Below are 115343 nucleotides of genomic sequence, written 5' to 3' on the forward strand. Positions count from 1 at the left end.
GCGGCGCCGGTCCTGGCTTCCAGCAATGAGAGTTCGACCTGGGATCAGACCTCGTTGATCGGAAAAATCTTTATCGCCTTTGGCGCATTGCTGACGATGGCCTCGGCGGCGCGCATGTTCATGGCGTGAGGTATCGGGCACCGGACGCGGCGAAATGCGTCCGGGCCGCCTCTTCAGCCCACTTGAAGCCCCTCCCGTCAGCGGGCACATTGCCCGCCAAATCAGGCACCCGGGGTGAACCATGGCTACGTTCGAACACATCATCGTCGAAAGCAAAGGCGCGGTTGGCATTATCACGCTGAACCGCCCGAAAATGCTCAACGCGCTGTCGTTCGGCGTGTTTCGCGAGATCGCCGCCGCCGTCGATGACCTCGAATCCGACGACGCGATCGGATGCATTCTGGTCACCGGCAGCGAAAAGGCCTTTGCGGCCGGCGCCGACATCAAGGAAATGCAACCAAAGACCTTCATCGACATGTTCTCCAGCGATTTCGCCGCCATCGGCGGCGACCGCATCGCCACCTGCCGCAAGCCGACGATCGCGGCCGTCAGCGGCTATGCGCTCGGCGGCGGCTGCGAACTTGCGATGATGTGCGACATCATCATTGCCTCCGACACCGCCAAATTCGGCCAGCCGGAAATCACGCTCGGCACCATCCCCGGCATCGGCGGGACCCAGCGGCTGACGCGCGCGATCGGCAAGTCCAAGGCGATGGATCTCTGTCTCACGGGACGAATGATGGACGCAGCGGAAGCCGAGCGTTCGGGCCTGGTCAGCCGCGTCGTGCCGGCTTCCAGCCTGATGGACGAAGCGCTGGCGGCGGCGGAAAAGATCGCCTCGATGTCGCGCCCCGCGGCCGCGATGGCCAAGGAAGCCATCAACCGGGCGTTCGAGACGCCGCTGTCGGAAGGCATGAATGTCGAGCGCAATCTGTTCCACTCGACCTTTGCGCTGGAAGACCGCTCCGAGGGCATGGCGGCATTCATCGAAAAGCGCAAGCCGGTGAACAAGAACCGGTGAGAGCCACCTCTCCCCCGGTGTCGTCCCTGCGCACGCAGGGACCCATACGCCGCAGCCGTCGTGTTGAGACTCCGACGGCAGACATCTTTGTGCAAGCAATCACGCCCTGTGGTTATGGGTCCCTGCGTTCGCAGGGACGACGCTAAACTACCTGCTCCTTGCCAGCGCCGCATTCACCAGCGCGCGATAGGCCCGCTCGACAAAACTTGTTGGCTTATCGAGGCCTAGCCGAGCCAGGCATTCGAGACGCGCGGCGTTCGGCGGCTGCGTCATTCCCTGCCACAACAGCCCCGGCAACCGCAGCGGCGTGCGCTGGGCATCCCGCAGCAGCTGCAAAGCCGGGATCAGCCGCTGTTCGGTTTCGGTGAAATCGCTGCCGAACGGGAACGACGGCAGCAGGCCCGCCTCGCGCGCGGGCTTTAACGCGGCTGCGATCGCTTCCGGAAAATTCCGGCGATGCGCGCGCGGAATTTCAAAATCCTTCGGCAGCTTGCCGGCATCCTTGGCCACCTTTGCGAGTTCGCCCTGGAAGCGGGAGTCGGTTATTGAAAGCATCGCCGCGATGGTTTCGGCGTCGGATTTTCCCCTGACGTCAGCGACGCCATATTCGGTGACGAAAACATCGCGCAGGTGCCGCGGAATGGTCTGATGGCCGTAGTTCCAGAGGATGTTGGATTGCGACTTCGCGCCGATCTGCCGGGTCGATTCCAAAGCCAGAACGGATCGCGCGCCCTGCAATGCGAACGCCTGCGCCACGAAATTATACTGACCACCAACCCCGCTCACGACCTGGCCGTTCTCGAGGCCGTCGGAGATCGCAGCGCCCATCAGGGTCGCCATCATCGCATTGTTGACAAAGCGCGCATCGACACGTGCGCGGCGTTTGGCATCCTCGTCGCCATAAAGCTGGTTGGTGAACGACACCGGCATCATCTGGATGCGCGCGATCTGCTCCGCCGGCATTTCGCGCAGCGTGCGATAAAACGCTTTCGGCCCGAGGAAAAACGCGCCGTGCAGCGTCACGCCGTCGACTTCGCGCTTCAGAACGCCGGCGTCGATCAGGCCGAGAAACGCCTCGAACAGCATTTCGCTGACGCCGTACAGCCCCTTCTCGAACGGTCCGGCCTGCGGCACCGCTTGGTCCGGCGCGAGCCGCTTCATGACCGCTTGGAATTGCGCATTGTCGCGGTGACGAACGATCAGGCCCTGCGCCAGCGCATCGCCGACCTGCCCGATGCCGATCTGCAGCGTGCCTCCGTCAGGCACGAGACCCGCGGCATGCAGGCCGATGGCGTATTTGGTGTCGCTGATCGGCTCGGCCGGCGGCGCGAACAGCGGAAAGTCCGTCTCGGGGCTGTCGAGCAGCGCGCTGAATTCGCCGCCCGCCAGATCACCGGCGCCGGGCATGAACGGCAGTTCGGAATTGACCTGGCCCACCAGCCTGAACGACGCCCGGCCCTCGGCGCGGGCGCGCAAAATGTCGAGCGTGGTGTCGGTGTTGCAGCTCAGGCTGTAGCGCGCGACGCCACCCTCCACGCGCTTCGCCACCAACTGGGTGACGACATTGAGCCCGCGCGCCAGCAGATAGGACGCGGCATGCGCGTAGTTTGCGGAAATGTAATGCTGCTGCGGATACGGCACCTGCAGCCACTTTCCGGCGAGGAAGAAAAATTCAATCACCTGGATGTTGGGCGGCAGCGCGCCGGCATGCAGCGCGGCGGCGTACGTCAAATCGGGATAGCCGCCGAACAGCCGGTCGATCACAGGACCGATGAAGCGCTTTTCAAGCAGGCTGCCCGGCTTCGGTTTTTCCAGTGTCAACGCGGAAAACAAGGTCAGGTTGATCGAGCGGTCGGCCGCCGCACGCGCATAGAGCGCATTGATGATGTGGTTGGCCTTGCCGAGCCCAAGCGGCAATCCGACCACGAGGTTGGTTCCGACATCGCGGATGATGTCTTCCGCGATCGCTTCGGGGTCGGAAAACAGTTTCGGCATCAAAATGCGGACCCGGCGTCATGAAACGCCAACCGCCCTGGAATAAGACGCCGGCTGCTCCGAGCTATAACGCATTTGTTACCGAACTTCGTCTGTGACGAACCTGCAACAGCCAAGCGCCGAATTCCTGTGAGGATGTCGCGCGACCGTTTGCCAGTGGCGGCACCGCCCCCTAAACAGGTAGATGTGACGAGGCCGTCGGCGGGGGCGGACGGGCTTTGGGTAGTTGCGGGATCAAATGGTTGGGCGTGCCGCTAGAGTTGGCCACGTTGCAAGGCGCGTGCTTCGAACAGGCATTTGCCTTGGCGTCGTGATTTGCGTGGCTTTTGCCGCGGCAGGCGCCCAGGCCGAGAACCTCCCGGACGCACTGGCCAAGGCCTATCAGACCAATCCGCAGCTCAACGCCGAACGCGCGCGCCAGCGTGCCACCGACGAAGGCGTGCCGCAGGCGCTGGCGGGGTACCGGCCGCAGATCGTCGCCAGCCTCACCGCCGGCCTGCAGGCGGTCCGTAACCTCCTGCCCGACAACACCGTGCAGTCGGCGAATCTGAAGCCCTGGACCATCGGGGTGACGGTGACCCAGACCCTGTTCAACGGCTTCAAGACCGCCAACAGCGTTCGTGTCGCGGAACTGCAGGTATCGTCCGGCCGCGAGGCCCTGCGCAATGTCGGCCAGGGTGTGCTGCTCGATGCCGTCACCGTCTACACCAACGTGCTGGCCAATCAGTCGCTGGTGTCAGCGCAGCGTTCCAACGTCGCGTTCCTGCGGGAAACGCTGGGCATCACCCAGAAGCGCCTCAACGCCGGTGACGTGACACCGACCGACACGGCCCAGGCCGAAGCCCGACTCAACCGTGGCCTCGCCGACCTCAACGCCGCCGAGGTTGCCTTGGCCATCAGCCAGGCCACCTATACCCAGGTGATCGGCAACGCGCCGACGCAGTTGAACCTCGCCGAAACCGTCGACCGCTATCTGCCCCGCAGCCGCGATGACGCCATCGGCCTCGCTTTCCGGGAGCATCCAGCCGTGATGGCGGCCGCCTTTGACGTCGACGTTGCCTCGACCAGCATTCGCGTCGCCGAAAGCAGCCTGATGCCGACCATCACGATGCAAGGCAGCGTCAGCCGCAGCAAACAGTCGGACCCCACGCTCGGCACCTTCGGGACCGACCAGGCTTCGATAGCCGGCCAGCTCAACCAGCCGATCTACGATGGCGGCATGGCGGCCTCGCAGACCCGGCAGGCCAAGGAAATCTCGGCCCAGAGCCGGCTGGTGCTCGACCAGGTCCGCAACCAGGCGCGCACCGCGGCGGTCGGCGCCTGGGTTGCCAATGAAGGCGCCAAGGTCGCGGTGTCCGCTTCCGAATCCGAAGTGCGGGCTGCAACGGTCGCCTTGCAGGGCGTGCAGCGTGAGGCCGCGGGCGGCCAGCGCACCACGGTCGACGTGCTGAACTCGCAGCAGGACCTGATCCTGGCGAAGGCGCGCTTGATCGGCGCACAACGCGACCGCGTGATCGCCTCCTATACCCTGCTCAGCGCCATCGGCCGGCTCGACGTCAAGACGCTGGGGCTCAACACGCCGGATTACCTGCCGGAAGTGCATTACCATCAGGTGCGCGACGCCTGGCACGGCCTGCGCACGCCGTCGGGGCAATAGTTCGTAACTTTGTCGCTGGTGTTAACTGCCCGCTGTTCATGTCCGCGATTTTTCATCGCCGGGAATCTGCACTGGCTTAAAATTCGATCTGATTTGACTGCACCCGATTTTGATCGATCCATTTTCTGCGAGGCCTCGTGATCTCAAACATACTGCGCTGGTCGGGCAAGACGCTGCTGGCGCTCCTGATCTTGATCGTGATCGCGATAACAGCGTTCCGGATGGCGGCATCGATCCGCGAAACCCACACCCGCGCCGAACTGGCGCCGCCGTCGGGCCGTCTGGTGCCGACCAGCTCCGGTGGTGTGTTCGTGCAGGAAAAAGGCCCGGCGGATGGAATTCCCGTCGTGCTGTTTCATGGCACCGCGGCCTGGAGCGAACTCTGGCGGCACACGACCGGCGTGCTCGCCGCCGCCGGCTTTCGCGTCATCGCCCTCGACCTGCCGCCGTTTGGATTTTCGGACCGTCCGGGCAGCTATACAAGGAAGGATCAGGCCGCACGCATCAACGATGTTCTCGTCAATCTGAAAGCCAAGCCAGCAATTATCGTCGGCCATTCCTTTGGCGCCGGTGCTGCGACCGAACTGGTGATGCGCTATCCGGACCGGGCGCGAGGCCTCGTACTGGTAGATGCGGCGCTGGGACTGACGGTGGCTCCTTCCGAGGCGCCATGGATCATTCAGCCAAAATGGATTCGCGAAATACTGGTATCGCTGACCATCACCAATCCGGTGGCGACGAAGACGCTGCTCGAATCCCTGATCGAGAAAAAGGAACGCGCGCTGCCCGAATTCGTCGCGATCCTGCAACGGCCGACGACGCAGCGCGACACCACCCCTGACATCGCCGACTGGCTGTATTACTTCCTCGGCGCCGACCGCAACGCCGTGAGTGCCGATCGCACCGCATATGCACGGGTGAAACTCCCCGTCGCCATCCTGTGGGGTGACAAGGACAACACGACCCCGGTTGAGCAGGCGCTTGATCTGCGAACGCTGTTGCCGCCGGATACCACCCTCACCCTGCTGCCGGGCCTTGGCCACATTCCGCAAATCGAGGACCCCGCTTTGTTCAACGACGCCCTGCTCAAGGCGCTCGGAAAGCTCTAGACTTAAGGACAGATTCGAAGGCCGGAGGGATCATGGATATCATCAGATTGTGCGCCTGGGGCTACGCCGCCCTGCTCGGCTTCGTGATCCTGACCGGATACATCCCGGCCTTCATCGACCAGAACGACATGATCTTCGGCCTGTTCCGCCGCACCTGGTATGCCGACGGGCTGCATCTGGTTTCCGCGCTGTGGGCGCTGGCGGCAGCGTTGACCTCTCGCCGCGCCTCGGAACTGTTCTTCCAATTGTTCGGCGCGTTCTACTTTGCCGACGGCTTGCTCGGCCTCTTCACCGGCTCGGGCTATCTCGACTTCGGCATCCTGATCAACGGTATCCGCGACTTGCCGCTGATGACGCGGGTGTTCACCAATGCGCCGCATCTCACCCTCGGCGGTGTCGCCATCCTGATCGGCTATCTGCTGGCGCCGCGCACGCGGACCGCCGTTCATGCTTAAATGGCTGCGGCGCATTCTTGTCGCCATCGCGATCCTGATCGCGGTGTCGGTGCTTGGGCCGCTGGCCTATATCGAGGGCACGTGCCGCCCCTCTTCGTCGGCTTCGGCGTCGCCTGCGCCGTCGGTGACGCTGCCTGCGATCAATGAGCCGCGTTACCAGCGCAAGCAGAACAATACCTTCTTCACCTTTCCCGAATGGTACATCGTCTATTCGTTCGAGGATTTCGGCCGCTTCCTCGACCGCTCCAGCGAAAGCCATTTCAACTATCTCGGACACATTTTCGGATTCTGGCGAAGCTTCTGCACCATCAATCAGGCGGTGCCGCCGACCGGTGAATCGCTCACCGAAGTCAAAACCATGATCTATGTGATCGGCGTCAGCTACTCGATCGAGTACGCGATCAAGGGGTTTTATGAAAACACCGTCGGCCGTGTGTTCGAATGGATCCGGGGCGAGGAACGGACCCCGCAAGACCTGTACGCGCGCAAGGTGATGCAGGACTATGCGGCGTTTCTCTACACCGTTCCCTGGTTCAAATTCCCGTTCCGCGAGAAGCTCGATGGCTTGATGGCGATCTCGGCGCGGACCGATAGCCCGCTGCGAACTTGGGAACGGTTTTTTGCGCTCGGCACCGAGTACTATCTCAAGGTTGGTTATGCCGCGTTGATCCAGAAAGCGCTCGATGCCGGTGGCGATGACGAGCCGCGCGACATCATGTTCGCGGTCGCGACACTGCCGCCGGCGGTACTGGCGAGGGAGCCGCGGATCAAGCCGATCCGCACGCTGACGCCGCAATGGCAGCTGGTGCAGACGCCGCGCTACAAGGATTTCACCGAAATCCTGCAGGGCCTGCTGGACCAGGGTTTTGCCCTCGCCGAGATCGCCGGCAACCGTGAAATCCTGATCACCGTGATCGCGCCGGATGCCGCCAAGCTCGACGTCAAGGGGACGACGGAGCTGTTTTCACTGGAGCTTGATGGCAAACCCGGCTTCCGCAGGGCCGGCCTGAAGGCTAGGATCGACCGTCTCGTCGATATCAACCGCGACCTCAAGGCCAGGGGCGTGAGCATCGAGCATTTCTATGATTACTGAAGCGACACATCATGGCAGGCTGCGGCCACTACGCCCGATCGCGGGCGCTTTCGCGCTCGTGGTGTGCGGCTGGCTTGTGGTTGTGATCGCATTGACGTTCGGATCGGCGCCGGGCAAGTCGATGGCCATCGTCGGCCCGCCGGCGCAGGCGCTGGCCATCATCGCCCAAGCCAACGGCCGCGTGCTTGCAGCGAGCAACTATGTCACCTTTGCGCGCTCCGACGATGCCGGCTTCGTCGCCCGCCTCTATGCAGCGGGTGCACTGTTGGTGCTGGACGCGGAGCAAGCCGGCGGCTGCAGCGGGCTGCCGCCCAAGCGCATCGCGCAGCTGTGATCTTCTTACCTCGCCCCGCTTGCGGGGAGAGGTCGGATCGCCCTTGCGATCCGGGTGAGGGGGTACAGGTCTTACGATATACCGACATCGCGGATGGAGGCCCCTCACCCCAACCCTCTCCCCGCAAGAGCGGGGCGAGGGAGCCGTCTCAGTTCGGTCACGCTACGACGCATACTTCTGATACATCGTGTTCGTGAACAGCTCTGTCGGATCGTATTTCTTCTTCGCCGCGAAGAAGTCGTTGATCTGCGGATAGGACCGCTGCAACTGATCCTTTGAATAATACAGCTGGTAGGGCAGAAAGAACCGACCCTTGTGCGCGATCGTGAGATCGATCAGCTCTTCGGTCGCCTTCTTCATCCGCTTGTTGCCTTCATCATCCGTGGTCTGGTTGATGTAGAGCACCAGCGAGAATGCCGGCTCCGGCGAATAGGTCAGGAAGTTGTCTTCCTGATGCACGATGCGCACCGAGGCATTCAGCAAATTGGTCTTGTTGCCGGTCAGCACCTTGCGCATGCCATCGACAAAGGAGACGAACTGGCTGCGCGGGATGAAATATTCATGCAGGATGTCGGTGTCGTTGGGCAGCGCGTTGCGCAAATACGGCACGGAATCGTGCATCGGATCGTTGCGGTTGACGAGACACGCTTCCGCCGAGCCGATCGCCTGCGCCCGCGTCACGGTGCAGGTTTCCATCCGGTGCTCGATGTGCTTCTCGGACAGCCACTTCATTTCTTGGAACAGTGGTCCCTGCTTGGACAGGTTGATCGTCAGCCGTCGCAGCTTGGTGCCCGAGACCTCGCCAAGCGGTTCGCGCTTGAAATCCGATCCGTCGACCTTGGTGTAGGTATAGAGCAGCAATTCCCTGAGGAAGCTGCTCGGCGCGGTCGAGAGGTGGCCGTACATCAGGCCGATATTGGTATCCTTCTCGATCTCCTTGGTGAACAGCCCCGGAAACTCCTTGTAGTCCATGATGCGGCGTCCGGTCTGGTAGACCAGGTTGTCGGCGATATCGAGCTCGGCCTCTACGATCACGCCGAACAGGCCGTAGCCGCCGACCACGAGGTTGAACAACTCCTTGTTCTCGGTTTCCGACACCGTGCGCAGCGACCCGTCCGCCAGCATCACGCGCATCGACTTGATCGATTTGCGGAGCGCGCCGGCCTGATGGTCCATGCCGTGGGCGTTGACCGAGATCGAACCGCCGACGCTGAAAATATCGGTCGACTGCATGGCACGCACCGCAAACCGCGGGTGCAGCAGGTTCTGGATGTCGTGCCAGGTCGCGCCCGGCTGCACGGTGATGGATCGCCGGCTCTCGTTGAGGACGACCTTGTTGAAGCCGCGCATATCGAGCACGATGCCGCCCTTGCGGAACGCCTGCCCGCCCATGCTGTGGCGGACGCCGGCGGTCGTGACCGAGAGCTTGTTGTCGCGCGCGAACGTCAGCGTTTTCGCTATGTCGTCGACGCTGCGCACCTCGACCACGCCGTAGATTTCGGTCTTGTTGAGACAGCTGGCATCATTGATGCTGCCGCCGAGCTGCGACCATTTTACGTCTTTCAGCGGCGCGATCGCTTTGATCCGCTCCAGATCGATTTTTGCCTGCTCGCCACCCCCCACCGCCGGTCCGCAATCCTTTTCGCCGCTGGGATCGGCGGCAAGCGCCTGCAGTTTGCGGTAGCCGTAAACGCCAAACAGCACCACGACCACCGCGGCGACGGACGCCCCGGTTTTGAACTTCTGTGAAAATTTCCGCATGAATTGATTCCAAGTGATGTCCGATAGTCCCGGCAGGTGGATAATTAGTCAAATGGCGGAGCTTATGGTTCGATAAGGTGCTGATCTTACCGAACGATAATCCCGGATATTCGGATGAAGAACTGCCGCAATTCATCGAATGGGCCTCCGGCTCCGAGGAGGGCAAAACGAGCCGCAATTTGGCGAAGCATCAGGCGTAGCTTGCCGCACTGCCCTGCCCGGTTCTGCGTCTCGACGGATCGCGGGGGCTGCCAGAGCTTGTCGGAGAAGTGCGCCACGCGATTGGCGGCCATATCAATCCCACGTAGCAAACGCCCTTCCCGCAACGCGCGCAGCTCTATAGTCTCCCGCGCACGACCGCGGCTGATAACGCCCGGCGCAAGAATGGGGAAGCGCTTCCGCAGAGATCGACCGGCCACGCGCCCGGTCGAGATGCGAACAATCAACGACATCAAACGCACAGGGAGAACGCCAATGTTGACGCGACGCAGTATGATGCTTGCCTCGATCGCCGCCGGAGTGACCATGAACAGCCGAACCGTCCTTGCCAAGGCAGCCCAACCGGCAACGCCGGTGAATTTCGACATTCCTGCTGGCGCCTGCGACTGCCACACCCACATCCACCCGGACCCCGCGAAATTCCCGTTCTTCGCCGGCCGCGTCTACACGCCGGAACTGGCCTCGCCGGAAGAGATGACCGCCTTGCACAAGGCGATCAAGATGGAACGCGTGGTGATCGTGACACCGAGCATCTACGGGCCCGACAACTCCGCCACCCTGTTCGGCATGGCCGCCCGCGGCGCGACCGCGCGCGGTGTCGCCGTGATCGACGACAAGACGTCGGAAGCCGATCTCGACGCCATGGGCAAGGCCGGCATCCGCGGCATCCGGCTCAACCTCGCCACCGGCGGCGTCAATGATCCCACCGTCGGCCGGCCGCGGTTCTCCGCCGCCGTCGAGCGCATCAAGGCGCGCGGCTGGCATGTGCAGCTGTTCACGAGCCTGCCCATGATTACCGCGATCAAGGACCTTGTCCTGGCGTCGCCGGTGCCTGTGGTGTTCGACCATTTCGGCGGCGCGCAGGCTGCGCTCGGCGTCGGCCAGCCCGGCTTTGCCGATCTGGTGGAGCTGGTGAAGTCAGGCAAGGCCCATGTGAAGATCTCCGGCGCCTACCGCGCCTCGAAGGTCGGCCCCGACTATGCCGATTGCACCCCGCTGGCGCAGGCGCTGATCGCAGCCAATGCCGACCGCATCGTCTGGGGCACCGACTGGCCGCATCCGGATTCGGTGACGCCTGCCGGCAAGCAGATCAGCGACGTGACGCCGCTGTTCCAGATCGACGATGGACAGCTGCTCAACCAGCTGCCGGTGTGGACGCCGGATGCCGCCGTGCGCAAGAAGATCCTGGTCGACAATCCAGCGCGGCTGTACGGGTTCTAAGATCAGTTTCCCGGAGACCGCCGCCCGCTCCGTTTGCCGGAGCGGGTTGCGGTTCCAAATCCCGCAACCACTCGCTCCCCTCAACGCGCCCGGCGCGAGAACACCGAGATCAGCACCGGCAGCGTGATCAGGATGACGATCGGCGCCAACATCATGCCGGTGACGACCACCACCGCCAGCGGCTTTTGCACTTGTGAGCCGATCCCCGCCGACAGCGCCGCCGGCAGCAAGCCGACGCCGGCGACGACGCAGGTCATCAGCACCGGCCGCAATTGCAGTTCGCCGGTGCGGATCACGGCACGCATTCGCTCATAACCTTCATCGATCAATTGATTGTACTGCGACAGGATGATGATGCCGTCCATCACGGCGATGCCGAACAGTGCGATGAAGCCGATCGCCGCCGATACGCTGAACGGAATCCCCGAGATCAATAGCCCGAGCACGCCGCCGAAGATCGCCATCGGGATCACGCTCATCGCCAATAACGTGTCGACCATCGAACCGAAATTGAAGAACAGCAGCACCGCGATCAGCGCCAGGCTGATCGGCACCACGATCGACAGCCGCTTGATGGCGTCCTGCAGATTGCCGAATTCGCCGACCCACTCGACCCGCGATCCCGGCGGCAGCTGGACCCGGCTTGCGACCTTGTCCTGCGCTTCCTGGATCGCGCTGCCGAGATCGCGCTCGCGGACCGAGAACTTGATCGGCAGATAGCGCTCCTGCCCTTCGCGGTAGATATAGGCGGCGCCCGAGATCAGATTGATCGAAGCGACCTCGCTGAGCGGGATCTGCGTGATCGCACCGCCCGGTCCGGCGACACCGATCCGCAAATTGTGGATCGCCTCGGCACTCTTGCGATATTCCGGCGCGAGACGAACGATGATCGGGAAATGCCGGTCGCTGCCGGGTTCATAGATGTCGCCGGCGGTGTCGCCACCGACCGCGACCTTGATGGTGGCGTTGATATCGCCCGGCGACAGGCCGTAGCGCGCCGCCTTTGCGCGATCGATATCGATCTGGACAGTGGGCTGGCCGAGCGAGGTGAATACCGCGAGATCCGTTACGCCCTGCACGGTGGCGAGGACGGATTTGATCTTGTTGGCAGTGTCGGTCAGCGCCTGCAGATCGTTGCCGTATAGTTTGATCGAGTTCTCGCCCTTGACGCCGGAGACCGCCTCCGAGACGTTGTCCTGCAGATATTGCGAGAAGTTGAATTCGACGCCGGGGAATTTTTCCTGCAACTGCGCGAGCAATTGCGCGGTCAGTTCGTCCTTGTCATGGGTATTGGGCCATTCGCTGGCCGGCTTCAGTGGCGCGAAGAATTCGGCATTGAACAGGCCCGCGGCGTCGGTGCCGTCGTCGGGGCGGCCGTGCTGCGACACCACCGATTCCACTTCGGGGCGGCTGCGGATCAGCCTCCGCATCTCGTTGACGTAGGTATTGCCTTCCTGCAGCGAGATGGTCGGCGGCAGCGTGGCTCTGATCCAAAGATTGCCCTCTTCCAGCTTGGGCAGAAATTCCAGCCCGAGCAGCCGCGCGAACACGATGGTCGTGATCACGAGGACCGCAGCTCCGGCCATCACGATTCTGCGGTTGGCGACCGCCCAATTCAGTACCGGCAGATAGAGCCGGTCGAGCTGCCGCATGATCCAGGTTTCGGTGTGCTCCATATGCGAAGGCAGGATGATGGCGCTGAGCGCCGGCGTGACGGTGAAGGTCGCCAGCAAGCCGCCCGCTAGCGCGTAGGCATAGGTCCGCGCCATCGGCCCGAAGATGTTACCTTCGACGCCGCTCAGCGTGAACAGCGGCAGGAAGGCGGCGATGATGATGGCGGCGGCGAAGAAGATCGAGCGCGACACGTCGGCGGAAGCGGAGAGGATGGCGTGGCTCTTCATCCCCATCGTGGTGTCGAAGGAGATCTGGCTGCGCTCGGCCTCCGACAACGCCGCGGTCTGCGACAGCCGGCGGAAGATCGCTTCCACCATGATCACGGTGGCATCGACGATCAGCCCGAAGTCGATCGCACCGACCGAGAGCAGATTGGCGGATTCGCCGCGCAGCACCAGGATGATGACGGCGAAGAACAGTGCGAACGGGATCGTTGCCCCGACGATCAGCGCGCTTCGGAGATCGCCGAGGAACAGCCATTGCAGCAGCACGATCAGGATGATCCCGACCACCATGTTGTGCAGCACGGTGTGGGTGGTGATGTCGATCAGGTCCTTGCGGTCGTAGATCCGTTCGATCTTGACGCCCGGCGGCAGGATGCTGGAATTGTTGATGGAAGCGACCAGCTGCTCGACGCGGGTGATGGTTGGCGCACTCTGCTCGCCGCGCCGCATCAGCACGATGCCCTGAACGATGTCGTCGTCCTGGTCGAGCCCGGCGATGCCGAGCCGCGGCTTCTCGCCGATGGTGACATGCGCGATGTCGCTGACCAGCACCGGATTGCCGCCCGATTGCGACACCATGGTGTTGTTGAGGTCGTCGATCGAGCGGATCAGTCCGACGCCGCGCACCACGGCGGATTGCGCGCCGATATTGACGGTGTTGCCGCCGACATTGATGTTGGCGTTGCTGACGGCCTGCAGCACCTGCGGCAGCGTCAGGCCGTTGGCGACCAGCTTGTTGAAATCGACCTGCAGCTCATAGGTCTTGGTCTTGCCGCCCCAGCCGGTGACGTCGATCACGCCGGGCACGGCGCGGAAGCGGCGCTGCAACACCCAGTCCTGCAGCGTCTTCAGGTCGAGCACGCTGTAGTTCGGCGGGCCCTTCAGCCGGTAGCGATAGATTTCGCCGATCGGGCTGAGCGGCGAAATGCCGGGCTGCACGTTGCCCGGCAACGGCGCGAGTTGTGACAGCCGGTTCAATACCTGCTGCAGCGCCTCGTCATAGGTGTAGTCGAAGGAGAACTGCAGTTTGACGTCGGACAGGCCGTATAGCGAAATGGTGCGGATGGTGCGCAGGTTCTTGATGCCGGCGACCTGGGTCTCGATGGGGATCGTGATGTAGCGCTCGATCTCCTCCGACGACAGGCCCGGACTTTGCGTCACGATGTCGACCATCGGCGGAGTCGGGTCGGGATAGGCCTCGATGTTGAGCTGCTTGAACGCGATCAGGCCGCCGACCATCACCGCGACGAACATGCCGACCATCAAATAGCGGCGGCTGACGGCAAGGGCGACGAGGCGATCCATTCAGATCGAAGCTTTCAGTGAGTAGAGCGGGAGATCAGCTGCCGGACGCGGCCCGGTCGATGAACAGCGCGCCCTTTGTCACGATCAGCTCGCCGGGCTTCAGATTGCCGACCACCTCGACGAGATCGCCATTGGCGAGGCCCGCCTTGATCTGGCGGAGTTCAATCGTGTGGTCGTCATGCACGACCCAGATCCGGACCTGGTCCCCCTCGTAGATCAACGCCGTCTTCGGCACCCCGACCGCCGGATGATCGCTGGCCGAGTAGATCGTCACATTGGCGAACATTTCCGGCTTGAGCACGCCGTTGGTGTTGTCGACGGTGGCGCGGACCAGGAGCCGGCGCGTCGCCGGATCGATCGCGGTGGAAACGTAATTGACGCGCGCCGACAGCGCCTGGTTCGGCAGCGCCAGCACGTTGAACGCGACGTCCTGCCCGACCGCTACATTGGCGGCGTCGGTCTCGCGCACGAAGGCGACCATCCAGACGGTAGAGAGATCGCCGATGACATAGACCGGATCGCTGGCGCCGGAGTTCACATACTGGCCGGGGCCGATCTTGCGCTGGACCACGGTGCCGGCGATCGGCGCGAAGATGGTGGTTTCCGGATTGATGCGGCCCTTTTCCTGGAAGGTCGCGATGTCCTCGTCGGTGAGGCCGAGAATCCGCAGCTTGTTGCGCGCCGCTTCCATCGCCGTCTGCGAGGAGCGCATGTCGTTCTGCGCCTGGATCAGCGTCGCCTGGCTCTGCTGATAGTCCTTGAGCGGAACGGCCTTGCCTTCGAACAGATCCTTGGCGCGCTGGCCCTGCAGTTGCGCCAGGTCGAGCGCGGACTTTGCCTTGTTCATGGCGGTCATGGCGCCGATGAAATCGTTCTGCGCCTGAACGTTGTCGGCAGCCTCGATCACGAACAGCGGCTGACCCTTGACGACATTATCGCCGGGCCGGACCAGAAGCCGGGTGACCCTGCCGGCATAGGGCGAGAACACCGGGGTCGAGCGATCTTCATCGATCGCGATCTTGCCTTCGGTGACGTGCTCGGCACGGAAGCCACGCGTGGCAACGGGCTGGATGGTCAGGCTGGCCCATTCGGCCGGCGACAGCTTGTAGCGCTGCTGTCCTCCCTTGCGGGACTGACTGGACACCTCGGAATGCTTGGGCTGGGTTGCGCTGAACTGCGCGAAGCCATAGACGCCCGCGCCTGCAAGCGCGAGCAAGGCAATGAACACCGCCGGTCGCCGTCGAGCAAGTAGTTGAATTTGCTTAATTAATCCATTACGCATGCGGTCTGTTCAACTCAGCAATGGCGACAATTTGCCTCACCCGCTAATAGTGCCTAATCGGAGTTCCAAACAAGCTAAAAAACGAGCACGGCCGTTAATTTTTGGAGAGGTCTTCCTGAACGGCGGCTGAAAATATCTACTCGCGCGCCGGCCATTGCGGCGGGTGGCTGCCAAGCGGCATCGCCGGACGGGCCCAGAACGCAGGGGTTTTCGACAGCAGCGCAGAGTGCCGGACCGACCGCAGTGCACCAAAGCCAGAAGCCACCTCCTCGATAAAAGGCATCACGGTTTCACCCTTGAAATCCCCGGTCTTGAAGCCATCGGCGACGCGACCGAGATTCCACAGCCACCGACCGGTCTGCGCCAGCGACACGCGAACGTGCCAGCTGCCGCCTTCGCGCGACTGCCGCGCCTTGGCCATCATGGCACCGAACGCCATGAGGTAACCGGTGGCGTGGTCCAGCATCTGCGCCGGCAGCTCCTTGGGCCCGTCGACGCCCGCCGCCTGCCCTTCGGCATGGTTGAAGCCCGTGGACGTCTGCACCAGCGAGTCGAAACCGCGGCGCTCCGCCCAGGGACCGGCATGACCATAGGCCGACAGCGTCACATAGACGATCCCCGGACTAATACGGGCCGCCTCTTCCGGTGCGAAGCCGAGGCCGGCGATCGCGCGCGGCCGGTAGCCCTGCGAAATGATGTCGGCCTGCGTCAGCAGATCGCGAAACACCGCGCGGCCTTGTTCGCTCTTGAGTTCGACAAAGCTCGTCAGCTTGCCGCGCCCGGTATCGATCGTAAGCCACGGAATCGCCGGCAGATCTGGACCTGAGATCAGCAGCACGTCGGCGCCGTGGGCAGCGAGCGTGCGGCCCGCGACGGGACCCGCGATCACGCGCGACAGATCGAGCACGCGAATGCCGGCGAGCGGCCGATCGCCCTTCGGCCACGGTTTTGGTGCGGCGTCGCCGATTTTCTCGATTGTGATCAACGGCAATTCGGCAAGCGCGCTCGCGTGCGGCGTCGCCGACCATTCGTCGTATGAACGCATCATCGACACCACACCGCCAGCGGCATAGGCCGCAGTCTCGAACGCCTCGCCATCCCATTGCATCAGCGCGGCCTGCACGTCGTCGCGCTCCGGCTTGCAGTTCAGCACCTTGCAGACGGCGTCGCGGTGATGCGGGAAATTGGTATGCAGCCGCACGAAGCGCGCGTCGCCTGTTTTGTAGACGCCGGCAATCGCGTCCCAGGCCGGCGGCGGCGGCTTGTCGTCGACGCGCAGGTAACGCTCGGAGCGGCATTCGACCACGGCGTGGCGCATGTCGACGGTAACGTCCTGCGACTGCCCGCTGCGCAATTTCCAGATCCCGGCAGCGGCGAGCCCCGTCGCTGCGACACTGGCTTGTGCTGCGGCAGCGACGCGAAACGACGACGGCAGCTGCGGCTCTTCGCCGGTCAGCTTGATGGCGTCGAGCGCGGAAGCTTCGCCGCCGGCCGACGTCCAGATATCACCGAGAATTTCACGCGGGCTTTGCATCGGCATGTCTCTTCCCTAGTCTTTCCTTGGCATCGCAACGTAGCCCGGATGGAGCGTAGCGCAATCCGGGTAGAGCGATCCGCTTGGCGAAATCCTCCCGGATTTCGCTACACTCCATCCAGGCTACGCCTTAACTGCATGAAGGAGTTGCAATGGCCGCCGTCGAACCCCTGACCGCCGGTGCGGTCCTGCTCGCAACCGCCGCCACCGATGCGGTCTATGTCATGTTCACCTCGGCCGTGGTGGCGCGCAAGCGCGTGCCGGCGGCGACCTGGAGCAGCATCTGGTACCTGCTCTCGTCGTATGCGGTCATCAGCTACACCGAGAATTGGATCTATGTGGCGTTTGCCGCGGTCGGCTCCTGGGTCGGCGCCTATGCGACGATCACCTTCCTGCACCGGCCGCCAGGCGGGCCGCCGGTCGGCGCGGCGCCGGAGTAGCCAACGGTGCGGATTGCGTAGGATGGGTGGAGCGAAGCGATACCCATCAACGCCGGTGTTCGTGAGTGATGGGTTTCGCTTCGCTCTACCCATCCTACGCAGATACGACTTCGCATTCTCGCGGCGCATTGCGCCCGAGCTTTGCCAGAAACTTCCCGCCCTCTCATTGAGAGGGCGCAGGGAAGACCGGGTGCGCGCTGCACCCGCGGTCCCGTGTGCGGTTTGCACTAAGTAGGCTGCACACGAGCATACAGGGCAGCGGAGAACACCCGGCCTTCCCTGCGCAATGGCTTTACGGCTTATGCCGTGATCTCCCCGGAGACGAGTTCTTGGTTGACTCCGTCGCGGCCGGTTCAGCTCACGCCTATCCGACAGCTTGACGCCAGCAACGGGCGCCAGGACCACACGGTTTTGCCGTACGCTTTTGTCGCGTTACGTCTTCGCGACATCAGCGTCCACCGCAACCCGCCCAACGCCCGTGACGACGGCCGACGCCCTTCTGAGTAGGACGGGATGGCCAAACATATGCACCTGATTTTACTTCCGGTAAACAGAAATATTTTTTATTTCGGGCTTGACACGATTTCTGTGAACCGGAATTGATTTGCCCGTCGGGTTGATTTGTCGCACCTCTCCGTCATTGCGAGCGCAGCGAAGCAATCCATGGCACGGCCTGGGACAATATGGATTGCTTCGCTGCGCTCGCAATGACGAGGAAAAAGCGACATCCAAATCAAGCTTCGACGACGCCGAGAAGGGCCTGGACGCTGTGATGTATCGCGCCTTGCGTAAGGATCGTTTGGCCTGCCCTGCGGTTCTGCTACAGTATCGCGAGACAACAAAAGGAAAAACAAAATGGATCTGGACTTGAAGGGAAGAAACGCCGTCATCCTCGGCGGCACACGCGGCATCGGGCGGGCGATTGCCGACACGCTGGCCGGCGAAGGCGGCAATGTCGCGGTTTGCGCGCGTAACGCCGATCAGGTCACGGGCGCCGTTGCGGAACTGAAGGCGCGGGGCGTCAAGGCCACCGGCGCTTCCGTCGATATCACCGACGCGGCGGCGCTGAAGTCATGGATCGGCGGCGCAGCTTCCGAACTCGGCGGCATCGACATGCTGTTCTCCAATGCCGGCGCCATGGCGCAAGGCGGCGATGTCGCATCCTGGGAGCAGAATTTCCGGCTCGACGTGCTGGGCGCGGTCAATGCGTTCGAATCCGCGCGGCCGTTCCTCGAAGCGAGCGGCGAAAAGAGCGGCGACGCCGCCTTTGTGATCATTTCGTCAGTCTCGGCGGCACAGGCCGACAACGCCAGTTCCTACGGTCCGATCAAGGCGGCGCTGGTCCACATGGCCAAGGGCCTGGCGCGGCAATACGCGTCGAAGAAAATCCGCGTCAACGTGGTGTCGCCCGGCACGGTCTATTTCAAGGGCGGCGTCTGGAACATGATCGAGCAGAACATGCCGAAGCGCTATCAGGATGCGCTGACGCGCAACCCGACCGGCCGCATGGCGACGCCGCAGGAAATCGCCAATGCCGCCGTGTTCCTCGCGAGCCCGGTGTCGTCATTCACGACGGGGTCTAACCTCATCGTCGACGGCGCGATCTCGAACCGGGTGAATTTCTAAGGACAAGTCCGGAGCACGTTTGCCCGTCGCCAGTTGCCTGACGATTGACTCGACAACTGACTCGACGAGACTTGCTCTCCTGTGCGGAGCGCGTTATTTTGACGTCACTCAATCCTGAAAGGAGGGCCGCGCGATGATGACGTTCTTCCGGCACTATCGCCAGCGTGGCCCGGTCAACGCCCTGCAAATGCGTTTGCAGGGCTGACCAGAGACTTCTGAACTTCTTCCTGGTCTGCCCTTCGTGGCCATGCGGCGTTGCGCGCTCTTGCGCTCGCGCCTGCATTCTCATTCATCGCCGCGCTTTGACACCGACGTCCGACGATGGCTGCGTGCCCCGGATATCGTGATCGCCGGCAGGACCAGAGAACGATCATGACGCTTATTACGATCCGCAATCTCGGCTTGACGCTGAGCGTGCCGCTGTTTTCCCGGCTGAACCTCGTCGTCAATCCCGGCGACCGGATCGGGCTGGTCGCCGCCAACGGTCGCGGAAAATCCACCCTGCTGCGCTGCATGGCAGGCACCATGGAAGCGAGCGAGGGCGAGATCACAAGGTCGCGCGGGCTGACGGTGGGCTGTGTCGAGCAGAACGTGCCGGAAGCTCTGATGGAGACACCCCTCTATACAGCCGTGCTCGAGGCGCTCTCGGCCGAACAACGGATCAGCGAACGCTGGCGGGTCGACGTTGCCCTGGAATCGCTTGGGGTGCCCGAAGCGTTGCGGCAGAGGCCGCTGAAACAGTTGAGCGGCGGCTGGCAGCGGCTTGCCATGCTTGCGCGTGTGCTGATGACGGAGGCCGATGTTCTGCTGCTCGACGAGCCGACCAACCATCTCGACCTCGCCAGGATCAGCCAGCTTGAAAACTGGCTGAACACGCTGCCGCGCGAGATGCCGGTCGTCATATCCAGCCACGACCGCGCCTTTCTCGATGCGACCACGAACCGGACGCTGTTCCTGCGGCCGGAGCAGTCGCAGCTGTTTTCATTGCCCTATACGCGGGCACGCGCCGCGCTCCGCGAAGTGGACGCTTCCGACGAGCGGCGCTATCAGCATGACCTCAAGACCGCCCAGCAGCTGCGCCAGCAAGCTGCGAAGCTCAACAACCTCGGCATCAATTCCGGCAGCGACCTGCTGTTGTCGAAAACCAGGCAGTTGAAGCAGCGCGCCGAAAAACTGGAAGATGCGGCAAAGCCCGCGCATCTCGAACGATCCGCCGGCACAATCAGGCTTGCCAATCGCGGAACCCACGCCAAGGTGATGGTGACGCTGGACAACGCCACGGTCGAGACGCCGGATGGCAGGCTGCTGTTTCGGACCGGCAAGCAGTTCATCTGCAAGGGAGACCGGATCGTGTTGCTTGGCTTGAACGGGGCAGGCAAGACCCGGTTCGTCGCCATGCTGCGCGCGGCAATCGAAAATCGAGACGTGGTGCACGCCGGCATCAAGGCCACGCAGTCGCTGGTTCTCGGCTATTGCGATCAGGCGCTTGCGGGTCTTGCTGATGCCGACACTCCGACACACACGATCATCCGCCGCTTCGATGTCGGCGATCAGCGTGCGCGCACCTTGCTCGCGGGTGCCGGCCTCTCGATCGAGATGCAGAGCCGTCCGATCGGCCAGCTTTCCGGCGGACAGAAGGCGCGGCTGGGCATGCTGTTGCTGCGGCTTGCCCAGCCAAACTTTTATCTGCTCGATGAACCCACCAATCATCTGGATATCGAGGGGCAGGAAGCCCTGGAGGCTGAACTGATGGTTCATCAGGCAAGCTGCCTGCTGGTGTCACATGACCGCAACTTCGTGCGGACGGTGGGCAATCGCTTCTGGCTGATCGAAAAGAAGAAGCTGGTCGAACTGGAGGAACCGGAAGGGCTGTTTGCAGCGGTCAGTTAGCGCTGCGAGACAGCCCGTTTGCTGTGTACACGCGTCACGGTGGCGCCCCGGCACGTGTCGTATCCCTGTCATCAGGGATGGCGGGAATGGTCTCGCTACAGGGAAAACGGGAGACGGCAATGACCAAGTCCAGGAATTCAGAACGTAACGACCAGTCGGCCATGATCGACGACGCACAGCTCGAGATCGTGGTGGGCGGCGCGATGGACTCCAGGCTTGCGAAGATGCTTGCGGAGCGCGCCGTTGGCGGATGGATCATGCAGGACATCTAGACCCGGCCGACGCTCGGCACCTATCACTAACAGTTCCGGATTTGCGCAGGGATCTGGCGACGACGGGTCGCCATGTTCCACCGGTCACGAATGAGGCCGCCTCGCCCGGCGGCCTTTTTCACGCGCGCTTCCGGCACAGCCCCTCGAACTTGTCCGCCTTGTCGCCGAGTTCGCGAAGCGGGACCTGCTGGCGCGAAGGCCCCACCACCATCACCAGCGACTTCGCCTGCCGCAGCGCCGGGAACAGCGGATCACCGCCCGGAAGCGAGCCATCGAAGCTCGGCGTGCCGGCTTCCTCGTTCACAAGCGTCCTTCCCTGCAGTTTCGCGGTGACGCTCCCGGCGATCAGCGACGCCGACATCGCCTGGCGCGGCTTCACGCCGGCGCCGGTCTCGTTGATGAAGACCTTCACGACGCCCTGGCCCGGTTTGCAGCGGAACGTGATCGGGGTGTCTTCGGCGTTGTCGGTGCCGTAGGACAGCATCGATTGGCCATCCACGGTCCGGAGCCGCCATGTTCGCTTGTCGGCGGGCTGGGCATGCGCGGCCAAGGTGGTGGCGATCAGAACCAGCATGGCCGGCGCGGCCAATCGAGCCATCATGAAAACCCCCATCGGCATCAGCTTTTCGCAGGCGGCGTGTGGTCAACGCCTTATCGCAGGCGGCTGACCAGCGCAATCAGCTCGCCCTGCCGGTGGGTGTCGGTCTTGCGGAAGATTGCCTTCAGATGCGACCGTGCGGTTTCATGCGCTATTGCCATTTCCTGCGCGACTTCTTCCAGCGACTTGCCGCCGGCCAGACGCAGGGTGATGCGCGCTTCCGATGGCGTCAGGCGGAAGGCCTGGCGCAGCATCGTCAACTGTTCGGCCTCGCCTTCGTCGAAGCCGGAGAGGATGAGAATGGCGCGGGCCCCGAGAAACGGACTGCGCGCCGCGCCATCGACCGGCAGCACACGGACGACGATCGGCGGCTTGCCGGCGCGGCGAACCACGATGGGCGCGACGCCGAGCGCATCGACGTCGGAGGCCGTTCTCAGCCGGTCGAGGAAATTATTGAAGGCCGCCTGGGCCCGTCTGTCTGATATGACGAGGCGCTGCCCGACGATCCTGATATCGCCGCCAAGGGCGGCTTCCGCAGACGGATTGATGTCGATGACCGATCCGAACCGGTCGAGCGCGATCGCCGCGCGCTTGATGAAGGCCAAGGCATTGGTAATGCCGGACAGCACGCCCCTTCCGACCGCAGTGGAAAGCGTGGCGGTCTCCGTCAATCGTTGGGACAGGGCCGCAAGCGCCGCCTTTTCGGATTCGTCAAAAGCTCCCTCACCGATCGTGCGTTGGATGGAGAAACCCCACAACGCAGGTCCGGCAAAAAATCCGATAACCGCAAACCACCGCAGCCCGAAATTGTTCGCATGCGCATACAGGGGATCGCGAAGCATTTCCGTTTCAGAGCTGAAGATGTCCTGGTCGCTGACGATCTGACGGCCCGCGAGCAACAACGGAACGCCGCGCGCCGCGCGGATGTCGTTTTCGTGGAAGCGATTGTCGAAATAGGATTTGAAAAACTCCCGCCCGGACTCCGTCATCGGCACGTCGGGCGTCCGGACGTCGCTTTGAAGCAAGCATGCCGCCGCTGAGTTGCTGGCGCTGCAAATGTCCTGCATCAAGGCAGGCCACATCGCAGGATCGATCACTGCATCGCCGAGCCGGTTGCTGATCGACTGCAGCCGGCCAACGTCCACCTTCGTTCCCATTGGTCAGCCTATGCCACTTCAGCCACGCGCTTCCAAACCGGCGTGCAAAGACGAGCTCATCGACAACGATTCTGCGCTGTTGCAGGTTCCGCCAAGGAACCTTGCAACGCCACCCCCATTTGGGTGAGACCGGCAGGTAACGTTACCAGCGCTTCTGCAGCAGGTCGGCCAATTTTGACTCGAAGCATCGCATCGCGTCGGCTAAATTGAAGTTCACCGGGGGCTAGAGGATTCTTAAACAATCAATTTTTTTCTTCCCGGGCGGCCGCTGGATTCACATCCAGCGGCCATTTCATTTTTTGCGGCGTGCAATGAGTTCGCACCTCAATGAAAATCCCGCGACGGTGGCAGGATGCGGACGTTGCGCGGATGGCGGATCTTTTGCGCCGGTGTCTCGGGGTGGTCGCGGCGGTCGTCGTTGAGCGGCTCGATCAGCGCAGGGCCCGCCGGCACCGGATGCTTGCGGCTGAGCGCATCGTTGGCGAGACCAATCAGATCGTGCGAGCGGTCGAACAGCCGTTGCGCCACCAGATGCGTCACGTGTTCCGGACTGCTCTGGATGTAGCCCTCGACCAGGATCAGGCGCGCACCCATCACTTCCTTGCGGTACTTTTCCATCACCGCCGGCCACACCACGATGTTGGCGATCCCGGTTTCATCCTCCAGCGTCATGAAGACGACGCCCTTGGCGCTGCCCGGACGCTGCCGCACCAGCACCACGCCGGCGCAGCGGACATGACGCCGGTCGTTGCGATGCGCGATATGTTCGCAAGGCACGATGCGCTCCCTTGAAAACTTCGCGCGCAAAAATTCCATCGGATGGCCCTTCAGCGACAGCCGGATGGTCTGGTAGTCGGCGACCACCTGCTCCGGCAGCGGCATGTCAGGCAGCGGCTTTGCGTTCTCGTCCGGCTGCTCGCACGCCACCGCTATCTCGAACAGCGGCAGCGGCACGTCGTCCGGCAGCCGGCGCACCGCCCACAGCGCGGCGCGGCGATCGAGCCCGAGCGAACGGAACGCATCGGCATCCGCCAGCAGGATCAGCGCGCGTTTTGGAAGTGCGGTGTCGCGGGCGAATTCCTCCAGCGAGGTGAAGGGACGGCGTGTTCGGGCGGCGATGATGCGGTCGGCCCAGTCTTCAATTCTCTCTCTCCCGCCATTCCGGGGCACGCGAAGCGTGAACCCGGAATCCATTTTGCTCCGCGAATGCTGCCCGATGGATTCCGGGCTCGCGCCAAGAGGCGCGCCTACGATGCGCAATTGCGCATCGGAGAATGACAATTGAGAAGCCTTCAACCCTTCCTCATCCGGATCGGCCCATTTGAAACCATCGATCTGCCGGAAGCCGAGCCGCACGGCGCAATATTTTCCTTCGCTCTCTTCCAGCGTGTTCTGCGCAAAGCTGTGCGACACGTCGATCCCGCGCACCTCGACGCCGTTCTTGCGGGCGTCGCCGACGATCTGCGCCGGCGCATAAAAGCCCATCGGCTGCGAGTTCAAGAGCCCGCAGCAGAATGCGTCGGGATGGTAATGCTTGAGCCATGACGAGACATAGACGAGCTGCGCAAAACTCGCGGCATGGCTTTCCGGAAAACCGTAAGAGCCAAAACCCTTGATCTGGTTGAAGCAATTATTGGCGAACTCGGGATCGTAGCCGCGGCGGATCATGTTGCCGACCATCTTGGCTTCGAACTTGCCGATGGTTCCGAGATTGCGGAACGTTGCCATGGCGCGGCGCAAACCGTTGGCTTCCTCGGAGCTAAATTCCGCCGCCTCGATCGCGATGCGCATCGCCTGTTCCTGGAACAAGGGGACGCCAAGCGTCTTGTGCAGGACGTTGCGCAGCTCATCCTTGTTGCCGCCCTTCGGATAGGGGTACTCGATATCCTCAGGCCGCATTTTTCGGCGCTTGAGATAGGGATGCACCATGTCGCCCTGGATCGGGCCGGGCCGCACGATCGCAACCTCGATGACGAGGTCGTAGAAGGTCCGCGGTTTCAGGCGCGGCAGCATGTTCATCTGGGCGCGGCTCTCGACCTGGAACACGCCGAGCGATTCACCCCGCTGCAGCATTTGATAAACTGCGTCGTCGTCCTCCGACTTGATATCGGCCAGCTCGTATCGCTCACCCTTGTGATCGGCGATCAGATCAAAGCATTTGCGGATGCAGGTCAGCATGCCCAGCGCCAGCACGTCGACCTTCATCATGTGCAGGGCGTCGACGTCGTCCTTGTCCCATTCGATGAAGGTGCGGTCGTCCATCGCCGCGTTACCGATCGGCACGTAAGTATCGAGCCGGTCCTGCGTCAGCACATAGCCGCCGACATGCTGCGACAAATGTCGGGGAAATTCGATCAGTTCGGTCGCCAGCGCGACCGCAAGCTCGATCATCGTATTCGCAGGGTCGAGCCCGGCCTGCCGGACCTGCATCTCGTTGAGGCCCTTGCCCCAGCTGCCCCACACCGTATCGGCCAGTGCCGCGGTGACGTCCTCGGTCAGCCCCAGCGCCTTGCCGACGTCGCGGATCGCGCTGCGCGGCCGGTAATGGATGACGGTGGCAATGATCGCGGCGCGGTGGCGGCCATAGCGCCGGTAGACATATTGCATCACCTCTTCGCGCCGCGAATGCTCGAAGTCGACGTCGATGTCGGGCGGCTCCAGCCGTTCCTTGGAAATGAACCGCTCGAACAGCAGATCGACCTTGGTCGGATCGACCGAGGTGATGCCGAGCACATAGCAGACCGCCGAGTTCGCCGCCGACCCCCGGCCCTGGCAAAGGATGTTCTGGCTGCGCGCGTAATGGACGATGTCGTGCACGGTAAGAAAATAATGCGCGTAGTTGAGCTCGGCGATCAGCGCCAGCTCCTTGCGCAAGGTGGCGCGGAGCGTGTCATTGATCTCGCCGCCAAAATAACGGTCGACGCCCTGCCATGTCAGGTCTTCCAGATGCTGCTGCGCGGTTTTTCCGGGCGGCACCGGTTCGTCCGGATATTGATATTTGAGCTGGTCGAGCGAGAAATTGATACGGCCGGCAAAGCGCATGGTTTCCGCAATCGCGTCCGGCAGATCGCGAAACAGCCGCGCCATTTCATGCGGCGGCTTGAGATAGCGTTCGGCATTGGCCTCGAGCCGCTTGCCGACGGCCTCGATGGTCGTCTTCTCGCGGATACAGGTCAGCACGTCCTGCAGCGGGCGGCGCGCGGCATCGTGGTACAGTACCTCGTTGGTCGCCAGCAGCGGCACCTTTGATGTCAGCGATACCAGATGCAGCCGCGCCAGCCGGCGGCGGTCGTCGCCGCGATACAACAGGCTTGCGGCGAGCCACACGCCATCGGCGCGGCCGGCCTTCAGACGATCGAGAACTTTCAAAGCCGCCGGGGAGTCGAAGCGATGCGGCAGCGTCAGCACCAGGAGCTGGCCCTCGGAAAATTCCAGCAGGTCATCGAGTTTCAGATGACACTCGCCCTTGGCGATCCGTTCGGCATCGCCGCCGCGCTTGCCGCGGGTAAGCAGCTGGCACAGCCGGCCATAGGCGGCACGGTCGCGCGGATAGACAAAAATATCCGGCGGGCCGTCCATGAAGACGATGCGCGAGCCGATCAGAAGCTTTGGCTTGTGCAGAACCTCTGAATTGTCGAGTTCCTTCCAGGCGCGCACGACACCGGCCAGCGTGTTGTGATCGGCAATCCCGATCACGGGAATACCAAGCCGGCTCGCCTCATGCACATAGGCGCGCGGATCGGACCCGCCGCGCAGGAACGAAAAGTTCGTGGTGATGCCGATCTCGGCATAGGCAGGCGCTGGCACACCGGGGCCGTTCATGCGAATAGCCCGTGCACGAACCATTTCGGCAGCACAGGCTCGCCCTCCGCATCGCTTTTGAGTTCGCCCTCATAAAGCCCATCGCGATAGATCCAGAAGCGCAATCCCTCCGCGTCCTCGATGCGGAAATAATCCCGCGTCAGCACCTCGCCATTCTGCTTCCACCATTCCATCGCGATGCGTTCGGGGCCTTCCACCCGCACCACCGCATGGGTGACGCGGCGCCAGGTGAATTGATGCGGCGGCCCGTCGGGCACGGATGCAAACGGCACGTTGATGGGCTCAGGTCTTTCGAACAGCCGCAACGGCCGCAGCGGCGGCTCGCTCGCGATACGATCAGGCCAGGCGGCCTCTGTCGCGGCCGCCAGATGATGCTGCGCCGATACCGCCAGCACCGCTCTTTCCGGAATATGGGTGTCCTGCGGCAGGTGCACGACGACACGCTTTCCTCCGATCCGCGCGGCGATGCGGTCGATCAGGGCGGCGAGTTCGTCATTGTCATGGACATTGGCGTCGAGATCGCGCTGCTGCTGCACCACGATTTCGGTGCGGCTGGCGGAGAGGCGTATCAGGTCAAAGCCGAAGCCGGGATCGAGCGGATCGTTCAAGGCGTCCAGCCGCTCGCGAAACAGCCGGTCGATCACCACAGGCTTCGTCACGGGACGGCCGGTATCGACCGTGATCGTGCGCACCGCGCCGTCGGTACGGAAGAAACTCGCCTCCAGCCGCCGCGCGCCCTTGCCTTGCTTGTCCATCGCTGACACCAGCATGCCTGCGAGCGCCGAAAGATTCATCGCGATCACCGTGTCGGTGGCAACAGGCTCGGGAAAGCGTTTTTCGACGATGTAATCCGGCAAGGGTTTTCGCGGGCTGATCGGCGCATCGCCCTGCCCCAGCGCATGTTCGAGCAAAGTCGTGAAGCCGGCGCCAAATCGCGCCGTGATCTCGTGGCGGGCGCGCGCGGCGACGTCGCCGATGGTTTTCAGTCCGGCGCGGCGCAGGCCGCTGGTGATCGCACTATCGGCGCCGAGCGCGGAGACCGGCAGCGGGCCGACGGCGTCGGCCTCCTCGCCATCGGCAATGATTTTCCCCGACGCATGGCGCGTCATCGTACGTGCGCAGACCGAGGTGCCGGCGATATCAGCGCTGACGACAAAACCTCTGCGGGTCAGCGCGCCGCACAGGGTCTGCAGCAGCGCGCGTTCGCCGCCGAACAGATGGGCGCAGCCGGTGATGTCGAGATACAGCCCGTGCGGGGGATCGAGCGCCACCAGCGGCGTGAAGCGATCGCACCAGTCGGCGATGTCGCCCAGCGTCTTGGCGTCCGCAACCGGATCGGCATCGAACACCGTCAATTCCGGACAGATGGCGCGGGCATTGGCGAGCGGCAGGCCGATCTCAAGGCCGGAGCGCGCCGCGAGATCATCGAGCGCATAGATCTGCAGCGCGTTGTTTTGCTTGGCGACGACGACGGTGGGTGTGTCGGCAGAACTAGCCGAGGGCTCAGTATCGTTCCCTCCCCCCTTGCGGGGTCGAGACGAGCGAAGCTCGCTCTCTAGGGTTAGGGAGAGGGGTGGCGGCGACGGCGGTGTGTGTGGCTTACCCCTCTCCCCCGCCCTCCCCCCCAAGGGGGGAGGGAGCGCACCGTTCGTGTCGTGAGATATTTCGCTCGACGCGACTTTACCCAGCGCGACGCAGCGTTGTGGCAGCTGCCGCTTGATGCGGTCGATGGGCAGGCGTGGCAGCCACAGGCTGAGGATTCGCCGCCGGTTCGCTGAAAAGGCACTCATCACATTTCCATTCCATGATCCACCGCCCAACCGGGCCATGACGGTTACGAACGAGCTCGGCGTCGAACACCGGCGCGCCCCACGCATGCCAGGGGGCTGAGGGCGGCGAATGCGCCGCGCGCACGATCCACCTTGTCTCCGCGGTCGAGGGCTGCGGCGTCGCCGCCAGCCGCAACAGCAACGCGGTGACGCCGGAAGCCTGCGCTGCCAAAGTCAGTTTGCGGCTGGCGACGAGATCGAGCTGGCGCGGCTCGCCCCACACTTCCAGCACCACGGCGCCCAGCGCATCGCAGGCCAGCGCATCGGCGGCGGTCCGTAGCGCGGCGTCGGCGTCCGCAGCGCGCACGGTGACCAGCAGCCGCGGATCAAGGCCGAGTTCGGCGAGCCCGCTCATCGACAGCGCGCCGGATTCGATTTCCGAAAAATCCTGCCGCACCCAGACCAGCGGCCGGCGCGACGTCACCCGTCCCGCAAGGCCCGCGATGAATCCTGTCGCCGCCGCACCCTGATGTCCTTCGGCAAAGACCTCATGCACCGCGGCGCGGGCAAGGCCGCCGCACAGCGTCGCATCGGCCTCGGCATGGCCGAGCGCCACTTTGTGAAGCGCGTGCGTATCCGCGCCCGCCTCGATGCGCTCGATGCGGCCGCGCAAACTTGCAAGCGTGCTCATGCGTGCGCCGGTCATTGCGCCGCTCCCTCAAAGAAATCGTGGCCATTGCTGGTTTTGAAATGAACCCGCTGCTGGCTCATTTGTTCATGATATGTTCTAATATAAAGCTAACAGGCCCGGCAGAGTCAATCGGGATTACTACCCAGGCGATTCATGAGCGGAATCAAAGGGATTCAATGATGGACGTGCAACGCAAGCTGGAAATCCTGGCCGATGCCGCCAAATACGACGCCTCCTGCGCCTCCAGCGGCACCGAGAAACGGGATTCCAGCGACGGCAAGGGCCTCGGCTCGACCGCGCCCGGCATGGGCATCTGCCATTCCTACGCGCCGGACGGCCGCTGCATTTCGCTGCTCAAAGTCCTGCTCACCAATGCCTGCAATTACGATTGCCTTTATTGCGTCAACCGCACTTCTTCGAACGTGCCGCGGGCGCGCTTCACCGTCGACGAGGTGGTGAAGCTGACGATCGATTTCTATCGCCGCAATTACATCGAAGGATTGTTTCTCTCCTCCGGCATCATCCGCAGCGCCGACTACACCATGGATCAAGTGGTGTCCGTCGCGCGAAAACTGCGCGAGGAGCATCACTTCCGCGGCTACATTCATCTGAAGACCATTCCGGAAGCCGATGATGCGCTGATCACCGAGGCCGGCAGATATGCCGACCGGCTCAGCATCAACATCGAAGTGCCCGAGGAAGCGAGCCTTGCCAAACTCGCGCCGGAAAAAGACGTGCGCGCGATCCGCCGCACCATGGGCCGGTTGCGGCTCAAGCTCGATGAGGCACAGGACAACAATCACAACAACAAGACCGCAACAAAGGCAAAGCCGCCGCGCTTCGCACCGGCCGGCCAGAGCACGCAGATGATCATCGGCGCGGATGCGGCCGACGACAAAACCATTCTCCATACCAGCGCCAATCTCTATGGCTCCTACAAACTCAAACGCGTTTATTATTCCGCCTTCAGCCCAATCCCGGACGCCAGCCGCGCGCTACCGCTGGCGGCGCCCCCGCTGGTCAGGGAGCACCGGCTTTATCAGGCCGACTGGCTGATGCGGTTTTATGGTTTCGATGTCGGCGAGATCGTCGATGAGGCCGCCGGCATGCTGTCGCTCGATATCGATCCGAAACTCGCCTGGGCATTGCGGCACCGCGACCGCTTTCCGCTCGATGTGAACCGCGCCAGCCGCGAGGACCTGCTGCGCGTGCCCGGCTTCGGCCGCAAGGCCGTCGACCGCATCATCGCCACGCGCCGCGTGACCTCGATCCGTGCGGCCGATCTCGCCCGGCTGCATATCCCGAGAAACAAGGCGCTGCCGTTCATCGTTCTCAGTGATCACCGACCGTCGGCGCATCTGCTCGACGGAGCGCGTTTGGCGGAGCGGTTCAAACCGAAGGCAACGCAATTGGGGTTTGGATTCTAGCCGTCATTGCGAGGAGCGACGCGACGAAGCAATCCATCTATCCCCGCGCGGTGAAATGGATTGCTTCGCTTCGCTCGCAATGACGAGGAGAAACATCATGCACTTCATCACCCTTGAACACGAAACCGATTTCGACGGCTGGCGGCGCGCTGCACGCACACTGGTGCTGCATGACGTGAATCCGTCTGACGTCACCTGGCGCGTCGCTGACGACGCACCCGAATTGTTCGAAACCACCGCACCGCCGCCAGAGCCAGCATCCGCCACCTTCAACGTCCCGGCCAAATTCGTCGAGCTGGCGAAAGCCGCGATCCTGCATCGCAACAGCGAACGCTTTGCCATCCTCTATCGCCTGCTGTGGCGGCTGCGCGGTAACCACGACCTGCTTGTCGTCGCGACCGATCCGGATGTGGCACGCGTCAGCGCGATGGCGAAGGCCGTGCATCACGACGAACACAAGATGCACGCCTTCGTCCGCTTCCGCGAAATCGGCCGCGAGCAGAAATCGCATTTCGTCGCCTGGTTCGAGCCGGAGCACCATATCGTCGAACTGGCAGCGCCGTTCTTCGCCCGCCGCTTTGCCGACATGCCCTGGTCGATCCTGACACCTGACGTCTGCGCGCATTGGGATGGCCATGCCGTCTCGATCACGCCCGGCGTCGGCAAGGCCGAGGCGCCGACCGAGGATCGGCTCGAGGAAACCTGGCGGCGTTACTACGCCAGCATCTTCAATCCCGCCCGGCTGAAGGTGAAGGCCATGCAAACCGAAATGCCGAAGCGGTATTGGAGGAACCTGCCGGAGGCTTCGTTGATTAAGCCTCTGATCGAAAGCGCCGAACGTACCGCCAGCGCAATGATCGCAGGTGCTGCGAGCGAACCGCATAAATCGCAGAAGCGGCAGGAACCGCCGATGAAACGCAAACAGGCAGCCGACGATATCGAAACGCTGCGGGAAGAAGCCGCCGATTGCCGCGCCTGCCCGCTCTGGAAGGACGCCACCCAGACCGTGTTCGGCGAAGGCCCACAGAATGCCCAAATCATGCTGGTCGGCGAACAGCCCGGCGACAAGGAAGATCTCGCGGGCAAGCCGTTCGTCGGACCGGCCGGCCAGATGCTGGATCGTGCACTGGATGAGGCAGGTATCGACCGCTCGAAGGTCTACGTCACCAATGCCGTGAAGCATTTCAAATTTGTGCCGCGCGGAAAAGTCCGCCTGCACCAGAAACCGAACACAGCTGAGATCAAGGCTTGCCGGCAATGGTACGAACGCGAACGCGCCGCCATCAAGCCTGCCTTGGTGGTGGCGATGGGTGCTACCGCGGCGCAGAGCGTGTTCGGCAAAATCACGCCGATCAACAAAAGCCGCGGACGCCTGATTGATCTCGAGGACGGCACGACGGCTCTTGTCACCGTGCACCCGTCCTATTTGCTGCGCCTGCCGGACGCCGACGCCAAGGCGCGGGAATATCAGCGCTTCGTGGCCGATCTCAAAATCGCGGCAGGCTTGCTGCGAAAATCGGCGCACGCTGCCTGAATTTTCGCACATCCCAAAGCGTTTTCCAGCGAAGTGGATACCGGTTCGCGTCAAGAAAACGCGTCAAACCAAGAATCTATAGCCAGTTCCGATTCAATCGGAACTGGCTATTGGGGAACCGCAAATCGAAAACTGACAAATAGATGTACAACCTTCAATTGATTGATGATACTATCTCATTCTCTTGGGGAGGGGTTGGGGGCGTCCTGTTCACGCCATGACGTTCCCATGGGGTCGGCGCGCTGTGCGGTTTCCTCTAGCCCCGGTGCCGTGCAGCGCGCGACCTGTTCTGCCGCCTGCGGCTTTTCGCCTTGAGCAGTGCCCGGCAGGCACGGCAACACCAAACTGCCGCCATGCAGATTCAAGCCGCGCGCAAATCCGACATACCCGCCATCATGCGCATCGAACGCGTGGAAGGTTATTTGCGTCTGGTCGGCCGATGGGACGCCGAACAGCACGCCGCTGAAATCGAAAACCCGTCTTCCCGATATCTGGTGGCGTGCGGTGGACCGGAGATTGCCGGATTTGCCATTTTACAAGGCGTCGGAAGCGCCAACCAATGCGTTCGGCTCAGGCGCATCGCGGTTGGAACTCCCGGGTGCGGCGTCGGATCGGACCTGCTGCGATCGGTCCTGCAAATCTGCTTCGAGGACCTGGCGGCGCATCGCGTCGAACTCTTTGTTTTCGTTGAGAATGAACGGGCCTACCGGACTTACCTCAAAACCCGGTTTGTCGAGGAAGGCGTGGTTCGCGATCTGCACCGGGACCCCGACGGAACCTTCCGGTCGATGCGCCTGATGTCCATGCTCAGCGGGGAATGGGCAACGCGCCCCTGACATACCGGCACGCGTGGACGCCGCCCCTGTCATCTAACCTTCAACTCCATCGGTCAAAAGATTAACCGCCGTTAGTATTTCAGGGGGTTTGCCATGACCGATATGACACTCAATTCATCGATGGGAGCACCGATCCAGCCGGCTTCCAGGCCCAATCTCGACAAGGGTTTCAACCCACTCACGATGATCCTGTTCTTCGGCATTCTCGCGGCCGGGTTCCTGTTCGTGATGTACAGCATCTATGTCGACGTCGAAGCCACCGGCGCCAAGGTGACGACCTATCTGCCCTATATCCTGCTGCTGGTCGCGCTCGTGATCGCGCTCGGTTTCGAATTCGTCAACGGCTTCCACGACACCGCCAATGCGGTCGCGACCGTGATCTACACCCATTCGCTGCCGGCCGAATTTGCCGTGATGTGGTCGGGCTTCTTCAACTTCCTCGGCGTGCTGCTGTCATCGGGCGCGGTCGCGTTCGGCATCGTCTCGCTGCTGCCGGTCGAACTGATCCTGCAGGTCGGGAGCGGCGCCGGCTTTGCGATGGTGTTCGCGCTCCTGATCGCCGCGATCGTGTGGAATCTCGGCACCTGGTATCTGGGCCTGCCGGCATCCAGCTCGCACACCCTGATCGGCTCGATCATCGGCGTCGGCATCGCCAACGCGCTGATGCGCGGCCGCGACGGCACCTCGGGCGTCGATTGGACCAAGGCCCGAAATCGGCTACGCGCTGCTGCTGTCGCCGCTGTTCGGCTTCTGCATGGCGGCCATCCTGCTGCTGGTCCTGAAGTTCGTCGTGCGCAACCCGGCGCTGTACGCAGCGCCCGAAGCCAACAAGCCGCCGCCGCTGTGGATCCGCAGCATCCTGATCGCCACCTGCACCGGTGTCAGCTTCGCGCATGGTTCGAACGACGGCCAGAAGGGCATGGGCCTGATCATGCTGATCCTGATCGGCACCGTGCCGACCGCCTACGCGCTGAACCGCGCGCTGCCGGAATCGCAGGTGGTGCAGTTCCAGAAGACCTCCGAGGCAGCTTCCAAGGTGGTCGCCGCCAAGGGCGCCGGCCACAGCATCATCGGCGATCCGCGCCCGGCGGTGACGCAATATGTCGCCGCGCGCAAGATCAGCGAAGGCACCTATCCCTCGCTGGCCGTGCTGGTGAAGGATGTCGGCGATCAGGTGCAGAAATACGGCACCCTCAACAAGGTGCCGGCTGAAGCCGTCGGCAACACCCGTAACGACATGTACCTGACCTCGGAAGCGATCCGCTTTTTGATGAAGGACAAGGAAAACGACCTCAAGAAGGAAGAGGTCGAGACCCTCAAGGCCTACAAGGCCTCGCTCGACAGCGCCACCAAGTTCATCCCGACCTGGGTCAAGATCGCGGTCGCGATCGCGCTCGGCCTCGGCACCATGATCGGCTGGAAGCGCATCGTCATCACCGTCGGCGAAAAGATCGGCAAGACGCACCTGACCTACGCGCAGGGCGCCTCCGCCGAGTTGGTTGCCGCCGGCACCATCGGCGCCGCCGACATATTCGGCCTGCCGGTCTCGACCACCCACGTGCTGTCGTCGGGTGTCGCCGGAACCATGGCAGCCAACGGCTCCGGCCTGCAGCTAGCCACCATCCGCAACCTCTTGATGGCCTGGGTGCTGACGCTGCCGGCCGCGATCTGTCTGTCGGCCAGCCTCTACGTGCTGTTCTCCTACATATTCTGACGAGAGACTGCGGCGGTCTCTTTTCCGCTGCAACGCAACAGAAAGGCCCGCGCCACCGCGCGGGCCTTTTCACGTGTGAGCCAAGCGCCGACTGAATCGCCCTGCGACTAAACCAAGACGAAAGGAAATTCGGGCATGATCGGCTCTTGAAGTAGAACCGAAGCTCGCGATTCATACGCATCATTCGTTACGCGAACCAGCATCCGCTTCGCCCCAAACGCCCTCGCTCATTTCGCTAAAAACAAAAACGCCTGCATGGACATGCAGGCGTTCTCTCAAGTTCTTGCGAAACTTCATCTAGCCGGCCGTCACGCCGGCAGCGCATTCTCCACCAGCTTGATCCAGTACGACGTGCCGTGGACGATCGCCTCGTCGTTGAAATTATATTCGGGGTGATGCAGGCCCGCGGTGTCGCCATTGCCGCAGAAGATGAACGCGCCCGGCCGCGCTTCCAGCATGTAGGAAAAGTCCTCCGCGCCCATCAGCGGCGGGGTCTCGTGCACATTGGCCTCCCCCGCGATTTCCCTGGCGATCCGCGTGGCGAACTCGGTTTGCGAAGCATGGTTGACCGTGACGGGATAACCACGCTTGTAGGTGAGGTCGATCTTGGCGCCGGTGACCTGCGCCACGCCGGCGACCACTTCGTGCACGCGCTTCTCGACCAATGCACGAACTTCCGGAGTCAACGTCCTGATCGTGCCGCGTAATTCGGCGGTTTGCGGGATCACGTTGCGGGCGTTGCCGGCCTGGAATTCGCAGACCGAAATCACCGCCGACTCCAGCGGATCGATGCTGCGCGACACGATCGATTGCAACGCGGTGACCACCTGTGCGCCGACCAGCACGGAATCGATGCAGATGTGCGGGCGTGCCGCGTGGCCGCCGAGCCCGGTGATCTTGATGTCGAGCTCATCGGTCGCCGCCATGATCGGACCGGTGCGAATGGCGAAGCTGCCGACCGGAATGCCCGGACCATTGTGCATGCCAAAGACCTGCTCGATGCCGAAACGGTCCATCAGGCCGTCCTTGATCATCGCGTCGGCGCCCGCGCCACCCTCTTCGGCGGGCTGGAAGATCACGACCGCATCGCCGGCGAAGTTGCGGGTCTCGGCGAGATAGCGGGCGGCCCCGAGCAGCATCGCGGTGTGGCCGTCATGGCCGCAGGCATGCATCTTGCCGGGATTCCTGGAGGCATAAGGCAGGTTGGTCGCCTCCTCGATCGGCAGCGCGTCCATGTCGGCGCGCAGCCCGATCACCTTGATGTCGCCCTTGCCGGCCGGCTTCTTGCCCTTGATGACGCCGACCACGCCGGTACGGCCGAGGCCGGTCGTGACCTCGTCGCAGCCGAATTCGCGCAAGCGATCCGCCACGAATGCCGCAGTGCGGTGCACGTCATACAGCAATTCGGGGTGTTGATGGATATCGCGGCGCCAGGCCTGAATATCGGGTTGAAGATCGGCGACGCGGTTGACGATGGGCATTGCAAATTCTCTGCTTCCGGGTTGAACGCCTGCCCTGTCTAGCATGCAAGACGCGCTCCACCCAGCACTCTGCCGCAGAGGCCCTATCCACTCGGAGCGCTTGCCAAAGGGGGATCCCGGGCGGGCTTGCCGTCTTAACGCTTTGCGCGTCGGCGGCCCTCAGGCCGGGCCACCATTCCTGCGGTGCAGGTTCGGAAACAGGAACACCAGAGGGAGTGCCAGCGGCCCGATGAACGCAGCAATCCATCCCCAAACCTTGAAGCTGCGTCCGCGACGCTCGGCCAGTCGGCCGGCAAGGTAGATCGAAATCACGAAAGCGACCAGGGTAACGATGTCCACGGCGCACGCTCCAATGCTGCCTCGCGCTAGGCATAGCATGCAGCTGGTTGCGCTGCGACCGGCCGTCAATCACCTCTGGTTGAACCGACTGTGAACGGCCTCAAGCCGCCAGCGTGTTCTCGACCAGCTTGATCCAGTACGAGGTGCCGAACACGAGGGCCTCGTCGTTGAAATTGTATTCGGGGTGATGCAGCCCCGCGCTGTCGCCGTTGCCGCAGAAGATCAGCGCTCCCGGCCGCTGTTCCAGCATGAAGGCGAAATCCTCGCCGGCCATCAGCGGCGGCATCTCGTTCACGTTGGCGTCGCCGGCAATTTCCCGGGCGGCCCGGACAGCGACGTCGGTCTGCGGCATATGGTTGACCGTTACCGGGTAGCCGCGGTTGTAGGTCAGGTCGATCTTCGCGCCCGTGATCTGCGCCACCCCGGCGACGACCTCGCGCACGCGCTTTTCCACCAGTTTCCGCACCCCGCCGTCCAGGGTCCGGACGGTGCCTGCCAGTTCAGCGGTTTGCGGGATCACGTTGCGGGCATGGCCGGCGTGAAATTCGCAGATCGAAATGACCGCCGATTCCAGCGGATCGACGCTGCGCGACACGATCGACTGCAGCGCATTGATCAGCTGCGCGCCGACCAGCACGGAGTCGATGCATTTGTGCGGACGCGCGGCATGCCCGCCCCGCCCCTCGATCCGGATGAAGACGGCGTCACCTCCGGCCATGATCGGACCGGGGCGGATGGCGAAGCTGCCGACCGGAATGCCCGGACCGTTGTGCATGCCGTAGACCTGCTCGATGCCGAAGCGGTCCATCAGCCCGTCCTCGAGCATCGCAACGGCCCCCGCACCGCCCTCTTCCGCCGGCTGGAAGATCACGACCGCATCGCCGGCAAAATTACGTGTCTCGGTGAGATAGCGGGCCGCGCCCAGCAGCATGGCGGTGTGGCCGTCATGGCCGCAGGCGTGCATCAAGCCCGGGTTCTTCGAAGCATAAGGCAGGTTGGTCGCTTCCTCGATCGGCAGCGCATCCATGTCGGCGCGCAGCCCGATCACCTTCACCTCACCCTTGCCGGTGGGCCGATTGCCCTTGATGACGCCGACCACGCCGGTGCGGCCAATACCGGTGACCACCTCGTCGCAGCCGAATTCGCGCAACCGGTCCGCCACCAGCGCCGCCGTGCGGTGCACCTCGTACAACAGCTCGGGGTGTTGATGGATATCGCGGCGCCAGGCCTGGATATCGGGTTGCAGATCGGCGACGCGGTTGACAATGGGCATGGAACTGATCGTTTCTTCTGGTTGAACGCTGGTGCCTCTGTAGCATGCAAGACGCGAACCACCCAAACATCCGCCGGGCAAACTGCCGTTGCCAGCCCGACCTGAACTCGCTAAGCTGCCGACGACGGCATGATTGGCCGTAGTAACGGCAGGTTTGGCCGTACCTCATGAGCAGGGTAGCTCTCGACCGGCAACGGGCGGGAGCTTTTTGTTTTTTGGACGGATGCAATGGACGCAGGCAGCTGGCGAGTAGGCGTTTTGTTTTCCGAAACCGGCGTTACCGCTGCGATCGAGAGAACGCAGCGCGCGGCGACCCTGCTGGCGATCCAGCAGATCAATGCCGCCGGCGGCGTGCGTGGCAAGCCGATCGAACCGATTTGCTACGACCCCGGCTCGGTCCCGCATCAATACCGCGAGCTGGCCGTCAGGCTGTGCGATGAAGATCATGTGCGGATGATCTTCGGCTGCCACATGTCCAGTACGCGCAAGGCGGCGCTTCCGATCATTGAAGCGCGAGGCGCCCTGCTGTTCTATCCCACGCTGTATGAAGGCTTCGAATATTCGCGCAATTGCATTTACACCGGGGCCTCTCCCAACCAGAACTCGGTCCAGCTCGTCGACTACCTCACCAACAATTACGGCCGCCGGGTCTTCCTGGTAGGCTCGAACTACGTTTACCCTTACGAATCAAATCGCATTATCGCCGATCTGTTTCTTCAGGCCGGCGGCGAGGTCCTCGACGAGCTTTACGTGCCGCTGGATCTAACTCCGCTTCATATCGAAAAGATCATTCAGCGCGTCAAAGCAAGTAAGCCGGATGTCATCTATTCGACCATCGTCGGCGCCGGCATCATTCCGTGCTTCAACGCACTGGTTCAGTCCGGCCTCGACATGTCCAAAACGCCGGTCGCAAGCCTCTCCACCAGCGAGGCCGATCTCGTCCAAATGGCGCCGGAGGTGATCCGCGGGCATATCACCGCCGCGCCGTTCTTCTCGACGCTCGGCAGTGCGCAGGCGCAGGCATTCGTCCGGGCCTGCCGCGAGGCTTGCGGACCGGATACGCCGGTGACTGCGCCGGCGGAAGCCGCGTATTTTCAGGTCTTCCTCTATGCCGCAGCGCTGGAACGAGCGGGCAGCGATCGCTACAGCGAACTGCTGCCGGCGCTCTATGAAGTGGAATTCGAGGCCCCGCAGGGGAAAGTGAAGATCGAACGGCTGAACAACCATACGCATCTGTGGCCCCGCGTTGCCAAGGTCAATGCGCGTGGCGAGTACGAAATCGTGCACGAACCCACGGTGCGGGTTCAGCCTGATCCCTTCATGCTGGAGCATCGGCTGGGTTCATCCGAACCCGTGCCGCAGCCCGTGCGAATGTAGCGGAGAGCCCGTGTCCGTCGCGCTATTGAAAGATCTGCGGGACCTCAACGTTCTCGTCATTCATCCTTCGGACACCGAGGGAGAGTTTCTGGTCGATCATCTGCGCCGGATCGGATGCACGGTGAATTGCCGCTGGCCCGTCCCCACCGAACTGCCGCCGCATACGGATGTGCTGTTTCTTTCGATCGACGACGAGACGCGCCCCGAAACCGAACGGCTGCTCAAATCCATCACGCAACCGGCGCCGACCATCCTGGCGATCGTCTCTTACGAAAATCCATCGACGCTGCAGATCGTTCTCGAAAGCGGAGCGCTGGCCGTCATCGAGCGGCCGCTGAAACCGTTCGGGCTGCTGACGAACCTCGCGATCGCGCGAAATCTCTGGCTGCAGCAACAGGCGCTCAGCAAGCAGGCGCGCAAGTACAAGCGCCGGCTGCTTGGCGATCAAAGAATGGCGAAGGCAAAAGCGATCCTGATGTCGAGCAGCAGGCTCAGCGAGTCCGAGGCCTATCACGCGCGATGGCGAGCCGCGTTCCGGTGGACGAGGTTGCCAATCTGATCATCAGGTCCGAAGATATGTTACGCAGCAGAGCGCAAGCAGATTAGGCTTGCAAATGATTGCGGGAGCAGATTAGCATATTGACGTTGATAGTGCCCCTCATGGGCGCCGTCAGGACGTCCCCTCACAACGAGGCCACGTCTTGACGTAGCGGCGGAATGTTCTCCGAACCGCAGGTGGCAGAGTTGCCCGCAGACCGTTGACCCGGTCCTGCGGGTTTTTTGTTGCCGGCTGACAGAGACGTCAGCGTCTTCCCAAACCAGTCATCACGCTGAGTCATTTCAGCAGTGCCCGAAGCTTTGCACAAACCAGGGGAACAAGATGTCCTTCAACAGACGTGACTTTTTAAAGACGGCGGCGATCACTTCGGCCGCGATCGCATCGCCTTCTGTGATCAGGCAGGCCTTTGCAGCCGACCCGATCAAGGTGGGCGCGCTCTATTCGCAGACCGGCGGCCTGTCGATCGTCGAGAAGCTGCTGGCGAGCGCGGTGCAGATGGCCGTATCCGAGATCAATGCGGCAGGCGGCGTCCTCGGCCGAAAGGTCGAAGTCATCGTCGAGGACGGCGCATCCGATCCCAAGACCTTCAACGAAAAAGCGTCCAAGCTCGTCATTCAGGATCGCGTGGCGACCGTGTTCGGATGCCACACCTCGGCGAGCCGCAAGGCGGTGCTGCCGATCTTCGAACGGCGAAACGCCATGCTGTTCTACCAGACCCACTACGAGGGGTTCGAGTGTTCACGCAACGTCGTCTATTCCGGCGCGGTACCGAACCAGCAGCTCGGCAAGTATATTCCGTGGATCGCCAAGACGCTCGGCAAGAAGAAGTTCTTCATCGTCGGATCGGACTACGTCTATCCGCGCGAGATGGCGAAAGTCAGCAAGAAGCTGATCGAGGCGGCAGGCGCGCAGTGGACCGGCGACGAATATCTCGAACTCGGTCATTCCGAATGGGCGAGCATGGTCAAGAAGATCAAGGATTCGGGCGCGGACGTCGTGCTTTCCAACGTGGTCGGCGATTCCATCATCGCGTTCTACCGGGAGTTCAAGAATCAAGGTCTCTCGCAGGCGACGATCCCGATCTGCGCGACCGTCACTTCCGAAATCGAGATCGCGGCGATGGGCCCCGAATACGCCGCCGGCAGCTACACCTCGTTCCCCTATTTCATGTCGATCGACACGCCGGCCAACAAGAAGTTCATCGAGGACTTCAGAAAGTTCACCAAGGATCCGAAAGCGGTGACCTACCACTCGCTGGAAGCGGCCTATTTCCAGGTCTTCCTCTGGAAGCAGGCGATCGAGAAGTCGGGACAGGTTACCGCGGACGGCATTCGCGATGGCATCCGCGGCCAGACCTACGACGCGCCGGGCGGCAAGGTCAAAATCGACGCAGACAATCTGCATTGCTGGCTGACGCCGCGGGTCGGCCAGTGGCAGCCGGACGGCCAAAGCAAGGTCGTCGACGCCTGGCCGGAGCCGATCAAGCCGCTCGCCTATTCGGCCTATGGTGAAACGGAAAGCGATCTGTTCTGCACGGCGAAGGGGCTGGAAACCGCCAAGCTGAAATAGCAAACCCGGCCACATCGAAAGACATTCCAGCCGGGGCGCACCTCCCACCCCAACGCGCCCTGGCTGGAAGATGTTCGATATGCGATCCGGCTCCTTCGAAAGTAGAGACGACATGATCGACACGATGTTTATCGGCCTCAGCCTGAGCTCGATCCTGCTGCTGGTGGCGCTCGGACTTGCGATCACCTATGGCGCGATGGGGGTCATCAACATGGCCCATGGCGAGATGGTGATGCTCGGCGCCTACACCGCCGTGCTGTCGCGCATCTGGCTGGACGCCAACATCGTGATGGCAATTCCGATCGCCTTCGTCGTCACCGCGATCGTCGGTCTGGTCATCGAGCGCGTCATCGTCCGCCGGCTCTATGGCAGGCTGCTGGATACGTTGCTGGCGACATGGGGCATCGCCATCCTGATCCAGCAGGCGATCAGGCTTGAACTCGGCCTGTCGTTCTTCGGCATTCACGTCGAGGGTCTGGGGCCCGGCCTTCAGAACGTGCCGGTGCCGGCAGCCCTGCAGGGCACGTTTCATTTGGCTGGTGTCGAAATCAACACCTATCGCGCCTTCATCATTGTCGTCACCATAGCCCTTGCGGCCGTGACCTGGCTTCTGTTGCAGCGGACCTCGATTGGCATGCAGGTCCGCGCCATCATCCGGAACCCGAAAATGGCGGCGGCCTGCGGCGTCGACGTCGCACGCGTCAACGCCCTCACCTTCGCCTTTGGCTCGGGCCTCGCCGGAATAGCCGGCGTCATGATGTCAGGCTTCAAGACGGTATTCCCCGACATGGGCACCCCCATGGTGGTCGACGGCTTCCTGGTCGTTGTGGTCGGCGGTGTCGGAAGCCTGCTGGGATCGGTGCTGTCAGCCGGACTGCTCGGCGAGATCAACAGCGTGGTGGCCGCGCTCAAGAACGACACCATCGCCCGTGCCGTCATATTCGGCGTGGTCATTCTCATCATAGTCGTGAAGCCCAAGGGCCTTTTCTCGTTCAGGGGCCGCTAGAGTCATGGCATCGAGGCAAAGATACGATTTCCTGCTCTACGGGATCTTCGTCGCCGCAATTCTGCTGGCGCCGCTGATGCTGGAAGAATTCTGGCTGAACAGGATCGCAAAATACCTGGTGTTCGGCATGCTCGGCGTCGCCGTCGCGCTGTCCTGGGGTTACGCCGGCATCCTCAACCTGGGTCAGGGACTGTTTTTTGGCGCCGGCGCCTACATGCTGGCGATGTCGCTGAAGCTTGCCAGTCCGACCAGCCTGCAACAGGGATCCGACAAGCCGGTCCCCGACTTCATGCTCTGGAATGCCGAGCCCGGCGCGCTGACGCAACTATGCTGCATCAACAAGGGCTCCTTCATCTGGCTCCCATTTCAAAGCCAATGGTTTGGCGTTGCCATGGGCATCGTGTTGCCGGTGGCGATTGCCACCATCACCGGAATGATCGTGTTCCGTAACAGGATTTCCGGCGTCTTCGTTTCGATCATCACCCTGGCGCTGGTGTTGCTGGTGCGCCTGCTCGTCATCGATGCGCAGCCGCTGACCAACGGCTTCAACCGGCTGACCGACCTCGCCTGGCTGACGATCGGGGCGTTTCAGTTCGACCCCTACAGCCGCGCGACGTACTATCTGGTGGCCATCGCGCTGTCGCTGGTTCTCGTCGGTGCGCGTCTGCTGGTCAGCACGCGCGCCGGCCTCATCCTGCAGGCGACGCGGGATGACGAGACCCGCGCGCGCTATCTCGGGCTGGACGTTCCGAGCTACCAGATTTTCTTTTTCGTGGTGTCGGCGGCGATCTGCGGCTTCGCGGGAATGCTCTACGTGATGGTGTCGGAATTCGCCTCCCCGACCTTCATGGACCTGTCGTTTTCGATCACGATGGTGGTGTGGGCTGCGGTCGGCGGACGATCCTCGATCCTCGGCGCCTGCGTCGGCGCCATCCTCATCAACATGATCGAGGCCAAGGTCAGCGAGACCAAGGCTTTGGTGGAAGTCTGGAAAGCCGTGGTCGGGCTGATCTTCGTTCTCGTGGTGCTGTACCTGCCGCGGGGCCTTGGCGGGTTTGCGCACGATCTTCTCGACCGCTGGCGGGCACGTAACGCGGAGGCCGTCCCCGATGAAGGGCTGGTGGCGGAACGCCGCGACACCGTTGCAGAGCGCGGGTGAGTGCCATGGCAGCCACCGCGCTCACCATCGACGGGCTTGAAGTCAGCTTCGGCAGCGTCAAAGCCGTCAACAACGTCACCATGACGATTGCCGAGGGAGAATTGCGCGTACTGCTCGGCGCCAACGGCGCCGGCAAGACGACGCTGATGGACCTGATCTCCGGCCGCACGCACAGCACCCGCGGACACATTCACCTTTACGACACCGAGATCACCAACTGGCAGGAGCACCGGATTGCCCGTGCCGGGATCGGCAGGAAATTCCAGATCCCCAGCGTGTTCCGCGAACTCACCGTCCGCCAGAATTTCGAAGTCGCCTCTTGCCGCAATCCCTCGGTGTTCGCGAACCTTGGATTCGGCTTTTCCAGACAGACCCTCGCAAGGATCGAAGAGGTGCTCGCCATTGTCGATCTCCGGGACAAGGCCGACGTGACGGCCGCCTATCTGAGCCATGGCCAAACCCAATGGCTCGAGCTCGGCCTGCTGATGCTTCAGGACCCAAAAGTTATCCTGCTCGACGAACCGACGGCGGGCATGACGGCGGCCGAGACCAAAAAGACCGCAAAGATCATCAACAGCATGCGAGGGAAGCACACCCTCCTCGTCGTCGAACATGACATGGCGTTCGTGCGCGAGATCGCGGAACGCATCACCGTGCTGCATCTCGGCGAGGTGCTGGCAGAAGGCGACATTGCATCGATTGAAACGGACCAGGCCGTCAGGCGGGCGTATTTGGGATCGCGGAGTATTTCCTGATGCTGAGCCTGTCGAACCTTCACAGCTTCTACGGACGCAGCCACGTTCTGCATGACGTCACGCTCAGCTTCGACAAGGGGCGGATCACCACCGTGCTCGGCCGCAACGGCGTCGGCAAAACGACGCTGCTGAAAACCCTGATGGGCATGACGGACAAGACCGCGGGAAAGATCGAACTGGACGGAACGAACATCACCGATGAGCCGACCTTCCGCCGCGCCCGCGCCGGCCTCGCCTATGTGCCGCAGGGCCGGGAAATCATCCCGGACTTCACTATTCGCGAAAATATCCTGCTCGGAACCTTCGCCAGGACCGACGGCAGGCGCGTCATTCCCGCTCTAGTCGGCGAGCTGTTTCCGTATCTGCTGCAGAACAAGGACCGGTTGGGCGGCGTGCTGTCCGGCGGACAGCAGCAGCAACTGGCCATCGCGCGGGCGCTGGCCTCGGAGCCGGATGTGCTGCTGCTTGATGAACCCAATGAAGGAATCCAGCCGTCGATCGTCGAGGAAATCGAGCAGACGATTGTTCGCCTCAATCGCGAGATCGGCCTCACCATCGTGCTGGTCGAGCAAAATATCGAATTCGTCCGCCGTGCGTCGCACCAGTTCGCGATGATGGAAAAGGGACGCGTGGTGGCGGAGGGTCCGGTATCGCAGCTCACCGAAGAGCTTGTGCACCTGAGAATGGCGATTTGAATCCTGGAATTTTCGGTATCCGCCGTGGCGGCGTGGCAGAGGTAAGGCAATGGCATCAGAGCGTTTCAAGGCGGCGTCCATCCAGTTCGAGCCGACGATGTTTGAAAAGGAGCGCAACATCCAGCGCTTGCTGGAGATGACGAGCGAAGCCGCGGCGGCGGGCGCGCGCCTGATCGTCACCCCCGAAATGGGAACCACCGGCTATTGCTGGTATGACCGGGCGGAAGTGAAACCTTTCGTGGAAACCATTCCCGGTCCGACCACTGACGTATTTCATTCGCTCGCAAAACAATTCGGCTGCTACATCGTGGTCGGCATGCCCGAGGTCGACGCCTCCACGGACCTCTACTACAACACGGCGGTCCTGATCGGTCCGTCAGGCGTTGTCGGCAAGCACCGCAAGTCGAATTTCCGAACCTAAATGGGCCGCGTCGGGAGACATCGCCCATATCGTGTTCGAGACCGAGATCGGACGCATTGCCCTGCTGGTTTGCATGGACCTGCATTTCTTCGAGACCGCGCGGCTGGAAGCGCTGGCTGGTGCGGATGTGATCTGCCACATCAGCAACTGGTTGCAGGAACGGGCGCCGGCGCCGTACTGGATCAACCGCGCGTTCGAAAACGGCTGCTATGTCATCGAGAGCAACCGCTGGGGCCTCGAGCGCACGGTGCAGTTCAGCGGCGGAAGCTGCATCATCGAACCGGACGGCAATGTTCAGGCGGTGCTGGATAGCGGCGACGGTATCGTGCACGGCGAGATTGATCTCACCAGGGCGCGTCGGCGGGAGGTGTTGTCGGAGCCGATCTTCGAGGACCGTCGTCCCGAGCTTTATGCCAACCTGATGACGAACAGCTTCACCTGGAATCCGCGCGACTTCTTCAAGCTCTATGGCTACCAGCCGCTGCCTCCCGGGCAACTATCGCGCGCCGCCGTCGTGCAATTTACGCCAACCGACGACGTCGAGCAGAATCTCGCGCGCATCGAGGCGTTGGCCAGGGAGGCCGTCAGCGAGGAAAAGCCTGACCTCGTCGTATTCCCCGAATTGTCGATGACCGGGATCGGCGCGCCCGGTGACCGCGCGCTTGAGATCAAGGATCAGGCGGTCTCGCGTCTTGTCCGCCTGGCGGCACGGTTGCGGGTACACATTATCGCCGGTTTCGCGGAGCGGACCGCTGAAGGATTATTTAACACCGCCGTTCTGGCCGGTCCCGAAGGTCTGGTCGGCAGCTACCGGAAGATTCACCTAAACGCGCGCGACAAGACCTGGGCCATCGCCGGTTCGGACTGGAAAGTGTTCGACCTACCGATCGGAAGGGTCGGCCTGCTGATCGGGCACGACGCCCTCTTCCCCGAGGCGGTGCGCTCGCTCTCGCTGCTCGGCTGCGACCTCGTCGCTTGCCCGGCCGCCATTGCCGGCCAATTTACCGGAGCGCACGAGGGGACCAGCATACGCCACAACTACCCGATCCCGACCGGAGCCGATCCCCACCATTGGCACGCCTTTCGCGTGCGCGGCGGCGAAAGCAACGTCTATTTTGCATTTGCGAACGTCTACGATCCTGATCGCGGTTATCTGGGAAAAAGCGCGGTATTCGGCCCGGATGCTTTTGCATTTCCGCGCCAGGAGTCTGCCATCCTCGACGATGAGGGATTTGCAGCGGCGAGCGTCGATACGACGAACCTCGATACGCCCTACCCGACGAACATCGTTCGCCGAAAGGATCTTGTGATGATGCGCCTGCCGCACCATTACCCCGCTTTGGTGAAATGGCATCAATAGAGCGGCGGAAATCGCCCGCTGCCGAAACGAAAGGGTTCGCTTTTGCCCGGATTCGTTTATTGATCGTCCGCGACGGTACCGCCGTTCACTGGACGTGACGCGCGGCCAATCCTGCAGATCGAATTCGACCCTGGCATTGCGTGCCATGCGGGTCGCGCGGAAACAATGATGAAGCGGCTTGAAGGTGATTTCGACTATATCGTCGTCGGCGCAGGCACGGCCGGGTGCATCATGGCCAACCGGCTTTCGGCCGATCCCAGCAATCGCGTGCTGATCCTGGAGGCCGGCGGCAACGACAACTGGATCTGGTTTCACATCCCGGTCGGTTACCTCTTCGCGATTGGCAATCCCCGCTCCGACTGGATGTTCAAGACCGAGCCGGAGCCCGGCCTCAACGGCCGCGCGCTGGCCTATCCCCGCGGCAAGGTGATCGGCGGCTCGTCGGCGATCAACGCCATGATCTCGATGCGGGGCCAGGCCGCCGATTACGATCACTGGCGCCAGCTCGGCCTCACCGGCTGGGGCTATGACGACGTGCTGCCGCACTTCCTGGCGCTCGAAGATCATTTCCTCGGCAAGAGCGAACATCATGGCGCGGGCGGCGGCTGGCGCATCGAAGCGCCCCGGCTGTCCTGGGCAGTGCTGGATGCCGTCGGCGACGCCGCCGCGCAGATGGGCATCCGCCGCATCGCCGATTTCAACACCGGCGACAATGAAGGCATCAGCTATTTCCACGTCAACCAGAAGCGCGGCCGCCGCTGGTCCTCCGCGCGGGGCTTCCTCAAGCCGGTGCTGAACCGCCAGAATCTGCGGCTGGAAAAGAACGTGCTTGTCGACCGGCTGATTGTCGACAACGGCCGCGCCGTCGGCGTACGTTTCATGCAGGGCAACGAGATCGTCGAGGCCCGCACCAAGGGCGAAGTCATTCTCTGCGCAGGCTCGATCGGATCGACGCAGGTGCTGCACCGTTCCGGCATTGGTCCGGCCGACTGGCTGTCGCCGCTTGGCATCGATGTCACGCTCGATCGCCAGGGCGTGGGCCGCAACCTTCAGGACCATCTGCAGCAGCGCGCGATCTACAAGGTCGAGGGCGTCCGCACCCTGAACGAGACCTATTACAATCTGTTCCGGCGCGGCCTGATGGGGCTCGACTACGCGTTCCGCCGCCGCGGCCCGCTGACCATGGCGCCGTCGCAGCTCGGCATCTTCACGCGCTCCGATCCGCATCGCGAGCGCGCCAACATCCAGTTCCACGTGCAGCCGCTGTCGCTCGACAAATTCGGCGATCCCCTGCACCGTTTCCCCGCCATCACGGTCAGCGCCTGCAATCTGCGGCCGACGTCGCGCGGCACCGTGCGCATCCGAGCCGCAGAGGCCGACAAGGCGCCCGCGATCGCACCGAACTATCTGTCGACCGATGAAGACCGTCAGGTCGCCGCCGACGCCATCCGCACCACGCGGCGGCTGATGAAGCAACAGGCGCTGGCGCGATTTCGCCCCGAAGAATATCTGCCCGGTCCCAGCGTCGGCGACGACGATGCAGCGCTGGCGAAAGCCGCCGGCGATATCGGCACCACGATCTTCCATCCCGTCGGCACCGCGAAGATGGGATCAGCTTCCGATGCCAGTTCCGTCGTCGACGAGCGCCTGCGCTTTCACGGCATCGCCGCCTTGCGCGTCGCTGACGCCTCTGTCATGCCGACGATCACGTCGGGCAACACGAATACGCCGACGGCGATGATCGCCGAGAAAGGCGCGACCATGATTTTGGAGGATGCCCGCGCTTGACGAGTTCGCAGCGGATTTCGGTCGGCGATACCAACACACGCATCGCGCTGGCGCGATGGGGTGCGGAGGATCGAGGTAAGGCGCCTGTCCTGTTGCTGCACGGCACCGGTTTCGTCGCCGAGGTCTGGGACGACGTCGCCCGCGAACTCGCGCAGGACTACGCGGTCTACGCACTCGACCGCCGTGGCCATGGCGACAGCCACAAGCCTGCGGCCAACCGCTATCACTTCCAGGATTTTGCCGAGGATGTGTGCCGGGTGGTCGAGGCCCTCGATCTTACGAACATCTACGGCATCGGACACAGCGCCGGCGCGACTGATCTGTTGTTGGCGGCGAAACTGATGCCTGCGCGCTTTGCACGGCTGTTCGTGATGGAGCCGACGGTGATGGATCCGCGCGCGGCTCGACCGGATGGCTTGAGCGATTTCGGCAAAAGCGCCGTGCAGGGCGCGCGGCGTCGACAGGCCGAATTCGAAAGTGCGGACGCCGCATTCGCGCGCTACCGTGCCGCGCCGGCTTTTGCAAAATGGACGGAAAATTCGCTGCGGGCTTACATCCGGCACGGCTTCGCGCAGCAAGACGATGGCCGGGTGCGGCTGCGCTGCACGCCTGAAATTGAATCGGCGGTGCTGCTTCCGATCATGGAGGCGATGGAGCAGGTTTACGAGGGCGACGCGCGCGGCAATCCGTTCGCGTGGCTGTCCGAGATCGAATGCCCCGTGCGCGTGGCCACCACGGAAAAATCCTGGTCGATCTACAAAGAGATGGCGTCTTGCGCGGTAGCCCTGCTTCCGGCCGCGAGCCAATGGACCTTCGACGGCGCCGGCCACAGCGTGGCCCAGGATGCGCCTGAACTCGTGCTCGGGGCGTTGAAGGCGTTCGAAGCACAGGTCGGATAACGGGCCATCACAATCCAGCGCTTGCGATGATGTCGCGAAACGGTTGCCGCCGTTGCGCGAACCCTGTCGCGCGTGCGCAAGCCTGTTTGACTCGTCCGCAGAATGAATATAGGTTCATGTTTCCTGAGTATTAATTCACGATACTGGAATCCTGGATTCACAATGGCCCAAGCGCAGGTTCGGCGGCAGCAGATCGAGGACACGCTCAAGAACGTCATCAAGGTCACGCGCGACCTGATCGCCGAGGGCGGATGGTCGGCGGCGCAGATATCCGTGATTGCAAGCCGCGCCGGTCTCGCGACCGGCTCGGTCTACCGCTACTTCGATTCCAAGGTCGATCTGTGCGTGCAGGTGCTGTCGGAAGTCTCGAAGCGCGAGGCCGAAGTCGCAGCCGGGATCATCGATTCCGAAGGCGACGCCACCTCGCGGATGCATGACGCCGTGGCGACGTTCGTGCGGCGGGCCGCGCGCGAGCCCCGCCTGGCCTACGCCCTGATCGCCGAACCCTGCGAGCCGGCGCTCGACGAAGCCAGACTCCAATACCGCGATGCGCTCGCCAAGCAGTTTGCCCGGCTGATCGACGACGGCATCCGCCGCGGCGAGTTCATCGACATGCCGAGCGACGTCATCTCCACCTGCGTGACCGGCGCCATGATGGAGCCGCTGATCCGGCCGCTCGCGCGCGCCACGAGGCCCCGGAAGCAGGAGATCGAGACGCTGGCCGAACAGGTGGCGATCGCGTGCGTTCGGATGGTCCGCGCCAATTCGCCGAAGCTGACCAGCATCAAGAAGCCCCGGAGAGCCCAATGAATTTGACGCTCCAGGCGCAGCGCGCGGACCATCAACTTCCGCCTGTCGAAACCCACCAGGTTCTGAACCAGGCCAGTCCCTGCAGCGGATACAACGCATTCACCGGCGATGTCGTGCTGCGCGACATGGTCGAACGCCATGCGCCATGGAGCGCCACCAACGCCTCGGCGGTCGGTGCGCTTGCCGGCGACGCGCAGGTTCAGGAAGCCGCAAGGCTGGCCAACGAACATGGACCGCAGCTGCGAAGCCACGACCGCTTCGGCAACCGGACCGACTGGGTCGAATTCCATCCATCCTGGCACCAGCTGATGGGACTGGCGTTCGGCAACGGCGTTCACAGCCTTGCCTGGACCGCCGCGCAGCCCATGGGCCATTTCGCGCGCGCGGTGCTCAGCTATCTCTGGAACCAGGTGGAAAGCGGCGTCGGCTGTCCGACCGGAATGGCCTATGCCGCCGCCGCCGGTTTTGCCGGCAAGCCCGAATTTGCGCTGTGGCGCGAAAAGACGCTGTCCACGCAATATGACCCAAGGCGCCTGCCGGTCGAGCAGAAAACCGGTGCGGTGATCGGTTACGCCATGACCGAAAAACAGGGCGGCTCGGATTTGCGGCAAACGCAAACCATCGGCGTGCTTGCCGGCAGCGAGAACGGCGCGCAGGTCTATCTGCTGACAGGACACAAATGGTTCTTCTCCGTCCCCACCTGCGACGGTTTCTACACGCTGGCGCGGACCAAATCCGGCGTCAGCTGCTTCTTCGTGCCCCGCCTGCTCGCCGACGGCAGCGCCAATCGCGTTTTCGTGCAGCGCCTCAAGGACAAATGCGGCAACCGCTCCAACGCATCGAGCGAAGTCGAATTCAACCGCACCTTTGCGATGCTGGTCGGCGAGGAAGGTGGCGGCATCCGCGAGATCCTGTCCCACGCCCACCTCACGCGGCTCGATTTTGCGGTCGGGTCCGCCGGCCTGATGCGCCAGGCGCTGACACTGGCCATCAACCACGCCTCGACGCGCAACGGTTTTGGTCACCGGATGGCCGATCTGCCGATGCAGGCGAACGTTCTGGCCGACCTTGCGCTGGAAAGCGAAGCGGCAACGCTTGCCGCGCTTCGGATCGCGCGGGCGACCGACGGCATGCACTTGAGCGAGAGCGAACGGTTGCTCGCACGCGTCGCCACGCCGGTCGTAAAGTTCTGGAACTGCCAGCGCGCCACTACCTTTGTCTATGAAGCCCTCGGGGTTCACGGCGGCAACGGCTTCATCATGGAGAACCCGATCGCGCGGCTCTATCGCGAGGCGCCGCTGAACTCGATCTGGGAAGGCACGTCCAACATGATGTGCATGGACGTGTTGCGGGCGCTGAGCCGTGAGGAAGGCGCGCTCGAAGCGTTCATGACGGAGGTGTCCGGCGCGGGCGCGGCGGATCGGGCGCACGGGCAATTCCTGTCCGACCTGAACGATGATCTCGGCGCCCGCGTCAATGACGAGGGCAACGGCCGCGCCATCGTCACGCGCATGGCGCTGGCGTTGCAGGCCAGCGAAATGTTGAAGCACAGCCCGGCAAGTGTCGCGGATCGCTTCGTCAGCTCACGGCTCGGAAACCGCCATGCCGGCGTAATCGGCACGCTCACCAACGGTCCTGATATCGGCGACATCGTCGCGCGCGCCACCGTCAACTGAGGAATCCCTGATGGGCAAGATGGAAGTCATCCCGATCTCAAACGTACAGGCCGCGGTATCGACTGTGGAATGGCAAACCCGCATCCACCTCGCCGCGTGTTACCGCCTGATGGCGGCGTATGGCATGACCGATCTGATCTACAACCACATCAGCGCGCGCATCCCCGGCGCGGCGGAACACTATCTGATCAACCCCTATGGCATGCTGTACGAGGAGATCACGGCATCGAGCCTGGTCAAGATCGACGTCGACGGCTCGACGATCCTGCAGCCGGACCATGGTTACAATGTCAACGTGGCGGGCTTCTATCTGCACGCGCCGATTCAGAAGACCCGTCCGGACCTGCAGTGCATCATCCACACGCACAGCCGCGCCGGTACGGCGGTGAGCGGATTGCGCGAGGGCTGTTGCCGCTGTCGCAGACGGCGATGCGCTTTTTCGGCCGCATCGGCTATCACGATTTCGAAGGGCCGGCGATCAGCGGGGCGGAGTGCGACCGCATCACCTCTGACCTTGGCCCCCACGACATCCTGATCCTGCGCAATCACGGGCTGCTCGCCTGCGGCCGCAGCATCCCGCAGGCCTTCAACGCCATGTACTGGCTGGAGAACGCCTGCCGCATCCAGGTCGACATGCTCTGCTGCAACCGTCCTTTGTATCAGCCGACCGCCGCCGCCATCGACAATACGGTGACCTGCTTTGCAGGCACCGAAATCACGCTGCTGAACGAGGCCGAGACCAACCCTACCATCAATGAAGACGCGCGCGGTGGCGCGGGCGGTTATGGCGGGCTGGAGTGGGACGCCTTGCTGCGCAAGCTCGATCGCATGGATCCCGCCTTCCGGAGTTGACGATGCAAGAACAAAGACAAGAACAGAGGCACGGCTTCATTGGGTGCGGCCGCGTTGGCCGCACGCTCGCGCAGGCCTTCGCGAATGCCGGTTACATGGTGACAGGCGCCTGGAGCCGGAAGGCGGCCGATCCGGCGCTGATGGCACAGGAAGTACCCGGCCTGCATTCGCTTGCAAGCGCGCAGGCGGTGGCCGATGCCTGCGACTTCGTCTGGCTGACCGTGGCCGACGACGCCATTGCGACGGTCGCAGACGGCATCGCGTGGAGCGCGCGGCACCGGGTCATCCACTGCAGCGGCGCGACCGAGATTGGCGCGCTTCAGAATGCGAAAGATCACGGCGCATCGATCGGCGGATTCCACCCGATGCAGATGTTCACCAATCCCGCCGTCGCGCTGAAGGGACTGCCGGGTTGCACCGTCGGGGTCGAGGCCGAGGCCGAACTTCTCGAAGCGCTGCGACGAATGGCATCGGACATCGGTTGCATCCCGGTGCAGGTGCCTGCTGGGCAGCGCGCGCTGTATCACGCCTCCGCCTACTATGTCGGCCCGTTCCTGATCGCGCTGCTCGCCGAAGGCGCGAACCTGTGGCGGAAGTTCGGGGCGAGCGAAAAACAAGCGCTCGATGCGATGCTGCCGCTGCTTGCGGGGACCCTTTCCGCTGTCCGCGATGGCGGCCTCGCCCACGGCATGGGCGGGTGTGTCGCCAGAGGCGACATCGGAACCGTCCGCAAGCACCTCACTGCGCTGGACCGGTACGATCCGGATGCAGGTCAACTCTATCGCGCGCTGGCAAAACGCAACATTCCGCTCGGGATCGCCCGCGGCAGCCTGAGCGCGGCTGCCGCCGAACGCATCGGCGAGACGCTTGCGATGGACGCAAAGGCGGACGCCTGAGGCCATCGAGGTTTCGGATGATGATCCGCCGGCCGGCTATGTCTGCGGAGGGTAGCGATCGAACAACGGCAATTCGTGTGCGCGCTCCATCCAGCTGACCCGCTCGGCGACCTGGACGTGCACCATGACCGGAACGGCATCGGGATCGTCATAGGTGCCGCTTTGCACGTCGATGATCCCGGGCAGCATGTTCGCATTGGTGTAGAACAGGCCGGTTCCGCAATTGGCGCAAAACTGCCGCCTTCCGTGCTCGGAAGACGCGTAGACCTTCGGCTCGCCCTGCGTCACCTTGACTGCGTCTTCGGCGTACATCGCCCAGCCGACCATCGGTGCTCCGGCGTGCCGCCGGCAATCCGCGCAATGACACAACGCATGCACGATCAGGTCGCCGTCCACCTGGTAGCGGATCGCGCCGCAATGACAGCCGCCGGAAATGCGCATCAGTCTTCTCCACATGATTGTCGGGATGAGAATACTATGGCGCGGATCAGCCGAAAACTGCGGCATAAGCGCATGTACGCCGCACGGAACTCAAAAGCGATCTTCCGCTTGCCCGATAGCGATTGCGTGTTGCGCTTTGGTGTTGCGTGTCGGCGTTACGCCGACTTCCGCACGGCGTTGTCGACCAGCGTCTTGCCGAGCGACCAGATCGCGCCGGGCACCTTGTGGCTGGAGGCGATGACGGTGTCGAACGCCTTTTCGATCCAGCTGCAGTCTTCTTCCGTAATGACAAGAGGTGGCAGCAGCTTGATGGTGTGGCTGCCATGACCGGAGACCTGGGTCAGGATCTTGTGATCCTTGAACAGCGGCACCGTGATGAGCTGGCAGAACAGGCCCTTGTTGGCGGTCTCGAGCACGTTCCAGGAAGCCTTCAGCCGCAGCGATTTCGGCGGACCGAATTCGATGCCGATCATCAGCCCCTTGCCGCGCACTTCCTTCAGCAATTCGTAGCCGGGCACCATGCGCGTCAACGCCAGACGAAGCTCGGCGCCGCGCTTGGCGGCCTGCTCGACCAATTTTTCTGCCTTCATCACTTCGAGCGTGGCGATACCGGCCGCCATCGCCAGATCGTTCTTTGCAAAGGTCGAGCCGTGCACGACCGCGCGGTCCATTTGATTGAAGATCTTGTCGAAGATGCTCTTGCGCGTCAGCAGCGCGCCGACCGGCACATGACCGCCCGACAGCGCTTTCGCCAGCAGCACCATGTCGGGTTCGACGTTCCAGTGCTCGACCGCCAAAAACTTGCCGGTGCGGCCGATCCCGGTCTGGATTTCGTCGGCGATGAACAGCGTGCCGTATTTGCGGCACAGCGCAAGCGCGCCCGGCAGGAATTCGTCGGTGGGCAGGTTGACGCCCTTGCCCTGGATCGGCTCGACGATGAAGGCGGCGACCTGACGCGACGACAGCGCCTGTTCGAGGGCGGCGAGATCGTTGAACGGGATCTGGGTGCATCCCGGCAGCAGCGGTTCGAAGCCACTGCGGAAGTTCGAATCATCCATCAGCGACAGGGCGCCGTAGGACAATCCATGAAAGGAGTGCGAACAGGAGACGATGCCGGGCCGCCCGGTGGCGCCACGGGCAAATTTGATCGCGGCCTCGACGGTTTCGGCGCCGGAATTGGCGAAAAACACCTTGTCCAGATATGGCACATGTTCGAACAGACGTTCGGCCAGCACCCCGGCCAGCGTCGAGACGTCGAGCTGCACCAGATTCGGAAAATCGGCGTCGAGCACGCTTTTCAGCGCATGGCGCAACGCCGGATGGTTGCGGCCAATCGCAAAAACGCCAAATCCGCTCAGTAGGTCGAGATAACGGGCCCCGTCACGATCGAACAGGTATTGACCTTGACCCTTCTGAAAGCCGACATCATAGCCAATCGTCTTGAGCACGCGGACGAGCTGCTCGTTCAAATGGCGCGAATGCATGGAACTGCGCTGCGCCTGGCGCTCCACAAACATCTCGGAAACGTCTAGATTTGAACTTAGCATTCGTTACATACGTCGCTTGATGGCCATTTCGTCAACTGAAAACGCCCAATGCGGCGTTTTGACCCCTCTCGGATCATCTACATAAGCATAAGCATAGGTTTGAACCATGTTGCACTGCCCAAGAACTGTCGCGCGCAGAATAGTTTTTTCCGGATTCATTTTTGCCACAGGTGTTACTTCCGCACTGGCCGCCGACCCCACAGGCGATTGGAAAGTGGCCGACGGCGTCGCCAACATTCGCGTAGCACAATGTAACGGCAACATGTGGGGTGCCGTCGCCTGGGAGAAGACGCCGGGTGGCCGGGATTCGAATAATCCGGATGCCTCAAAGCAGAGCAGACCGACACTGGGCATGCCGATCCTGATCAACATGAAGAAGAAACCCGGCGTCGATGCGTGGGAAGGCCAAGTCTACAACGCCAAGGACGGACAGTCTTACAGCTCGACCATCAAGCCGATCGGAACCGACCAGCTCGAGATTCAAGGCTGCGTGCTGGGCTTCCTGTGCGGCGGCGAGACCTGGACCCGCGTCGGGCCGCCGATTCCTTCAAGCCCCAGCAACAGCATGGCCAAGGGCGCCGCGCCGAAAAATCAGGCAGGTGCAGCACCGAAGGCTGGCGCCTCGGCGACAGCGCCGGGTCTGACGCCCGCGCCCGGCTCGCCGGCGGCAACCGCCGCGCCGAAGACCACGGGTGCCGTGAGCCCGGCGCCGGGTCAAAAGCCCGTCGCCGGCCAGAAACAGGCGGCCGCCGATCCCGTCGGCGATATCTGCCTACTCCCCGATATCGCGCGGTTTGCCCATTAGCGCAGGCTGAAACAGCAGCACCGCCGCCAGCGTGGTGATGAGCGAGAGCGCCAGCAATTTACCCATGCTGGCGGTACCGGGATGACTGGATAGCCACAGGCTTCCGAAAGCCGTGGCGGTCGTCAGCGCGCTGAAAAAGATGGCGCGCGTCAGGCTGGTCTGCAGCAGATTCGTTCTGCCCGATCGCCATGCCGTCACGTAATAGATCTTGAAGGCAACGCCGATGCCGAGCATCAGCGGCCACGCGACGATGTTGGCGAAGTTGAGCGGCAGCCCGATCAGCACGCAGATCTCCATCGTCACCGCGCCGGCCACCAGCAGCGGCACCAGCGTCAGCAGCACGTCGGCGACCCGCCGCAACGCCAGCCAGAGCAGCACGCTGATCACGATCAGCGCCCAGATGCCGGCGTGGATGAATGCCTTGACGACGGTGTCGCCGGATTTGAGGATCGAGACAGGTCCGCCGATCGCAGTCGGCTCGGCGGCGAGAACCGCATCGGCAAACTTGCGCAGAACTTCATTGTCGTTCGGATCCCCCTTCGGCAGCGCCTCGACGCGCATCAGGCCGTCCTTGGTCTTCCAGCTGCTCACGAGTTCGGGCGGCAAGGTCTTCAACGTGACCGACTGGGCCTGCATCGTGTTCTTGAGCTGGTCGAAGGTTATCTTGAGCGGGATGACGAAAATACTCTGCGCCTTGTCGCGGACCGCTTGGGTTGATTCGGCCAGCTTCGCCAGCGCATCGGCCAGCCGCCGTGCCGCGACCGCGCCCGGGCCTTTGCCATCACCGGCGGTCTTGCGCAAATTGTCGACCGAGCTCTTGAGCGCCTCGACGTTCTCGGCATCGGTCGGCGCCGCATCGACGGAATCCGGATTGAGCGCAGGACCCACCACCTTGGCGGCCTGCGCGATCAGCTTCAGCTTGGCCGGCTGATCCTCCGGCACGAAACTGTCGAGCGACATCACGCGAAGCACTTCCGGCACCTTCTCCAGCTTCGCCTCGATCTTCTTGGCGTCGGCGTCCGAATTGGTCATCACGTTGATGGCGTTGGCGCCGGTGTTCGGATCCTTGCGCAGGTCAAGGAAGGTCGCAATCGACTCGACCTGCGAGTTGCGCAGATTGATCGGGTTGAAGTCGAACTTCATGAAATAGAGCAGCGGCAGACCGGCCAGCGCGACCAAAATCGTGCCGACGATGATGACGACGCGATGCCGCTCGAGAAAGTCATCGACCGGCGCCAGGAAGGCGTAGCCGACCGGCTCGCTTTCGCCGGGCGGGTTGAGCAGCGTCAGCATCGCCGGCAACGTCGTGATGCTAGTGATGAACGCCACCAGCATGCCGGCGCCGGCGATCTTGCCGAGTTCGGAAATGCCCTTGTAGTCGGTCGGCAGGAAGCACAGGAAACCGGCGGCGGTCGCCATCGCCGCGAGCGACAGCGGAACCGCCGAGCGGCGGGCCGCGCTCTCCAGCGCGAGCACCAGATCATCGTTCTTGAAGCGCTCCGAACGATAGCGGACGCTGAACTGGATGCCGAAATCCACGCCGAGGCCGACGAACAGCACGGCGAACGCGACCGACAGCAGATTGAGCGAACCCACCATCATCAGGCCGACCGCGGTGGTGATGGCAAGGCCGACGAACAGGTTCACGAACACGGCGAAGATGATCTTGCCTGAATGCAGCGCCATCCAGAGAATCACGAGCACGATCACGACGGTGCCGATGCCGTTGACGATCGCGCCGTCCTGGACGGTGGCGTATTCCTCATTGGCGATCGGAATCGGTCCGGTCAGCCGCACGCGCGCGCCATACTCGCCCGCGAAATTCAGCTCCTTGGCCGCCTGCCGGATCGCGTCGGTGGCTTCCTTGCCGGGCTCGAGCGCGTTGTAGTCGACCTTCGGCTTGAATTCGATGAAGGCGCGCTTGTCGGAATCGCCGAGCGGCTTGTCGCTGACGAGTTCGCGCCACGAGAATGTCGCCGTTCCCTTGCTCAGGATGTTCTCGACGGTCTGCGAGATCTGGTTGAAAGGCCGTTCCGCATTGTCGAGCTTGACCTGGCCGCGCTTGATGCCGGCAAGGCCGGTTTCCAGCGCGCCGGTCAAACCGCGGATCGAGGGATCGCCGGCCATGATTTCGATCAGCGGCGCGGCGGCTTCGAGTTGGCCGGCGACCTTGCCGACCTCCTCCACGGGCAGGAACAACAGCCCGTTCTTCTCGAAGAACTCGCCGGAACCGAGCGGCTGCACCGATTCGAAATTCTTGGTGTCGCCCGCAAGCTTATCGGCCAGCGCCTTGCCGGCGGCACTGGTTAGCTCGGGGGTCGGGCCCTCGACGACGGCCAAAATCAGCTTCTCGCGATCGAACGCCTTCTCAAACTGGTTGTCGCGTTTGCGCCAGTCCAGGTCGGGCGAAATCAGCGTGTTGATGTCGGTATTGATGACGAAGTTGCGGGCCGCATAGAAGCCCGCGCCAATCGCGAGGAGCAGCGAAAAGACGACGATAAGGGTGGCAAACCGCGTGCACGCTCTAACAATTGAGACAACCAGGCTGGTCAGCACATCATTTCTTTCTAAGTCTTAATAGGGAGCTTGCCGAAAACGTCCGCTGTCTAGCGGAGTTCCCGGGGGCGATCTACATCGGGCGATCTATTGTTGTGGTTACTGTCAGAGAGGCCCGCTCAGAGAAGGCAAAACGGGCCGAAATGGCATTGAGAAACCCCATATAGACGCCCAGTGCGGGCGAGAAAGTGACGAAACGGTGAGGAATTGGACGGAGTTCGGGTATTATGATACTTCCATCGACCCCAAGCCAAACACGGCCTTTTGCGTTCCGGCTTTTCTAGATGCTAATTTTTTGACACAAAGCCCTGTGCTTCCATGTGCTTGGGTGGATTACCCCCGGAACGGTGGTGCGGTTATTGCAGTTTGTTCGGCCGGGCCCGGCAGGACTGGCTGGACGAAGTCGTTTGAATGAATTTGGTGCAACTTGGGTAATGAGCGTCCCATGGAAGTCTATCTGGCGCAGCCCCGCGGATTTTGCGCGGGCGTCGTGCGTGCCATCGAGATTGTCGAGCGTGCGCTGCAGAAATACGGCCCGCCGGTCTATGTGCGTCACGAGATCGTGCACAACAAATACGTGGTCGAAAGCCTGAAGAACAAGGGCGCGATCTTCGTCGAGGACCTGTCGGAAGTTCCCCCGCTCGCCGTTACCGTGTTCAGCGCCCATGGTGTGGCCCGCAGCGTCGAGGAGGAGGCTGCCGCCCGCGGCCTGCCCGTCCTCAATGCCACCTGCCCCCTCGTCACCAAGGTCCACAATCAGGGCAAACGGTACATGTCCAAGGGCCGGGCCCTGATCCTGATCGGCCATGCCGGCCACCCCGAGGTCGAGGGAACCATGGGTCAGGTTCCAGGAACCGTCCTTTTGGTCCAGAACGTCGACGATGTGGCCTCCCTGACCCTCCCGGTCGACACCCCGGTGGCCTATATTACCCAGACCACCCTCAGCGTTGACGACACAAAGGACATAATTGCGGCCCTTCAGGCCCGTTTTACAGATATTCAAGGCCCCGACATCCGGGATATCTGCTATGCGACACAGAACCGCCAATCTGCGGTAAGGGACCTGAGCAAACTGGTGGACGTCATTTTGGTGGTGGGGGCCGCCAATAGTTCCAACTCAAACAGGCTTCGCGAGATCGGCACCGAGGTCGGGGTCGCGAGTTATCTCATTGCCGATGGCAGCGAGTTGAACCCTGATTGGCTTAAGGATGCGAAAGCCGTCGGCATCACGGCGGGCGCCTCGGCGCCCGAAGTTTTGGTCGACGACGTGATCGAGGCTTTGAGACGTATCGGACCCGTCACGGTGTCGGTGCTTCCTGGGAGGGAAGAAAATATCGAATTCCGGCTTCCAGCCGAACTGACTGCGGGCTGATCCATTCACGAGTTACGACGACTAAGGTCCAGAAAGAAATCCTGTAATGGCAATACCGTTCTTCAAGGAGTTGCGTATCGGCGGCTATCTGATCAAGCAGAAGCTGCTTGGCCGGAAGCGCTATCCGCTGGTGCTGATGCTCGAACCGTTGTTTCGCTGCAACCTCGCCTGCGTCGGCTGCGGCAAGATCGACTATCCCGATGCGATCCTCAATCGCCGCATGTCGGCGCAGGAGTGCTGGGACGCGGCCGATGAATGCGGCGCACCGATGGTGGCGATCCCCGGCGGCGAACCACTGATCCATAAGGAGATCGGCGAAATCGTGCGCGGCCTCGTGGCCCGCAAGAAGTTCGTCTCGCTCTGCACCAACGCGCTGCTGCTGGAAAAGAAACTCGATCTGTTCGAGCCCTCGCCGTATCTGTTCTTCTCGGTGCATCTGGACGGCCTGAAGGATCACCACGACAAGGCGGTGTCGCAGAAGGGCGTGTTCGACCGCGCGGTTTCGGCGATCAAGGCTGCGAAGGCGCGCGGCTTCACCGTCAACGTCAATGCCACGATCTTCGACGGTCATGCGGCGGAAGAGATCGCCAAGTTCCTCGACTTCACCACCGAACTCGGTGTCGGTGTCTCGATGTCGCCGGGCTACGCCTATGAGCGCGCGCCGGACCAGGAGCACTTCCTCAACCGCACCAAGACCAAGAAGCTGTTCCGCGACGTCTTCGCCCTCGGCAAGGGCAAGAAGTGGAACTTCATGCATTCCGGGCTGTTCCTCGACTTCCTGGCCGGCAACCAGAGCTACGAATGCACCCCGTGGGGCATGCCGGCGCGCAACATTTTCGGCTGGCAGAAGCCCTGCTATCTGCTCGGCGAGGGCTACACCAACACCTTCAAGGAATTGATGGAGACCACCGACTGGGAGACCTACGGCACCGGCAAGTACGAGAAGTGCGCCGACTGCATGGCGCATTGCGGCTATGAGCCGACCGCCGCCAATGCCGCGCTGGTCAATCCGTTGAAGGCGATGTGGGTGGCGCTGCGCGGCGTCCGGACGTCAGGTCCGATGGCGCCGGAGATCAACCTCGATAACCAGCGCCCGGCGCAATACATCTTCTCGTCGGAAGTACAGAAGCGCCTGTCGGAGATCCGCAAGGACGAGGCGGCTGCCGCAGCCGCCAAGCAGCAGCAGAAAGCCTCCACGGCCGCCTGAGGGCGACCGAGAGCGCAACGCGGCCAGCCCGCGTTGCGTGAAGGCGAGACTCAAAACAAAGAGCACAAAACAAAAATGCCGTCGCACATGCGACGGCATTTTTCGTTGCAGCGGATTATTTCAGCCGTCGTCAGGCGTTGGCCGCGGCCAGCCCCTCGCCGCCGGAGATGAAGCCGCGGCAGCCGCGCAGCGAACGCAGCGCACGATTAAAATCGATGCCCGTGGACACTAGCGCGCGCAACGTTCTCGGATTGCGCGCGACGCCGCGCAGTATCTTGCGCAGGTCGATATCGCCGTTCGGCTTGATCGCGCTCTTGGCCAAAGCCGGCAGCGCGCGGCTGGCAGGATCGGAGATGACGCGGAGGGCCGCGAACGGAATGCCTGCCTTGGCCGCATAGGCCGCCGCGATATGGCTTTCCATGTCGACCGCCGCAGCCCCCGTCTCCGAATGCAGCGCGGCCTTGCAGGCGGTCGCCGCGATGACCTGCTCCACTCCGGCCAGACCGCCGCGAATCACGCGCCGCCGCCGCAGCGCGGCGCTGGCAATCACTTCCTCGTTGAGCGCCAGACCGGCCAGAAAACGGGTATCGCCGGCCAGAACCTCGGTCGCGACCACGACATCGCCCGACTTCAGCGACGGATCGAGCCCGCCGGCGACGCCGAAAGAGATGACGCCCCTGAATGTCGATGAATCCAGTGTCGCGAGCAGCGCGCGCAATTGCTGCGGATCGCTACTGCTGCAGATCACGATCATGCCTGGACCGGCCGCAATGCGGGCCTCTTGTACCAAGCCTGTAACGATCAAAACCGGCCGCGGATCAATTTGATTGAGATCACCCGAATTGAGATCACCCGAATTGTCCACGATCGCGGCGGCCCCCGCCCCCAAAGTCACATCCCGACCCCTACCACCCTGCTGTTGGTGCTTCTCAAATTCCGATACCGCGCCATCGCCCAGAGCGGAAAGAACTTCGAGTAGCCATGATAACGCAAATAAAACACCCGCGGAAACCCCGTAGCCGTGTAGCGCGGCTCATCCCACAGCCCTTTTTCGGTCTGTGTGGTTTTTAGGTACTCCACACCGCGCGCAACTGCCGGGTTCCCGACCTCGCCCGCTGCCATCAGTCCAAGCAAGGCCCATGCCGTTTGCGAGGAGGTCGATGGTGCGGCCTCGAATCCCCTGTAGTCCAGCCGGTAGCTGACCGCATCCTCGCCCCAGCCGCCGTCCTGATTCTGAATCGATAGCAGCCAATCGACCGCCTTTCGAATCATTGGGTCCTGATGGTCGACACCTGCGACATTTAGCGCACAGAGCACCGACCAGGTGCCGTAGACGTAGTTCAGCCCCCAACGGCCGTACCACGAGCCTTCGGCAAGCTGGGTGCGGCGCAGATAGTCGATGCCGTCGGCAACAGCCTTGCTGGTTGCGGCGGTTTCGCCGAGTTGGGCCAGCATCGAGACGCAGCGCGCGGTGACGTCCTCGGTCGGCGGATCGAGCAGCGCGCCATGGTCGGAGAACGGGATGTTGTTGAGATAATATTCGAGGTTGTTGACGTCGAAGGCGGCCCAGCCGCCATCGCGGCTCTGCATGCCCTCGATCCACTCGCGGCCGCGCGCGATCGCGGTATCGTACTCGTTGCTTCCGGACTGCTTGCGCGCGCGGTCCATCGCCATGACAACGACGGCGGTGTCGTCGAGATCCGGATAGTAGGCGTTGTTGTACTGGAACGCCCAGCCGCCCGGCCGCACGTCGGGACGCTTCACCGCCCAGTCGCCCTTGACGTCGAGAACCTGCTTCGGGACCAGCCAGTCCAGCGCCTGCTTGGTCTGCGGCAACATTTCCGTGCCGCCCGCTTCGATCATTGCGTGGCAGGTCAGCCCGGTGTCCCACACCGGTGACACACATGGCTGGCAATAGGCTTCGTGTTCGCCGATCACGAGCAATCTATCGATACCCCGGCGGGTGACGGCGCGCGGCGGATAATCCACGGGCCTGCCGAACGCCTCATACATCATCACGGTGTTGGCCATCGGCGGATAGATCGCGCCAAGACCATCCTCGCCGTTCAGCCGCTCTTCGATGAAGGCCACGGCCTCGTCGATCGCGCGGGCGCGAAGCTTTTTGGGAAACAGCGGTTCGATCGTGCGCAGGACGACATCGAGCGAGCGGAACAGCATGAACCAGCCCCAGCTCTGATGCGGCGCCTTCGCCGTCATGCCGACCGACTTCGGATCCTGCAGGAACAATTCGTCGATCCCGACGCCTTTCGGATTCTTTGCCAGCGGCTTCAGCGCCGCCATCACCATCAGCGGCACGATCGTGGTGCGCGCCCAGTAGGAGATCTTGTTGATATGGAACGGCGACCACATCGGCAGCAGCATGATCTCGATCGGCAGCACCGGTACCGCGCGCCAGGTCAGCACGCCGTAGAAAGCCAGCAGGAAGCGGGTGAACACGTTGACTTTGGCGGCCCCGCCGCGCGAACGGATCGCCTCGCGCGCCCGCACCATGTGCGGCGCATCGACGGAATCGCCGATCATCTTCAGCGCGAAATAGGACTTCACGCTGGCGCTCATGTCGAACGCACCGTCCTGCACCAGCGGCCAGCCGCCATGATTGCCTTGCGTGCGCCTGATATAGTTGGCGATCTTGGCTTCGAGTTCGCTATCGACAGGCTCGGCGAGATAGTGGCGCAGCAGCACATATTCCGACGGAATCGTGCTGTCGGCTTCCAGCTCAAATACCCAGTGCCCGTCCGATTGCCGATAGCCGAGCAGCGCCTGCGTCGCCGAAGAGATCGATTTCTCCAGGGCGACGGGATCGACTGCCGCGATGGGATCGGCTGCCGCGACGGGATCGGCAACAACGCTGTGATCGACGGAAGACATTTCGTCAGACATCCCTCTGTTCGCGATCGCGCGCCGTAAAGCCGGTCACGCTCTCTTCCAGTCAGGCCATCATGCTCTGGCCAGAACCAGATCGGCCGCGCGGTCACCCGACCGCACCGATCCCTCGATGGTTGCCGGCAACCCCGTATCAGTCCAGTCCCCGGCGAGAAACAGGTTTTTGTAAGCGGTGACCGGACCCGGCCGCAGCGCGTTCTGCTCCGGCGTCGCCTCGAATGTAGCACGGCGTTCGCGCACGATCTGCCAGGGCGGTAACTCGCCCTGCACGCCACCTGCCTTGCAGACGTCGCGCCAGATCGCCTGCGCGAGTTCTTCACGCGGCATATCGACCAAACGGTCGCCATTGCTGATGGTAACCGACAGGCGTTGCGGGAACGCAAACAGCCATTCCACCAATCCGCCGACGACGCCAAGGATCGGCGCCGCATCCCTTGGCGGATCGAAGCGGAAATGCGCATTGACGATGGCGCGAAATTTCGTCGGGGTCTTGAGACCCGGCAGCAACGAGGCGGCGGGACGCGGCGGAACGGCGAGCACCACGACATCGTCGGGCGCGAGCGAAATCGCGTCATCGCCAAATTTCAATTGACTGACATTGTTGCCGTTCATCACAAACTCGCGCAGCTCGTGGCCGAGCTGAACGGTGTCGCCCCTGTCCTGCAGCAGCTTGATCGCAGGTTCGATCAAGACCGAACTCAGCCCGTCGCGGGCGATCAGCGGCCGGCAGGCCTGGCCGCCGGCGAGCAGCGTTTCACGGACGATCGCGCCGGCCAGCCCCGCCGAGCCCTCCGGCGGATCGACGTTGAGCGCGGCCAGCAGCAACGGCTGCACCAGCCGCTGGTACAGCGTGCCCTCGCAGGGGATCGCCTTGCCGACCAGTTTGTCCGTCCCTGCCCAGATCAGAGGCATCAGTGCGAGATAATCGCGCAAGGACGTGTCGGGCACCCGGCGCGCCTCGTCGAACACCCACAGCGGCAGCCGGCCATCGCCGAGATCGAGCTGCCAGCGCTGGCCGGTCGAGACGTCGCAGAAGGGAAACTGCGCGCGCTTCGGTCCGACCAATCCCGCCTCGGTGCCGATCGAGCGCGCATAGGCCAGCGCATGGCTGTTGCCCGACAACAGCAGGTGATTGCCATTGTCGATCATCAGATTGGTGGCGGCGTCGAAATAGGAGCGGCAACGGCCGCCGGTCGTTTGCGTGGCCTCGTGGACGCACACCTTGTAATTGGCGTTCGCGAGCCGGACGGCGGCGGAGAGGCCGGAAATGCCGGCGCCGATGATGTGAGCGGTTTTTTGCATCAGATGATCGCGTAACGGAGAAGGATGCCGATCTTGGCCATCTTGGTGACGCGGACCGGCGCGCGCGGCGCGGCAAAGCCCCGTTCCAGCAACAGGTCGAGGATAGCGCGGTAATATTTCGACATGATCCGGGGCGCACGCACCTTGCGCCGCGAATTGCGCTTCATGATCTCGTCGGCTTTCTCGAAATACGCCTTGGCCCGTTCGGCCAGCGGCTGGCATACTTTCGGCAATGCGCGCTCGACAATCACCTTGTGCGGATCATTGCTCGTGATCCCGGCATGCAATAGCGCTTCACGCGGCAGATACAGACGGCCAAGGGTGGCGTCCTCATCGATGTCACGCAGGATATTGGTGAGCTGCAGCGCGCGGCCAAGGTGATGCGCGAGCTCGACGCCGTCGTGCTCGGGCAACCCGAACACCCGCACCGACAGACGTCCGACGGCGCTCGCGACGCGGTCGCAATAGAGGTCGAGCGTTGCGAAATCCGGCGCACGGATGTCCTGCGGCACGTCCATTTCCATGCCGTCGACGACGGCCAGAAAATCCTCGCGCTTGAGACCGAAGGTCCGCACCGGGGCGACGTAATCCTGCAGGCGTGCCGGCGGACGGCCCTGATAGAGCGCGTCGATGTCGTCGCGCCATTGCTGGAGGCCGGCGAGCCGCTCGGGCCGCGGTTCGTGGGAATCGGCGATGTCGTCGACCTGCCGGCAGAAACTGTAGATCAGGAACATCGCCTCGCGCTGGTCGCGCGGCAGGATGCGCATCGCGGCATAGAACGAACTGCCCGACGCGGTGGTGCCGTAATTTGCGTCGGCCGCCGCCGTCTCTGACGTCATGCGCCGGCCGCCGGTTTCGACACGGGCCGCCGGCCCACCGCGCGGCGCGCAATCTCGCCGGCGACACCGCCGAGGCTTTGCGCCAGCAATTCGAGCGGACTGAGATGCACGCGCTCAGCGAGCGGATCGCGCACCTTCAGCATGCCTACGATCTTGTCGGCAAAGGCCTGGATCACCGAAATCTCGAGGCCGAGGCGGAAATCCTTCACTTCGGCCGCCAGCGATTTGCTTTCGTTGAGCACGGTCTCGGTCCGCACCGCGAGCGCCTGCAGGCACTTCAGCAAAGCGGGCGGTGACTTCGCCTCACCCAGCATCTCGACCGTAGCACCGGCGGCCGCCAGCGCGTCGCGCGGCAGGTAGACACGGTTGAGATCGCGAAAATCCTTGGCGCAGTCCTGCAGATGGTTGTTGATCTGCAGGCCGGCGCACAGCGCATCGGAAGCGGCCCAGGTCGAGGTGCTCTCGCCGTGGACGTCGAGCATAAAGCGACCGACCGGCATCGCCGAGTAGCGGCAATAATGGATCACGTCGTCCCAGTTCTCGTAACGCAGCTTGGTGACGTCCATACGGAACGCGATCAGCACGTCGAGCGCGTGGCGGGGGGGCATCTCGCGCGCGGCGAGCGCGCGGCGCAGGCTGACCGCCTCCTTCTGGGTGTCGCCCTTGCCGAGCAACTCTGCTTCAAAGAGGTCGAGAAGCCTCAGCTTTTCGTCCGGCGGCAGCGTCGCGTGATCGGCGATGTCGTCGGCCGTCCTGACGAAATTGTAGAAACTGAGAATCAGCGCCCGGTGACGTGGATGAATGATCCACGACGCGACCGGAAAGTTCTCGTCACGGTGGGTTTTTCCGGATCGCAGTTCGCTCGCGCTGGTCATCAAAAGCTGGCTACATTGGTCCAAATGGCGGCACGCGCCGATATCAGGCGCATGCGACGGATCGCGAGCCCCATATAGGGGAATACGCCGCCAAAACCAATGCTATCTGGGGCATCAAGCCCATGCCGCCGCTCCCGGCAAATATGCCGGAAACGGGCCTTGTATGACGGTTAACCGGTGCGGACGGGGGTTATTGCCCGTGGCTTTTCAGCACCTGGTCGCAGGCCGACGTGATCTTCGGACGGTTTTGCTGCAGGCAGGCCAGGATGGTGAAATCGCCCTGATCGATCACCGCGCGGCAAAAGCGCTGCACATCACGGGCGCAAGCCTTTTGCTCTTCCGGCGTTCCACTGCGCTGTTGCTGGGCGAAGGCATCCGATGACACCGCGATCGACAATAAAGAGAGAGCCAGGAAAAGTTTACGCATCGTATTCCTTCATTTCGGCAGCAAGAAATCCTGTTCCCGAATCGTGTTTCGGCATCGCCGGGACGGATTTGTTTGAAGACGCCGCGTAGCGCAGCAATGAGCCGACGACAAGCGCTGGTAAATGCGGCCAAATTTGCGGCGGCGCCGCCCATCCATTAACCAATTGATATCTAACGTTTATTCACGGCATAATTTTCTTCTTAATTGGCTGTTGCGGACCGGACCCCGCAAAGCTAGATGCTGCCGATGAAGCTCGCCGGGATTTTTCGATTCCAGTGCGTGAAAATGCCGCCTTTCGTGGCGCTATCGCCGCAGCTGGCATTTTGTCCTTTGAACCTAACATATCGCGGGAACACTAAATCTTCGATGTGGGCGAGACGTGTCTTTGGAAGAACGTCTATTTTGATGGGAAAATCACAATGAAAATGTTTGGTTCCAGTCTGTTTGGTCAGGCTCTCACGGCCGCTGGCGTTGGCGCCGCGCTGATGTTGTCGGTCTCCGCAGGCTACACGCAGGCGGGAGGCCCGTTTGCCGGTTTTGACGGAAATTGGGCGGGCGCAGGCACGGTCGCGCTGTCCAACGGCACCACGGAAAACATCCGCTGCAAGGCCGACTACAAGGTCAACGCCAATGGGCTCGGCCTGAAGCAGAACCTGAACTGCGCCAGCGACAGCTACAAATTCGTTCTCTCCAGCGACGTCACCAGCCAAGGTGACCGTATCTCCGGCAATTGGAGCGAGAAGAGCCGCAACATCTTCGGCAATCTGCAGGGCACCGCGGGCGGCGGACAGATCGACGTGTTCGTCGAGGCGTCCGGATTTGCGGCCAATTTGAACTTGCGGACCAACGGCACCAAGCAGATCGTCCAGATCAGCTCCAAGGGCGAAATCCGCGGCGTTAACATCACGCTGACGAAGACCTGATCAAGCGGTCTCTTTAGTATCAGAGCCAGGTTCTGTTGATTCAGAACCTGGCTCTTTTCGTTTAGACGGCTTTTTGCAAAAGCTTCCCATCGGTTATTTTGCGGCTATTTTGCCGGCTTGGCGTGAGCGCCGGTGCCGCGGATCTTTTCCGACAGGTTGATCAGGAACATCGACGTCGGCCGCAGGATGAAGAGATCCGCGACCAATGCTGCGACCATCGAGAAGGCGCTGAGCCAGCCAAACAGGCGCAGCGACGGCAGGTCGGAAAACACCGTCACGACGAGGCCGCAGGCCAGCACCACCGTGGTCAGGATCAGCGCCGGGCCGACCAGCACGGTCGCACGCTCCACCGCCAGTTCCGGACTGATGCCGGGCTTCGACTCCAGCCTCAATCGGTTCAGGAAGTGGATCGTCGCACTGAGGCCGAGGCCGAACGACACCGTCAGCGCCACCACGCTGGCAAATTGCAGCCCCTCGTCCATCAGCCACAGCACCATGCCCGACGCCACCACCGGGAAGATGCCCGGCAGGATGCAGGAGAACATCACCACGACCGAGCGGAACGCGAGGCCGATGAAGATCGCGACGAGCAGGAATTCGATCGTGAGGCCGTGGTTGAGCTTCTGGATCATGTTGGCGCTGTTGCGCGCGGCAATCGCCGACAGGCCCGTCACCGCGATCTCATAGCCCGGATGTTCGGCGCGCACCTTGTTGAGCGCGGCGTCGAGCTTGTCGACCACGGGAAGAATCTCGCTTGAATCGAGATCGGGCACGCGGCCCGACACCACCACGGCGTCCTGATCGGCCGAGATGAAGCGCCGCACCAGATGTTCGGGAATCACGCTGACATATTCCTTCAGCGTCCCGACATCGCTGCTGCCCGCCTTCTCGGAAAGCCAGCGGCGCAGCGTTTCCAGCGACCAGACATTGCCGACGCCGGCCGCGGTTTCCACCATCGAATGGACGTCGGCGATCGTCTTCAGGGTGTCCGGCGAGTAGAGCGAGGCGCCTTTGGGGAATTCGATCAGCACGTCGATCGGGTTGGCGCCGGTGAGCTTGGCATCGAGACGACTCGACGCCGCCACCGCCTGGCGCTTGTCGGGCACCTGGTCGGCGAGACGATAACGCGGCTCCAGCGTGGCGTAGATGTAGCCGAGGCCGGCGACCAGGATCACCGCGAGCAGGCTGAACAGCCCCGGGCGGCTCACCATGCGCACGGCGATCCAGTAGCAGAAATTGCGCAGCGCCTGAACGCCGGCGTCGGCGCCCTGGAATTTCACCGCCATGATCTTTTCGTTGCGCACCAGAAGCACGCCGAAGGCAGGCACCAGCGACAGCACCGCGATCAGCGCGATGATGGTGGCGGCAAGGCCCGCCTCGCCGAACTTGCGGATCAGCTCGGAGTCGGAGAATTGCAGCGCGATGAACGAGATGCCCGCGGTGCCATGGGTCAGCACGCAGGCCGGCCCCACCACCAGCACGGCGTTCCTGAAGGCGGTGTATTTGTCCTGTCCCGCGATCAGCCGGTCGCGCGCCGCGAAGGTCAGCTGCATCGAATCGGAGAAGCTGATCACCATGATGAGCGGCGTCATCACGTTGAGGAACATGTTGAGATTGAATCCGGCCCAGCCGAGACCGCCCAGCGCAAGCAGGATCGCGATGATCGGCGGGAACGCCGCGATGATCATGAACGATATCTTGCGGAAGAAGATGATCGCGATGATGCAGCCGGCCAGGATGCCGAGGATGTTGTAGGTCAACCCGTCGCGCTTGACCGCGTTGCGGATCTCGAGCTGCATGACCGGAACGCCGGACAGCTGCGCATTGAGCCCGCTGCCAGCGAGATCGTCAGCCATGATCTTCCTGATATCGGCGATCACCTTGGTCAGGCTTGAACTGCCGACGATCGAAGGTTCGAGCGACAGCACCATCAGCGCCAGCGTGCCGTCCTCGGACAGCAATTTGCCGCGAATGATCTCGTTGGTCTTAACGGTCTCGACGAACTTGTCGTAGGCTGCACCTTCCGGCAGCTCGGAGGGGAACAGCGCCGCCGGCAACTTGCCGCGCTCCGGCGCCTGACGCGCCGAAAACAGCGACACCAGGCCGCGTACGCCATCGACCAGTTGCAGGTCCGTGACCATGTCACGGATCTTTTCGAGATTGGGGCGCGCCAGCAGCGTCTTGCCTTCGACCACCACCAGCACGTCGAATTCGGTCGCCGGAAAGCGCTTTGTGACGGCTTCGTACTGCTTGTAGTCCTTGGAATCGGAGCGGAACAGCTGGCTCAGCGAATCATCGATTTTGATGCGCTGGATGCCGAAGATCGCCGCGATCATCAGGGCGGCCAGGATGAGGCAGGACAGGATGGGCGCCTTCATCGCGATGAGCCCCATGCGCTCGAGCCCGAAGGCGATGCTCTGCCCGGGCGGCGGCGGCTCCTCGATCTCCTCGACGTGGACCCGACTTTCGGTGTTCTTTTCGAGCATACCCTGTCCAGTTCTCACGTCGGCTTGAATTGTAGCTTGGGTTGCGGGCGCGGATGCGGCTCAGTCAGCCCGATATCTGATTGGCGCTGATTGGCGCTAGCCCTTGAAATCACGCGGTAAATTAACCGCCGCCGTTTTACAGGCCCGGACCGCATACGGCAAGCGCGCGGCGGGGGTCAAATCGCCGTGCAGATCACGAAAATGGCCGCTAAGTCTCTGATTTGTCACACTCGAACTAACCAGTCCCGATTCGCGCTGGCGTCCCGCCGCTTTCATCTTTTAGTGCGACGCCCGTGATTTGCCGGGCCAGCCCCTCGCGCACCAGCCAGGCGATCTTGAAGGCCGCTTCATCATAGCTCAGCCCCGCGCCGTGGATGTTGGAGACGCAGTTACGCATCGCGTCGGTGAGGCCGATGCGCGGCGCAAAGGTCAGATAGGCCCCGAGGCTGTCCGGCGCCGACAGGCCCGGCCGCTCGCCGATCAGCATCAGGACCATCTGCGCGCCGAACAAGGCGCCGATCTCGTCCCCCAGCGCCACGCGCGCGCCGGAGGCGACCGCGGTACCGCTGAGCTGGATCCCGGCTTCCTTCAATCGCCGAACCAGATTGCGAACCAGTTCGATCGCATGGACATTGACCGCCGCCGGGGACAGGCCGTCGCCGACCACGATGGCCAGCTGGCAGGGGCCACCGCTTCGGTCGGCCAGCGCGCGTTGCGAGGCCGGATCGAGCATGCGTCCGAGATCGGGGCGGCGCAGATAATCGCGCCGGCTGCGCACCTGACTGGAGAGGAGAACCGGCGCCAGTCCAAGACTGGCCAATCCCTCGACGAGACGCGACGTATCGAAGGCGCCATGAACGGCATCGCGAGCCCGCGCATGATCGAGGGTGAAGGCAAGCAGCGCCTCGGTCGGCATGCTGGCGCCGGCCCGGCCAAGCCCGACGCGCGCCGGCGTCAGTTCCCGCAGATCGCTCAGCGAACGGGACGGCGGCGCCGGTGTTTTCATATCGGCGCCTGTTTTGTTTGACGCGTCCTCTTCACGCGAACCGGTACCCACTTCGCTCGAAAACGCTCTGGTTACTCGGCGGGGACCGAGGCCTCGCGCAGCCGGATCGAATAGTTCGATGCGCTCTGCTGACCGCCGGAGGCTGCACGCGCGAACAGGATCAGATGGTGCGCGATCATCGCCGAACCAATCAGGCCCTCGATGTCGCCCTGCCGCAGCCGCCGCAGCGCGAATTTCCAGAACGCCTTCCGGTAGTCGCCTAGCACCCCGACTTTCCAGAAGATATTGCGCAGCATGATCAGGCCGCGCCGGATATTGGCCCAGCTGCGCATCTCCGGGGTGACAGGCCTTTTGATACGGTTGGCGTAGGTGTATTCGCACTGGTACTGATAGCGCGCGAACAGCCGCGCGGGTTCATAGGCGAATTCCATGCATTTGCGCCATGAACTGACCACCTGGTCATAGGGCAGCAGGAAATCGACATTGGAGTCGCGGCTTTCGTCTTCCTCGAGCAGCCGGCCTTCCTTTTGCAGCCGATCCCACAGCGGCGTCTTCGGCAGCGCCTGCAGCAGATTGATCGTCAGCAGCGGAATCCGGGATTCATCGACAAAGGCCAGCAACGCGTCGGCGGTCTCGGGCTTGTCGGTATCGAGACCCATGATGATGCCGGAGACGACCTCCATGCCATAGGAATTGATGGTGTGGATCCCTTCCAGGATCGGGACCATCATGTTGTGGTCCTTGTGCATCGCCTTCAGCGCGGCGGGATCGGGAGTCTCGATGCCGCAGAACACGGTGACGAAGAAAGCCTCCTGCATCAGCTGGAGAATCTCCGGCCGCTTGGCGATGTTCAGCGTCGCCTCGCACGCGAGCCGCGTGATGTAGCCGGTTCGCTTCTGCCATTCGACAAGATGCGGCAACAGGTCGAGCGCTGCCTTGCGGTTGCCGATGAAATTGTCATCGACGAAATACACCGTGTCGGTCATTCCACATTCGCGCAGCTTGTCGAGTTCGGCGATGATCTGCTGCGGTGATTTCAGGCGCGGATTGCGCCCATAGAGGCCGGGGATGTCGCAGAATTCGCACTGATAGGGACAGCCGCTCGAATACTGGATGCTGCCGAGGAGGTATTTTCTGGTCTCGGCGAGCTCATAGGCTGGAATCGGAAATTCCGTCATCGCGAGGCGATCGGCGGTCTTCAGCACCACCTGCTGCTCAGGCCGCGACGGGTCGCGCGCCAGTCGCGCGATCAAATCATTGGTCGCGTCGCCGAGTTCGCCGACATGGAGATAATCGAACGAGGGATAGTAATCCGGGCAGGCGCTCACCGACGGCCCGCCGATCGCAACCGCGAGGTCGAAGGCGTGGGCGCGGCGGCAGATGTCGTTCATCTGCTGGCGCTGGATGTGCATGCCGCTGACGAACACCGCTTCCGCCCACTCGAAGTCTTCTTGGGTGGCGGGGCGGAGGTTTTCGTCGACGAAGCGGACCGGCCAGTTGGCCGGCAAATAGGCCGCGATCAGCAGCAACCCCTGCGGCGGCATGAAAGCCTGGACGCCGTCGGTAAGAGGATAGGCGTACTCGAACGTGCCAAAAGAAGACGTGTATCGCGGGAAGACACACAGGATGCGCCGTGCCGTCTCAATGCCTTCAGCTCTCATCAAACTTCCTCAGCCAAAGCCCTATCGCAAATCTAAGCACGTCATTGAAGGGTGGGCCAGAAATTCTTCAAGATTGTGGCGGCCTCTTATAACCCGCTGGCGGCCCGATGGTTGCGTGACAGATTAGTCACCGGGCGCGCCCGGACGGTTCAAGCGATCAGCCGTGACGCAAATTCGGGTAGCAGGCCCGCGTCGCCCGCAAGGCGGAAATCGGCGCCGGCAAGCCCGCTGCGCAGCAGCCAGTCGTCGAATTCGGGCGCCCGCTTCAGTCCGAACAGGTCCCGGACATAGAGCGCATCATGGAATGAGGTGGATTGATAGTTCAGCATCACGTCATCCGCGCCCGGCACCCCCATGATGAAGGTGACACCGGCGGCCGCCAGCAGCGTCAGCAGATTGTCCATGTCGTCCTGATCGGCCTCGGCATGGTTGGTGTAGCAGACATCGACGCCGAGCGGCAGGCCGAGCAGCTTGCCGCAGAAATGGTCCTCCAGCCCGGCGCGGATGATCTCCTTGCCGTCATACAGGTATTCCGGGCCGATAAAGCCGACCACGCTGTTGACCAGCAAGGGATCGAAGGCGCGCGCCACGGCATAGGCCCGGGCTTCCAGGGTCTGCTGATCGACATTGTGATGGGCGCCCGCCGACAGCGCCGAGCCCTGCCCGGTCTCGAAATACATCACATTGTCGCCGACGGTGCCGCGGCGTAGCGATAACCCGGCCTGCTGCGCTTCCCGCAACAGCGCCAGATCGACGCCAAAGCTGCGGTTGGCGGCCTCGGTCCCTGCAATCGACTGGAATACTAGATCGACGGGCGCGCCCTGCCCGATCAGCCCGAGCGTGGTGGTGACATGGGTGAGCACGCAGCCCTGGGTCGGGATCTGCAGCCGCGCAATGACGCCGTCGAGCAGGCGCACGAGTTCGCCGATCACGGCCGGATCGTCGCTCGCCGGGTTGATGCCGATACAGGCATCGCCCGATCCGAGCAGGATGCCATCAAGGATCGAGGCCGTGATGCCCCTGGCGTCGTCAAAAGGATGGTTGGGCTGCAGGCGGACGCTCATGCGGCCTTTCAGGCCGATGGTGTTGCGAAACGCCGTCGCGACCGCGCATTTTTTCGCAACCAGGATAAGATCCTGGTTGCGCATCAATTTGGACACGGCCGCGGCCATTTCCGGCGTGATCCCGCGCGATATCTGCTTCAGCACCGCGGAGGTCGCAGCGTCCGAGAGCAGCCAGTCGCGAAAACCGCCCACCGTGAGCGACGAGATGGCCGCAAAGCCTGCCGCGTCATGGCTATCGACAATCAGCCGGGTGACCTCGTCGTCCTCGTAAGGCACCACCGTCTCGCTCAGGAACTGCTTGAGCGGGACATTCGCCAGCGCCATCCGCGCCGCAATCATCTGCTGGGCGCTGTCGGCTGCGACGCCGGCCAGGCGATCGCCGGAACGCGGTGGCGTCGCCTTGGCAAGCAGGTCGCGCAAATCATCGAAGACGTAAGAGGTGGCATCGATGGCTTGGCGATAGACCATGCTGATTTCCAGGTCCCTGCTCTCCGACTAGTTCAGTGTACCGTAATAGCGGCCGAAAAAGCTAATCTCATAAGCGATCGCGCCGAACACAAACAGCTTATGGAATCTCGGATTGCGCGTTATCGCGGCCACCACGCACAGCAGCACGAACGCGCCGATCCGCGGCAGATATTCCGGTCCCAGGGAACGTAGATGTTGCTCGCCCTTGATCAAGGTATCGACCACATCGAGCACTTCGGTCAGGGCGATCAAGCCAAAGAACCAGCGGCGGCGGTCGAGAAAATAGTCCTGATAGCCCTGATAATCATCGAGATCCTGAGGGAAAAGCAGCGCGCTCAGAAAATAGTACATCGACGCGTACACGCAAATGAAGGCATACAGGCCAAACGTCCATTGCTGCACGAAGCTCAGCCGAAACTCCCACCACCAGAACGTGACCACGTTCAGGAGTGCCCAGGCAACCCAGCCCAGATGAACCGACCAGATCGGGGTGCGGCCGGGATGCTGGATCAGTGTCGCGACGCCGCTGATCAGGCGGGTGACGCTGAGCCCGAGAATGATGGCGACCAGCACGCGAACGTGAAGATAGAGATCGACATTGCCCGTCAGGGCAGCAGTTTGAGCCATAAGCCCTCGTCCTCACCCACAAACGAACCACACGGTGCAGCAGTGTCCCGCGCACAGGATGGTCCCAGACGATGGCTCCAGGGTTTGCGCGTTCGCCCGCCCGGGCAAGACGAGCCGGACTCCGTTCCGTCGCTGCATTCGCTGTCTAGCTTGATTCGCGTTCGCCGTGTTTGCGAGTCACCCTGCGAGATAACACTTCTGCCATTTTACGGCAGGTTGGCGCGCCCTCACCTCGGTTGGCCGGCCCGCCGCGCGGATTGAGCGAGAGCCGCGAGCGGGCTGGCGGCAGCACGGGACTACAACGAAATTGCACCTCGTCCGTGAGTAACGCTTTGGTAAGACATGCGTGCTCCGGTCGCAGTGTCGCACTTGGCCGACCACCGCGATAACCATTTGAACTTCTTATATAATAATTCCAAAAGTTGCAGCTCTGCGAATCTCGCGCGTTAAGACATTGTCCATGAAAATTCTGCACAATTTGTCGACGGCCGACGGTGCTCAACCGGCCCCATTTGGAGTGCCGCGATGACCCAATCCATAAAATCCCCTAGCTCTTTTCCTGGTAGATCCATGCTGTCCCGCCTTTCGCTTGCAGCCAAGCTGTACTCAATCTTCGCGTTGTTCGCGGTCCTCGTCGCCGCCATCACGGCCCTCTCCGACTACAACACCCGACAGAACAACGCCCTCACTGAGGCCGTCGCGACGGCAAGCCGGGCTGCGCTCAACGTCGAACGGGTCAATTCGCTGGTCTATGCGGTGGTGATGGAATCGCGCGGCGTCTACATGTCGACGGAGCCGGCCGTCGTTAAGAGGTACGGCGACGGGCTGCTCAAATTCAACGAAAGCATTCTCGAAGTCGTCAGGAACTGGCAGGCGCTGGTACAGGCCGACGACGCCGAGCAATTCGCCACCTTCAAGAAGCGCATCGAACAATTCGTCGACTTCCGCAAGGAACTGGTTCGCCGCGGCGTCGAAATCGGCGCCGCCGCTGGCCGCGAATGGGGCGACAATGACGCTAACCGCCAGGTGCGCTCGGCCCTGAACAAGGATCTCGAAGCGCTTTCCAAGGTCTATGCCGAGCGCAGCAAGAAGCTGGCGCAGCAGGCCGACGCCAACCATACGCTGGCCTTCGTGCTCACGGGTCTGGGCGTGCTGGCGATCATCGTGGTCGTGATCGGCGTGCTGATCATTTCCCGCTCGGTCGCGCGTCCGCTGTCTGTCATCACCGACACCATCAAGCGCGTCGCCGAGGGCGCCGAAGGCGTCGAGGTGCCCCACGCCAATCGCGGCGACGAGATCGGCGCGCTGGCGCGCGCCATCAAGATTTTCCAGGAGGCGATGGATCGCAACCGCAACCTGAACTCGCAGGTGGTGGAGGATTCCAAGGCCCGCGAACAACGCACCCGGCAGATCGAAGCCTCGGTGGACGCGTTCCGTGAAGCGATCGGCGGCGTATTGCGCGCCGTCACCGACAACGCGACCTCGATGCGCGGCACCGCCGAGACCATCGCCAGCGTGGCGTCGGATGCCAGCGGACGCGCGGTTGCGGCGTCAGGCGCCACCGAGCAGGCTTCCAGCAACGTTTCCGCGGTCGCCAGCGCCGCCGAAGAACTGTCCGCTTCTGTTGAAGAGATCGGCCGCCAGGTTCGCCAGTCCGCCAGCGCGGTCGAACAGGCCGGTCTGCGCACGGAAAAATCCGTCACCGAGATCGAAGGGCTTGCAGCCGCAACGCAGCGCATCGACGGCGTGCTCAATTTGATCCAGGCGATCGCCGAGCAGACCAATCTGCTGGCGCTGAACGCGACGATCGAGGCCGCACGCGCCGGTGACGCCGGCCGCGGCTTCGCCGTCGTTGCCCATGAAGTCAAGGCGCTGGCCGAACAGACCGCCAAGGCGACCGCCGAGATCGGCCAGAATGTCGGCCTGATCCAGACCTCGACCAAGAATTCGGTCGATGCCGTGCGCGAAATCGGCAACGCGGTGCGCGAGATCAACGATGTGACGTCGGCGATTGCCGGCGCCATCGAGCAGCAGGATTTGGCGACCCGCGAAATCTCGCAGAACGCGCAACTGGCGGCGCAAGGCAACGGCACGCTGGTGGTCAATATCGGCTCGCTCAGCGACGCCATGGGCAAGACCAGCACGGCCGCGGCATCCGTCCTTACCGCCTCCAGCGACCTGACGGCGACGGCAGAAACGCTCTCGCGCGAGGTCGAAACGTTCTTCCGCAACCTGCGCGCCGACCCGGTCGACGATTTCAGGCGCACCGGCACCTAGAGCGGGATGAGGTTATCCTGAAGCGATATCGGATTCCCAAATCGGCGGATATCTGATCCGCCAGGCCGGCAACGCCAAGGGGTATCAACCCCTCACACATCCTTTTTACGTGTGCGCATTAACCATTTGTTAACCATACGCTTGCGATTGTCCCGGCATGGCCCCAGCGAATCGGAGGAGCACTATGGCCCGGGAGAGCAGAGCCACCATCAGGCAGCCATCCGCAATCCGTCGCCCTCACGTCTACAGCCTCGTCGTACCGCGGACGGACGGCGATGGTGACTCGGAATTCAGCTTCGAACTCGACGAGGTCCCATCAGCCCCGTCACCCACGGCCCTGCCGAAAGACGCCGATTCTCCAGACCATCTTCAAGCGCTTGAGCTGATCAGTGGCGCCGCCCAGGCCATGCAGATGGTGGAAAGCCACTCGCACAAGATCCAGGCCAAGGCGTTCGAACTGTTGCAGCACTCACGTTCGAAGCGAATTGAGGCTTCACAACAGATTGCCAGCCTCCAGGAAAGATTGATCGCAAGTGAGGCAAACGTAGAGCAACTCACCAAACGACTGGCCGAAGCCGAAGCGCGCGCGAATACAGCCGAGCACTGGCTGCGTCGCTTCCACGACGCCATCAACACGGCCTTCGCCGACAAGCGCGCGTGCCAGCCAGACAAGGTCTCATCGGCTGCCTAGAACATTGTCGGTTCTGATAGAATCAGCACCGAGCTCCAGTTTTTTGTTTTGACGCTTTTTCCACGCAGATGAGTCTACGCAATCTGCGTAAACTTGATTGCTGTGCGAACCGACACCGAGCAAGCACCCGCGCGCGGACTGCTTGTCCCTCAGCGAGAGATGACCCCGGCCGCCAGGGGCTTGAAGCGATATATCAGGTACGGAGACTTGTTCTCGGCCTTGCCGCCGTGGAACATCGCGGCAGCGGAAACCTGCGACGCCGATACGTACATATGGCCGTCCGGCGAATATGAAATACCGTCGGGCCAGACCATCTCGGCGTCGCTGGTGAGCGTGCGATATTTACGATCCGGCGTGATGACGCCGACCGATTTGGTCTCGACCGCCGTCAAATAGATGTTGCCCGCGAAGTCGATGGACAGCCCTCCGTTGTTCGGCTTGTCCGAGTAACGCTCCACCTTTGCGCCCAGCTGGGCATTCGAAAGGCTTTCATCGTTCAAATCGGCCACCCGGATCCGATACAGGCTGCGGCCGTTCAGCGGCGCGTAGTAGAGCCATTCGGCTTTGGCATCCATGGTGATCCCGTCGCAGCCGACCTTGATGATCACTGGCTTTCCGTCCTTGCCGGGGACGGTCAGGTCATTGCCGTCGACGGTGATCGGAATGTTCTCCGGGATCGTCGACTTGTCACCTTCAAGAACGCGCCGGGAGCGTCCGCTGTCTATGTCGATAACGATGATCGCTGCTTTCGAACCGTCACCGCCCGGTCCGATATCTTCGTCGGCAATGTAGAATTTGCGGTTCTTGTGATCGATGACGATGTCCTGCGGCTGCGATCCGGGCCGCGTCACAGGCTCAGGCATGTAGTAGATGCGTTCAAGCCTGTTGGCATTTGTATTCCAGCCGACGAGCTTCGGCGTGATCTTCGTGCGGAAGCCCATGTCGATCATCCAGACGATACCGTTCTCATCGGACCGTAACCCCAGGACGTTGTCGAGATACTGATCGCTGCCCTTCTGCGGTGTGTTCCACTGCGCATTCGGGAACGGCTCGAAGGTCGTAGCCGACGTGAGCTTCGCCACGCGCACGTCAGGACTGTAAAAGGGGTGGTGACTGAAGATCACCTGATTGTCGGGCGTGAATGCGATGTTGCCGACGGATTGCGGCAATCGGGCAACTATCTCTGTTGTCACGGTGTTGGATTGCTGTTGCGAAAAAGCGGGCGTCGCCGCCGCCAGCGCGACCATGAATGCGGGCACATTGATGCGCATTTCAGTTTTCCTCGTTGAAGGGTTTCCAAATTTCGACGAATTAATTCCTTGCCCGCCGCGGTCGTCGCTCCGCCGCGGGCTTTGGTTGCAATAAAATCTGAACGCTTGTCGTCCCGAGGCACTCATCGCGAGATTTCGCATGTCGCCTACCGTGCGCGCGTCACGCCGGTCGATCGAGTCCGCAAACAACGAGTGCCGAACTTGCGTGACAGAGATAGCGCGCTAGGGTTATATCCAGCAAGTACGCACAGCGCTGGCACTAGGTACCACGGAGTGAACCATGCAAGACCTGTTCGCCAAGAAGTACGACTGCGCAGCCGGCTGTCCCGTGGAAGTGACGCTGGATTTGATCGACGGAAAATGGAAGGCGATCATCCTCTATCATCTCCTGAAGGGAACACTGCGCTTCAATGAGTTGAGACGCCGCCTGGCAAAAATCACCCAGCGCATGTTGACCCGACAGTTACGCGAGCTCGAGGAAGTCGGCCTCGTGAGCCGGACGATCTTTGCGGAAGTGCCACCCCGCGTCGAATATTCGCTGACAGCTCAGGGACAATCGTTGGAGCCGGTCATCCGTGCCTTGTGGATCTGGGGTGACGCGCACCTCGCCCAGCGAAGCCAGCAAACGACAAATCCGGTGCCCGTTATCAAGCGCGAGGAGCCGAAGCGTCGAGCTGCTGTCGCTGTCCGGGCGATGCGATGAACCTGGTGCGCGAGTTGGAGACCTCAGCCCGAAGCGTCTGAGCCGTCCCACTGTACCAACTCTACGGTGATGCCCTCGGGACCCTCGAAGAGCCGCAGCTTTCGGCTGATGTAGTCCATCTCGTCACTCAGCACGGTTACGCCGTTGGCCACGAGGCGCGCGGTAGCCGCCTCAATGTCGTCGACGCGGAACGCGAGATGATTGAAGCCCAGTTTTCGCAGATTCGTCGGGTGCGCACCCGGATCGGTCCCCGGTGGCGGGTCAAACTCAAGCAGCTGAATTTCGAAATGAGGATCCGCTCCTTCAAGCACGAGGGTGATGTGCTGCGCTTTCATGCCCGGCATGCCCATGTACCGGGCGGGAAGGCCACCGTCGATCGTCGCGACGTGACCCTTTCTGAAGCCAAGCAGCGCGAAGAACGCGATCGCCCGGTCGGCGTCTGCCACTGCGATCGTGATATGATCCGGATTGAGTATCATCTGGTCACTCCCTGTCATCAACGCCGCGCACTCGGCCGCACCGGCTTGCCTCCGTCAGGTGAGCTACCGGCAAATAGCGCACCCGCCCCTTAAGGCTACCAGCTCGCTCCGTCGCACGGTAGGCGGGCCAGCCCGCGGCGAAGTCTGCTTCGGGTCACAAGCTGGTCCGCTCATGGCCCGAAAGTGGACGGTCCCGGATTTACAAGTAACGCGCGAGCGAGCGCTGCGGACAAAGACTGCACGGCGCGATTGACGAAAGCCTCGCGCCGCGAGGATCACTACCAGCGCCTGACGTTGCAGATGGTCGGCTTCAATCATGGAATCATCGCCACCAATAGAGCGGGCCGGCCTTGATCTGGGTCAAGGACGTGACGCAGGCCAGCAAGCACTGTGCCGTAGTGGGGGCTCTCTTTCGCAACGGAGAAACGCATGAAACATGTAAGAAGGACTGTCCTTGTAGCTACCGCCTTCACGTGTGCGGCATTGTTCTCCTTCGGTTGGTCTGAGCAAGGCGGCATCTCACTCTCAATCGAGAGTGCCCAGGCAAGAATCGGTCGTCCGCTGACGCCTGTGAGCGTCGCGGGTGTTGCGCGTCGACAGGCGCGGCGCGGTGCGTACGGGTATGGGGCCGGGGTAGTCGGCGCTGGCCTTGCAGGCGCCGCCGTCGTCGGCACGGCTGCGGCCGTTGCTGCCGCGCCTTACTACGGAAGAACAGGCTATTACTCCGGCGGTCCTTACGCGGCTTACGGGTTCCCCGCGCAGGACTACGCGACCCGCAACGGCTTTGTGTGCCAGCCTGGAACCATGACAAAACTCGACGACGGCAGGATGTATCCTTGCCAGTAGCTCTACCATGCGGAGACGCGGCTCGTTTGAGCCGCGTCTACCGTCTTGGGCCGCCGGCGCTCCCTGGAAACGACGCGGATTACTCCACCGGCACCACGTCCACGGCCACCGCGAGCTTTTGCTTGCGCGATCCTACGATGATGCCATCGACCGGCGAGACGTCGGAGAAGTCGCGTCCGACCGCCAGGATGATGTGGTCGTTCTCGACCAAAAGGTCGTTGGTCGGATCGAACCCGATCCAGCCGATCTCGCTGCCGCACCACACCGACACCCACGCGTGGGTAGCGTCGGCACCCTGCAGGCGCGGCTTCCCCGCCGGCGGGTAGGTGCGTAAGTAGCCGCTGACATAGGCCGCCGGCAGCCCGAGGCCGCGAAGGCCTGCGATCATCACGTGGGCAAAGTCCTGGCAGACGCCGTGACGTTTCTCGAACACTTCCCGAAGCGGCGTCGAGATCACGGTGGCTTTCGGATCATATTTGAACTGGTTGCGGATGCGGTGCATCAGGTCGACCGCGCCTGTGAGAATGCCCTGCCCTTGCGGAAAGCTTGCCGCGGCGTAAGCCGTGACCGGCCCGAGCACCGGCACCAGCGAACTTGCAAAGACGTAGCCGACCGGCGAGGCGGGGCCGAGGCTCGATGCCTCGAGGGCGACGTCGCGCACGCATTCCCATGACGGGCTCGGCGCGGTGCGGCCAAGCGCCTGGCGCGATACCTGCACCCGCGACCTGGAATCGATCCGCAAGCTGCGATGCGCGGTTTCGATAAGCACGCTCTCGGTATGGGTTCCGAAAAAATCCCGCCGTATCGTGCGCTCCGCCGGCTTGGGGCGGATCTCGACGGAGTGCGAGACCAGTTGCTGCCCGTCGCCGCTGCGCGGCTCGAGCCGCAGCGAGCAGCGCGCGAAACTCACCGGGCTCTCATAGCTATAGGTCGTGACGTGACGGATGTCGTAGATCACGCGAGGCCCGTCAGCTTCTCCGGCCGGCTCGCATTGGGTCCGTGCGGGAAGTAATGCAGGCCGATGGCGTCGGCGAGGTTGAGCAGATCCTGCTCCAGCGCGAACAGGGCTTTGACATCCAGCGCCGCGGCCTCCGCGGTCGTCAGCATCGCCTGCAACGCCACGGCCAGACGCTGCGGCCGCTCGATCAAACCATGCTCCTTGAGGCTCGGAAGGCTCGCAATGTGCTCGTTGAGCGCCGCCACCTGGAACGCGACCGAGCGCGGATTGTAGGGGTCGAGCACCGCCAGATCGCGCACCGGCGCCAGCGCCGGGCCGACCAGATAGCGCGAACGGTAGGTGATCTGGCAATCCACCAGCGTCAGCAGGACGTCAAGGTCCTCGTCGCCGGCTTCGTCATAGGCGAACTGACGCGCAAACCGCGCGGTGTTGATGGCGCGCTCGGCGCGGCGGCCCATCTCGAGGAAGCGCCAGCCGGCGGCGCGGTTCATGTTCTCCTGCGCCAGCCCGGCAAAGCTCGCGAGCTCCTGCAAGGACAGTTCGGCGGCGCTGACGATGCCGTCATCATCGTCGGCCTCCACAGAGAGGCGTTCCACCATCTCGGTGATGACCTGCCAGGCATCGGGCGAAAGCCGCTCCCGCAGCGAAGTCGCGGTGCGCTGCGCCGATCGCAGCAGCGACAGTGCCGAGCCGAATTTTTCCGCACTCTGCAGCGCCTCGGCGGCGACCTTGGCGGAATTGGCCCGGCTCGCCTGCGACGTCGCTCCCCAGGTCACCAGAAGACGCTGGATGCGCTCGACCGAATGCAGCGCGGTCGATGCCCCGGTCGGTGCGCCCTTGGCGGACTCGCGCGTCGGCGTGCCGAGCGCGCGGATCAGCCGCAGTGTCGCCTCGGCACGTTCGAGATAGCGGCCGAGCCAGAACAGATTGTCTGCGGCACGGCTCGGCACCACACCGGCGATGCGCCTGATCCGCACCGTGTCGGCCGCCGGCAGCAGCGTCGAAGCCGCTATTGGTTTGTCGGACACCACCCAGACGTCGGCCGATCGCGCCCCGTCGCCCATCGATACGGCGCGGGCATCGGGCTCATCGGCGATCCGGCAGAAGCCGCCCGGGAGGATGGTCCAGCCGTTCGGCGTGGCGGCGGCAAACACCCGGAGCACGAACGGACGCGGCGTGATCCGGCCGTTCTCCCAAGTCGGCGTCGTCGACAGCCGCACCAGCTCCTGGCCGACAAAGTCGATGCCGCGGTCGGAAATCGCAGACCTGAGCCGCTCGCGCTCGGGCGGCGACAATTCACCTGATAGCACCGGGCCGTTGCTCGCAAAGCCCGGCACGGCACGGCCATACGCGCCCTCGATCGCAAAATCGTCGAGCCGCGACAGCACTTCCTCGCGCGCCGATTTCTGGCCGCACCACCAGGTCGCGATGTGCGGCATCAGCAAGTCCTCGCTGAGCAGACGGCGGCACAGATTGGGCAGGAAGCCGAGCAGCGCCCGCGCCTCCAGCACGCCGGAGCCGGGCATGTTGGCGACGACGACGCCGCTCTTTCGCAGCACGTCGATCAGGCCGGGCACGCCAAGATGCGAGGACGCATCGAGCTCCAGCGGATCGAGGAAATTGGAATCGACCCGGCGCAGCAGCACGTCGAGCCGCTTCAGGCCGGCGACGGTACGGATATGGATGCGGTCGCCGCTGACGGCGAGGTCATCGCCCTCGACCAGCAGGAAGCCGAGATAGCGCGCGATCGTCGCATGTTCGAAATAGGTTTCGTTGAAGGCGCCTGGCGTCAGCAATCCGATGCGCGGCTCGTCGCGGTCGGCGCTCGCGCGCAACGAGTCGCGGAACGCCTCGAAGAACGGCGCGACGCGTTCGACATTCATCGACTTGTAGAGATTGGAGAAGGCGCGCGACAGCACCAGGCGGTTTTCCAGCGCGTAGCCGGCGCCCGACGGGGCCTGCGTACGGTCGCTGAGCACCCACCAGCGACCGTCGGGGCCGCGGCCGACATCGGCGGCGTAGAGATGCAGATAGCGTCCGCCCGGCGGTTTGACGCCGCAGACCGCCCGCAGATATTCGTTGCTGCCGGCGATCGCCGCCGCGGGCACCGCGCCATCAGCCACAAGCCGGCCCTCGCCATAGAGGTCGCGCAGTATCATTTCGAGCAATTGCGCGCGCTGGGCGATGCCCGTGGTCAATTGCCGCCAGTCGTTCTCGTCGATGATCAGCGGCAGATGGCTCAGCGGCCAGAGCCGGTCGGCGGTCTCGCCGGGCGCGCGATAGGTGACGCCGGCCTCCCGCAAATGGCGGTCGGCGGAGGCGAATCGGCGCTCGATGTCGGCGGGCGAAAGCGCGGCAAAGGCGTCGAAAAACCGCGCCCAGGCCGGCCGGGGCGCACCGTCCTGGCCGATATATTCATCGGGAATTCCGGGCAACCGGGCGTAATCACGGGTCCATTGCGCCATCCGGCGCTGGCCCGGACGAGCCTTGTTATCCTGACTGCCGGCTTGCCCCGCCATCCGACTCTCCGATCTCAGCGCCTTTAGTGCCGGAGCGGCGTCCTCAAGTCGAGCGTCAAAGGAAATTCTATTGTGCGTTCCTCGGGCGGCAGATCGACCTTTCCCGGGGTGTGGCCGTGGTCCTGAAACCGGGCCAGCCGCCGCGCCTCGGCCTCGTAGGAATTGACCGGCTTGGTGTCATAGCTGCGGCCGCCGGGATGGGCGACATGGTAGACGCAGCCGCCGAGCGAGCGGCCGTTCCAGGTATCAATTAAATCAAATGTCAGCGGGGCGTGGACCGGAATGGTCGGATGCAGCCCGGACGCCGGTTGCCAGGCCTTGAAACGGACACCGGCGACCGCCTCTCCGGAGCGGCCGGTGGCCGTCATCGGCATCCGCCGGCCATTGCAGGTGACGACGTGGCGGCCTTCGACGAAGCCAGACGCCTTGATCTGCAACCGTTCCACCGACGAATCGACATAGCGCACGGTGCCGCCGGCCGAGCCCTCCTCGCCGAGCACGTGCCACGGCTCCAGCGCCTGCCGCAGTTCCAGCGAAACGCCGCCGTGATGAACCCGGCCGAACACCGGGAAACGAAATTCGAGCTGCGCGGAATACCATTCCGGTGAAAATTCGTAGCCGGACTGCTTGAGCTCTTCGAGCACGCCCAAAAAGTCTTCCCAGAGAAAATGCGGCAGCATGAAGCGGTCATGCAGCGTGGTGCCCCAGCGCACGAACTGGCCTTGTTGCGGTTCGCGCCACATTTTTGCGATCAGCGCCCGGATCAAGAGTTGCTGCGCCAGCGACATGCGCGGATCGGGCGGCATTTCCAGCGCGCGGAACTCGACCAGTCCGAGTCGGCCGGTCGGGCCATCAGGCGAATAGAGCTTGTCGATGCAGATTTCGGCGCGATGGGTGTTGCCTGTTATGTCGACCAGGATGTGCCGGAACAGGCGGTCGACCAGCCATAGCGGCGCCTCGATGCCCGGCGGCGGCACGTGCGCCAGCGCGATTTCCAGTTCATAGAGCCCGTCATGCCGCGCCTCGTCGATACGCGGCGCCTGGCTGGTCGGGCCGATGAACATGCCCGAGAACAGATAGGACAGCGACGGATGACGCTGCCAGTACAGCACAAGGCTCTTCAACAGATCGGGCCGGCGCAGGAACGGTGAATCTTGCGGCGTGCTGCCGCCGACCACGACGTGGTTGCCGCCGCCGGTGCCGGTGTGACGGCCGTCGACCAGGAAACGGTTGGCGCCGAGGCGCGTCTTGGCAGCATCCTCGTAAAGGCCGTAGGTGATATCGACCGCCTCGCGCCAGCTTTGCGCCGGCTGGATGTTGATCTCGATCACGCCGGGATCGGGCGTGACCTTGATGACTTCGACGCGCGGATCATACGGCGGCGAATAGCCCTCGACATGGACCTGCAACTGCAGCTCTTCGGCGGTCGCTTCTACCGCCGTGACCAGCTCCAGATAATCGTCGACCTTCTCGACCGGCGGCATGAAGGCGCAGAGGATGCCGTCGCGGATTTCGATCGACATCGCCGTGCGCACGGGTTCGAGTTTTGGCTTCTCTTTTTTCTTTTCGGCTTCCGTCTGATCTTGGCCGGACGTTGGCAGTTCGTCGCGCGGCTCCATCGGATCCTGCTCGACGATGTAGGGATATTCTTCCGGCGGAATGTGTTCCAGCGAAGCGATCGGCAGCCGCAGGCCCAGCGGAGAATCGCCTGGAAACAGGAACAGATGGCCGCGCCGGATCTTCCAGCGTTCGCTGCGCCAGTGCCCTGGCGGGTGCTTGAAGGCCTCGTTCCAGCGCTGGATCGGCAGCACAAATCCCTTGGGCTTGTTGAGCCCGGAATCGAACACCCGCGCCATCCGTGAGCGCTCTTCCGGATCGGCCAATTTGGAGTCGGTCGGATCGACATTGGCCGGCAGCGCCGCTTCCTTCTGCAGCCAATGCGCGGTGTCTTCGAAGGCGGGCAGCACGTAGTCCGTCGCGAGTCCGAGCTTTTGTGCGACGCCTTCGGCAAAATGTTCGGCGTCGGCGATTTCGGCCTTGCGCGGATTTTCGATGCTCGCAATCAGGTCGGCGTTCTTCCAGATCGGCACGCCATCCTTGCGCCAATAAAGCCCGAACGCCCAGCGTGGCAGGCTCTCGCCCGGATACCATTTGCCCTGCCCGTAATGCAGCAGGCCGCCAGGCGCGAAACGCGCATGCAATTTGCGGATCAAATCGTCGGCCAGCGCGCGCTTGGTCGGGCCGACGGCAGCGATATTCCATTCCGGCGATTCCAGATCGTCGACCGAGACGAAGGTCGGCTCGCCGCCCATCGTCAGCCGCACGTCGTCCTTTTTCAGATCGGCATCGACCGCCTCGCCGAGCCTGTCGAGACGCGACCAGGATTCGTCCGAGAACGGCCGCGTGATCCGCGGGGCCTCGCGGATGCGCTTGACGCTCATCTCGAAGCCGAACTCGACATTGGCAAAGCCGGCGCTGCCTGAAATCGGCGCCGCCGAACGATAATGCGGCGTGGCGGCGACGGGGATGTGTCCCTCGCCGGTCAGCATGCCCGAGGTGACGTCGAACCCGATCCACCCTGCCCCCGGCAGATAGACCTCGGCCCAGGCATGCAGATCGGTGAAATCGCTTTCGACCTCGCGCGGGCCTTCGACCGGATCGATGTCGGGGCGGAGTTGAATGAGATAGCCGGAGACAAAACGCGCCGCGAGCCCGAGATGCCTGAAGATCTGGATCAGGAGCCAGGCGGAGTCGCGGCAGGAACCCGAGCCGGCGGCGAGCGTCTCCTCCGGCGTCTGGGTGCCCGGCTCCATGCGGATGACGTAACCGATTTTCTTCTGCAGCTGCGCGTTGAGGCCGACCAGGAAATTGACGGTGCTGTCGGCCTCACGCGGGATGTCCTTCAGGTAGGCGGCAAACAGCGGCCCCTCGTCCGAGGTCGCCAGATATGGCGCCAGCTCGGTCTTGAGATCGTTGGTATATTGAAACGGAAAAGTAGTGGCATAGGGCTCGACGAAGAAGTCGAACGGATTGACCACGGTCATCTGGGTCGAGAAATCGACCTCGATCTTCAGCTCGGTCGCCTTCTCCGGGAACACGAATCGCGCCAGCCAGTTGCCTTGCGGATCCTGCTGCCAGTTCACGAAATGATTTGAAGGCGTGACCTTGAGCGAATAGCTCAGGATCGGCGTGCGCGTGTGCGGCGCCGGCCGCAAGCGTACGGTTTGAGGCCCGATGTCGATCGGTCGGTCGTATTTGTAGTGCGTAACGTGATGTAGTGCGACGAAGATCGACACGGACAGGCTACTCCAGCAGCTTTTTTAAGCAGAACACTGGTTCCGGTCGACATCAAGCACTAACAACGGGCATGGGGTGCCTACGGGAAGTGCGGAATTGAGGCGTTTTGCCAGCCACCTCGTCGTGGCCGGGCTCGTCCCGGCCATCCACGTCTTGCTTTCTATTCGCACTTAGAAAGCAAGAAAGACGTGGATGCCCGGCACCCGTCTCCGCCAAGGCTCCGACGTGGCCAAGAGCCGCCGGCTCGCCGAAGCTTTAGCGAAGGCGGCAAGGCCGGGCATGACGGAACTGATTGCCTGTCCTCACATCACATCGTCGCGCCGATCACCCACGGCGCAAACTCGGCGCTGCCGAAATCGAAACTCTCGCTCTTGGTCGGCTGGCCCGATGCGGTTTTCAGCATCAGCTCGAAGATGCGCTGGCCGCATTCCTGCACGGTTTCCTGGCCGTCGAGGATGGTGCCGCAATTGACGTCCATGTCCTCTTCCATGCGCGTGTACATCGGCGTGTTGGTCGCAAGCTTGATCGAGGGCGCGGGCTTGCAGCCGAACACGCTGCCGCGGCCGGTGGTGAAGCAGACCAGATTGGCGCCGCCCGCCACCTGCCCGGTCGCCGCGACCGGGTCGTAGCCCGGCGTATCCATGAACACAAAACCCTTCTTGGTGACGGGCTCGGCGTAGTTCAGCACGTCGACCAGATTGGTGGTGCCGGCCTTGGCCATCGCGCCCAGTGATTTTTCTAGGATCGTGGTGAGGCCGCCGGCCTTGTTGCCGGGGCTCGGATTGGCGTTCATCTCGGCGCCTTCCCGCGCCGTGTATTCATCCCACCAGCGCATCAGGCCGACGAGTTTTTCGCCGACCTCGCGGCTGACCGCGCGGCGCGTCAACAGATGTTCGGCGCCATAGGTCTCCGGCGTCTCCGACAGGATCACGGTGCCGCCATGGCGCACCAGCAGATCGCTCGCGGCGCCCAGCGCCGGATTGGCTGACACGCCTGAATAGCCGTCGGAGCCGCCGCATTGCAGGGCCACCGTCAGTTCGCTCGCCGGCACCGGCTCACGCTTCACTTTATTCGCGTCGATCAACGCCTCGCGCACAAAGGCGACGCCGGCTTCCACGGTCTTGCGGGTGCCGCCGACTTCCTGGATGTCCATCGCGCGCAGACGGCCCGCGAGCTTCTGCTCCTGCATCAAGCCGCCGATCTGGTTGACCTCGCAGCCGAGGCCGAGCACGACGACGGCCGAAAAATTCGCATGCCGCGCGTAACCGCCCAGCGTCCGCCGCAGCAGCGCCAGCGGCTCGTCCTGCGTCATGCCGCAACCGGTCTTGTGCGTCAGCGCCACCACGCCGTCGACGTTGGGAAAATCCGCCAGCGGATTGTCGCCGGTGAACGGATTTTTCTTGAACATGTCAGCGACGATACCGGCGACATGCGCGCTGCAATTCACCGAGGTGAGAATGCCGATATAGTTGCGGGTCGCGACCCGCCCGTCGGAACGGCGGATGCCGTCGAAGGTCGCGGGCAGATCGAAATTCGGCGTCGGGATAACGTCGACGCCGAACGCGTAGTCCTTGGCGAAATCGCCCATGCCGCAATTCTGGGTGTGGACGTGCTGGCCCGGCGCGATGGGGATCGTCGCAAAGCCGATGATCTGGCCGTAGCGCCGCACCGGCTCGCCGGCCGCGATCGGCTTGATCGCCACCTTGTGGCCGGCGGGAATCCGCTCGACCGTGGTGACGCCGTCGGCCACGACCATGCCCGCCGGCAGGCTGGAACGTGCAATCAGCACGCCATCATCGGGGTGCAAGCGGATCACGGGGGCTGGGGCCATGACAGGTCTCCTGGCTATCTCAAAACGATCGTGCCCCGGATGCTGGTGATCCGGGGCCCATGTCTTACCACAACAAATCGGTCCCGGCTCTGCGATGCACCGCCAAGGAAGCGCTGCATCGCGTCCGGAACACCAGAGCTTACGCCTTGCCGGCTGAGTCCTTGCGGGTCTGGTTCACCTGCATCTTGGCGTAGGTCGCCATCAGGCCGCTCTCGTTGGACAGCGTCACCAGCTTGAAGCCCATGTTGATCGCGCGGACGGCGCCTTCTGCGCCCGAGCAGTGGATGCCCGCGTGCAGGCCGCGCTTGCCGCATTCCTTGATGATCTTCTCGTAGATCTTGAGGATTTCCGGCTCCTCGCGGTCGAGCTTCGGCACCAGGCCGTAGGAGAAGCCGAGATCGGAGGGTCCGATATAGACGCCGTTGATTCCCTCGACATCGAGGATCGCTTCCATGTTCTCGACGGCCGTCTTGGTCTCCATCATCGGCAGCAGCACGATTTCGTCATTGGCGGTCTGCTGATAGGTGCCGGCGGAACCGTACATGCCGGAGCGGATCGGGCCGTTCGAGCGCGTGCCCTTCGGCGGATACTTCGCATACTGAACCAGGTTCTTCGCTTCCTCCGGCGTGTTGATCATCGGGCAGATCACGCCATAGGCGCCGCCGTCGAGCACCTTGCCGATGATGCCGGGCTCGTTCCAGGGAACGCGGACCATCGGCGTCACCGGGTGACCGTTCATCGCCTGGAAACACTGCACCATCGACTGATAATCCTGCACGCCGTGCTGCATATCCACGGTGACGCTGTCGAAGCCGCATTGTGCGATCACTTCGGCCGAAAACCCTGACGGGATGGCCAGCCAGGCGTTGACGACGGCCTTGCCCGAAGCCCAGACTTTCTTGACGTTGTTTGTAGTCATTGATCGCGTTTCCTTTTGTGATCGTTGCAATCGGTGGATTTCACTGAACAGCTGAGCTCACCGCCCGCTGGATACTGACCTCGCTGACACCGACCTCACGGGCGGTACTGACGATCGCTGCCCAGGTATCATCCGGCAGCGGCACACCGTTGCTGGTGCGGTCGGCACGCATTTTCTTCTCGGGATCGCCGGGGATCAGCACGGCGTCAACGCCTGAGATCGGCTTGGTGGCCCGGATGAAGTCGACATAGCGCGAGATTTCGCCGTCGAAGAAATTGCTGGTGTCGATCACCTTGGGATCGACATAGATCGCGAGCATGCCGTTGGCGAATTGCCGGTCCGCCGAAGTAGCACCAGTGCCGGTCAATGCGCCGCCGAGCAGTTCGCAGATGAAGGCGAGCCCTGAGCCCTTGTGCTCGCCGAACGCCCGGATCGCGCCGGTGCCCTTGGTGTGATCGCGCGGGCCTTCCGCGCCGTGCGGCCCATAGAGCACCGCCGGGTCTTCATTCAGTGTGCCGTCGGCATCGACCAGCGCACCCGCAGGCAATTTCTTGCCGCCGCGGCTCGCGACCAGCACCTTGCCTTCGGCGACAACCGAGGTCGCGAAATCGAGCACGATCGGATCCTGGCCCTTTCGCGGAATGCCTACGCAATAAGGCGCGGTCGACAGCCGCTTCTCGACGCCGCCATAGGGCGCAACCAGCAGCGAGCCGGCGGCGTTGACGAAATGCACCGAGACGAGGCCCTCGGCTGCAGCCATCTCCGCCCAGTCGCCGACGCGGCCGATATGGCCGGCGTTGCGCAGCGCGATCGCGGCCAGCCCCGCCTTCTTGCATTTCTCGATGCCGATCCGCACCGCCTGCGGCGTCACGGTCTGTCCGTACCCGAACTTGCCGTCGACGACCGCAAGCGAAGGCGTATCAACCACGACTTCGACGGTCTGATCGGGAACCACCCTTCCCGTCTTCCTCCAGCTGACATAGAGCGGCACCCGGATCACGCCGTGGCTGTCATGGCCGGTGAGATTGGCTGTGGTCAGATAGGTCGCGATGCGCCTTGCTTCTTCGGCGGAGGATTCCGAACGGGAAAAGACCTCGGCAACGAAGTTGATCAAATTGCTGACTTGGATCGTGACCATGTCTGGAGTTCAGCCTGTTCTTCGTCGTTCGGTCCAGCCGCATCATCCCGCGACGAAACCGCTAGCTCCCGTGCCGGTTTTCATGACCGGCTTGGCTGCACTTTGAGCGAAAAATGGCATGCGTGTCTATGGCCTCAGTCGCATTCGGGCAATGATTGCAATCATTTGCCTCCCCGCTATGCGTGGCGCCGGTAGCATCATGCAAATTTGTGCTCACTCCTCGATCTCGCCGCTTTCCTCGCCTGCCACTTCCATGGCCACGAGGCTGCGTTCCAGCACGCCCAGCATATCCTGCAATTCGGCAAGCTTGCGGGCACCATAACGGCTGGTGATTTCGGCGTAGATCGCTTCCGAGGTCGGCGCCACCGCCTCGATCAGTTTCAGTCCCTTGGCTGATATCGATACAACGGCGCGGCGCAGGTCGGCCTTGGCCGTACGGCGCTCGATCAACTGGCGCGCTTCGAGATCGCGCAGGATGCGCGACAGGCTTGGTCCCAGCAGAAACGCGACACGCGCCAGCTCGGTCACTTCAATGGCATCCACGGTCGTGAGCGCGCGCAGGATCCGCCATTGCTGTTCGGTGAGGCCGTGATTGCGCAAGGAGGGGCGGAACTGCCGCATCACGGCTTCGCGGGCGCGCAGCAGCGACATCGGCAGCGAACGCGAGAAGTCGCGCATCGGCGCGCGCCGCGCCGTCTCGGCCGCTTCGGTGTTGGATTCCGTCTGCGATTTCTTCCGTGCCATCCGCCAATCGTCCGCCATCACTAATGCTGATCAAAGGGAATAAAGTTTTGCGGTGCAGCAAGCGTGGATTCGGTTTGATCAATATCACTTAACATGTTAATCATATTCCGGCACCATCTTTTTGCTGAGCATATATGGCCCTTTCCAACGACCAGATTCGCGCCGCCGCCGAGCGGCTGGACCATGCGGAAAAGACCCGCACGCAGATCCGGCAGATTTCGCTCGAGCACCCCGGCATCACGATCGGCGACGCCTACGCGATCCAGAAGGCGTGGGTCGACATGAAGATCGCGCAGGGCCGCATTGTCAAAGGCCACAAGATCGGCCTGACCTCGAAGGCGATGCAGAGCGCGCTCAATATCAACGAGCCGGATTCCGGCATCCTGCTCGACGACATGTTCTTTGCCGACGGCGGACTGGTACCATCGGACCGCTTCATCGCCACCCGCGTCGAGGCCGAACTGGCGTTCGTGATGAAGACTCGGCTTTCGGGCCCGGATTGCACGATGTTCGATGTGCTCAACGCCACCGATTTCGTGGTGCCGGCGCTGGAAATTCTGGACACACGCGTCGAGCGGGTCGATCCGCAAACCAAGGCAACACGAAAAATCTTCGACACCATCGCCGACAACGCCGCCAATGCCGGCATCGTGCTCGGCGGCCGGCCGATCCGCCCGATGGACGCCGACCTGCGCTGGATCGGCGCGCTGTGCTTTCGCAACGGCCAGCTGGAAGAGACCGGGCTTGCCGCCGGCGTGCTCAACCATCCTGCAACTTCGGTGGCCTGGCTTGCCAACAAGATCGCGCCGAATGGCCTGGCGCTGGAAGCGGGGCAAGTAGTGCTGGCAGGGTCGTTCATTCGCCCGATCGAAACCCGCAAAGGCGACACGATCCAGGCCGACTATGGTCCCTACGGTTCGGTGAGCTGCTACTTCGCTTGATACTGAAACGGGAACTGCTGGAGTTAACGACATGCCGCATTTCACGATCGAATACTCCGCCAACCTCGACGGACGCGTCGATATGGGTGCTGTCGTGGAACTGGTGCGCAAGGCCGCGGTTGAAACCGGCATCTTCCCACTCGGCGGCATCCGTGTCCGCGCGATCAGATGCGAGCACTACGCGATCGCCGACAACAGGCACAATTACGGCTTCCTCGACATGGTGCTGCGGCTCGGCGAAGGCCGCGACCTCGCCACCCGGAAGAAAGCGGGCGAGCACATCTTCAAAGCTCTCTCTGCCTATCTCGATCCGGTATTCACAGAGACAAAATTCGCGTTGTCGTTCGACATGCAGATCAACGACAAGGAAACCAGCTGGAAACGCAACAACATCCACGAAGCTCTGAAGGTGGAGACGGTCAATGGATAAGGTTACCCCGAAAGACGTGTTTCAGGCCAACCGCGACCGCGCAGCTCCCCTGCTCGCCAAGCTGAAAGACGAGGGCATCGGCCACATGATCGACGGCAAGGTGGTGCCGTCGATCTCAGGGCAAACTTTCGAGACCAGATCGCCGGTCGATGGCGCGGTGCTGGCTTCGGTTGCACGTGGCAAGGCTGATGATATCGACCGCGCCGCCACGGCGGCGTCGCAGGCATTCAAATCCTGGCGCGACATGCCGGCTGCGACGCGCAAGAAGCTGCTGCATCGCGTCGCTGACGCTATCGAAGACCGCGCCGACGATATCGCCGTGCTCGAATGCATCGATACCGGGCAGGCCCACCGCTTCATGGCCAAGGCGGCGATCCGCGCCGCCGAGAATTTCCGCTTCTTCGCCGACAGATGCGCGGAGGCCCGTGACGGACTCAGCACGCCGAGCGAGGAACACTGGAACATCTCGACGAGGGTGCCGATCGGCCCGGTCGGCGTCATCACGCCGTGGAACACACCGTTCATGCTCTCGACCTGGAAGATCGCGCCCGCGCTCGCCGCCGGCTGCACCGTCGTGCACAAGCCCGCGGAATGGTCGCCGGTGACGGCGGACCTCCTTGCAAAACTGGTAAAACAGGCCGGTGTGCCCGATGGGGTGCTCAACACCGTACACGGCATCGGCGAGGAGGCCGGCAAGGCGCTGACCGAGCATCCCGCCATCAAGGCAATTGGTTTCGTCGGCGAGAGTTCGACGGGCTCGGCGATCATGGCGCAAGGTGCGCCGACGCTGAAGCGCGTGCATTTCGAGCTCGGCGGCAAGAACCCCGTGATCGTGTTCGACGACGCTGATCTGGACCGCGCGCTGGATGCGGTCGTCTTCATGATTTACTCGCTCAACGGTGAGCGTTGCACGTCGTCGAGCCGGCTGCTGGTCCAGCAGGGCATCGCCGAAAAATTCATTGAGAAACTGACAGTGCGGGTCAAGGCGCTGAACGTCGGCCATCCCCTCGATCCCGTCACCGAGATCGGCCCGCTGATCCATGAGCGGCATCTTGCAAAAGTCTGCAGCTATTTCGAGGTCGCGCAGAAGGATGGCGCGACCATTGCGGTCGGCGGCAAGCCGCATGACGGTCCCGGCGGCGGGCATTATGTGCAGCCGACGCTGGTCACAGGCGCGCACGCCAAAATGCGTGTCGCGCAGGAAGAAGTGTTCGGGCCGTTCCTGACCGTGATTCCGTTCAAGGACGAGAAGGACGCGATCGAAATCGCCAATGGCGTGCAGTACGGCCTCACCGGCTACGTCTGGACCGGCGACATGGGCCGCGCGCTGCGCGTCGCTGACGCACTGGAAGCCGGCATGATCTGGCTCAACTCCGAAAACGTTCGTCATCTGCCGACACCGTTCGGCGGCATGAAATCGTCCGGCATCGGCCGCGACGGCGGCGACTATTCGTTCGACTTCTACATGGAAACCAAACACGTCTCGCTGGCGCGCGGGACGCACAAGATTCAGAAACTGGGAATTTAGGGATCACCGTCATTCCGGGGCGCGGAGCGAACCCGGAATCTCGAGATTCCGGGTCTGGTGCTAACGCACCATCCCGGAATGACGAAGCCAATCAAGGAAACGCCTTATGCCCGTACCTACACACATCTTCGATCCGCCGTTCAACATCATCCGCTCCAGCCACGCCGTGCTCGACGTGACGGATCTGAACGCCAGCAGCGAATTCTACGAAAAGACCGTCGGCCTCCATGTCGAGGACCGCGACGACAAGGCGGTCTATTTGCGCGGCGCCGAGGAGCATCAGCATCACTCGCTGGTGCTGCGCAAGGCGCACGCGGCGGCGTGCAACCGCCTCGGCTTCAAGGTCGGCAATGACGGCGATCTCGACAAGGCGGCCAGCTTCTTTTCCGAGAACGGCATCACCTATGCCTTCGCCGAGCAGCCGTTCCAGGGCCGCACGCTGCACTTCACCGATCCCTTCGGCTTCCAGATCGAACTCTATGCAACGATGGAGAAGCGCCCGCATCTGCTGCGGCGCTACGACCTTTACAAGGGCTGCCATCCGCAGCGGCTCGATCACTTCAACGTCTTCGCCGCCGAAGTTCAAGGCACCGTCGATTTCTATGCGCGGCTCGGTTTCCGGCTAACCGAATATGGCGAGGAGGACGGGCCGAACGGCCGCATCGCCGCAGCCTGGATGCACCGCAAGGGCAACGTGCACGATTTTGCGATTACCAACGGCAAGGGCCCTCGCCTGCACCATTTTGCTTACTGGGTGCCGACGGCGATGAACGTGCTGCATCTCTGCGATGTGATGGCGTCCAGCGGCTTCTTGAAGAACATCGAGCGCGGCCCCGGCCGCCACGGCATTTCGAACGCGTTCTTCCTCTATATCCGCGACCCCGACGGCCATCGGCTCGAACTCTACACCAGCGACTATTTCACCGGCGATCACGACCATGAGCCGCTGCGCTGGTCGCTGAAGGACCCGCGCCGGCAAACGCTGTGGGGCGCACCGGCGCCGCGCTCCTGGTTCGAGCAGGGCTCGCCGTTCACGGGGCAAGCGGTGCGCGAACCGGCGTTCGTCGCCGACGTCACGATTGCAGATTAGGACGCCCAGATGACCTCACCTCGCCTCGCGACCTATTCGATCGGCGGCGTCACCAGATACGGCGCCGTCACCGACACCGGTATCGTCGATCTCTTCGCCCGCTTCGGACAGGAATATCCGACGCTGCGCGAAGCCATTGCCGCCGGTGCGCTGATGAAGCTTTCCGAGGACGCCGCAAAGCGCTCGCCGGACAATGCGCTCGACGCCATCACCTGGCAGCCGCCGATCCCGGCGCCGGAAAAGATCATCTGCATCGGCGTGAACTATCCGGATCGCAACGCCGAGTACAAGGACGGTCAGGACGCGCCGAAATTTCCCAGCATGTTCATGCGCACGCCGCGTTCCTTTGTCGGCCACAACGCGCCGCTGGTGCGTCCGCGCGCGTCGGCGCAGCTTGATTACGAGGGCGAACTGGTGCTGGTGATAGGCAAGGCCGGCCGCCACATCAAAGAGAGCGACGCGCTGGATCACATCGCCGCGGTGACGCTCTGCAATGAGGGCACGATCCGCGACTGGGTGCGGCACGCCAAATTCAACGTCACCCAGGGCAAGAACTTTGATTCCACCGGCAGTCTCGGCCCGTGGCTGGTTCCCTACACCAGCGAAGCACAAATTGCGGATATCCGCCTGACCACAAAGGTCAACGGCGATACGCGGCAGGACGACCGCACCTCGCGGCTGATCTTCGGCTTCCGCTATCTCCTCAACTACATCTCGACCTTCACCACGCTGGTGCCCGGCGACGTCATCGTGACGGGAACTCCGACGGGCGCCGGTGCACGCTTCGATCCGCCGCGCTACCTCAAGCCCGGCGACGTTATCGAGGTCGAAGCCGAAGGCGTCGGCGTGCTGCGCAATGGTGTGGCCGACGAAGCCTGATCAATCCTTGCAATGATGGAACAGTGACATGACTTCAACATCCGGCGGCGAAGCGATCGTCAACGGCCTCGTCGCGCACGGCGTCGATACCGTGTTCGGCCTGCCCGGCGCGCAGGTCTATGGGCTGTTCGACGCCTTCCATCAGGCACAGTTGAAAGTGATCGGCGCGCGGCACGAGCAGGCTTGCGGCTATATGGCCTTTGGCTATGCGCGTGCCAGCGGCAAGCCCGGCGTGTTCAGCGTGGTCCCCGGCCCCGGCGTGCTCAACGCCAGCGCGGCGCTGCTCACGGCGTTCGGTTGTAACGAGCCGGTGTTGTGCCTGACCGGTCAGGTGCCGACGGCGTTTCTCGGCAAGGGCCGCGGCCATCTGCACGAGATGCCGGACCAGCTCGCAACGCTGCGAACTTTCGTCAAATGGGCTGATAGAATCGAATATCCCGACGACGCGCCGGCAAAGGTCTCGCGCGCGTTCCAGGAAATGCAGTCGGGGCGCCGCGGCCCGGTGTCGCTCGAAATGCCGTGGGACGTGTTCACGCAGCGTGCGCAGGTCGGCAGTTCAAAACCGTTCGATCCCTTCCCGGCCCCGCAGCCTGACCCTGATCGTATCAAGGCGGCGGCGGCGCTGGTATCCGGCAGCAAGCGGCCGATGATCTTTGTCGGCAGCGGCGCGATCCACGCACGCGAGGAAATCCTCGAACTCGCCGAAATGATCGATGCGCCTGTGGTGGCGTTCCGCAGCGGACGCGGCATCGTCTCCAATGCGCATGAACTCGGGCTGACGATGGCGGCGGCCTACAAGCTGTGGCCGCAGACCGATTTGATGATCGGAATCGGGACGCGCATGGAATTGCCGGCATCGGGATTCCGCTGGCCGTTCCAGCCGGCCGGCCTGAAGTCCATCCGTATCGATATCGATCCGTCGGAAATGCGGCGGCTGACGCCGGACGCCGCCGTGGTCGCCGACGCCAGGGCCGGCACCGCCGATCTGGTCGCCGCGGTGAAGAAGGCCGGTTACAGCAGGACCAGCGGACGGCGTTCCGCGATCCGTGAAGCTACCGCTGCCGCGCATCGGGAGATCCAGAAGGTTCAGCCGCAGATGGCGTATCTGAACATCCTGCGCGAGGTGCTGCCGGCGAACGCCATCGTCACCGACGAGCTGTCGCAGGTCGGCTTTGCCTCCTGGTACGGTTTTCCGATCTACGAGCCGCGCACCTTCATTACCTCGGGCTATCAGGGCACGCTCGGTTCGGGATTCCCGACCGCGCTCGGCGCCAAGGTCGCGCATCCGGACCGGCCGGTGGTCGCGATCACGGGCGACGGCGGCTTCATGTTCGGCGTGCAGGAGCTGTCGACCGCCGTGCAGTTCAAGATCGGCGTGGTGACGCTGGTCTTCAACAACAACGCCTACGGCAATGTGCGGCGCGACCAGCGCGAACGCTTCGACGGCCGCGTGGTGGCGTCCGATCTGGTCAATCCGGATTTCGTCAAGCTCGCGGAATCCTTCGGCGTCGGCGCCGCGCGCGTGACCTCGCCCGATCGTTTCCGCGCCGCGCTGGAAAAGGCGCTGGCCGATGGCGGGCCTTATGTGATTTCGGTGGAAGTGCCGACGGATTCGGAAGTCAGCCCGTGGACATTTATCCATCCGGCGAAGCCGTGATTTTTTCACTGTCATTCCGGGGCGGCGCGAAGCGACGAACCCGGAATGACTGTTAAACTCTCCGCTCCTGCAGGCCGCGCTGCATTCGCGACGCCGCGATCACCAACAGGCCCGCCCCCGCGACCGCCCAGCAGGCCACCGGCGCCCAGTGCAACAGCGGCGCGTATTCCGGCAGCTTTTGCAGGCCGCCGGCGACCGCCGCCATCCGCGCAAAGGTCGCCAGCGCCAGCGCCGAAAACATCAGCCCGATCACCTTGCCCTCGGCGCCGGTGTCGCCGATCGCCAGCGCCGCCGATACCGCGCTCATCAGCATGCAACCCCAGGCCGCACCCGCCACGAACTGCGCGACAATAAGGACGTTGAGGCTGGCGGACAGCTCGGCAGTGAGCACCGCCAGCGCACCGAACAGGCCGGCCGCGCCGATCACGACCAGCCCGCCGCGGTGCTTGACCACGACGCTCGCCGGAAACATCGCGATGTTAAAGCCGATCCAGAACACCGGCAGCAGCCACTGCAACTGATCTTGCGTTGTGAAACGCAGGAAGAACGACGAGCTGTTGAGGCTGAAGTGCAGTTGATAGCCGAGCGACAGGATCACCATCGACGCGATGAAGAACATCGGGATCGTGCCGAGCGCTTTGGCTGGGACCGCCTTCTCGCTCGGGGCAGGCGCTTGCGCCGCAGCGTCGCGCTCGACCTTCGACAGCGCCAGCGTGGTGAGCAGCAGGACGACGCCCGAAATCAGGAACGGTAGCCGCGGATCGTGGTTGCGCAGCACCGTGCCGAGATAGGGCGAGATCGCGCCGGCCAGGCCGTAACCCGGCATCGCCAGCGCCGCCAGCAACGGCACCTGTGACCGCGCGCGATGCTTGCCGAGCAGCGTCAGCGGCGGTGCACGCAACGCCGACGAGGTCACGACCCAGATCACGATCAGCACGATGAACCAGGCCTGCGCGCCCGGACCCGTGCCGGCCACGAACGGCAACGCCACGAACGCCGCGCAGGAGATCGCGGTCAGGATGCCGACGAAGACGCCGAGCCGGCCGATAAAGGGTGCGATCTTGTCGGCCGCAATTCCCATCGCGGTGTCGGTGATGGTGAAGATCGCCTGATCGAGCATCAGGATGAAGATCACCATGCCGGGTGCGATCCCGACCTGCGCTGCAAGCTTCGGCAGATAGATGACGTAAGTGGTCCAGCCCAGCGTGAAGATCAGTTGCAGCACGGCCAGATAGATGCCGGTGCGGCTGGCGCCCCCGCCGCTGCCGGCCTTGACGTCTGTGCTGCTCATGTCTCGCTCCCCGCCCGGGGAGAGCATAGACCAGACGAAACTTCAATGGGAAGCGGTTAGCCTACAGTCAGCGCGCTTTTCGAAAAGTCAGATTGATGCGCTGGCGGCCCAACACGGCGTGCTCAGCGTCGGCCAGCGGCGCCACGCCGTGAAAGAACAGCCGCGACGGCCCGCCCCAGACCACGACGTCGCCATGCACCAGCCGAAACCGGGCCGGCTTGTCGCTGCGTTTCAATCCGCCGAACAGGAAGATCGCCGGTATCCCGAGCGACACCGAGACGATCGGCGCGGCAAAATCCTGCTCGTCCTTGTCCTGATGCAGCGACATGCGGGCGCCCGGTTCGTAGCGGTTGATCAGGCAGGCATCCGGCGAAAAGTTTTCGAAGCCGCCCTCGGTCGCCGCTTCGGCGGCCAGTTCGCGAAACACCGCGGGCATTGCCGGCCACGGCTGGCCGGAATCGGGATCGACGCCGTCATAACGATAACCGGTGCGGTCGGTGACCCATCCGGCATTGCCGCAATTGGTCATCGCCACCGACATCTGATGGCCGCCTGGCGTCGACATATGGCGGAACGGCGCCTCTGCCACGATCGCGCGCAGCGCCGGAATCAGTTCGGCTTCAAAGCGCAGCGCGAAACCGCGCAGCAGCACGGCGCCATCGGCCATCGCTTCCCGCGACGACTGCACATCGGCGATGGCGTCGAACAAATCCGTAGTCAATTCGCTTGGCACTCACATGGCGTGGTGAACTACTTGGCGTCGTGAAAGATCACGCCGACGGTATGACGGTGGCCGGAACGGATCTGGCTGACGCCGTGGCGCAGATTAACGCGATAGAACCCGCGCGTCCCCTGCACCGGGCGGTGATGCACAGCAAATGCCACCGCATCGCCCTGTGTGAGCGGAACCACCTCGGGCCGCGACTGCATCCGCGGCCGTTGCTCGGTCAGCACGAATTCACCGCCGGTAAAATCGCGGCCGGGTTCCGAGAGCAGGATCGCGACCTGCAGCGGGAACACATGCTCGCCATAGAGATCCTGGTGCAGGCAATTGTAGTCGCCGGGCCCATATTGCAGCAGCAGCGGCGTCGGCCGAATTTGCCCCGCGTCATGGCAGCGCTTCAGGAATGCCTGATGCGCCAGCGGATAGCGGATATCTATCCCCATCGTCTGGTTCCAGCGATTGGCAATGCCGCACAGCCGCGCATACAGCGCCGGGCGCAGTTCCGCGATCAGGTCGGGCAGCGGATAGGAAAAATATTTGTATTCGCCGCGTCCAAAACCGTGACGCCCCATCACGATGCGGCTGCGGAATTGGCTGTCGTCAGGATAAAGCGCCGCGATCGCCCGGCATTCGTCCGGCGCCAGCAATCCCTTCAGCACGGCGCAGCCCTGCCCGTCGAGATCGGCCGTCACCTGCGTCCAGTCGATGGCATCGACCCGGGCAGCGATGTCGGGGGATGCGTGGCGATCGGTGGTTTTTGCGGTTGCTTTCATGGCGGGCAGTTTCGCAAGTCCCGTTGTACCGGGCCACCCGATTTCCGATAACTCCATCCCCGTCATTGCGAGCGCAGCGAAGCAATCCATCCCGTCGCGCGAAGAAAAGAATGGATTGCTTCGCTGCGCTCGCAATGACGAAAAAGGCGGCAGTCTATCCCAGCACCGGCAACGCAATCACATCATAGCCGTGACCGATCTTTCGCTTCAGCACCGGGTCTTCCAGTTCGAATTCGAACCGGCTTGCCGGGCGGATGCCGCCTTTGGCGGCAAAAGTGCCACCGAACATCGCGCAGCCGTCCGGCAGCCCTTTGCCGGCAAAGCCACGGTCGATCAGGTCCTTGACCGGCAGCATGCCATCGAGCGTGCCCACCTGATACAGCACCTTCTTGCCGTCGATGACGGCCCAGGAGCGCAGGATCATCTGGTCCCAGTGACCGATGACATCTTCCAGCTCCCACAGCACGGAGGCCATCGGCTTGTCGCACATCTGCTTGGAAACCGTGACGCTGTAGGCTTCCACCTTGCGATCGGTATGGTCGGAGCCGCAGCCGACAAGGATACGGCCCTGCCAGCCGATCAGCACGAACTCGACCTCGCCGCTGGAATCGCCACCGCTGACTTCGATGCTGTCAGTGGTGGTGATCCGGCACGCGGAGACACGGTAGTAGATCGGCGTCGAGGCCGGCCGCGCGATGCCGATCGCTTCCAACTCGGCAATGTGCTTGTCGCGCGCCACCGGATCGCGCCCGGTCCAGCCGGCAATCACGGCCTGATCGATCGCCAGCGTCAGCGGCGTCGGCGCGCCCTTGTCTTGAACAGTAAAGGTAAGATCAACCACGGATGCCATTCTCCATTCCGGCCGCAAGTTCAAAGATGCAGCGATCTCTTCCGCCCGCTCCCGCGAGCATGAGCCCGACCGGCACCTCGCCTTCGCGATGCGCGGGCAGCGAGATCGCGCAGCCGTCGAGCATGTTGATCAGCGTGCAATTGCGCAGCGCGCGCAGGTTCTGCGTCGCGAATGCCTTGTCGTCGGCGAGGTCGGCAATTTTCGGCGGAGTGTTGGCCGTGGTCGGCATGACAAGCGCGTCATAGGGCGCGATGCGCGCCTCGGTATGCGCGATGAACGATTTTCGCGCGCCGAGCAGATCGATATAGTCGGCAGCACTCATGCCTTCGCCGCGCAGGATGCGGACGTGAACACGGGGATCGTAGACGTCGCCTTTGCTCACGATCAGATAGCGGTGCCACGCATAGCTTTCCGACGCCGCGAAGCCGCCCTTGGCGTTCATCGCGCCGACATCGAGGAATTCCGGCACCTCGATCCGTTCGATCAGCGCGCCCTGCCGCGACAGCGTCTCCAATGCCCGCTCAAAGGTCTTTGCAACCTCGTCATCAAGATCATCGAGCGCGACGGTGGTCGGCACCGCGAGCCGCATGCCCCTGACGGGGCGCGGCTGCAACACCGGCAGCTCAGGCTCGTCGGCCAGCACGGCGTCCATCGTCGCGCAGCACTGCACGGTGCGCGCCAGCGGCCCGAAACTGTCGAGCGAGAAGGACAGCGGCACGCCGCCGTCGAGCGGCACGCGGCGTTGCGTCGGCTTGAATCCAACGATGCCGTTGAACGCCGCCGGAATCCGGCAGGAGCCACCGGTGTCGGTGCCGAGCGCGCCATGGGCCATGCCGTCGGCGACCGAGACCGCCGCACCCGAGGACGAGCCGCCGGGCACGTGGCCGACGCTGCGGTTCCAGGTGCTTTTCGGCGTGCCGTAATGCGGATTGATGCCGATGCCGGAATAGGCGAACTCGGTCATGTTGGTGCGGCCGATCACGATGAAGCCGGCACGGCGCAACCGCGCCACCACGGGCGCGTCGGCTTCCGCCGGCGTGCAATCCTCCTCCAGTGCCCGCGAGCCGGCGCGGGTCACCTGCCCCTTGATGTCGAACAGATCCTTGATCGAGACCGGGATGCCGGCAAACGGCGACGGCACCGCATGCGCCTTGCGCAGCCGGTCCATCGCGTCCGCCGCGCCCAGTGCGCCTTCCTTGTCGACATGGATGAACGCACGTGACCCCTCACCCGAGGCGTCGGCGATCTTGGCGAGACATTCCTCGACCAGCTTGCGGGCGGAGGTCGCTCCGCTGTCGAGATCGGCGGCGAGTGTGGCAAGTGTTGTTGTATTCGGCATGAGTTTCTCTCGCTGCTTCTCTTTGCTTCGCTACTTGTCGTCTGATCCGGGATCAATGTCGAGATCGAGCAGGGCCGAACTCAACGATTTGCCATGGGCATCCAGCGCCAGCGAACGGGTGACGCCGCCGCCGAGCGCCTGCGTCATCACGAAATTCAACGCGGACAGATTGGGCAGCTCGTAGCGCACCACTTCGCCCTCAACGACCCCGGCGAAATGCGCCTTCACCCGTTCGCTGGTGACCTGCTCGCGCAGCAGCGGATAATGCTTCGCATCATAGGCGATGACGGAAATGTTCGAAATGTTGCCCTTGTCGCCGGTGCGGGAATGGGCGATCTCGCGCAGCTTCACTTCACGCCCCCACGAAACGCACTTGCGGTTTCGCCAGATCGCGCGGCAACAGCACCGATGCCACCGCGACCACATCGCGCGCCGATTTCCAGGCGCCGCCGCCGGCGGCCGGGCCGTTGGTATAGAGCGTTTCGACCTCGTTGCCGATCCTGACCGCCTCGCGCAGATTTTCCGTGCGCCCCGCGACCCGAACGCGCACTTCATAGGGCTCGTTCGCGCGGGTAGAGATTTCCGCGCCATGCAGGGAATCGACGCCGACCAGTTCGAACCGCAACTCGCTGGATTCCACGCCCGTCACCTTCAGCCGTTCGCGCACGATCTCCAGCGCGAGCCGGCCGCGCGCCAGCGCACCGGGGCCGGCGTAGGAAATCTGCCCTTCACCGATATAGCTGTCGACATAGCCGACCGAGACTTTCAACGTCTCGGTTCGCTGGTGACCTCGGCCGCCACTGACGCACACACGATCGGGCCCGATCTCCTCAATGATCACTTGCGAAAAATCCGCGACCACGTCCGGCTGGAAATACTGCCGGGGATCGTGCACCTCGTAGAGCAACTGCTCCTTGCAGGTTCGCGCCGTCACCGCACCGCCGGAACCAACAACCTTGGTAATGACGAGGCTGCCGTCCTCACCGACTTCACCGATCGGAAAACCAAGCCGTGCCAGGTCTGGAACATCCTTGTAACCGGGGTCGGCAAAATAGCCGCCGGTGATCTGGCCCGCGCATTCCAGCAGATGCCCGGCGACGGTGCCCTGCCCGAGCAAATTCCAGTCGTCCATCGCCCAGCCGAAGGCATGGATCATCGGCGCCAGAAACAGCGCCGGATCGGAAGCCCGCCCGGTGATGACGATATCCGCGCCCGATTTCAGCGCCTCTGCCATCGGCTCGGCGCCGAGATAGGCATTCGCCGACAGCAAGCGGTTGCCGAGCTGCTTGATGGTGCCGTCGAATTCCATGATCGGCAGATCGCCGTCCTTGCAGGCATCGAGCACGTCGTCACCGACGATGGCGGCGATCTTCAGTGAGGACAGCCCGAGCGACTTCGCGATCTCGGCGGTTTTTCGCGCGGCAGCCTCCGGATTGGCCGCACCCATATTGGTGACGATCTTGATGCCTTTGGCCCCACAAACCGGCAGCACAGCCCGCATGCGCTCCTCGAGCAGCGGATCGTAGCCGGCTTCCGGGTTTTTCATGCGCGCCTGCTGCGCCAATGCTACCGTGCGCTCGCCGAGGCACTCGAACACCAGGTACTGGATGTCGCCCTTTTCGGCGAGTTCGACCGCGGGCTCGATGCGATCGCCCGAATAGCCGGCACCGGATCCTATTCGAATCGTTCGCACATCGTCTCCGTCATCGCGCTCATTCCGTGCGGCGCAATCAGCGACACCCTAGCGCGGGAAATCACTGGCATACAAGCGCCCTCCACGCTCCCTTGCTTGCGGGAATGCGGCCATGCGGCGGCACGGCTGGACCGTTGACGGGGAATGGTCAAATGTCGCATCAAGATTGAAACAGACGGGCTCGTGCCCGACCCAGGGAGGAATGCCTGACATGGCAGAGCCAGCGCGCGCCAAACCGAAGCCGACCCCGGAAACCCAGCATTTCTGGGACGGTACTGCGGCCGGCGAATTGCGCCTGCAGCGCTGCGACGCCTGCGCCAATGTCTATTTCCCGCCGCGCCCGTTCTGCCCATCCTGCGCCTCGCGCAAGGTCAGCGTGTTCAAGGCGAGCGGCAAGGCCAAGCTTTACAGCTACGTCATCAACCATCGTCCCGCCGCGCCCGGCTTTACGCCGCCTTACGCGATCGCCGTCGTCGAGCTCGACGAAGGTCCGCGCATGATGAGCAACATCATCGATTGCCCGCAGACGCCGGAGGCGCTCGAACTCGACATGAAGCTCGAGGTCGCGTTCGAGAAGCTCGACGACAAGATCACCCTTCCCCAGTTCCGTCCGGCGAAGGGTTAAGCGTATGCGCAGAAACCAGGTCGCCGTCGTCGGCGCTGCCGAGACCACCGAACTCGGCGTCATTCCCAACATGTCGCAGATCCAGCTGCACGCGGATGCGGCGCTCAACGCCATCGCCGATGCCGGATTGAAACTGTCCGACATCGACGGCATCGCCACCGCGGTGGAAACCCCGCAGCAGATCGCCCACTATCTCGGCATCAAGCCGACCTGGGTCGACGGCACTTCCGTTGGCGGCTGTTCGTTCATGCTGCATGTCCGCCATGCCGCCGCCGCGATCGAGGCCGGGCTTTGCAAGACCGTGCTGATCACCCATGCCGAGAGCGGCAAGTCGATGATCGGAAAACTGCCGCGCTCGACGCCGCCGGACAGCCTCAACGGCCAGTTCGAGTCCCCGTTCGGCGTGTTCGGCCCGCCCAGCATGTTTCCGATACCCGTGCTGCGCTACATGAAGACCTATGGCATCACCCATGAGCAGATCGCCATGGTCGCGGTGGTGCAGCGCGAATGGGCCGCGAAGAACCCGCGCGCCACCATGAAGGCGCCGATCACGGTTGAGGACGTGCTGAACTCGAAGATGATCGCCTATCCGTTCCGCATCCTGCAATGCTGCCTCGTCACCGACGGCGGCGGCGCGCTGATCCTCACCTCGGCCGACCGCGCCAAGGATTTTCCGCAGAAGCCGGTCTATATCCTCGGCACCGGCGAGAGCGTGGAAACGCCGATGGTCAGCCAGATGGAGACCTTCAACTCTTCGCGCGCCTTCACGACGGCGGGACCGCTCGCGTTCAGGGAGGCCGGCATTGCGCACAAGGACGTCGATCATCTGATGATCTACGACGCCTTCGCGCATCTGCCGCTGTTCGGCCTCGGCGATCTCGGCTTCATGCCGCATGAAGAGACCGGCAGGTTCATCGCCGAGGGCAACACGCGCCCCGGCGGCAAGCTGCCGCTCAACACCAATGGCGGCGGCCTGAGCTACATGCATTCGGGCATGTACGGCATGTACGCGCTGCAGGAAAGCGTGCGCCAAATGCGCGGTATCGCGCCGGCGCAGGTCAAGGACGCCAGGATATCGGTGTGCCACGGCGTCGGCGGCATGTTCGCGGCGTCGGGCACGATCATTTTTACGAACGAGAAGTGAAAGGTCTGATCTGTCATTGCCGGGCTTGACCCGGCAATCCATCATCTTCCGAAGAAGGATGGATGCGCGGGTCAAGCCCGCGCATGACAAGACCGAGCTTCCTTCAGCTATCGACAAACAGGACGGAGAACCACCATGACCAAATCACTGCAGGACAAAGTCATCATCGTCACCGGCGCGGGCCGCGGCATCGGCAGGGAGATCGCCCTGCTCTGCGCCGCCGAGGGGGCAAAGGTCGTGGTCAACGATCCCGGCGTTGCCGCCGACGGCGCGGGCAACAGCGCAGCTCCCGCCGAGGAAGTGGTGGAAGAAATCAAGAAGCGCGGCGGCACGGCGGTCGCCAATTTCGAGTCGGTGGCGGAAGCGATCCCCGCGAGCAAGATCGTCAAGGCGGCGACCGATCATTTCGGCCGGCTCGACGGCGTGGTCAACAATGCCGGCATCCTGCGCGACATGATCTTCCATAAAATGAGCGTCGAAGCCTTCGAATCCGTCATCAAGGTGCATCTGATGGGCTCGTTCTATGTCAGCCACGCCGCGGCGCGGCTGTTCCGCGAACAGGAGAGCGGCTCCTTCGTGCACTTCACCTCGACCTCGGGCCTGATCGGCAATTTCGGCCAGGCGAATTACGCCGCCGCCAAGCTCGGCATCGTCGGCCTGTCCAAGTCGATCGCGCTCGACATGGGCCGCTTCAACGTCCGCTCGAACTGCGTCTCGCCGTTCGCCTGGACCCGCATGATCGGCACCATCCCGACCGAGACCGACGCCGAGAAGGCGCGCGTCGAGAAGATCAAGCAGATGGGCCCGGAGAAGATCGCGCCGGTCTGCGCGCATCTGCTCTCGGACGACGCCAAGGACGTCACCGGACAGATCTTCGGCGTGCGCATGAACGAGATCTTCCTGTTCGGCCAGCACCGTCCGGTGCGCTCGGTGCACCGCAGCGAGGGCTGGACGCCACAGACCATCGCCGAGCACGGCATGCCGGCGCTGAAGGGATCATTCTCCAAGCTAGATCGCTCGGCGGACGTCTTCACCTGGGATCCGATCTGAGCCGCGACAACACAGGGTGGGCAAAGACGCTTTGCCCACCCTCCAAAGCTGGCCCCGCTCCGGCATAAGGACGCTACTTCCGCTTCATCCCCAGGTTGTTCGACGAAACTCGCCTGCTTTATGCCCAATTGCGGGCACATGATTTCCTTCCAACGAAAAACTGGGAGGAAAAAATGACAACTCCGCTACCCCAAGAGCCTCACTCAACTGGCGCCAGGACGAACGGACTGGATCGTCGCGCGCTTTTGCGCGGTGCAACCGTGCTGGCCACCGCGGCCGTAACCATGACAGCGGCCTCTGCGGCAAGCGTAGCCCCGTTAGGCCAATCGGGGGTCCCCACCCCGTCAACCGGTCCGTTGCCTTTGGGACCGCTACCCGGGGCCCGCTATCCTGACGCCCGCCTCGAGTCGATGAAAAAGAAGGGGGTTTCGTTCGGGCCTACCGGTTTCCCGGCCTTTGCCGGCACCATGGCCGTCGAGCGCGTCGCAACCGGGTTCCGCTGGGCCGAAGGGCCGGTTTACTTCCCGGCCGGCCGCTACGTGCTGTTCTCTGACATTCCCAACAACCGCATCATGCGCTTCTCGGAGGATGACGGTCACGTCAGCGTCTACCGCCAGCCGTCGATGAACTCGAACGGCAACACCATCGATCGGGAAGGACGCCTGATCACCTGCGAACATAGCGGCCGACGGGTGACCCGGACCGAACTCGACGGCACGATCACCATCATCGCCGACAAGTACAATGGCAAGAAGCTGAACTCGCCGAACGACGCGGTCGTCGCGGCCGATGGTTCGATCTGGTTCTGCGATCCGGCCTACGGCATCGGCGGCTTCTATGAGGGCATCAAGGACGATGCCGAGCAGGACAAGAAGAACGTCTACCGGGTCGATCCGAAATCCGGCGACATCAAGATGGTCGTCGACGACTTCGTGCAGCCCAACGGCCTTTGCTTCTCGCCCGACGAGAAGAAGCTCTATATCTGCGACACCGGCTTCACCGACGGGCCGGACAACCCGTCGCATATCCGCGTGTTCGATGTGGATCTCGCGGGCGGAAAGCTCTCGAACAGCAAGGTCTTTGCGGAGATGCCCAAGCCCAGCATTACCGACGGGCTTCGCTGTGACACCGCCGGGCGTCTTTGGTGCTCCGTGGGTTGGGGCGATCCGAACGAGGACGGCGTGCGCTGCTACATGCCTGACGGCGATCTGCTCGGCAAGATCCACATCCCGGAGACGGTTGCAAATTTGTGCTTTGGCGGCATGCAGCGTAACCGCCTCTACATCTGCGGCTCGTCATCGCTCTACGCCGTTTACACCAGTGCGCAGGGCGCGATGAAGCCGTAAGCTGAGGCGGCGAATGGGGAGTGGCGAATAGCGAATGGGGACTCTTCCATTCGCTACTCGCTATTCGCCATTCGCCCCTTCCTACCCGCTATTCCTTAACCCCGCCGAAACGCCGTTGATGGTGATCTGAATGCCGCGCAGGACCTGCTCGTCGGGGTTTTGCGCGCGGTGCTCCTTCAGTAGCTCCACTTGCACGTGGTTGAGCGGATCGAGATAGGGAAAGCGGTTGCGGATCGAGCGCTCGAGCAGCGGGTTACTCTGCAACAACCGCTCCTGCTGCATGATCTTCAGCAACAGACCGATGCAGCTGTGCCATTCCTCGCGGATGCGCCCGAAAATCTTCTCGCGCAGCGCCACGTCAGGCACCAGTTCGGCATAGCGCGAGGCGATCGCGATCGAGCTCTTGGCCAGCACCATGTCCATGTTCGACAGCAGCATCCGGAAGAACGGCCATTCCCGATAAAGCTCCTGCAGGAACGGCATGCCCTGCTCGGGATGTTCCGCGATCCAGGTCTCCACCGCGCTGGCAAAGCCATACCAGCCCGGCAGCATCAGGCGGCATTGCGCCCAGCTGAACACCCAGGGAATCGCGCGCAGATCCTCGATCTCGCGGGTTTTCTTGCGTGAGGCGGGACGGCTGCCGATGTTGAGCGTGGCGATCTCGTTGATGACGGTGGAGCCCCAGAAGTAGTCGGCAAATCCCTCGGTCTCATAGACCAGCCCGCGATAGGCCCTGAAGGCCAGCGCGGACAATTCCTCCATCGCCTTCAGATATTCCGGACGCGGCGCGCTGTGCTTCGGCTGCAGCAGGCTCGCCTCCAGCGTCGCCGCCGTCAGAATTTCGAGATTGTTGCGGCCGACTTCGGCGTTGGAATATTTGCTGGAGATGATCTCGCCCTGCTCGGTGATGCGGATCTGGCCGTTCACCGCCCCGCCGGGCTGCGCGATGATCGCGTCATAGCTCGGCCCGCCGCCGCGGCCGACCGAACCGCCGCGGCCGTGGAAAAGCCGCAGGCGGATGTGATGGCGTTCGAACACCTCGATCAGGCCGATTTCGGCCTTGTAGAGTTCCCAGCCCGACGTGACGAAGCCGCCGTCCTTGTTGCTGTCGGAATAGCCGAGCATCACTTCCTGAATCGCGCCGCGGCTGTCCACCAGCTTGCGGTAATCGTGCAGCGACAAAATGCGGTCCATGATGCCGCTGGAGCCCTGAAGGTCCTCGATGGTCTCGAACAGCGGCACGATGTTGATCGCGCAGCGGCCCGAGGGATGAACGAGGCCGGCTTCCTTCAGAAGCAGCGCGACCTCCAGCATGTCGGACACCCCCTTGCACATGGAGATGATGCACTGGGGGATAGCGGCCGAACCATAACGGGCATGCGCCTCGGCGGCCGCATGGAATAGCGCGAGTTCGCCGATCGTCTCCTCGCTGTATTTCACAAAAGCCGACGTCAGCGGACGCGCATTGCCGAGCTCCTTGACGAGCAACGCGATGCGCGCCTCCTCATTCAACGCCAGATAGGACATGCCGGGCATCGCCGCGTCGATCAACTCCGCGACGGTGCGTTCGTGCACGGCCGAATTTTGCCTGATATCGAGGCTCGCGAGGTGGAAACCGAAGCAATCCACGGCCCGGCGCAACAGGCGCAGCCGACCGCGCGCAATCACGCCGGAATTGTTCGAGATCAGCGAGCGATAGAGGATATCGAGATCGGCCTTGAATTCCGCGACATCGGCGTAAGGCGCGGCCTCGCCGACCGCCGGGCGTCTGGTCTCCACGTCCAGCCGCGTCGCGGTCGCGGTGAGGCGTGCGTAGATGCCGGATACCGCAAGACGATAGGGCTCGCCGCTTCGGTGCGGCGACTTGTCCGGCGAACGCTCCGCAAGGACACGCAAATCCTTGGAAACATCGGCCAGATGCGCCGCCATCGACAATTCGGCGCCGAGGAGATGCAGTTCCTCCAGATAAAACCGCAGCACCCGGCTGGACTGCAATTTCAGCGTCCCGCGCACCACGTCGGCGGTCACGAACGGATTGCCGTCGCGGTCGCCGCCGATCCAGCTTCCCATCTTGAGAAACGAAGCCAGTTCGCCCCTGCTGCTATCGCCCTCGTTCAGCCGGTCCTCCAGCGCACAATGCAGCCGCGGCACCTCATGCAGGAACGTGTAGTCGTAGAACGACAGGCCATTGGCAACCTCGTCGAGCACCGTGAGCTTGGTCCGGCGCAAGAGGTTGGTCTTCCACAACGTCAGCACCGCGCGGCGCAATTGCTCGTCGCTCGCCTCGATCTCATCCGGCGTCAGTTGCACCCGCTCCTTGCGGTCGAGCAGCGCGGCGATCTCCATTTCGCGATCGATCGTGCTTTTGCGTCGAACTTCGGTGGGATGGGCGGTCAGCACCGGACTGACCTGGGCACTTGCGAAAAACTTGCGCAGATCGGCCGCACTGATGCCGGCCGTGCGCGCGTGCGCCAGGGTCTGGGCCAGCATGCTGGCGCGCGGCGCCCCGCCGGGCCCGGTCCGCGCCCGCATCTGGCGGATGTTGTTCTGGTCCTCGGCGATGTTGGCCAGATGCGAGAAATAGCTGAAGGCGCGCACGATCCGCACCGTCTGGCTGATCGACATGCTGTCGAGGATCTGTTCGAGCTCTCGCCGCGCCGGCTTGTCGTCGTCGCGGTGGAACCGGATCGAGGTCTGCCGGATGCGCTCGACGAGGTCGAAGACGTCGGCGCCTTCCTGGTCACGCACGGTATCGCCGAGAATGCGCCCGAGCAGCCTGATATCGTTCCTCAGCCGGGCGTCCTCCGCGTCTTCGACGCGGTTGGCACGGATCTCGGTCTCGGAAGGCACGGTCTGGGGTGACATGGTCGGCTACTCCAGAGGCTTGCCCGGCAGGTTCTGGAGTGTGCAAGTTTTTTGCCGCAGTGCAAGATAAAGATGGAGGCGGTGCAATCTCCAATTTTTCGTCATGGCCGGGCATAGCCGTCTGAAGGACGGCGTCGCTTCCGCTCGCCTATGCCCGGCCATCCACGTCTCACCCTCCGGTGAGCAAGACGTGGATGCCCGGCACAAGGCCGGGCATGACGGAAGTGTCTGCCACCCTAAATCCGCCGCCCTGCCCGCTCCCAATAGGGATCGCGCAGCCGGCGTTTGAAGATCTTGCCGGAATCTTCCCGCGGCAGGTTGGCCTGGATTTCAACGTGCTTGGGCACCTTGTAATCGGCCAATGAGGTCTTCAGCTGGGCTCGGACCGCAGCGACATCAAGCGTCACGCCCGGTTGCGGCTCCACGACCGCCATCAACGCTTCGCCGAATTCCTCGTCGGGAATGCCGAACACCGCGCAATCGTGGACGCCGGGCACGGCGTGCAGCGCGGCCTCGATTTCCGCCGGGTAGATGTTGACGCCGCCTGAAATCACCATGTCGCGCTTGCGGTCGCAGATGAAGACATAGCCGTCCTGATCGATATAGCCGACATCGCCCGAGGTAATGAATCCCTCGCGGTCGATCTCGGAACGCTTCTCCGGTTTGTTGTGGTAGGTGAAATCCGGATTGCCCGATATCCGCGAATAGATTTCGCCGATCTCGCCCGGCGGCAGCACGCGCCCGTCATCGCCGATGAAGCGCAGTTCAGCGCCCGGCGATATCTTGCCGACGGTGCCGGGCTTCTTCAGCGCGTCCTCGGAATTGGCAAAGGTGACGGCACCGGATTCGGTCGAGCCGTAGAATTCGTAGATCACCGGCCCCCACCATTCGATCATCGCGCGCTTGACGTCGGCCGGACAGGGCGCGGCGGCGTGAATGATGTGCCGCAGCGACGACACGTCGTACTTTCTGCGCACGGCCTCCGGCAGCTTCATCAGCCGGATGAACATGGTCGGCACCATGAATATCGTGTCGACCCGCTCGGTTTCGATCAGCCGCAAGAACTCCTCCGGCTCGAAGCGCGGCATCAATATCAGCGCGCCACCAAGGCGTCCGGCGCGCAGGCCGAACGAGTTCGGCGCGGAGTGATACAGCGGTCCCGGCAGGATCGTGCGCGCGCCCGGCTTGAGGCCGTAAATCATCGCCCGCATGGCTTCGGCGTTGGCAGACTGCGCGGGCGTCGGCGCAAAGCGGCGCACGCCCTTCGGGTGGCCCGTGGTGCCCGAGGTGTAGATCATGTTCTGCGGCTGCGGTACCACCGGCCCGTCATAGCGCGATTGTTGCTGGAGCCAGGATTCGA

At 63.0% G+C, this 115343-nt stretch carries 90 protein-coding genes and 4 pseudogenes (2 of these 94 cut by a window edge); 47 read left to right on the forward strand and 47 right to left on the reverse strand.

The window, feature by feature from the left end; genetic code table 11:
• Together JQ575_RS11470 and JQ575_RS11475 are read left to right on the forward strand one after the other, a co-directional pair.
• On the forward strand, positions 1 to 129 hold the final stretch of the coding sequence (locus JQ575_RS11470) for a hypothetical protein (protein ID WP_249166588.1). Its footprint begins 510 nt before the window's first position; the window shows 129 of its 639 coding nt (coding positions 511-639); its start codon lies beyond the left edge, outside the window; the stop codon is at positions 127 to 129.
• A gap of 112 nt (positions 130 to 241) precedes the next feature.
• Entirely contained in the window at positions 242 to 1021 is a 780-nt protein-coding gene (locus JQ575_RS11475; RefSeq protein ID WP_212033306.1) for an enoyl-CoA hydratase, read from the forward strand.
• A gap of 147 nt (positions 1022 to 1168) precedes the next feature.
• On the opposite strand, the gene JQ575_RS11480 is transcribed toward JQ575_RS11475, so the two are convergent.
• On the reverse strand, positions 1169 to 3016 hold the full coding sequence (locus JQ575_RS11480; RefSeq protein WP_212033307.1) for an acetyl-CoA hydrolase/transferase C-terminal domain-containing protein: 1848 nt from the start codon (positions 3014 to 3016) through the stop codon (positions 1169 to 1171).
• Positions 3017 to 3254: 238 nt separating this feature from the next.
• Between JQ575_RS11480 and JQ575_RS11485 the strand changes: the two genes are divergently transcribed.
• The 5 genes from JQ575_RS11485 to JQ575_RS11505 all read left to right on the forward strand — a co-directional run bounded on the left by JQ575_RS11485 (position 3255) and on the right by JQ575_RS11505 (position 7664).
• Positions 3255 to 4673 (forward strand): TolC family outer membrane protein, encoded by a 1419-nt coding sequence (locus tag JQ575_RS11485; protein ID WP_212033308.1) that lies wholly within the window; start codon positions 3255 to 3257, stop codon positions 4671 to 4673.
• Between the two features lie 137 nt (positions 4674 to 4810).
• Positions 4811 to 5782: an alpha/beta fold hydrolase gene (locus tag JQ575_RS11490; protein WP_212033309.1), complete on the forward strand. Its 972-nt coding sequence runs from the start codon at positions 4811 to 4813 to the stop codon at positions 5780 to 5782.
• 32 nt (positions 5783 to 5814) lie between these two features.
• A complete protein-coding gene (locus JQ575_RS11495) occupies positions 5815 to 6237 on the forward strand; it encodes a hypothetical protein (RefSeq protein ID WP_249166589.1) in 423 nt (140 codons plus the stop codon).
• Complete coding sequence (locus JQ575_RS11500; protein WP_212033310.1) at positions 6230 to 7330, forward strand: hypothetical protein; 1101 nt, start codon at positions 6230 to 6232, stop codon at positions 7328 to 7330. The genes JQ575_RS11495 and JQ575_RS11500 overlap by 8 nt, the downstream gene beginning before the upstream one ends.
• Positions 7320 to 7664: a hypothetical protein gene (locus JQ575_RS11505; protein WP_212033311.1), complete on the forward strand. Its 345-nt coding sequence runs from the start codon at positions 7320 to 7322 to the stop codon at positions 7662 to 7664. Before JQ575_RS11500 ends, JQ575_RS11505 begins: the two co-directional genes overlap by 11 nt.
• A 162-nt stretch (positions 7665 to 7826) precedes the next feature.
• Here JQ575_RS11505 and JQ575_RS11510 read toward each other — a convergent pair whose 3' ends face one another.
• Both JQ575_RS11510 and JQ575_RS11515 read right to left on the reverse strand, forming a co-directional pair.
• Positions 7827 to 9425 (reverse strand): FAD-binding oxidoreductase, encoded by a 1599-nt coding sequence (locus JQ575_RS11510; protein WP_212033312.1) that lies wholly within the window; start codon positions 9423 to 9425, stop codon positions 7827 to 7829.
• Positions 9426 to 9511: 86 nt separating this feature from the next.
• Complete coding sequence (locus JQ575_RS11515; RefSeq protein WP_212033431.1) at positions 9512 to 10012, reverse strand: hypothetical protein; 501 nt, start codon at positions 10010 to 10012, stop codon at positions 9512 to 9514.
• On the opposite strand from JQ575_RS11515, the gene JQ575_RS11520 reads away from it, so the two are divergent.
• Complete coding sequence (locus JQ575_RS11520) at positions 9900 to 10865, forward strand: amidohydrolase family protein (protein ID WP_212033313.1); 966 nt, start codon at positions 9900 to 9902, stop codon at positions 10863 to 10865. The two genes, JQ575_RS11515 and JQ575_RS11520, sit on opposite strands and share 113 nt — an antisense overlap.
• Before the next feature lie 80 nt (positions 10866 to 10945).
• On the opposite strand, the gene JQ575_RS11525 is transcribed toward JQ575_RS11520, so the two are convergent.
• The 3 genes from JQ575_RS11525 to JQ575_RS11535 form a co-directional block, all read right to left on the reverse strand.
• On the reverse strand, positions 10946 to 14068 hold the full coding sequence (locus JQ575_RS11525; protein ID WP_212033314.1) for an efflux RND transporter permease subunit: 3123 nt from the start codon (positions 14066 to 14068) through the stop codon (positions 10946 to 10948).
• A gap of 34 nt (positions 14069 to 14102) precedes the next feature.
• Positions 14103 to 15350 carry an efflux RND transporter periplasmic adaptor subunit gene (locus JQ575_RS11530; protein WP_212033315.1) on the reverse strand — a complete coding sequence of 416 codons (1248 nt, stop codon included), beginning with the start codon at positions 15348 to 15350 and terminating at the stop codon, positions 14103 to 14105.
• Positions 15351 to 15486: 136 nt separating this feature from the next.
• Positions 15487 to 16884, reverse strand: coding sequence for a CoA transferase (locus JQ575_RS11535; protein WP_212033425.1), 1398 nt, complete (start codon positions 16882 to 16884; stop codon positions 15487 to 15489).
• Positions 16885 to 17036: 152 nt separating this feature from the next.
• On the opposite strand from JQ575_RS11535, the gene JQ575_RS11540 reads away from it, so the two are divergent.
• The 4 genes from JQ575_RS11540 to JQ575_RS11555 all read left to right on the forward strand — a co-directional run bounded on the left by JQ575_RS11540 (position 17037) and on the right by JQ575_RS11555 (position 21112).
• Positions 17037 to 17324 carry a hypothetical protein gene (locus JQ575_RS11540; RefSeq protein ID WP_212033316.1) on the forward strand — a complete coding sequence of 96 codons (288 nt, stop codon included), beginning with the start codon at positions 17037 to 17039 and terminating at the stop codon, positions 17322 to 17324.
• A gap of 855 nt (positions 17325 to 18179) precedes the next feature.
• Positions 18180 to 18950, forward strand: coding sequence for an SDR family NAD(P)-dependent oxidoreductase (locus tag JQ575_RS11545; RefSeq protein ID WP_212033317.1), 771 nt, complete (start codon positions 18180 to 18182; stop codon positions 18948 to 18950).
• Positions 18951 to 19322: 372 nt separating this feature from the next.
• Positions 19323 to 20840 carry an ABC-F family ATP-binding cassette domain-containing protein gene (locus JQ575_RS11550; RefSeq protein WP_212033318.1) on the forward strand — a complete coding sequence of 506 codons (1518 nt, stop codon included), beginning with the start codon at positions 19323 to 19325 and terminating at the stop codon, positions 20838 to 20840.
• A gap of 119 nt (positions 20841 to 20959) precedes the next feature.
• The gene (locus JQ575_RS11555; protein ID WP_212033319.1) at positions 20960 to 21112 is read left to right on the forward strand and encodes a hypothetical protein; all 153 of its coding nucleotides are present in this window, start codon (positions 20960 to 20962) and stop codon (positions 21110 to 21112) included.
• Between the two features lie 118 nt (positions 21113 to 21230).
• On the opposite strand, the gene JQ575_RS11560 is transcribed toward JQ575_RS11555, so the two are convergent.
• From JQ575_RS11560 to JQ575_RS11580, 5 genes are all read right to left on the reverse strand, one after another.
• The gene (locus tag JQ575_RS11560) at positions 21231 to 21713 is read right to left on the reverse strand and encodes a hypothetical protein (RefSeq protein ID WP_212033320.1); all 483 of its coding nucleotides are present in this window, start codon (positions 21711 to 21713) and stop codon (positions 21231 to 21233) included.
• Between the two features lie 50 nt (positions 21714 to 21763).
• Positions 21764 to 22867, reverse strand: coding sequence for a helix-turn-helix transcriptional regulator (locus JQ575_RS11565; RefSeq protein ID WP_212033321.1), 1104 nt, complete (start codon positions 22865 to 22867; stop codon positions 21764 to 21766).
• 324 nt (positions 22868 to 23191) lie between these two features.
• Positions 23192 to 26674, reverse strand: a complete 3483-nt coding sequence (locus tag JQ575_RS11570; protein ID WP_212033426.1) for an error-prone DNA polymerase — start codon at positions 26672 to 26674, stop codon at positions 23192 to 23194.
• Between the two features lie 11 nt (positions 26675 to 26685).
• Positions 26686 to 28479: a DNA polymerase Y family protein gene (locus JQ575_RS11575; protein WP_249166591.1), complete on the reverse strand. Its 1794-nt coding sequence runs from the start codon at positions 28477 to 28479 to the stop codon at positions 26686 to 26688.
• Positions 28370 to 29164 carry an ImuA family protein gene (locus JQ575_RS11580; protein WP_212033322.1) on the reverse strand — a complete coding sequence of 265 codons (795 nt, stop codon included), beginning with the start codon at positions 29162 to 29164 and terminating at the stop codon, positions 28370 to 28372. Before JQ575_RS11580 ends, JQ575_RS11575 begins: the two co-directional genes overlap by 110 nt.
• 164 nt (positions 29165 to 29328) lie before the next feature.
• On the opposite strand from JQ575_RS11580, the gene JQ575_RS11585 reads away from it, so the two are divergent.
• The 4 genes and pseudogenes from JQ575_RS11585 to JQ575_RS11600 all read left to right on the forward strand — a co-directional run bounded on the left by JQ575_RS11585 (position 29329) and on the right by JQ575_RS11600 (position 34660).
• Positions 29329 to 30576: a putative DNA modification/repair radical SAM protein gene (locus tag JQ575_RS11585; RefSeq protein ID WP_212033323.1), complete on the forward strand. Its 1248-nt coding sequence runs from the start codon at positions 29329 to 29331 to the stop codon at positions 30574 to 30576.
• Positions 30577 to 30673: 97 nt separating this feature from the next.
• Positions 30674 to 32110, forward strand: coding sequence for a UdgX family uracil-DNA binding protein (locus JQ575_RS11590; RefSeq protein ID WP_212033324.1), 1437 nt, complete (start codon positions 30674 to 30676; stop codon positions 32108 to 32110).
• 353 nt (positions 32111 to 32463) lie between these two features.
• The gene (locus JQ575_RS11595) at positions 32464 to 32946 is read left to right on the forward strand and encodes a GNAT family N-acetyltransferase (RefSeq protein ID WP_212033325.1); all 483 of its coding nucleotides are present in this window, start codon (positions 32464 to 32466) and stop codon (positions 32944 to 32946) included.
• A 93-nt stretch (positions 32947 to 33039) separates the two neighbouring features.
• Positions 33040 to 34660 (forward strand): annotated as a pseudogene (locus tag JQ575_RS11600) (inorganic phosphate transporter).
• Between the two features lie 308 nt (positions 34661 to 34968).
• Here JQ575_RS11600 and JQ575_RS11605 read toward each other — a convergent pair.
• From JQ575_RS11605 to JQ575_RS11615, 3 genes are all read right to left on the reverse strand, one after another.
• Positions 34969 to 36141 (reverse strand): M20 aminoacylase family protein, encoded by a 1173-nt coding sequence (locus JQ575_RS11605; RefSeq protein WP_212033326.1) that lies wholly within the window; start codon positions 36139 to 36141, stop codon positions 34969 to 34971.
• Positions 36142 to 36300: 159 nt separating this feature from the next.
• The gene (locus tag JQ575_RS11610; protein ID WP_212033327.1) at positions 36301 to 36480 is read right to left on the reverse strand and encodes a hypothetical protein; all 180 of its coding nucleotides are present in this window, start codon (positions 36478 to 36480) and stop codon (positions 36301 to 36303) included.
• A gap of 100 nt (positions 36481 to 36580) precedes the next feature.
• Positions 36581 to 37753 (reverse strand): M20 aminoacylase family protein, encoded by a 1173-nt coding sequence (locus tag JQ575_RS11615; RefSeq protein ID WP_212033328.1) that lies wholly within the window; start codon positions 37751 to 37753, stop codon positions 36581 to 36583.
• Between the two features lie 228 nt (positions 37754 to 37981).
• On the opposite strand from JQ575_RS11615, the gene JQ575_RS11620 reads away from it, so the two are divergent.
• The 14 genes and pseudogenes from JQ575_RS11620 (at position 37982) to JQ575_RS11685 (ending at position 53575) form a co-directional block, all read left to right on the forward strand.
• The gene (locus JQ575_RS11620) at positions 37982 to 39130 is read left to right on the forward strand and encodes a transporter substrate-binding domain-containing protein (RefSeq protein WP_212033329.1); all 1149 of its coding nucleotides are present in this window, start codon (positions 37982 to 37984) and stop codon (positions 39128 to 39130) included.
• A gap of 10 nt (positions 39131 to 39140) precedes the next feature.
• A pseudogene (locus JQ575_RS11625) lies at positions 39141 to 39736 on the forward strand (ANTAR domain-containing response regulator).
• A 274-nt stretch (positions 39737 to 40010) separates the two neighbouring features.
• Entirely contained in the window at positions 40011 to 41258 is a 1248-nt protein-coding gene (locus JQ575_RS11630; protein ID WP_212033330.1) for a transporter substrate-binding domain-containing protein, read from the forward strand.
• 112 nt (positions 41259 to 41370) lie between these two features.
• A complete protein-coding gene (gene urtB, locus JQ575_RS11635; RefSeq protein WP_212033331.1) occupies positions 41371 to 42264 on the forward strand; it encodes an urea ABC transporter permease subunit UrtB in 894 nt (297 codons plus the stop codon).
• 4 nt (positions 42265 to 42268) lie between these two features.
• A complete protein-coding gene (gene urtC, locus JQ575_RS11640) occupies positions 42269 to 43423 on the forward strand; it encodes an urea ABC transporter permease subunit UrtC (RefSeq protein ID WP_212033332.1) in 1155 nt (384 codons plus the stop codon).
• 5 nt (positions 43424 to 43428) lie between these two features.
• Entirely contained in the window at positions 43429 to 44178 is a 750-nt protein-coding gene (gene urtD / locus JQ575_RS11645; RefSeq protein ID WP_212033333.1) for an urea ABC transporter ATP-binding protein UrtD, read from the forward strand.
• Positions 44178 to 44873 (forward strand): urea ABC transporter ATP-binding subunit UrtE, encoded by a 696-nt coding sequence (gene urtE / locus JQ575_RS11650; protein WP_212033334.1) that lies wholly within the window; start codon positions 44178 to 44180, stop codon positions 44871 to 44873. The genes urtD and urtE overlap by 1 nt, the downstream gene beginning before the upstream one ends.
• 49 nt (positions 44874 to 44922) lie before the next feature.
• A pseudogene (locus JQ575_RS45670) lies at positions 44923 to 46654 on the forward strand (nitrilase-related carbon-nitrogen hydrolase).
• 165 nt (positions 46655 to 46819) lie between these two features.
• A complete protein-coding gene (locus JQ575_RS11660) occupies positions 46820 to 48442 on the forward strand; it encodes a GMC family oxidoreductase (protein WP_212033335.1) in 1623 nt (540 codons plus the stop codon).
• Entirely contained in the window at positions 48439 to 49341 is a 903-nt protein-coding gene (locus JQ575_RS11665) for an alpha/beta fold hydrolase (protein ID WP_212033336.1), read from the forward strand. Before JQ575_RS11660 ends, JQ575_RS11665 begins: the two co-directional genes overlap by 4 nt.
• A gap of 162 nt (positions 49342 to 49503) precedes the next feature.
• The gene (locus tag JQ575_RS11670; protein ID WP_212033337.1) at positions 49504 to 50151 is read left to right on the forward strand and encodes a TetR/AcrR family transcriptional regulator; all 648 of its coding nucleotides are present in this window, start codon (positions 49504 to 49506) and stop codon (positions 50149 to 50151) included.
• Positions 50148 to 51827, forward strand: coding sequence for an acyl-CoA dehydrogenase family protein (locus JQ575_RS11675; protein WP_212033338.1), 1680 nt, complete (start codon positions 50148 to 50150; stop codon positions 51825 to 51827). The genes JQ575_RS11670 and JQ575_RS11675 overlap by 4 nt, the downstream gene beginning before the upstream one ends.
• Positions 51828 to 51951: 124 nt before the next feature.
• Positions 51952 to 52679, forward strand: a pseudogene (locus JQ575_RS11680) (class II aldolase/adducin family protein).
• 2 nt (positions 52680 to 52681) lie between these two features.
• The gene (locus JQ575_RS11685) at positions 52682 to 53575 is read left to right on the forward strand and encodes a Rossmann-like and DUF2520 domain-containing protein (protein WP_212033339.1); all 894 of its coding nucleotides are present in this window, start codon (positions 52682 to 52684) and stop codon (positions 53573 to 53575) included.
• A gap of 36 nt (positions 53576 to 53611) precedes the next feature.
• On the opposite strand, the gene JQ575_RS11690 is transcribed toward JQ575_RS11685, so the two are convergent.
• From JQ575_RS11690 to JQ575_RS11700, 3 genes are all read right to left on the reverse strand, one after another.
• Positions 53612 to 54016, reverse strand: coding sequence for a GFA family protein (locus JQ575_RS11690; protein WP_212033340.1), 405 nt, complete (start codon positions 54014 to 54016; stop codon positions 53612 to 53614).
• A gap of 155 nt (positions 54017 to 54171) precedes the next feature.
• Positions 54172 to 55563, reverse strand: coding sequence for an aminobacteriohopanetriol synthase HpnO (gene hpnO, locus JQ575_RS11695; RefSeq protein WP_212033341.1), 1392 nt, complete (start codon positions 55561 to 55563; stop codon positions 54172 to 54174).
• A gap of 3 nt (positions 55564 to 55566) precedes the next feature.
• Entirely contained in the window at positions 55567 to 55731 is a 165-nt protein-coding gene (locus JQ575_RS11700; RefSeq protein ID WP_212033432.1) for a hypothetical protein, read from the reverse strand.
• On the opposite strand from JQ575_RS11700, the gene JQ575_RS11705 reads away from it, so the two are divergent.
• The gene (locus JQ575_RS11705) at positions 55670 to 56368 is read left to right on the forward strand and encodes a DUF2147 domain-containing protein (protein WP_212033342.1); all 699 of its coding nucleotides are present in this window, start codon (positions 55670 to 55672) and stop codon (positions 56366 to 56368) included. The genes JQ575_RS11700 and JQ575_RS11705 overlap by 62 nt on opposite strands.
• Here the strand turns inward: JQ575_RS11705 and JQ575_RS11710 are convergent.
• Entirely contained in the window at positions 56336 to 58924 is a 2589-nt protein-coding gene (locus JQ575_RS11710; RefSeq protein ID WP_212033343.1) for an MMPL family transporter, read from the reverse strand. The two genes, JQ575_RS11705 and JQ575_RS11710, sit on opposite strands and share 33 nt — an antisense overlap.
• A 445-nt stretch (positions 58925 to 59369) precedes the next feature.
• Here JQ575_RS11710 and ispH point away from each other — a divergent pair, with 445 nt between their 5' ends.
• Positions 59370 to 60296 (forward strand): 4-hydroxy-3-methylbut-2-enyl diphosphate reductase, encoded by a 927-nt coding sequence (gene ispH / locus JQ575_RS11715; RefSeq protein ID WP_212033344.1) that lies wholly within the window; start codon positions 59370 to 59372, stop codon positions 60294 to 60296.
• 46 nt (positions 60297 to 60342) lie between these two features.
• On the forward strand, positions 60343 to 61503 hold the full coding sequence (gene hpnH, locus JQ575_RS11720; RefSeq protein ID WP_212033345.1) for an adenosyl-hopene transferase HpnH: 1161 nt from the start codon (positions 60343 to 60345) through the stop codon (positions 61501 to 61503).
• Positions 61504 to 61633: 130 nt separating this feature from the next.
• Here hpnH and JQ575_RS11725 read toward each other — a convergent pair whose 3' ends face one another.
• From JQ575_RS11725 to JQ575_RS11750, 6 genes are all read right to left on the reverse strand, one after another.
• On the reverse strand, positions 61634 to 62326 hold the full coding sequence (locus JQ575_RS11725; protein ID WP_312015929.1) for a phosphorylase: 693 nt from the start codon (positions 62324 to 62326) through the stop codon (positions 61634 to 61636).
• Between the two features lie 68 nt (positions 62327 to 62394).
• On the reverse strand, positions 62395 to 64392 hold the full coding sequence (shc, locus tag JQ575_RS11730; RefSeq protein ID WP_212033346.1) for a squalene--hopene cyclase: 1998 nt from the start codon (positions 64390 to 64392) through the stop codon (positions 62395 to 62397).
• A 69-nt stretch (positions 64393 to 64461) separates the two neighbouring features.
• A complete protein-coding gene (gene hpnE / locus JQ575_RS11735; RefSeq protein ID WP_212033347.1) occupies positions 64462 to 65709 on the reverse strand; it encodes a hydroxysqualene dehydroxylase HpnE in 1248 nt (415 codons plus the stop codon).
• A complete protein-coding gene (gene hpnD / locus JQ575_RS11740) occupies positions 65709 to 66548 on the reverse strand; it encodes a presqualene diphosphate synthase HpnD (protein ID WP_212033348.1) in 840 nt (279 codons plus the stop codon). The genes hpnE and hpnD overlap by 1 nt, the downstream gene beginning before the upstream one ends.
• Entirely contained in the window at positions 66545 to 67423 is an 879-nt protein-coding gene (gene hpnC, locus JQ575_RS11745) for a squalene synthase HpnC (protein WP_212033349.1), read from the reverse strand. The genes hpnD and hpnC overlap by 4 nt, the downstream gene beginning before the upstream one ends.
• 190 nt (positions 67424 to 67613) lie before the next feature.
• The gene (locus tag JQ575_RS11750; RefSeq protein WP_212033350.1) at positions 67614 to 67850 is read right to left on the reverse strand and encodes a hypothetical protein; all 237 of its coding nucleotides are present in this window, start codon (positions 67848 to 67850) and stop codon (positions 67614 to 67616) included.
• Between the two features lie 419 nt (positions 67851 to 68269).
• Between JQ575_RS11750 and JQ575_RS11755 the strand changes: the two genes are divergently transcribed.
• Positions 68270 to 68773, forward strand: a complete 504-nt coding sequence (locus JQ575_RS11755) for a hypothetical protein (protein WP_212033351.1) — start codon at positions 68270 to 68272, stop codon at positions 68771 to 68773.
• 104 nt (positions 68774 to 68877) lie between these two features.
• On the opposite strand, the gene JQ575_RS11760 is transcribed toward JQ575_RS11755, so the two are convergent.
• The 5 genes from JQ575_RS11760 to JQ575_RS11780 all read right to left on the reverse strand — a co-directional run bounded on the left by JQ575_RS11760 (position 68878) and on the right by JQ575_RS11780 (position 76085).
• Positions 68878 to 71259, reverse strand: coding sequence for an RND family transporter (locus JQ575_RS11760; RefSeq protein ID WP_212033352.1), 2382 nt, complete (start codon positions 71257 to 71259; stop codon positions 68878 to 68880).
• 235 nt (positions 71260 to 71494) lie between these two features.
• The gene (gene eutC, locus JQ575_RS11765) at positions 71495 to 72265 is read right to left on the reverse strand and encodes an ethanolamine ammonia-lyase subunit EutC (RefSeq protein WP_212033353.1); all 771 of its coding nucleotides are present in this window, start codon (positions 72263 to 72265) and stop codon (positions 71495 to 71497) included.
• Between the two features lie 71 nt (positions 72266 to 72336).
• Positions 72337 to 73926 (reverse strand): B12-binding domain-containing radical SAM protein, encoded by a 1590-nt coding sequence (locus JQ575_RS11770; RefSeq protein ID WP_212033354.1) that lies wholly within the window; start codon positions 73924 to 73926, stop codon positions 72337 to 72339.
• Between the two features lie 149 nt (positions 73927 to 74075).
• The gene (locus JQ575_RS11775) at positions 74076 to 75458 is read right to left on the reverse strand and encodes an ethanolamine ammonia-lyase subunit EutB (protein ID WP_212033355.1); all 1383 of its coding nucleotides are present in this window, start codon (positions 75456 to 75458) and stop codon (positions 74076 to 74078) included.
• A 27-nt stretch (positions 75459 to 75485) separates the two neighbouring features.
• Positions 75486 to 76085, reverse strand: a complete 600-nt coding sequence (locus JQ575_RS11780; RefSeq protein WP_212033356.1) for a hypothetical protein — start codon at positions 76083 to 76085, stop codon at positions 75486 to 75488.
• A 570-nt stretch (positions 76086 to 76655) separates the two neighbouring features.
• Here JQ575_RS11780 and JQ575_RS11785 point away from each other — a divergent pair.
• Positions 76656 to 78362: a methyl-accepting chemotaxis protein gene (locus JQ575_RS11785; protein ID WP_212033357.1), complete on the forward strand. Its 1707-nt coding sequence runs from the start codon at positions 76656 to 76658 to the stop codon at positions 78360 to 78362.
• Between the two features lie 184 nt (positions 78363 to 78546).
• Complete coding sequence (locus JQ575_RS11790) at positions 78547 to 79053, forward strand: hypothetical protein (RefSeq protein WP_212033358.1); 507 nt, start codon at positions 78547 to 78549, stop codon at positions 79051 to 79053.
• A gap of 149 nt (positions 79054 to 79202) precedes the next feature.
• Here the strand turns inward: JQ575_RS11790 and JQ575_RS11795 are convergent, their stop codons facing one another.
• Positions 79203 to 80324, reverse strand: coding sequence for an L-dopachrome tautomerase-related protein (locus JQ575_RS11795; RefSeq protein WP_212033359.1), 1122 nt, complete (start codon positions 80322 to 80324; stop codon positions 79203 to 79205).
• Between the two features lie 280 nt (positions 80325 to 80604).
• On the opposite strand from JQ575_RS11795, the gene JQ575_RS11800 reads away from it, so the two are divergent.
• Positions 80605 to 81027, forward strand: coding sequence for a helix-turn-helix domain-containing protein (locus JQ575_RS11800; protein ID WP_212033360.1), 423 nt, complete (start codon positions 80605 to 80607; stop codon positions 81025 to 81027).
• Between the two features lie 23 nt (positions 81028 to 81050).
• On the opposite strand, the gene JQ575_RS11805 is transcribed toward JQ575_RS11800, so the two are convergent.
• From JQ575_RS11805 to hpaR, 8 genes are all read right to left on the reverse strand, one after another.
• Complete coding sequence (locus JQ575_RS11805) at positions 81051 to 81506, reverse strand: VOC family protein (RefSeq protein ID WP_212033361.1); 456 nt, start codon at positions 81504 to 81506, stop codon at positions 81051 to 81053.
• Between the two features lie 925 nt (positions 81507 to 82431).
• Positions 82432 to 83310: a transglutaminase family protein gene (locus JQ575_RS11810; protein WP_212033362.1), complete on the reverse strand. Its 879-nt coding sequence runs from the start codon at positions 83308 to 83310 to the stop codon at positions 82432 to 82434.
• Entirely contained in the window at positions 83307 to 85829 is a 2523-nt protein-coding gene (locus JQ575_RS11815; RefSeq protein ID WP_249166593.1) for a circularly permuted type 2 ATP-grasp protein, read from the reverse strand. Before JQ575_RS11815 ends, JQ575_RS11810 begins: the two co-directional genes overlap by 4 nt.
• 23 nt (positions 85830 to 85852) lie before the next feature.
• The gene (locus JQ575_RS11820) at positions 85853 to 89125 is read right to left on the reverse strand and encodes a DUF2126 domain-containing protein (RefSeq protein ID WP_212033363.1); all 3273 of its coding nucleotides are present in this window, start codon (positions 89123 to 89125) and stop codon (positions 85853 to 85855) included.
• Positions 89126 to 89433: 308 nt separating this feature from the next.
• Entirely contained in the window at positions 89434 to 90957 is a 1524-nt protein-coding gene (locus tag JQ575_RS11825) for a UxaA family hydrolase (protein ID WP_212033364.1), read from the reverse strand.
• Between the two features lie 139 nt (positions 90958 to 91096).
• A complete protein-coding gene (locus JQ575_RS11830) occupies positions 91097 to 91876 on the reverse strand; it encodes an HpcH/HpaI aldolase/citrate lyase family protein (protein ID WP_212000601.1) in 780 nt (259 codons plus the stop codon).
• 40 nt (positions 91877 to 91916) lie between these two features.
• Positions 91917 to 93014, reverse strand: coding sequence for a malate/lactate/ureidoglycolate dehydrogenase (locus JQ575_RS11835; protein ID WP_212033365.1), 1098 nt, complete (start codon positions 93012 to 93014; stop codon positions 91917 to 91919).
• 213 nt (positions 93015 to 93227) lie between these two features.
• A complete protein-coding gene (gene hpaR / locus JQ575_RS11840) occupies positions 93228 to 93758 on the reverse strand; it encodes a homoprotocatechuate degradation operon regulator HpaR (protein WP_212033366.1) in 531 nt (176 codons plus the stop codon).
• Between the two features lie 134 nt (positions 93759 to 93892).
• Between hpaR and hpaH the strand changes: the two genes are divergently transcribed.
• From hpaH to JQ575_RS11870, 6 genes are all read left to right on the forward strand, one after another.
• Complete coding sequence (gene hpaH, locus JQ575_RS11845) at positions 93893 to 94699, forward strand: 2-oxo-hept-4-ene-1,7-dioate hydratase (RefSeq protein ID WP_212033367.1); 807 nt, start codon at positions 93893 to 93895, stop codon at positions 94697 to 94699.
• A gap of 31 nt (positions 94700 to 94730) precedes the next feature.
• A complete protein-coding gene (locus JQ575_RS11850; protein ID WP_212033368.1) occupies positions 94731 to 95129 on the forward strand; it encodes a 5-carboxymethyl-2-hydroxymuconate Delta-isomerase in 399 nt (132 codons plus the stop codon).
• Positions 95122 to 96657 carry a 5-carboxymethyl-2-hydroxymuconate semialdehyde dehydrogenase gene (gene hpaE, locus JQ575_RS11855; protein ID WP_212033369.1) on the forward strand — a complete coding sequence of 512 codons (1536 nt, stop codon included), beginning with the start codon at positions 95122 to 95124 and terminating at the stop codon, positions 96655 to 96657. Before JQ575_RS11850 ends, hpaE begins: the two co-directional genes overlap by 8 nt.
• Before the next feature lie 106 nt (positions 96658 to 96763).
• Positions 96764 to 97747 carry a 3,4-dihydroxyphenylacetate 2,3-dioxygenase gene (gene hpaD / locus JQ575_RS11860; protein ID WP_212033370.1) on the forward strand — a complete coding sequence of 328 codons (984 nt, stop codon included), beginning with the start codon at positions 96764 to 96766 and terminating at the stop codon, positions 97745 to 97747.
• A 9-nt stretch (positions 97748 to 97756) separates the two neighbouring features.
• Positions 97757 to 98626 carry a fumarylacetoacetate hydrolase family protein gene (locus JQ575_RS11865; RefSeq protein ID WP_212033371.1) on the forward strand — a complete coding sequence of 290 codons (870 nt, stop codon included), beginning with the start codon at positions 97757 to 97759 and terminating at the stop codon, positions 98624 to 98626.
• A gap of 28 nt (positions 98627 to 98654) precedes the next feature.
• The gene (locus tag JQ575_RS11870) at positions 98655 to 100283 is read left to right on the forward strand and encodes a thiamine pyrophosphate-dependent enzyme (RefSeq protein ID WP_212033372.1); all 1629 of its coding nucleotides are present in this window, start codon (positions 98655 to 98657) and stop codon (positions 100281 to 100283) included.
• Between the two features lie 52 nt (positions 100284 to 100335).
• Here the strand turns inward: JQ575_RS11870 and JQ575_RS11875 are convergent, their stop codons facing one another.
• The 7 genes from JQ575_RS11875 to JQ575_RS11905 all read right to left on the reverse strand — a co-directional run bounded on the left by JQ575_RS11875 (position 100336) and on the right by JQ575_RS11905 (position 106953).
• Positions 100336 to 101574, reverse strand: a complete 1239-nt coding sequence (locus JQ575_RS11875) for an MFS transporter (protein WP_212033373.1) — start codon at positions 101572 to 101574, stop codon at positions 100336 to 100338.
• 67 nt (positions 101575 to 101641) lie between these two features.
• Positions 101642 to 102295: a DNA oxidative demethylase AlkB gene (alkB, locus tag JQ575_RS11880; RefSeq protein WP_212033374.1), complete on the reverse strand. Its 654-nt coding sequence runs from the start codon at positions 102293 to 102295 to the stop codon at positions 101642 to 101644.
• A gap of 29 nt (positions 102296 to 102324) precedes the next feature.
• On the reverse strand, positions 102325 to 103071 hold the full coding sequence (locus tag JQ575_RS11885) for a 2OG-Fe(II) oxygenase (RefSeq protein ID WP_212033375.1): 747 nt from the start codon (positions 103069 to 103071) through the stop codon (positions 102325 to 102327).
• A 154-nt stretch (positions 103072 to 103225) separates the two neighbouring features.
• Positions 103226 to 103912 (reverse strand): DUF2848 domain-containing protein, encoded by a 687-nt coding sequence (locus JQ575_RS11890; protein WP_212033430.1) that lies wholly within the window; start codon positions 103910 to 103912, stop codon positions 103226 to 103228.
• The gene (locus JQ575_RS11895; RefSeq protein ID WP_212033376.1) at positions 103905 to 105260 is read right to left on the reverse strand and encodes an amidase; all 1356 of its coding nucleotides are present in this window, start codon (positions 105258 to 105260) and stop codon (positions 103905 to 103907) included. Before JQ575_RS11895 ends, JQ575_RS11890 begins: the two co-directional genes overlap by 8 nt.
• A gap of 30 nt (positions 105261 to 105290) precedes the next feature.
• Positions 105291 to 105611 carry a hypothetical protein gene (locus tag JQ575_RS11900; protein WP_212033377.1) on the reverse strand — a complete coding sequence of 107 codons (321 nt, stop codon included), beginning with the start codon at positions 105609 to 105611 and terminating at the stop codon, positions 105291 to 105293.
• 1 nt (position 105612) lies between these two features.
• Complete coding sequence (locus tag JQ575_RS11905) at positions 105613 to 106953, reverse strand: acyclic terpene utilization AtuA family protein (protein ID WP_212033378.1); 1341 nt, start codon at positions 106951 to 106953, stop codon at positions 105613 to 105615.
• Between the two features lie 211 nt (positions 106954 to 107164).
• Here JQ575_RS11905 and JQ575_RS11910 point away from each other — a divergent pair, with 211 nt between their 5' ends.
• The 4 genes from JQ575_RS11910 (at position 107165) to JQ575_RS11925 (ending at position 111118) form a co-directional block, all read left to right on the forward strand.
• Positions 107165 to 107578, forward strand: coding sequence for a Zn-ribbon domain-containing OB-fold protein (locus JQ575_RS11910; protein WP_212033379.1), 414 nt, complete (start codon positions 107165 to 107167; stop codon positions 107576 to 107578).
• A gap of 4 nt (positions 107579 to 107582) precedes the next feature.
• The gene (locus JQ575_RS11915; protein WP_212033380.1) at positions 107583 to 108722 is read left to right on the forward strand and encodes a thiolase C-terminal domain-containing protein; all 1140 of its coding nucleotides are present in this window, start codon (positions 107583 to 107585) and stop codon (positions 108720 to 108722) included.
• Between the two features lie 135 nt (positions 108723 to 108857).
• Positions 108858 to 109772: an SDR family oxidoreductase gene (locus JQ575_RS11920; protein WP_212033381.1), complete on the forward strand. Its 915-nt coding sequence runs from the start codon at positions 108858 to 108860 to the stop codon at positions 109770 to 109772.
• A gap of 410 nt (positions 109773 to 110182) precedes the next feature.
• Complete coding sequence (locus tag JQ575_RS11925) at positions 110183 to 111118, forward strand: SMP-30/gluconolactonase/LRE family protein (RefSeq protein ID WP_249166595.1); 936 nt, start codon at positions 110183 to 110185, stop codon at positions 111116 to 111118.
• 81 nt (positions 111119 to 111199) lie between these two features.
• On the opposite strand, the gene ppc is transcribed toward JQ575_RS11925, so the two are convergent.
• On the reverse strand, positions 111200 to 113983 hold the full coding sequence (gene ppc, locus JQ575_RS11930; RefSeq protein ID WP_212033383.1) for a phosphoenolpyruvate carboxylase: 2784 nt from the start codon (positions 113981 to 113983) through the stop codon (positions 111200 to 111202).
• Positions 113984 to 114219: 236 nt separating this feature from the next.
• Positions 114220 to 115343, reverse strand: the 3' portion of a protein-coding gene (locus tag JQ575_RS11935) for an acyl-CoA synthetase (protein WP_212033384.1). The gene runs 424 nt beyond the window's last position; 1124 of the gene's 1548 nt are visible here — the last part of the coding sequence; its start codon lies off the right edge, out of view; its stop codon occupies positions 114220 to 114222.

This window comes from Bradyrhizobium sp. JYMT SZCCT0428, assembly GCF_018131075.1.
Lineage (GTDB): Bacteria > Pseudomonadota > Alphaproteobacteria > Rhizobiales > Xanthobacteraceae > Bradyrhizobium.

What these genes read in the sequence shown, in the direction of transcription:
- JQ575_RS11495 (WP_249166589.1), top strand. Translation starts at nt 5,815, where the DNA reads ATGGATATCATCAGATTGTGCGCCTGGGGCTACGCCGCCCTGCTCGGC.
- JQ575_RS11915 (WP_212033380.1), top strand. Translation starts at nt 107,583, where the DNA reads ATGCGCAGAAACCAGGTCGCCGTCGTCGGCGCTGCCGAGACCACCGAA.
- urtC (WP_212033332.1), top strand. Translation starts at nt 42,269, where the DNA reads ATGGCATCGAGGCAAAGATACGATTTCCTGCTCTACGGGATCTTCGTC.
- JQ575_RS11795 (WP_212033359.1), bottom strand. Translation starts at nt 80,324, where the DNA reads ATGCGCATCAATGTGCCCGCATTCATGGTCGCGCTGGCGGCGGCGACG.
- hpnH (WP_212033345.1), top strand. Translation starts at nt 60,343, where the DNA reads ATGGCAATACCGTTCTTCAAGGAGTTGCGTATCGGCGGCTATCTGATC.
- JQ575_RS11885 (WP_212033375.1), bottom strand. Translation starts at nt 103,071, where the DNA reads ATGAAAGCAACCGCAAAAACCACCGATCGCCACGCATCCCCCGACATC.
- JQ575_RS11475 (WP_212033306.1), top strand. Translation starts at nt 242, where the DNA reads ATGGCTACGTTCGAACACATCATCGTCGAAAGCAAAGGCGCGGTTGGC.
- JQ575_RS11775 (WP_212033355.1), bottom strand. Translation starts at nt 75,458, where the DNA reads ATGGTCTATCGCCAAGCCATCGATGCCACCTCTTACGTCTTCGATGAT.
- JQ575_RS11770 (WP_212033354.1), bottom strand. Translation starts at nt 73,926, where the DNA reads ATGAGAGCTGAAGGCATTGAGACGGCACGGCGCATCCTGTGTGTCTTC.
- hpnC (WP_212033349.1), bottom strand. Translation starts at nt 67,423, where the DNA reads ATGACCAGCGCGAGCGAACTGCGATCCGGAAAAACCCACCGTGACGAG.
- JQ575_RS11505 (WP_212033311.1), top strand. Translation starts at nt 7,320, where the DNA reads ATGATTACTGAAGCGACACATCATGGCAGGCTGCGGCCACTACGCCCG.
- JQ575_RS11870 (WP_212033372.1), top strand. Translation starts at nt 98,655, where the DNA reads ATGACTTCAACATCCGGCGGCGAAGCGATCGTCAACGGCCTCGTCGCG.
- JQ575_RS11620 (WP_212033329.1), top strand. Translation starts at nt 37,982, where the DNA reads ATGGACGCAGGCAGCTGGCGAGTAGGCGTTTTGTTTTCCGAAACCGGC.
- JQ575_RS11540 (WP_212033316.1), top strand. Translation starts at nt 17,037, where the DNA reads ATGGCCGCCGTCGAACCCCTGACCGCCGGTGCGGTCCTGCTCGCAACC.
- JQ575_RS11580 (WP_212033322.1), bottom strand. Translation starts at nt 29,164, where the DNA reads ATGACCGGCGCACGCATGAGCACGCTTGCAAGTTTGCGCGGCCGCATC.
- urtD (WP_212033333.1), top strand. Translation starts at nt 43,429, where the DNA reads ATGGCAGCCACCGCGCTCACCATCGACGGGCTTGAAGTCAGCTTCGGC.
- JQ575_RS11895 (WP_212033376.1), bottom strand. Translation starts at nt 105,260, where the DNA reads ATGCCGAATACAACAACACTTGCCACACTCGCCGCCGATCTCGACAGC.
- JQ575_RS11790 (WP_212033358.1), top strand. Translation starts at nt 78,547, where the DNA reads ATGGCCCGGGAGAGCAGAGCCACCATCAGGCAGCCATCCGCAATCCGT.
- JQ575_RS11660 (WP_212033335.1), top strand. Translation starts at nt 46,820, where the DNA reads ATGATGAAGCGGCTTGAAGGTGATTTCGACTATATCGTCGTCGGCGCA.
- JQ575_RS11585 (WP_212033323.1), top strand. Translation starts at nt 29,329, where the DNA reads ATGGACGTGCAACGCAAGCTGGAAATCCTGGCCGATGCCGCCAAATAC.
- JQ575_RS11920 (WP_212033381.1), top strand. Translation starts at nt 108,858, where the DNA reads ATGACCAAATCACTGCAGGACAAAGTCATCATCGTCACCGGCGCGGGC.
- JQ575_RS11825 (WP_212033364.1), bottom strand. Translation starts at nt 90,957, where the DNA reads ATGGCCCCAGCCCCCGTGATCCGCTTGCACCCCGATGATGGCGTGCTG.
- JQ575_RS11525 (WP_212033314.1), bottom strand. Translation starts at nt 14,068, where the DNA reads ATGGATCGCCTCGTCGCCCTTGCCGTCAGCCGCCGCTATTTGATGGTC.
- JQ575_RS11925 (WP_249166595.1), top strand. Translation starts at nt 110,183, where the DNA reads ATGAAAAAGAAGGGGGTTTCGTTCGGGCCTACCGGTTTCCCGGCCTTT.
- JQ575_RS11545 (WP_212033317.1), top strand. Translation starts at nt 18,180, where the DNA reads ATGGATCTGGACTTGAAGGGAAGAAACGCCGTCATCCTCGGCGGCACA.
- shc (WP_212033346.1), bottom strand. Translation starts at nt 64,392, where the DNA reads ATGTCTTCCGTCGATCACAGCGTTGTTGCCGATCCCGTCGCGGCAGCC.
- JQ575_RS11830 (WP_212000601.1), bottom strand. Translation starts at nt 91,876, where the DNA reads ATGACTACAAACAACGTCAAGAAAGTCTGGGCTTCGGGCAAGGCCGTC.
- JQ575_RS11560 (WP_212033320.1), bottom strand. Translation starts at nt 21,713, where the DNA reads ATGATGGCTCGATTGGCCGCGCCGGCCATGCTGGTTCTGATCGCCACC.
- JQ575_RS11515 (WP_212033431.1), bottom strand. Translation starts at nt 10,012, where the DNA reads ATGTCGAAATTCACCGGCGTTGCCGGTTGGGCTGCCTTGGCAAGGACG.
- JQ575_RS11910 (WP_212033379.1), top strand. Translation starts at nt 107,165, where the DNA reads ATGGCAGAGCCAGCGCGCGCCAAACCGAAGCCGACCCCGGAAACCCAG.
- hpaE (WP_212033369.1), top strand. Translation starts at nt 95,122, where the DNA reads ATGGATAAGGTTACCCCGAAAGACGTGTTTCAGGCCAACCGCGACCGC.
- JQ575_RS11550 (WP_212033318.1), top strand. Translation starts at nt 19,323, where the DNA reads ATGACGCTTATTACGATCCGCAATCTCGGCTTGACGCTGAGCGTGCCG.
- ppc (WP_212033383.1), bottom strand. Translation starts at nt 113,983, where the DNA reads ATGTCACCCCAGACCGTGCCTTCCGAGACCGAGATCCGTGCCAACCGC.
- JQ575_RS11565 (WP_212033321.1), bottom strand. Translation starts at nt 22,867, where the DNA reads ATGGGAACGAAGGTGGACGTTGGCCGGCTGCAGTCGATCAGCAACCGG.
- JQ575_RS11760 (WP_212033352.1), bottom strand. Translation starts at nt 71,259, where the DNA reads ATGCTCGAAAAGAACACCGAAAGTCGGGTCCACGTCGAGGAGATCGAG.
- JQ575_RS11705 (WP_212033342.1), top strand. Translation starts at nt 55,670, where the DNA reads ATGTTGCACTGCCCAAGAACTGTCGCGCGCAGAATAGTTTTTTCCGGA.
- JQ575_RS11670 (WP_212033337.1), top strand. Translation starts at nt 49,504, where the DNA reads ATGGCCCAAGCGCAGGTTCGGCGGCAGCAGATCGAGGACACGCTCAAG.
- urtB (WP_212033331.1), top strand. Translation starts at nt 41,371, where the DNA reads ATGATCGACACGATGTTTATCGGCCTCAGCCTGAGCTCGATCCTGCTG.
- JQ575_RS11530 (WP_212033315.1), bottom strand. Translation starts at nt 15,350, where the DNA reads ATGCGTAATGGATTAATTAAGCAAATTCAACTACTTGCTCGACGGCGA.
- JQ575_RS11555 (WP_212033319.1), top strand. Translation starts at nt 20,960, where the DNA reads ATGACCAAGTCCAGGAATTCAGAACGTAACGACCAGTCGGCCATGATC.
- hpnO (WP_212033341.1), bottom strand. Translation starts at nt 55,563, where the DNA reads ATGCTAAGTTCAAATCTAGACGTTTCCGAGATGTTTGTGGAGCGCCAG.
- JQ575_RS11690 (WP_212033340.1), bottom strand. Translation starts at nt 54,016, where the DNA reads ATGCGCATTTCCGGCGGCTGTCATTGCGGCGCGATCCGCTACCAGGTG.
- JQ575_RS11675 (WP_212033338.1), top strand. Translation starts at nt 50,148, where the DNA reads ATGAATTTGACGCTCCAGGCGCAGCGCGCGGACCATCAACTTCCGCCT.
- JQ575_RS11480 (WP_212033307.1), bottom strand. Translation starts at nt 3,016, where the DNA reads ATGCCGAAACTGTTTTCCGACCCCGAAGCGATCGCGGAAGACATCATC.
- ispH (WP_212033344.1), top strand. Translation starts at nt 59,370, where the DNA reads ATGGAAGTCTATCTGGCGCAGCCCCGCGGATTTTGCGCGGGCGTCGTG.
- hpaR (WP_212033366.1), bottom strand. Translation starts at nt 93,758, where the DNA reads ATGGCACGGAAGAAATCGCAGACGGAATCCAACACCGAAGCGGCCGAG.
- JQ575_RS11595 (WP_212033325.1), top strand. Translation starts at nt 32,464, where the DNA reads ATGCAGATTCAAGCCGCGCGCAAATCCGACATACCCGCCATCATGCGC.
- JQ575_RS11800 (WP_212033360.1), top strand. Translation starts at nt 80,605, where the DNA reads ATGCAAGACCTGTTCGCCAAGAAGTACGACTGCGCAGCCGGCTGTCCC.
- JQ575_RS11805 (WP_212033361.1), bottom strand. Translation starts at nt 81,506, where the DNA reads ATGATACTCAATCCGGATCATATCACGATCGCAGTGGCAGACGCCGAC.
- JQ575_RS11575 (WP_249166591.1), bottom strand. Translation starts at nt 28,479, where the DNA reads ATGAGTGCCTTTTCAGCGAACCGGCGGCGAATCCTCAGCCTGTGGCTG.
- JQ575_RS11815 (WP_249166593.1), bottom strand. Translation starts at nt 85,829, where the DNA reads ATGGCGGGGCAAGCCGGCAGTCAGGATAACAAGGCTCGTCCGGGCCAG.
- hpnD (WP_212033348.1), bottom strand. Translation starts at nt 66,548, where the DNA reads ATGACGTCAGAGACGGCGGCGGCCGACGCAAATTACGGCACCACCGCG.
- JQ575_RS11865 (WP_212033371.1), top strand. Translation starts at nt 97,757, where the DNA reads ATGACCTCACCTCGCCTCGCGACCTATTCGATCGGCGGCGTCACCAGA.
- JQ575_RS11750 (WP_212033350.1), bottom strand. Translation starts at nt 67,850, where the DNA reads ATGCGTAAACTTTTCCTGGCTCTCTCTTTATTGTCGATCGCGGTGTCA.
- urtE (WP_212033334.1), top strand. Translation starts at nt 44,178, where the DNA reads ATGCTGAGCCTGTCGAACCTTCACAGCTTCTACGGACGCAGCCACGTT.
- JQ575_RS11605 (WP_212033326.1), bottom strand. Translation starts at nt 36,141, where the DNA reads ATGCCCATCGTCAACCGCGTCGCCGATCTTCAACCCGATATTCAGGCC.
- hpaD (WP_212033370.1), top strand. Translation starts at nt 96,764, where the DNA reads ATGCCCGTACCTACACACATCTTCGATCCGCCGTTCAACATCATCCGC.
- JQ575_RS11785 (WP_212033357.1), top strand. Translation starts at nt 76,656, where the DNA reads ATGCTGTCCCGCCTTTCGCTTGCAGCCAAGCTGTACTCAATCTTCGCG.
- hpnE (WP_212033347.1), bottom strand. Translation starts at nt 65,709, where the DNA reads ATGCAAAAAACCGCTCACATCATCGGCGCCGGCATTTCCGGCCTCTCC.
- JQ575_RS11510 (WP_212033312.1), bottom strand. Translation starts at nt 9,425, where the DNA reads ATGCGGAAATTTTCACAGAAGTTCAAAACCGGGGCGTCCGTCGCCGCG.
- JQ575_RS11485 (WP_212033308.1), top strand. Translation starts at nt 3,255, where the DNA reads ATGGTTGGGCGTGCCGCTAGAGTTGGCCACGTTGCAAGGCGCGTGCTT.
- JQ575_RS11780 (WP_212033356.1), bottom strand. Translation starts at nt 76,085, where the DNA reads ATGGCTCAAACTGCTGCCCTGACGGGCAATGTCGATCTCTATCTTCAC.
- eutC (WP_212033353.1), bottom strand. Translation starts at nt 72,265, where the DNA reads ATGAAAACACCGGCGCCGCCGTCCCGTTCGCTGAGCGATCTGCGGGAA.
- JQ575_RS11875 (WP_212033373.1), bottom strand. Translation starts at nt 101,574, where the DNA reads ATGAGCAGCACAGACGTCAAGGCCGGCAGCGGCGGGGGCGCCAGCCGC.
- JQ575_RS11685 (WP_212033339.1), top strand. Translation starts at nt 52,682, where the DNA reads ATGCAAGAACAAAGACAAGAACAGAGGCACGGCTTCATTGGGTGCGGC.
- JQ575_RS11850 (WP_212033368.1), top strand. Translation starts at nt 94,731, where the DNA reads ATGCCGCATTTCACGATCGAATACTCCGCCAACCTCGACGGACGCGTC.
- JQ575_RS11630 (WP_212033330.1), top strand. Translation starts at nt 40,011, where the DNA reads ATGTCCTTCAACAGACGTGACTTTTTAAAGACGGCGGCGATCACTTCG.
- JQ575_RS11590 (WP_212033324.1), top strand. Translation starts at nt 30,674, where the DNA reads ATGCACTTCATCACCCTTGAACACGAAACCGATTTCGACGGCTGGCGG.
- JQ575_RS11500 (WP_212033310.1), top strand. Translation starts at nt 6,230, where the DNA reads ATGCTTAAATGGCTGCGGCGCATTCTTGTCGCCATCGCGATCCTGATC.
- hpaH (WP_212033367.1), top strand. Translation starts at nt 93,893, where the DNA reads ATGGCCCTTTCCAACGACCAGATTCGCGCCGCCGCCGAGCGGCTGGAC.
- JQ575_RS11520 (WP_212033313.1), top strand. Translation starts at nt 9,900, where the DNA reads ATGTTGACGCGACGCAGTATGATGCTTGCCTCGATCGCCGCCGGAGTG.
- JQ575_RS11835 (WP_212033365.1), bottom strand. Translation starts at nt 93,014, where the DNA reads ATGGTCACGATCCAAGTCAGCAATTTGATCAACTTCGTTGCCGAGGTC.
- JQ575_RS11755 (WP_212033351.1), top strand. Translation starts at nt 68,270, where the DNA reads ATGAAAATGTTTGGTTCCAGTCTGTTTGGTCAGGCTCTCACGGCCGCT.
- JQ575_RS11615 (WP_212033328.1), bottom strand. Translation starts at nt 37,753, where the DNA reads ATGCCCATTGTCAACCGCGTCGCCGATCTGCAACCCGATATCCAGGCC.
- JQ575_RS11535 (WP_212033425.1), bottom strand. Translation starts at nt 16,884, where the DNA reads ATGCAAAGCCCGCGTGAAATTCTCGGTGATATCTGGACGTCGGCCGGC.